Consider the following 115,343-nt stretch of genomic DNA (forward strand, 5'->3'; position numbering starts at 1 on the left):
GCGTGCGCTCCAAATGCTCCAAGGATTACTGAAAGCATCCCATACACCGCTCCAAAAACTAAAGTAATTGTTTTCATTTTATAACTCTTCTAATTCTAGGTTTAAATATTTTTTTGTTTTATAATCCTGCCAGGTTCCGGAAATTTTGCTTCCGTTCATATCTGCTTCTACATGAGCTCTTGGAATCCATTGACGGGTTTCTTCATTATAATAATCATTCTCAACAATAGAAATATGATTTCCTTTCATCTGCCCATCCCATTTGATCAGCTTTTTACTTTTATCATACCAATATTCTGCATTAAAAGATTTCATATCTGAGGAATTATTATCAGAATAAAGACGGCTTACAAGAACTGTAATGGGATACTTCCCATCTATTTTTCCTTTGTACAACTTATTTCTGAAACTTGTTTTTTCTACTTTATCGGAACCACTTAGCAGGCTTCTGGTATAAGGACTCCAGTATTTTTCAAGTTCTTTATAAGAGAATTCAATTACATGGCTATCCAGTTCGTCCAAAGCTCTCATAGCATGATTGGCGCATCTTCCTGCAATAAATCTGATTTTATCTTTAGCAAAATAGTATTGTAAACCATCCAAAGTATAATCCATGAAGCATCCTTCATACATGCCAATCTGTTCCTGAACTTCTTCTGAAGGATTTTTTTCAGCTTTTAACTGAGTAAGAAAATAATTGACCTCTTTTTTGATTCCTTTTTGAATTAAACCCTCAATTGTTTTAACGTAATTCGGGTGAAAAAGATCTTCTGCATTGATGAAATTTCCAGTTCTCAGATCAAAATTCTTCCATTGGGCAAAGCTTTCAGGATAGGCACCTGAAGCTTCTCCATCCATTGCGATAGACAAAATATTTTTAGGAGTTTCTATTTTTTCCCAGCTATAAAAATAAATATAGTTGGAGTAAGAAGTTGTTCCTGTAGACACCCGTTTAAAAGGATTAGCTTCTGAATTGGGAACATACTCCAATTCATTTACCTGTAAAAAAGTATTTATTTTGTTTTCTACTAAAGGATTTTCAGTATAAGTGATCAAAGGAAAATTAGAATCTTCAGTTTTCGGCTTTAAATCCGTAATCTTTACATTTTTCTGCTGTGAAAAACCTAAACCAGATACCAATAGAAAAAACAAAATATTTTTTTTCACTATTTTGATTTTAAATACATTAAAATAAATTTTGCCACCAATGTAGAAATCCCAAGGATGATAAACATATTGGCAAATTTCTTAGAACTTTGAAAACCTGGTGAAGTTGTCTTCTTCAAAAAGAATCCAAAGATGAGAAATACTATAGGCAGGATAATCTGTAACATTATTTTTCTCTCATTCTGTTAAACTCATTGATCACCTCGTGGTGGCTCACTGTCTTATCCTTGAAATAAGTAACAAAATGTTGCTTTTCTTCCTCTGTTGCTCCCAATTGGTTCAGGATGTTCAACAAGTGCATTTTCATGTGTCCTTTCTGAATTCCGGTGGTTACCAATGAGCGTAGCGCTGCAAAGTTTTGAGCCAGTCCGGAAACTGCTAGAATACTCATTAATTCCTGTGCTGACGGTTTTCCAAGTAATGCAAGAGAGAATTTTACCAATGGGTGAAGATTCGTTAAACCTCCTACTACCCCTACAGAAATCGGAAGATCAATCCAGAATCTGAAAACTCCGTTATCTGTTGTACAGTGTGTTAATGATCTGTACTGTCCGTCTCTTGCTGCATAAGCATGGGCACACGCTTCTGTTGCTCTAAAGTCATTTCCGGTAGCAATCACCACGGCATCTACTCCGTTCATTACTCCTTTATTGTGAGTGGTTGCACGGTAAGGTTCAATTTCAGCAATGGTTACGGCTTGTTTAAATTTAGATGCAAATTCTTCAGGAGAAATTCCGCTGTCATCTTTTAAATCTTCAATTTTACATGAAACCTCAGCTCTTACGATACAATCAGGCGTAAAATTGGAAAGAATATTCATTACAATTTGCAAAGAGTTTTTTTCTTCCTGCGTGAAATCTTCGCTGGTTGCTACTTCTTGTCTCATTGTTTTTCCAAACTGCTCAAGACATGAATTGATAAAGTTTGCTCCCATTGAATCTACCGTATCAAAACTTGCCTTCAACTGGTAATAATTTGGCATTTCTGCAGTTTTATCCACAAGACTTATGTTCAGGATTCCACCGCCACGTTTTCTCATGTTAGCAGTGATCTCTTCTGTAGATTCCAGCAATTTTTTCTTTAAACTAAAATTAAAGAAGTGTAATAATTTGTGAGGCTCTACATTAAATATAAAGTGTGTGTGTCCCAGTTTTTCTGTGTTGATAATTGTTGTTTTAAAACCACCTTTATCAATCCAGAATTTTGCAGCCTTGGAAGCTGCTGCTACTACGGAACTTTCTTCTACAGCCATTGGAAGCGCCAATAGTTTTCCGTCAATTAAAAAGTTCGGAGCGATTCCGTAAGGCATATAAAAATTGGAAATCGTATTTTCAGAAAATTCTTCGTGAAGCTTCTGAAGATCTGCGTTTTCGTTCCAATATTGTTTTAATATATTTTGGTATTCCTGATTTCCTTCAAGATATTCGTTTACGAGCCAGTCGATTTTTCCCTGCTTTGGAAGCTTGGAAAAACCTTCGATTGGTTTATGATTCATAATAGATGCTTTATTGTTTTTTAAAGGTTATATGCAATCGCGTCATTTTCATTTGTATTTGTGCCACAAATCATAGCAATTTCATAATATAAACTTTAATGAGCCGTAAATATAATGATTTTGAGACTCTTTTTTGTTGATAACTTCTATGAAAAAAGGTTGACATTTATCAATTTTGGAACTAAATTTGAACAAAATTTAATTTCAATCCAGATACAAATAATATCAAACTATTTAGAGTATGAATTTTGACCGCCTTAAAGAAAAACTTGAAATCCTTGCTGATGCGGCAAAGTATGATGTTTCTTGTTCATCAAGTGGTGGAACCAGAAAGAATAAAAAAGGTGCCTTAGGAGATAGTTCCATAAGTGGGATTTGTCATACTTATACAGAAGATGGGCGATGTGTATCTTTATTAAAGATCTTATTGACCAATCATTGTATTTATGATTGTGCTTATTGTGTATCAAGAAGTTCAAATGATATTAAAAGAGCCGCTTTTACGGTAGAAGAAGTCGTAGATCTTACGATTAATTTTTATCGCAGAAATTATATTGAAGGCTTATTTTTAAGTTCCGGAATCTTCAAAAATGCAGATACCACCATGGAACGATTAGTTCGTGTTGCAAAAAAGCTGCGTCTTGAAGAAAATTTTAATGGTTACATTCATTTAAAATCAATTCCGGGAGCCAATGATGAGCTGATGGAAGAAGCGGCTTTGTATGCAGACAGATTATCTGTAAATCTCGAAATCCCTACGGAAAGTGGCTTAAAATTATTGGCTCCTGAGAAAAACAGACAGGACATGATCAGTCCGATGCGATATATCCAGAAAGGGATTACGCAATATGAAGATGAAAAAAAGATTTTAAAGAAGGTTCCAAAATTTGCTCCAGCAGGGCAGTCTACTCAAATGATTGTAGGAGCCACAAATGAAAACGATTTACAGATCATTAAAGTTGCCGATCATTTTTATAAAAATTTTAATTTAAAAAGGGTTTATTATTCAGGGTATGTTCCGGTTTTGGAGGATAAAAGACTTCCATCTTTAACAACGGAAGTTCCAATGCTTCGTGAAAACAGATTGTATCAGTCCGACTGGCTCATGAGATTTTATGGTTTTAAAGCTGATGAAATTTTAGATCCCAACGTTCCTTTCCTTGATCTTGAGGTAGATCCAAAACTTGGTTGGGCATTACGGCATCTGGATCAGTTTCCTGTAAATATTCAAACAGCAGATTATCAGATGATTTTAAGAATTCCAGGGATTGGTGTAAAATCGGCACAAAAGATTGTAAGTGCAAGACGTTTTCAGGTATTGAATATGGATCATTTAAAACAATTGGGAGCGGCTGTTAACAGAGCAAAATATTTTATTGATTTTAATGCAGGAAATGCTTTTCTAAAATATTTAACGGATAAAAACTTCAGAAAGCTACTGATTGGAGGAAGTTCTTCAAAGTTTCACAATCAATTTTCGCAACAACTGAGCCTGTTTTAAGTAATATGGAAATAAAAAATATCAGTTTTTCAAAAAGTAATTAAAACCACTTTCAAATTAAATAATGACTACCCTACTCTATGACGGAAGTTTTGACGGACTTTTCACCACAATATTTGAAGTTTTTGAATATCGTTATCATGATGCGGAAATTATCAACAAAGAGAGATTTCAACAGGAAAATATTTTTGCAGAAATTCATGAGGTCATTACCCAAACTGATAAATCTGACAGAGTCTTAAAAAAACTAGAACAAAATCTGGGGAAACAAGGGATTCACAAATTATTAAAAGTTTTTTTGTCCGAAGATCCTGAATTGGAAAAACTGGTACTGTCAGCCGTAAAGCAATCTATTAAACATTCTGAGAAGAATATTCTTGAGAATTTTGCAGATCCTGATATTATGAAAATTTCTAAAATCTGTAAATCGGTAGACCGGGAAAGCCATCGAATGACAGCTTTTGTCCGTTTTGAAAAAATGCAGGATGGTATTTTCTTTTCAAAAATAGATCCAGATTTCAATGTGCTTCCTTTGATCAGAAAACATTTCAATGATCGTTATCAGGACCAGAAGTGGATGATTTATGATTTACGAAGAAACTATGGGATTCTTTATGACCTGAGCAATTGTGAATTCTTTTATCCTGATGAAAAATTGGACGTAAAAAACTATCAGGACAAGTTCCATAATGAGGAAAAAAACTACCAAACACTTTGGCAAAGATATTTTACAAAGACAAATATTGTTGAAAGAAAGAATCTGAAATTGCATATTCAGCATGTACCAAAGCGGTATTGGAAGTATCTGACGGAAAAATGGTAGGGATTAGCTCAAAACATAATATTGTGGATAACTTTTTTCACTTCATTGAATTATCAATTAATACAAACCCTTTCTATCAGCCATTTTAAGTAAGTTACTAATTACAGAACAGATACAATGATTATTAATCCATATTTCCATATTGTGGATAACTTTTTTTGCTAAAAAAAACAATTAAGTAAACCGAAACTCTTTTCATCAGACAGTTTACGTAACCTATTAACTAGATGAAAGATATAATCTACAATTTGATATTGTGGATAACTTTTTTTGATCATTTATATTTTCACAGCTTACAACTACTTGAAATAAATAAATGGGTTTACTTTTTCAATGATGCTTTTGTTTTTTTGAAATTTAAAATCAAATTCAGGTTTGCTCTGGAATTTTAGCCCAAAACTCATATTGTGGATAACTTTTTGATCTTAATTTAATCACCAATTAATCAAAACCCTTTCTATTAGACATTTTAATTAAGTCACTAATTACATGACAGATATAATAATTATTAATCCATAATATGATATTGTGGATAACTTTTCGAGATGAAAAAGCAAATTAGATGAGCCGAAATACTTTCTATCAAAGAGTTTTCGTAACACATTAGTTATGTGATAGATATTATCCATAATTCAATATTGTGGATAACTTTTAAGATTATTTTTATTCTCTCGCAGATTGCACAGATTTACGCAGATGTTTATCCTTTATCTTTTTTGAATTTAATTTGGCTTGTAACTTTCCTAAATGATCAATAATTGATATAGGGTTCTATCTAAAATATGACATTGTGGATAACTTTTTTGATTTTATATTTCAGATAATCGTTGAAGATCATTTCTATCAAACGATTTTCACAACTAACTAGTTTCATGGCAGATATAAATTAAAATAATTCATATTTCCATATTGTGGATAACTTTTTTAGATTAAAAAGCAAACCCGAAAGACTGAAATGCTTTATGGCAGAAGGTTTATGTAACTTATTACATTTATGAAAGATACAATCTACAATTGAATATTGTGGATAACTTTTTTAATCACAGATTGACATAGGGATAAACCAGAGAATCTCGTTCAATCTAGAGTATTGTATTTTTATCCTTGTCAAGGTTGTAAACCTTGACAAGGATAAGCTCAAGAATAAATTAATACTTTGTTCAGAAAAATTTTGAGCAGATTCTAATTAATAATTCTAATGTTGATAACTAACATTTACTTATGGATTGTACGCAGTGCCTTTTTAACAATGTATTTTGTTTCTTTGGTATCACTTTCCCGGAGCCATTCGTCACAGATTTCTATAACAAATTCCGGTTGAGATTTGCTGGCATCATTCAACCAGTTTCCTACACTATCCTGTACATATCTTGAAGGATCTGATCGTAAAGACTCTAGAATTTCCAGTCCAAGACCTGGATTTTGTTTTAATTCCGGAATATGTTCACACCAAACGCCTCGTGGTCTGGTAGATTCACTGGCAAAGCGTCTGATATTTTCATTTTCATGTTTTGTCCATTCTATTAGAATTGATAAGCTTTCGGAAAGATTTCCGGCAATATCAGGACGTACTGTCATCCAACAGATTTCTCTTACTCCAAAATGGGTATCAGCGGCAAACTGCTGTATTTTTTCTAATTTTTCTTTAGTCGTATAAATTTTATTTCTCCCAATGGTATAAGCAGCCCAACAACGTACCAGATCCGCCTGATGTATTGATAATTTTAATAGAAATTTCTCATCCTTATTATTATCTACTAGATCAAGAATTCCTAGTCCAATTGCTTCATTGATTGAATTGACGGTCTGCTTTTTCAATTCATCTACTTTTTTCAAAATAGGTTTCAGATATTCCGAACGATCATTTTGTTGTAATAAATTCTCCAGTAAAAGTCTTTGATCAACCGCCAGCCATTCTGTAAGATTAGCAGTTTCAATTTCCCCCTTATTTAATTGTGTTAAAATATCAGGCGGAATATCTTTAATGGAACGTGCGCCTTTTCTTTTTTCTGTCATAATGCATTTATTAAATCTTCCACATCTACTCTGCTCATGTAATTTACATCTAAAAATTTATATGAAACTGTTCTATTTTCATCGATTACAAAAACAGCCGGTACAGGTAATGTATTGTCATTATTCGCATTGAAATCAGCGAGATTTATTCCTAGACTTTGGTAATATGGAAGTACAAAATCCTGAAGTTGAAAAGTAATTCCTAATTTTTCAGCAAAATCATTATTACTATCCGTCAATACTTCAAACTCTAAATTATTTTTTTCAATCATAGTCAGAGAATGATCTGGACTCTGTGGTGAAATAGCTATTAATACAGCGTTTTTTTCTTTTATCCTTGATAAGTTTTCCTGCAAAAATTTTAATTCTAAATTACAGTAAGGACACCAGCTTCCTCTGTAAAAAGCTAAAATCATTTTATTGCTTTTAAGAACTTCTTCGGAGTTGACCATTTTCCCTAATACGTTCGGTAATGAAAACGCAGGTATTCTTTCTCCAATCTGAATACTATTCTTCTCAATATTTTTAGTTTTTAAATCTTCGATAGACTTTCCAAACGCTTCCAATATTTCCTGTGGAAGTTGAGAGACTAAATCCTGATTTAATTGTTCTATATTTTTTGCCAATGTATTCATTTTTTAAATTTTCTTATTTTTACAAAGGTCCAAAAGCCATTATAAATAGGCAATAACGCATATTTTTCACCCATAGGGATAAAAAAGTCAATTTTATGGAAATAAAGGGAAGAGCTGAAGAAAATAAAATCTGTCCGTTGGAAGTTGCAGTGAATACCATCAGTGGAAAATGGAAAATTCCGATTGTTTGGCAGATCAATGAAGGGAAAAAACGTCCCAGTGAATTTTTACGTGGAATAGCTAAGGTAGACCGCAGAGTTCTCAATCAACAGCTTTCTGAAATGGTGGAGGATGGTATTTTGGTGAAAGAGTCTTTTAATGAATTGCCTCCAAGGGTTGAATATACACTTACTGAGCTTGGGGAAAAGCTTGTTCAGGTTCTTTGGCAGCTGAATGATTGGGGAAAATTATTAATTCCTGAAGAAGACTTATTGGAGAACGCAAAGACGCAAGATTATTCTGAATAGAAAGGAGGTATTAAGGCATAAGGATTTAATCTATGATAAAATTGTATGCTGCCCGTAAATGCCACGAATGCACGAATAAAAACGTTGTAAATCTATGTGTCTATGTGGTTATAAATATACACAACACTAATAAAAACCTCCGTGTCTTTTGCCTTTTTCAAAAAAATCCACAGAGAATATATGCCCAAGAAACACAGTTTTCAATATTTCACAAAAAATCCCATATTTGTAACCGAATCAAATGAATATGAAAAAAGTTATTTCAGGAGCTGTAATTACCATGCTTTTATTGGGATGTACACAGGATAAGAAACCTTCAAAACTTCCTTCTCAGAAAACAGAAGATTTGATGCCTGTAAGTTCAGTACAGATCAATAAAGAAAAAAATACAATCAGAGAGAGGTTTTCTCCTCCAAAAGGCTATGAATGGCTGAATGAAAAACCTGATTCTTTTGGATATTTTATTGAAAATTTTAAGCTTAAACCATACGGAAGTGAGATTTTAAGATATGATGGGGTTCCTATTTCCACACAGCATCTTCATGAAGCTATTTTTGATATTGATACTGGAAATAAAGATCTTCAACAATGTGCTGACGCTGCAATCCGATTAAGAGCTGAATATTTATATAAGCAAAAAAGATTTGAAGAAATTAAGTTTCATTTTACCAGCGGAGATTTGCTAAGCTGGAATGATTATAAAAACGGAACACGAGCATTTGTGAACGGAAATTCTGTAAATTTTAGAAAAGCAGCAGGTTTTGATGATTCTTATCAGTCTTTCAGAAATTATCTTGACCTTATCTTTAATTATGCGGGAACTATTTCACTTCATAAAGAAACAAAACAGGTATTAAAAACTTCTGATTTAAAAACCGGAGATATTTTAATTACTCCTGGAAGTCCTGGGCATATCGTATTTATTTCAGGGGTTTCTCAAAATAAAGAGGGTGAAAAATTATTTTTGTTGGGTGAAGGATTCACTCCTGCGCAGTCTATTCATCTGCTTTCCAACCCTTTCAATAAAAATATTTCGCCATGGTACGATCTAGATGTTGATGCTTCGGAAACTAAAACTGCGCGGTATATTTTCAAACCAACAAATTTCAGAAGCTTTTAATTATTTATATTCAAAACTATTGAAAAGTTACTACGATAATCTGAACTTGTTTTTGTAAATTTGTGTTCGAAATTTTTTACTAGATGAAAGAGAGTGCTGTAAAAAAGATTGCAGTTCTTACTTCAGGAGGAGATTCTCCAGGTATGAATGCTGCATTAAGAGCGGTGGTAAGAACCGCCAATTACTATAATATCGAATGTTACGGTGTAAGGGAAGGCTACAATGGTCTTATCAGCAATGATTTCCTTAAAATGGGAGCCCGTTCCGTAAAAAATATAATCAACCAGGGTGGAACAATTCTAAAGTCTGCCAGATCTACTGAATTCAGAACTAAAGAAGGGCGCCAAAAAGCCTATGATAACTGCGTAAAGCTGGGTATCGACGGATTGGTGTGTATTGGAGGTGACGGAACTTTTACGGGAGCAAAGATCTTCAGTGAAGAATTCGGAATCAGAGTGATTGGTATTCCGGGAACGATCGACAATGATATTTTCGGTACAGATAATACCATTGGTTATGATACTGCCTTGAATACGGCAATGGATGCAATTGACAAAATCCGTGATACGGCAACATCTCACAACAGAGTATTCTTTGTGGAAGTGATGGGACGTGATGCTGGATTTATTGCTTTGAACAGTGGATTGGCAACAGGTGCTTTGGATATTTTAATTCCTGAGAAAAAAGATAGCACGGATGATCTTTTTGAGAAATTCAGAAAAGCTGAAAAAACAGGAAAAGCATCCAGTATTGTTGTCGTTGCAGAAGGAGAAAAACTAGCCAATGTTTATGACCTTGCTGAAAAAACAAAACAAATATTCCCTGACTATGACATTCGTGTAGCAGTTTTGGGACATATGCAAAGAGGAGGATCTCCTAGTTGTGCAGACAGAGTACTTGCCAGCAGACTTGGATATGGTGCAGTAGTAGGATTAATGGATGGACAAAACAATGTAATGGCAGGAATGCGTTCCAACGATGTGGTGTATACGCCAATTGAAGAAGCCATTAAAAAACATAATGAAATCAATAAAGACTTAATGTTGATTTCGGAAATTTTAGCAATCTAATTATTTTTATAAATCTAATAAAAACAAACTATTATGTCAACAATTAAAGTAGGTATCAACGGTTTTGGTAGAATTGGACGTCTTGTTTTCAGAGCAATGACTGAAAGAGACAACATTGAAGTTGTAGGAATCAATGACCTAATCAATGCAGAATACATGGCTTACATGTTAAAATATGACTCTGTACACGGTATTTTCCCAGGTGAAGTTTCTGTAGAAGGAAATGATCTTGTTGTAAACGGGAAAAAAATCAGAGTAACTGCTGAAAAAGATCCAAGCAACCTAAAGTGGGATGAAATTGGTGCAGACTACGTAGTAGAATCTACTGGTTTATTCCTAGATAAAGAGAGCGCTGCAAAACACATTACTGCTGGTGCTAAGAAAGTAATCCTTTCTGCTCCTTCTAAAGATGACACTCCAATGTTCGTAATGGGTGTAAACCATAAGGAACTTACTGATGATATCAAAATTTTATCAAACGCTTCTTGTACTACAAACTGCTTAGCTCCATTAGCTAAAGTAATCCACGATAACTTCGGAATCGTAGAAGGTTTAATGACAACTGTACACGCTACAACAGCTACTCAGAAAACTGTTGACGGTCCTTCAATGAAAGACTGGAGAGGTGGTAGAGCTGCTCTAAACAACATCATCCCTTCTTCTACAGGTGCTGCTAAAGCGGTAGGAAAAGTAATCCCTTCATTAAACGGAAAATTAACAGGTATGTCTTTCAGAGTACCAACTGTTGACGTTTCTGTAGTAGATTTAACAGTGAGAATTGAAAAAGCTGCTTCTTATGAAGAAATCTGTGCAGTAATCAAAGCTGCTTCTGAAGGTGAATTGAAAGGTATCCTAGGATATACTGAAGAGGCTGTAGTATCTCAGGACTTCGTAGGAGATAAGAGAACATCTATCTTCGATAAAGACGCTGGTATCATGCTTTCTCCTAACTTCGTAAAACTTGTTTCTTGGTATGACAACGAAATGGGTTACTCAAACAAGTTAGTTGATATGCTTGTACACGCTGCTTCTTTATAATAAATAATAAGCTATAAGTAATATAAAACCTTCCCGATGGGAAGGTTTTTTGTTTTCGGTTATTAATTTATTCACTATAAGCACAATGAACAGTGATAGAGTCCTTAGTATTTTCATTATCCCTTTCTTTAAAACCATTTATAAACCCTCTTAAATATTCACTGTCTTTATCACAAGCCAAACGTGTTTCAATAATTTTACCAGATTTTGATTCGGCTATACATGTTACACAATCTTCTTTAGAACATGAGAAAAACAGAAACAAAATAAGGATAAATCCTGTTATTAATTTTTCTTTCATAATACATAGTTTTCATGATTAATATCTCTCTTCACCATAGTTATTTATTCATTGTAAAATCACAATTATTTTAGTTTTAAAACGTCTTTTTGTTTCGGAGTAAGATTATAAGATATCCCAAAGAACCCACCTATCCTGAAGTTTTTAGTAAGTAAATCTGAATCTGCTAATGAATTATTAAGTGTCATTCCTTCTTTATAGTTTGATTTAAGTTCATCAACCAATCTAAAAGATGGTCCTGCTGTAAGAATAATCTTATTTCTTTTTCCCATAAGAAGACTTACTCCTGGAAAAATTGAATTAAAACTAAGCCCTGTAGTAAACGAGGCTCCTAAAGAAAAACCAAAAGCAACGGACTTTGAGTTTCTAAAACTCGCATGGAAAATACCAGCAATAGTAGGGTTATACTTATTATTATCTAATCTTTGAATTTTACTTTCAGAATCCAGCGTATATTTTTTGTCAATTGTACCAAAATCAAACACTGTTCCCACACTAAAATCAAATCGAATTCCTCCGGTTATATATTTAAAATATTTGAAACTTTTATCATTATTAATATGATAAGTATTGGAGAGATTTCTTTTGCTTTTAATTACAACATCAAACTCTAAATAATCCTCTTCTCCTTGTATTGGCGCGGAAACATATTCAAATGTTTCAGGTTTTCTAAGTAATCTGTCTAAAATTTCAACTTCATTCAACTTTTTAGAAAGATTTATTTTTTGTATTACATCGTCAACATTTTTAATTGATTTTTGAATTCTTTCAAGCTCTCTCGCAACCATAGATTTTAAGGTTCCACCTTCATTAGTAGAGTTTAATGTTCCATAATTAAGATAAGATATAAAATCATTTACCTTTTCTATTAAATCTTGATAAACATTTGGATAATACTTAAACACACCATAAGCATAGTCTAGGTTCTCTTTGTTCAGAAAAAAAGTAGTTTCAATCTCAGGAGGCAAAACACTATTAAGCAACCTAGTACATTCGGAATCGTTATTCCCATCTCTACATTTTTTATAAAGAGCATTATTTTTACCATTTTTAAGAATAGATTCATACATTTCACAAGTAAGTTCAGGGCTTATCACTTTATCTATATAATTATTATAATTCTGATTATATTTTATAATATCTCTTGAAACTTTTATATATTCAATATAAATTTTATTAAGGTCTTCAACTCTTTTATTAATATTTACTTTTAACAAGTTGATATCATTTGATTGGCTTTCTATTTGCTGTTTCTCAGATTTTAATTTTAATAATTTTTGTTGGTTATCATATATGCTATCCTCTGTGTTCTTTTTTTTAATTTGATAATCATTCAATACTACTTTATCACTTGCATCTACCGGTAAATCAATAGCTTTTATCTTTTCTTCTATATCTTTTTTTTCATTAATTAATTTTTGAATCAATAATTCTAAAGAGTCTAATTCATAATTTTTACTTTGGAGACTTTGAACTCTAGCATTATCTTCAGGTTTTTGTGTTAATTGTGATAAATTAACATAGCTTTCATCAAACACAAAATTTTCCTGAATTTTATAATAATTGTTTTGTTGAATCTCATCTAAAGTTTTTTTGGCAGCTTCTATATCTGTATTCTGAAAAGCGATTTCCTTATCTTCTCTTTTTATTACGATCTCATAAAAAAAAGGATTAATATTTTTTATTTTTAGACTAACAGGCTCCCCTCTTCTAACAGTAAGTTTCTTATTTTCAAAATATCCAGACGAAAAATCGTAAACAATTTGACTATATAATAGACATAAAGGAAAGAACAAGAACAGCAATAAAATTTTTGTTTTCATGATTATTTGTTTTTCAGGTTAAAGTTTTTTTGATTGGAAATAAGAATAATGGAAAGCTTCAACCGTAAAACAAAGGAGTTTAAAAGTTGAGCTTCCATGGTTGTTAGTTTCATATAAAACTACAATACTTTGAGACCAAATGAAATACCTCAAAAGGGGGATTTTTTAACATAATTTTATTAATTTTATGAAAACATTAACCATGGGTAAAAAATTTTTAACTCCCAAAAAACAACATCCCCTCATCAAAGTCTGGAACAATTACCCTGAACTTCTCAAAAACGAAAATACAATGTTGTCTGTTCCCTCTATTGAACGTACTATCGGAGAAGTCTTTGCGCCCGGAAGGTTTTATCATTACATTATTAATTTTGCAGACAGTACCATTTACAACCACCATGAAGATATTCTGAAAATACATGGATTAAGTAAGTATCCGGCACATCTCAAGGAAATTATAGACCTTATTCATCCTGACGATATCGAATTTGTAATGGAAGCAGAAAGGATGTGCATGGCAAAAATGATCGAAATAAATGCTTCCGACCGTCTTTCAGAACTAAAATTCAGCTATTGCTTTCGGATGAAAACTTTCAAAGGAAATTATGAACTTTTCCATCATCAATCTTTACATACCTTCAGGGATGAAAGCGGCAGAGTTTTGCAGGCGATTAATATTCACACCAATATTGAACATATTACCCATCAGAATTCTTACACGGTTTTAATCTCCGGAATCAATGGCAGAGAAGATTTTCATCAAATGCAATGGAAAAAAGATGATAAAATAGCCGAGCCTATTCCTGTAAAATTTACCAAAAGAGAAGTTGAAATTATCACTTACATCGCAAAAGGCTATTCTGCCGTAAAAACCTCTGAGCGGTTAAATATTTCTGAAGAAACCGTACGAACTCACCGAAAAAATATTTTAAGAAAAGCTAATTGTAAAAACTGCTCAGAACTTATAAAAATGCCTTTTGAATGGGGATATTTATAAAAGTTCACATTCAATCCTGATAAATCTCACGATACTATTTCGGTGTAAAACTTGTACTTTTATATATCTAAGGAATGAACAATGATACAACCCCGATTTAAGGATTCTCCACATTTCAGACATTTTTGGGAAAGTGGCAACGGAAAACAATTAATTGAATTTTCCGGTGCCGAAGTAAGCTTTAAAAACTTTGAAAAATATGCTCCTTTCTTCTATCATGTGGATGAAATCGGTGATGAAGTGGTGAAAGATGTTTATTTTACTAAAAAATTTCATGAAGCATCCAAAGAAATTGAACATTACATCCGAAATGGATTTTCCGAAAAAGACAACGTTCCTGAAAGTGTAAAAAAACTTTTTGCACAAACACAAAATATTCCCAAATGGCTTGATTATAATCTTCTGAAAAGCGGCGCCGAACTTTGCATGAGAAGCAATCTGGATTCTTTAATTTCCCTAAGAGATTATTGTTTGATCGGAGGATACGACTATGCTTACCTCAATAAACCGCTCATTGTGACTGAAGCTCTGAAAAAAGGAGCTGTAAAACGTCTTTCGGAAACATTGGATTTCTGGGTAAATGCTACCCGTTACAACGCTCTTGAAATTCACGCAAAAGGATACGAATTTGCCATAAAAACAAGATTGATACATTCTTACGCAAGACTCTCTATCAAAAAACATTATAAAGATTGGGATACTGAAAACTGGGGCGAACCCATCAATTCCTGGGATATGATGGCAACCTATATTGGTTTTAGCCTGGTCTTTCTTCACAGTCTTAAAAAACTGGGAAATTCTTTTTCTATCGAAGAAGAACAGGGAATTTTTCATCTTTGGAAATATGTCGGATATTTACTGGGTATTCCAGAGCAGCTTCTTCCGGATGATAAAAAACAGGCAACGGAATATTTTTATCTATGGACATCTATTCAACCGCCTTCGGATAAAGATTCAGTTCTTTTAGCACATTCTCTATTGGATGAATCACTTGAAAATCCAATATTAAAATATAAATTTCAAAGAACCAATTTAAGATATCTACACATTTGCTGTACTTGGTTTTTACTTGACGATGAAGTTTGTAAAAGGCTTCAGATTCCAGAAGTTTCCAACAGAATGTTGTTTCCAAAATCTAAGATTCTTTTCAATAAAATTTATGATAGCCTGGTAAGTCGTAATACCAGAATAAAAAGAGGAAATAAAGATCAGATGAAGGTTTTGAAAGATTATCTGAACATTACTAAAAATTCAAATTTCCATTAGTATATTATTTTTCAAGAAAGCTTTCTGTTCCTGAAATTCCAGATCAAATACAGTAAAAATAAAATAAACCAGACGCCAATGACAGCGCTTATAAAAATTTCTATGATAGAAGGGTGAAGATAATTCGGTTTATAAAACAAACGGTCGAGCGTTGCAAATTTATCTTTTAACTCTTTTCTTTCGTAGGTATTTCGTATTTCATTCAGAGGTTCGTCCCAATGATCCCGATAATAGAAAATATCTTTAGTAAGTTCTTTCGGAACGATCTGTGATTCTATATTATATTTTTTAAAAAGAATATCCAGTTTCTGAAACGAAAAAAGTAATGAGTCCTGACTGTATTTGTAAAGCAAATTGTACCTTTCGACTCCATTTTGATACAATTGGCGTCGTTCAGAAACTTTATTCAATGGTGAGAACAAAATTTTGTTCCCAAGAAAAATACATATTTTTTCATCATATTGAGGATATACCTCTATTCCTTGAAATAAAATTTCAGTACTGTCCCCTATCTCCTTTTCAGAAATAAATCTTCTTCCCAGCTCCTCAGCATTAAGCCCAAGAATGCCAAGTACCACTTTTGATCTATTGCTTAGTTTCTTATGATCAGAACTCAGCATTGTCAGGGTATCAAGACTGTAATACCTGGATTTTGCTGAAAAATAATCCTTATTATTACCTGGCTCGTAGTATACCGTATCTCTCAGTTCAATCACAGGATAAGGTTTAGGATATAAAATATTTTTGGGATTAAACAATTTCTCTGAACTGTAGGAAGTATAGTTGTATAAGAAAGGGTGTAAGACATTTAGCAACGTTTTGTCTTTATTCAGTTCCTTTTCAGGTAATTCAGTTCGTAGTTTTGCATTGAAGCCGAAACTATAACTGATGAAAAAAGTCAGAGAGGAAAAAGATACCAACAGAAGTATAATCCCTATTCCTAATCCTTGAGAAAGTTTATATTTTTTTTTGGAATGATTTCTAAGGAGAAAAATAACGAAGAAAAACAGAAAAAAGCCACTTACGAAAACGTGAGAAATAGAAACATCATCATAAAATTTAAATCTATAGAATTCTGTATAAATATTAATATCCTTAAGACCTTTAAACTTTATATATCCGTAAATAAAATAAGCCAAATGTATAACGGCTAACACTACAAAGGATTTGATCAGAAATCGTTTTAATTTTCCGTCCATACAATGATCTTTAAAAACAATGTTTTAAGGTAAGCATTTTTTATATTGGATGAATAAAACTATGGTTCTATTCATTAAAATAAAATTTCCAATTATAATATTTATTGCGAACACCCTTATTCTGTAAGCATAAAACACTGATTTCTATTTTTTCAATATTTTTCAGCACCATATTTTTCATCTCCTTCGTTTTGAACAACATGACTCCTAAAACTTTATCATTTTTTAACTCTAAAAACCTATTTCAGCGATAAATAATATTAGTTTTTGATCTTTAAATTATGTATTTTTGAGAAATTATTTTAATAAAGATGAGTAACATTGATGATAAGAAAAAAGCACTCGCATTAGTGCTTGACAAGCTAGATAAAACATACGGAAAGGGAACTGTAATGACTTTAGGCGATGAGTCTATTGACAATACGATAGAAGTAATTCCTTCCGGATCTTTAGGATTAGATATTGCGTTAGGTATAGGAGGATATCCAAAAGGAAGAATCATTGAAATCTATGGACCTGAATCTTCTGGTAAAACAACATTAACTCTTCATGCTATTGCTGAAGCTCAAAAAGCTGGAGGTATTGCTGCATTCATTGATGCTGAGCACGCTTTCGACAGAACATATGCTGCAAAATTAGGAATCGATTTGGAAAACCTTATCATTTCTCAGCCGGACAACGGTGAACAGGCACTAGAAATTGCTGACAACCTTATCCGTTCAGGAGCAATTGATATTGTAGTTATTGACTCTGTAGCGGCTCTTACTCCGAAAGCTGAGATTGAAGGAGAAATGGGAGATTCTAAAATGGGTCTTCACGCAAGATTAATGTCTCAGGCATTAAGAAAGCTTACGGCTACTATTTCAAGAACGAAGTGTACGGTGATTTTCATTAACCAGTTGAGAGAAAAAATCGGGGTAATGTTCGGAAATCCTGAAACGACTACCGGAGGTAATGCTCTTAAATTCTATGCTTCTGTAAGAATCGATATCAGAAAAGCAAGTGCACCAATCAAACAAGGTGACGAAGCTATCGGAAGCCGTGTGAAAGTGAAAATTGTGAAGAACAAAGTAGCTCCACCTTTCAAACAAGCAGAATTCGACATCATGTATGGTGAAGGTGTTTCTAAAGTAGGAGAAATTTTAGATGCAGCTGTTGATATGGGAATCGTGAAGAAAAGTGGTTCTTGGTTCAGCTACGAAGAGACTAAGCTTGGTCAGGGACGTGATGCTGTAAAAGATGTTTTAAAAGATAATCCTGATCTTTCTGAGGAATTGGAAAACAAGATCAAGGAAGAGTTGAAAAACAAATAATTTTTCCAATAAAATATAGAAAAGGCAGTCTTAGGATTGCCTTTTTTTATTTGCCACGACAGACTGATTTTTATGAATAATGTTCAAGATTATTAAGTCTCTTTTCACGAAAAGATTATTTTTAATTATGTTTTATTTTAAGCTAGCAAAGAGGAAATCAATTTCATTGATTATGTCTAAACGAAAGTTTTTAAGGAAAAATATAACATCATAATTGTTTTTTATTTACGCCTATTTATACTTCTTTAAAACAAAAAAACGAGACTGCCCAAAAATGAACAATCTCGTTTTAATATTATATTTTTAACCTTATTCTGCGATTTTCCCTTGTAACTGTAGCGCTCCGGTAACTTTCATTCCTTTGGTTAAAGTTTCAAATCTCATATTTTCTTTATTAACAAAAGCATCAATGGTAAAGAAATCCTCCATTTCTTCGTGAGTGATCAATTTCAGTTTCAGAATATATCCTTTAAGACTTCCATCTTCAAGCAATTCTGTCTCTTTAAAATCTACAACAGTAGCAATGAAATCAAAACATGCATAATTTGGAAGATCATTACTTGGGGCATATGTTGTAAAGTCTTCACTCATCTTCGTACCATCAGCCAAATCAAAATTCTGTTGGACATCTAATATGAAAACAATTCCACTTAAATTAATCTTCAAATGTGGCTGCGTTAAATATGTATTTTTGTTTTCTGCATAATCCGTTGCAAAATACCAAACTCCAAAAGTTTCTCGCGCTGGTCCTGCAACAATCGCTTCCAGATCTCCTGCATTCTCCCATTCTCTGATTGATCTGGTTTCAAAATCCAAAGTATAATCTGTTTTTACTTCCGGATATATTGTACTAAGTTCTTCGGTTAAGACAGTTTTAAATTTCACATCTTTGAAATCTGTTTTACTTGTCGGATTTTCAATGGACGGATCATTAACTGTTGACTGCAATAAAAGAGTTTGTAAATAATTAGAATAATCTTTACTCTGGAAGTTTTCGTGTCCGAAAATACCACTCCATGTATTAACAAGGTTATGAACATTCGATTTTCTGATGATAATTCCTGCTTCATTGGTCATTTCAGGAGCTTTAATTCCTTCCGTATTCTGGAAATAATTTTTACCGTCAACCAATTGAGTATTCATGATCTCATTATTTTCATCATGAGAAAATTCTGCAAATCCTTTATAACTGATATTACCATTTTCAAGATTATAAGGAATTCCTGTCTGTGCCTTATCCTCACCTTTAAAGTGATAAGCTAATGAAATCGCTTTAAACTCTTCTTCTCTCGTTGCAGGATTGTGATTCCCGTTATTATCAAACTGAGAGTGATATAAGATCACATAAGACTTTATTTTCCCTTCCTGAAGTTCGTTTTCAAACTTCTCTTCCATTTTTCTGATTCCTTCGTAGATCGGAAGTGCATAAGCGTCTTCTGTTACCATATACACGAATCCTTCTACTTCACCGTTTTCTTTCTCAAAAGCAGAAATAGGGGTATACTCACCTCTTAGCTGAAGTGCAATGGAGTGTACGATATACTCGTTATAAATCTTTAGCTTTTCATACGCCTCACTCACTTTATTTTCCTGGGTAGATTGTACAGGGATTTCAGGTACAGTCTCTACCACTTCCTCCACTACTGTTTCTACTTCTTTCTCCTCTGGCATTTCATATTGCTGCACCGGAGTATTGACATTTCCCTGTCTGTTGTCTTTCTTCTTAAAAAAATCAAAGATTCCCATAGTCTTATTAAAATTGGCGGTAAATATAATAAAAGCTCACAATAGACCCATCATAAAAAAATGCCATTGTGTCAGTTATGTTTTTAAAGAAATATTATAAAGCAAAATCGGCGGAGCCAAAGGCTCCGCCGATTCTTTATTAATTAGGCTTATCGTCTGTTAATTCAAATCCCCAGTCCTTTCCTTTCTGGACCGCCGGAATACCTTTTGTCATCCATAGCGGAGCTTTAGCACCTTTAAGATAATAATCAAAAAACTGCTGCTCGCGAATTTGGATATCTTTTCTGTTCTGGCGTTTTACAAGGTTGTGATCATCACCATTATAGTTTAGAAGCCATGCAGGTTTTCCAAGACGACGTAATGCAGTAAACATTTCGATCCCCTGGTACCATGGCACTGCTCCATCTTTATCATTACTCATAATGACTACCGGAGTTTTCACCTGATTAATTGTAAAGAGCGGTGAGTTTTTAATGTAAAGCTCAGGAGCGTCCCATAAGTTCTTCCCTAATCTACTTTGTGATTTTTCATACTGAAACTGTCTGTTCATTCCTGATGTCCATCGGATTCCTCCGTAAGCAGAGGTCATATTTACCACAGGGGCACCACTCCATGCAGCGGCATACATATTTGTATGAGCAATAAGATATGCTACCTGATAACCGCCCCAGCTTTGTCCCTGAATTCCGATTTTAGCACCATCTACCCATGAGTTTTGCTTTAGTTTTTCAACTCCTGAATTAATATATTCCATTGCTGATTCTCCCGGGAAACCATCTGTATAAGAAATATCAGGTGTAAAAACCAAATATCCGTTACTCACAAAATAAGAAATATTTAATCTTGAAGGCGTTGGAGCAGGTGCTACATAACGGTTCAGATTATCCGAAAGTTTTTCATAGAAATAAACAATCATAGGGTATTTTTTATTCGGGTCGAAATCTTCCGGTTTGTATAAAATTCCTGTGGATGTATTTCCTTTTGGTGTTGTCCAGTTTACTAATTCATCAGTACCCCAATTGTAAAGTTTTTGCTGCGAATTTGTATCACTCAGTTTTTGTTGGTTTGAAAAATCTGATGTAGCAAAGATATTCGGAGAAGCTGTGTAAGATTCTTTTACTAAAATATATTCCTCAGCATTTTTCGCCTTTTGAAGAGTACGATAGCCCCATACATCTTCCATCTGGATTTTTACAGGATCTCCATTCGAGTGGATAGCTGTTTTGAAAATTCCATTTGCTTTGGTTGTATTGTCAAACGCTGATAAATAAATAGAAGATTTTCTGTTTAAGCTTTTAATATCTTTATCAAGCATGTAGGTATCAAACGTTATTTTATTTTTACGCCCGAATCCATTCGTGATGTTTCTTGGTTTTTTTGAACCGTTTAAGAAAAACTCCCAAAGGTCATAACGATCTCTTATAATTACAGACTCATCATTATCCGTCCAGGATGCAATTCCATAAGAACCTGGCAAATCTGGCATATCAAACTCTTCATCTACAAAAGAAACAGGTAACCCACTACTCAATGGTGATGTTTGTTTTGTTTTAACATTATAACTTAGCCATTGTCCTTTTTCTCTGTCAAAGATTACCACAAATTTTCCGAGTGGAGATACAGCAACTGCTCCATCCAGATTTTTAGTAATTTCGGTTCTGTCTCCTGTCTTATTATCGATCAGGAAGTAGGTTTTCTTTGTGGAACCTTCCCATTGTGAGGAGATACGATTATTTATGCTCGTAATACCAATCGCAAATTCAGCATTTCCTTCATTTGCCAAACGTAATGTATCCAAATCTTCACCATCAATATTTCTAAAGAAATCCGGTTTTTCCGTTTGCATTACAGCAGCATAAGATTTTTTCAAATCATTTTTCAACTTTTGTAGCTGTACTGTTTGCAAATAATCATCTCTATAATTCCAGATGTCTACCACAGCATGATCATTCGCAATCATTGCTGTATCTTTTGCAACAGGTTTCGGAGCAACTCCAAAATAAAGCTGTTTCCCGTTTTTACTGAATATAGGGAAACGGTTTTCAGAAATGACCCAGTTCTTTTTCATCTGAGCATTTTCGTTGGTTACAATTTCCTTTTTCTTTGTTTTAAAATTAAAGTAATACAGCTCATACAGCTTTACCAAATCATTCTGTGCAGAAGAAGTTCCTACAAAAGCAAGTTGATCTCCTATTTCATCAAAAGACAACTGTGAAAAATCACCTTCCATTTCAGAAATTTTATTGACAGTTCCCTTTTGAAGATCTACTACTTGTACAGACTGAAGCGCATATTTCTTTGGCTTTGATTTATCAGTATCTTTCTTTTCATCAGACTTTTCATCTGTAGAGTCTTTTCCTTCTTTTTTATCCTTTTTCTCTTCCGGCTTTTTGGTCACAAAAACGAGTTGTTTTCCGTTTTTACTGAACTCATAACGAACGACATTATCATACGTAGTACTTTTCCCATCCAGAAGATTTCTAACGACTAACTGTAATGGTTTTGCATTTTTATCGTCTTCTTTGTTTTCGTCACCGTCTTCTTTATCGGAGGCACTATCAGAAGATTTATCTTTTATATTTTCGAGAAGATATGCAATATAAGAACCTGCTTTTTCAGGGGTCTTAAATGATTTTACATTAGGAATTTTCTCTGTTTTATTATTTGAGAAATCAACTATTGCAAGGCTGTCTTTTGTTAATTTATTTTTTTTAAGCTTCTTATCTTTTACTGCTTTTATATCTTTATACTCGGGACGGATTTGAAAAACAGCAAATCTGGAATCTTCAGTAAAATCTATTTTTGTGGCTCTTGCAAAATTCTTTGAGGTTTTATTTTTAACGGAATATAAAACAAGATTAGGATTTCCTTCCTGAACATCTACAGAATAGGCTATCCATTTTCCGTCATTAGATATTTTTCTTGCGCCAATATTTTGCCAATTGTCATAAACAGAATGGTCTAAAGGCTTTTTCTGTCCATACATCCAACAGGTCATGATGAGCAGAATAAAAACTGTACACTTCAACTTCATTTTTATTATTTTTTTAAAGGATTAAAAGTATGATATTTCTTTGATAAACCTATGCGAATTTGGTTCAATCTTAATCAAAAAAATGTCATTCTGTCACATTCCTTCAAGTGGTATTTTTTTTGAGAAATATTTGAAAATTAAAAAATCTAAAATATTATGACTAAAGGAAATATTAATGTATCAGTGGAAAACATTTTCCCACTTATTAAAAAATTTCTTTACAGTGACCACGAAATATTCTTAAGAGAGCTGATCTCCAACGCAACTGATGCTACTTTAAAATTAAAGCATTTAACGGGCATCGGAGAAGTAAAAGTTGAATACGGAAACCCAAAACTTGAGGTTAAAATTGATAAAGAACAGAAAACTTTACGCATTATCGATCAAGGGATCGGTATGACGGGTGAAGAGGTAGAAAAATATATCAATCAGGTTGCTTTTTCTGGAGCTGAAGAATTCCTTGAAAAATATAAGGATACGGCGAAAGATTCAGGAATCATCGGACATTTTGGTCTTGGTTTCTACTCTGCATTTATGGTAGCTGAAAAGGTAGAAATTCTTACAAAATCTTATAAAGATGAACCAGCTGTAAGATGGATCTGCGATGGAAGCCCGGAATTCACTCTTGAGGAAACTACTGATAAAACAGATAGAGGAACTGAAATTATCCTTCACATTGCAGAAGATTCTGTAGAGTTTTTAGAGGAAGGAAAAATCCGTGAATTGTTATTAAAGTATAATAAATTCATGCCTGTTCCTATTAAATTTGGAACCAAAACTCATACACTTCCTTTACCGGAAGATGCACCAGAAGATGCTGTTGCAGAAACTGAAGAAGTAGACAACATCATCAACAATCCTACTCCAGCATGGACAATCGCACCAAACGACCTTACCAATGAGGATTATATGAAGTTCTATCACGAGCTTTATCCGATGCAGTTTGAAGAACCATTATTCCACATTCACCTGAATGTAGATTATCCATTCAACCTAACCGGAGTTTTATTCTTCCCTAAACTGAGCAACAATTTAAATATTGATAAGGATAAAATTCAGTTGTACCAAAATCAGGTATTCGTAACGGATGAAGTAAAAGGTATCGTCCCAGATTTCTTAATGCTTCTGAGAGGAGTAATTGATTCTCCGGATATTCCGTTAAACGTTTCCCGTTCTTACCTTCAGGCAGATGGTGCCGTAAAGAAAATTTCTTCTTACATCACGAAGAAAGTTGCGGATAAAATGTCTTCATTGATCAATGAAAACCGTGAAGATTATGAACAAAAATGGAACGACATCAAAATAGTAATTGAGTACGGAATCATTACGGAAGAAAAATTTGCTGAAAAAGCAGATAAATTCACACTATATCCTACAACAGATGGAAAATACTTCCTTTGGAATGAGTTGATTGAGAAAATCACACCTTCACAAACCGATAAGGATAATAAACTGGTAGTTCTTTACGCAACTAATGCTGATGAACAGCACAGCTATATTCAGTCTGCTAGAGATAAAGGATATGAAGTACTGTTATTAGATTCTCCAATTATTTCACACGTTATTCAGAAGCTGGAAACTACAAAGGAAAATATTTCATTTGTAAGAGTAGATGCAGATCACATTAATAATCTGATCAAGAAGAATGAGCCTATCATTTCAAAATTAACTGAAACTGAGAAGGAATCTTTAAAGAAAAATGTAGAAGAAGCAATTCAGGATACTAAATTCACTGTACAACTTGAAGATCTTGACAGCAAAGATGCTCCGTTTACAATTACCCAGCCTGAGTTTATGAGAAGAATGAAGGAAATGCAGGCTACCGGTGGTGGCGGAATGTTCGGAATGGGAGGCTTCCCGGAAATGTACAATCTGGTTGTGAATTCCAATAGTGAACTTTCTAATCAGATTTTAAATACTGAGAATACTGAGGAGAAAGAAAGCTTAATCAAATATGCATTGGATCTTGCTAAGTTATCTCAAAACTTATTGAAAGGTAAAGATCTTACAGATTTTATACAGAGAAGCTATAAGCAACTTGAAAAATAATATACTGGAGACTGTTTCATTTGAAGCAGTCTTTTTTTATACAATGAAGTTGGGAAAACGCTAAAACACAAGTTTTTTTTATATAACTAATGATTTAATACGCAAAATTTATCTCCAATAAAATTGTATCCTGATAAATATTGTCACGAATTCACGAATATTTTTCACATGTAACCTATGTTCCTATGTTGTAAAAAATAAACCACATAGGAACATAGAATATAATGGTTCTATATATATTAGTATCAATAAAATATTCCTGAATTCATGGTAAAAAAACAGAGTGTATGCTTAAAATGTTTGATCTTCTTCTATCTTAAAAATGTCCTTACACATTAAAACTCATCACTCCTTTATCTTTCCAAATAATCTAAAAATCATCAACAGCTCATTTAAATAACCTGAATATTATAAATCTATTCCTTCTTTTCTCTTAATCTTCATTGTCCCACTCTACATTTTATTCGTTTTCTATTGTACAGCTTATGCTTTTTTGCCATTTTTGTATAAAATGAAGGTCATGCAAAAAGAAAAATTACGCGTCATCAGAAAGCAAAAAGGCTATACTCAACAACAGGTAGCTGATTTTATTGCAACAGATGTATCCAATTATAGCCGAAAAGAAAGCGGAGATGTAAGGATCGTAAAAGATGAATGGGACAAACTTGCCCGTTTTTTGAATGTCCCGATTGAAGATATTTATGAGGAGGAGGAAGCTACTGTAGTGGTTAATAATGATCATCCTGTATTTAATGATAGATCTTCTTCTGCAGGAGTAATTACTACTCAGAATAACTATGATAATATTCCAGGAGCCATCATTGAACACCTACAAAGCTATATTTCTTTATTAAAAGAGGAAAATGAAAGGTTAAAAGAGGAATTAAAAGGGTCTCAAAATACAACCTCAAGAATTAAGAAATAGTACGGTTTTAAACTGTAAAAATATTTGTGTCACTCATATTAATGGTATGAGTGATATTTTTTTGATACAAAGCTCCTTAAAAACTCTTTTTTTAAACACGAAGAACACTAATCATTTCACAAATTCCACAAATATAATTCTTGCATTGATTGAATCTGTGTAATCTGCGAAATCTGTGGGAGATTATGATAAAGACCTTATATTTTTTTTCCACGAATGCACTAATTTATTTTGATATGAATATTTAATGAAAACTCACTATAGCTCATCCATCGGATCCCAGAACAGTTTTTTAAAACCTTTTATTCTCAGATTTTCTACAGTAATCCCTTCTGCTTCTAATTTCTTTTGGAACTCCGGAACAGATAAGGTTCCTGAACTTGAAATAACGCGGTGTGCTGGAACATCTTCAGGACAGCCCCCCATTGCTTTTCCTACATGACGGGAATGGTTGGGATAACCTACTGCTTTGGCTATAGCACCATACGTAGAAACTCTTCCCTTTGGAATAAGCCTCGCTACTTCGTATACCTGTTGTTTGAAAATTTCATCCATATCTAAAGTCTAGGGAAAGTATTTTAAGTTTTTGCATCATTTTTGAACTCTTACAGCCTCAATGATGTTTCATTAAAAGATAAAGATATGAAAAAATCATTTTTCCGTTTACTGAATGTGATCAATAAAAAGATTCTTCCGAAGCTTAGTAAGAAGGATCCAAACAGGCTGACAAAAATAGAAAAGGGAATTTTGGCTTACCGTTATTTTGTTTTGGTGAATTCTTTAGATTAATTTTTATTTTCCCACGGATAACACAGATTTTCACAGATTGCAATGATGCTTAAATATTGGCTCGCAGATTTTGCAGATAACGCAGATTTATTGGAAATCGCAAAGGAGTTTTACCAATATTATGCATATTTTAAGGCACAAGAAGATCAAAGATCTTCAGCAAGCTGTACACTGATTTTTTGCCACGAATGCACGAATTTCTTTTATTGATGCTAAAATATTGAGTGTTATATTCTATATATCGATGTGATTCAAATTTTTAAAGACACATAGACTGAGAGAAAATAAAATTATTCGTGCATTCGTGGCAATATTCAGCGATATACAATTTTATCGCAGATAAAATCCTTGCGCCTTAAAGCATCATGTATGTAAAAAAAATTACGCCTTTGCGATTTCGAACCTTTCACATCATCGCGCAGGATCCGTGTAATCTGCAAAATCCGCGAGAGATTAAAAAAGTCTGAAAGCAAAAAATAAAAAGCGCTCCCAAAATGAAAGCGCTGTATTGTAATCTCGTAAAGAGTTTATTTGTTAAGCATTCTCAAGAATGTAAGAGAACATTAATGGTGCACAGATCGTCGCATCACTTTCAACGATAAATTTCGGTGTAGTGATATCAAGTTTACCCCAAGTGATTTTTTCATTTGGAACTGCTCCTGAATAAGAACCGTAAGATGTAGTAGAATCAGAAATCTGGCAGAAATAAGACCAGAAAGGAATGTCATGCATTTCCATATCCTGATATAACATTGGTACTACACAGATAGGGAAATCTCCTGCGATACCACCACCAATCTGGAAGAATCCTACTCCTTTTCCAGCTGAGTTTTTAGTATACCAGTCTGCAAGGTAAGTCATATATTCAATACCTGATTTCATTGTAGTAGCCTTAAGCTCTCCTTTGATACAGTAAGAAGCGAAGATGTTACCCATTGTAGAATCTTCCCATCCTGGAACTACGATTGGTAAATTTGCTTCTGCTGCTGCAATCATCCAAGAATTTTCTCTAGGAATTTCATAATACTGCTCCAATACTCCTGAAAGGATCATTTTATACATGAATTCGTGTGGGAAATATCTTTCTCCTTTAGCTTCAGCATCTTTCCAGATCTCCACGATGTGCTTCTGTAATCTTCTGAAAGCTTCTTCTTCAGGGATACAAGTATCTGTAACTCTGTTTAGACCTCTCTCTAAAAGATCCCATTCGTCCTGAGCAGTCAGGTCTCTGTAATGAGGAACTCTTTCATAGTGAGAGTGTGCTACAAGATTCATCAAATCTTCTTCAAGGTTAGCACCTGTACAAGAGATAAAATCTACTTTACCCTGACGGATCATTTCTGCAAGAATCTTTCCTAACTCAGCAGTAGACATTGCTCCTGCCAAAGTAATCATCATTTTTCCGCCATCTTTAAGATGTGCAACATATCCTTTAGAAGCATCCACCAATGCAGCTGCGTTGAAGTGCAGGTAGTACTTTTCTATGAATTCAGTTATCGGTTTGCTCATTTTTATAATTTTTGCAAAGATAAAACTTAAAAACGGAATGCAGCCCAAGCACTTGAAGAAAGTCTCATACCAGGATGCTTTTTTATCATTTGTTAAATGAGCTGGGTAAGTTTATATGCTTTTTTGTTGGATAAATACAAATTTCGACTTCGCTCAATATAAGATCTTTAGCAAAAGACACATTCATTTTTTTTGCCACGAATGCACGAATTTCTTTTATTGACGTGAATATATTATGCATCTAAAAGGACCTGTACCTTTGCAATTTGCAACTTTTACTCCCATTCTTTAGAAAATAGAAAACGCAGTCCAAAATGGACTACGTTTTCTTCGTAAATTCAACCCTATATGACAAAGCTTTATCCTTCCCAGGCTTCCACTTTTACAATTTCAATTTTTCTTTCTCCCTCTCTGAAAGGCCAGTCGATAATATCACCCACTTTATATCCTACTACGGCAAGAGCAATATCAGAAAGTATCGAATGTTTATTCTTTTTAAGTTTCACTTTGGTAGAGGGTACAAAAATATATTCGTGTTCAAAATCTAACGTATGGTCTTTCAACGTTACTTTTCTATTGACTGTGACTGTATCTGTGGGTAGATCTCTTCTCAAGACCTGCTTAGCTTTTCTCAATTCTTCAGTAAGTCTTTTCTCTTCTTCTAAGCTTACCTTTTTTCTTCTAAGCGTATCTTTTATAGCATCATAAATTCCTGTGGTTACCGTAATATGATTGGACATTTTTTTCAATTTTTAAGATTAAAGATGCAGTATTTCCCGAACGATCCAATGTAGAATCAAAGCATAAACCTGCTTTCTTCCATAGAAAACCGCAAAACAAATAATAGTGTATAAAATCCGGAATAATCTCCCTGTCTTGGATCCTGACAGGGCTTAATTGATAAAGTCCTTAGAACTTTTCAGAAAAGAATCTGTGTGTAGATAAAGTAATGACAGCAACAATCCTGCTTGTCTGCGCTCTGCTGATAAAAAGATTGTTGCTGTCATTATATAAATTGTTAATAATTTCTACAAATATAGAACTTAAAAACGGAATGTAGCTGCTGCGCTTAAGGAAACTCTTGTAAGTCCTTCTTTTTGGTCATTTCCAAAATCAACAGTTCTTCCATTGAAAGTCATTTTGTTCAATGTTCCTGCTGTAACGCTAAGTTTTGGTCCTATTAAAAAGTTTTTAGAAACTTCATACTGATATCCTACTCCTGCATCTAACCCAAGATTAGAACCTGTACCTTTTATATCAGCGGTTTTAGTTGTATAAGAAATAACCCCGATTGCTACATCAAAGAATAATTTATGCTTTGTAGGTTCATTATAGTTGGAATACATCAATGACGGACCAACAAAAGTAATATTATCTTTAGTAGTCACAGGAATAGAAACAGGCATTCCATTGTTATTATAGCCGAATAAAAAGCCATTGCTGGATGCATTGAAGTGAGAGAATTTCACCCCTAAACCAATATTTCTTAAGTTATAATAAGCTGAAATATCAAAGTGAAGTCCATTTTTAAGTCCTTTTACATAGTCTTTTTCAGCTTTTGAAAGCCCTGATGCTGTTTCAGCAATTCTCCATGCGTATCCTACAGATGGTACAATTGAAATTTTTTGCTGTTGTGCAAACGAAATGAATGAAATCGAAATAGCTCCTAATAGAAAGAGTTTTTTTATCATTGGTTAATAATTTCGGCAAAAATAAAAATTTCTGTGAAAGTATACCTCTAAAATTTAAACCGTCTGTTTTCTTTTTTATCCGAAAGTTTCTTTTTGGTATCCAGGCGCTTTTGTTTCTGGGCTTTCGAAGGTTTTGTAACTGTCCTTTTTTGGGGAATGACTAAAGATTTGTTGACAATATCTATTATTTTTTCAATCGCTTTATTTTTGTTCATCAGCTGGGTTCTACTTTCTGAAACTGTCAGAAATAAATAACCTTCTGCATTAATTCGGTTTTTTAATTTCTCCTGAATTAACGCTTTTTCATCATCATTAAAAAAATCGGAAGCTCCGACTTTCCAAAGGACGGTCACAGCAGTTTCCACCTTATTAACGTTCTGTCCTCCTGCTCCACTGCTACGGGAAGTTTTGAAACTGAGTTCTCTTGAAAAGTCTTTCATTGTTTTAATTTCTTGATTAGAATACGGAGTTCAGGAATTCGGCTATCTATTTTCATTAATCATTTTATACAGCTCTATTCTACTCACTTTTCCGTTGGGCGTTCTCGGGATTTTATTAATGAAAATAATTTCCTTTGGTCTGTGAAAATTTTTCTCAAAAGATACTTGTCCAATATGTTGAATCACCTCATCAGATTCGTTTCCTTCAACGATCAATATTAATTTTTGTCCTAAACTTTCGTCCGGCAAACCTACAAATATAGCTTCGTTTGGTATTTCTTTTTTCACCAAAATTTCTAAAGCTTCAGGAAAAATTTTTGCTCCTCCGGAATTGATTACATTATCTATTCTTCCTAAAAATTTAAATTGTTTATCATTTTTAATATCAACCAAGTCATTAGTTTTCAATACCTCAACATTAACATTCGGCGCAAATATTGTTAAGCAACCTCTCTCATCGAGGGAAATAGACACATTTTCAAAAGCAGTGAAATAATCTTCTTGTTCAGGCATCAATTGTTTCAAAGCAATATGGGAAAGCGTTTCTGACATTCCATAAGTTTCAAAAATACGGTTTGAGCGGTCAAGATTCATCTGAAGAATTTTATTTTTCAGACTTTCCGAAACAGCTGCTCCACCAATGATGAGATTTTTGATCAGATGTAATTTATCCAATGAATTTTCTACCTGAAGCGGAGTCATTGCACAAAAATCTATTTCTTCTGTTAAATGATCTACAGGATGTAAAGATGGTTCTGCTACGATTAACTTTAACTTTCTCTCCATAGAACGTACGACCATCATTTTTCCTGAAATATATTCTACAGGCAGACACAATAAAGCTTTGTTTCCTTCTTTTAATCCTAAAAAGTTACAGGTCATCACTGCTGAATTGATCATTTTCTTTTTTTCAATCCCAAAAACTTTAGGAACTCCGGTAGAACCTGAAGTTTGTACATTTATTGTTTCTCCTTCGGAAGACCATTCTTCTAAAAAATTTCCGACTTTTTTTTCAAACTCAGAATTGAAGGATAATTGATTAATATTGAGATTATTGAAATCTATCTGCATGTTTTTAGTAAATAAAATCTACAGTAAATTTAAAAAAAAATTCAAAAAGTTCTTGCATCTAAAGAAAAAAGCTGTAAATTTGCACCACTAAAACAAACAGACTCATGGTGTAGCGGTAACACTACTGATTTTGGTTCAGTCATCTGGGGTTCGAATCCCTGTGGGTCTACAATATCACTTGATAATCAGTGATTTAAATTAATTACAGCCAATTTTACAGCCAAAAGCAATGTAAAATTGGCTTTTTTATTTTTTTGATATTTCAAGATATTTTAGGAAACATAATTAAAAACCCCGTGAGTTTTAACTTACAGGGTTTTGATTTATTTCTTCTTCTAAAATGATTTAGCCCTTATTTTGTATTGATTTATGAATCAAGACGCCATAATTATAAAATCAAGACAGTTTATTCAGCTTCCTAATTCCAATTGATTTTTTACAAGATTATAATATTCACCTTTATTTGCTGTCAATTGTTGATGATTTCCCTGTTCTACAATTTGTCCATTTTTTAGAACAATGATTTGGTCGGCTTTTTTTACAGTTGAAAGGCGATGTGCTATAATCAGGACTGTTTTTCCTTTAAAGAACGATTGTAAGTTGTCATGAATTGTCTTTTCGTTTTCCGCATCCAATGCCGAAGTTGCTTCATCAAAAAAGATGTAATGTGGATTTTTATAAACGGCACGTGCAATCAGAATACGTTGTTTTTGTCCTCCTGAAATTCCATTTCCTGATGCTCCGATTTTGGTGTTATATCCTAAAGGAATACTGTCGATGAATCCTTCTATATTGGCTATTTTTGTAGCATTTTGTAATCTTTCCCTATTAATTTCTTCATCTCCTGTTGCAATATTTCTTTCGATAGTATCCGAAAAAATATACCCGTCCTGCATCACTACGCCACAATTCTCTCTCAAACTTTTCGGTGAGATGATCTCTAAATCATCATAGTTGTAAAAGATACTTCCCTTAACAGGTTTGTAAAATTTAAGAAGCAATTTCATTATGGTGGTTTACAACTTCCGGAAGCTCCTACTAAGGCAGTTACTTTCCCTCACTCTCCGCAAAAAAAGCCTATAAACAACGTGTTTATAGGCTTTTTAATTTTCGGGTGCTAATTTAGGTGCTAATTTTTCTATATGAAATTTCATTTTAAAAGTCAATTCTATAACTTTAAATTGTGCAATTATTTAGTGTGTTTGAAAAACAATAATTATCTCTTCATTATTCCTAAAATTATCTTGACACTTATAATGTAAAAAATTAAGACTGATAATAGTTTGAATAATTCATTAAAGCTTAAATTAAACTTCCATTGAAAGATTGAGATAACTATTTTATAAATTGTTATGGGAAAATTTATAATTGAATACCAATTTAAAAATATTTGATAATAGAAAAACAGAGCTATCATTACAATGTTAAAGCCCCCATATAAAGCAATAAGATAATCCTTTTTCGTTAGTATAGACTTTTCATTTTTAAAAGTAGATAATAGAATCAATTTTAAGTTGTTCATGGCATGGAAATTAAGATTAGGCTTGTTCAACAAGTCTGACAATATCCAATATCCATCAGCTCGCAAAAATGGGATTAGATTGTATAATGCTTTTACTGAAATAGCCAATGCCAAAATTTCCAGTATATGATATTTTGTAAAAAAACCAATAATTAATAGTAATAAGCAAAAAATAATTTCAAAATAAATACCTGCACTATTTACTATAATTCTTTTCCACTTACTTAATCTCCATATATCCGTCACGTCTGCAAAAAATGCTGGTATGAAATACAAGTAAAAACCAAAGCCAATTCCTCCATGTCTTGCCTTGAAAAAATGGGATGCACTTGCATGTCCCAGCTCATGAAAAATAGTACTTATAAAAAGTAGCAATATAAAATATGGCACAAAAGTATTAGAGTTGAGAGTCGGATTATTATAATAATTTGTATAAATACTATATCCAAAAATAATGATTGAAAAAAAAATAACCGAATAAAAAACTTTCCTGACAAACAATAGTTTCAAGAAGGGAACTATTGTTGAAATTACTTCTGGTTTAAGAAAAATGAAACCATATTTTATATAGTCCGGAATTTTTGATTGTTCTTTTATTGAATCATCGTGACCAAAAGTTCCATACTGTTTTAGCTGACCAAAAAGCAATATAATTTGTGAATCTGAAATAGGTACTTTATGGCTTTTTTGAAAATCCATATTAATTTGTGATACTGTTCTGCTCCCATCTGCTAAACTTAATAAATCATAGTATTTCTGATTCAGTTTAGTATATTTATTAAGTTTTACATTATGCAGTAAATATTCACTTTCATTGAATTTTGAAAATTCAATATCTGATGATAGTTTATATACAGGGCTTTCCTCCATTATAGTAAAGCCTTTAATGCGTAAGCAGTAGTAAGCGTCTTACTTTTGTAAGGCTCATGGGCTTTAGGTTTAATAAAATTTTCCGCCTTCCAACTACCATTTTCATGCTGATGTTCTATTAAAAATTGTTGTGCGCTATTTTTCATTTTCTCAAGTTCAGGAAACTCTAATAAATTCATGCAAAAAATAGCAAAAGAAGTTGACAAATTTTTATATTGATTCTCATCAAAACTTCCATCAGCATTTTGGAAACCAATCAAAAAGTCTTTTATTTTCTGCTTGACAGCTCCATATTGTGTAGGAAACTCATTAAGCAACCTCAGACAAACATATGTACCATAAAGTTTACCATAGTACCATCTGCTCTCCCAATACCCTTGCTCTTTTTGCTCTGAAATAATATACTTGATTGCTTTTTCTATGGTGGACTTGTATTTTTCTGAATCTAATAAGGTTAAAGCATATACAAAGTTGGCTACAACTTCCACATCTGCCCCTTTTCCCCATTTGGTAGAATTGAATAAATCCTGTTTTTTCTGTTTTTCAGTAAGATTTACTTTAGGAAGAATCCAAGTTTCTATTCCACCACTAGGCTGTGTTCTTTCAGATACGGCAATACTAATTGCTTTTATACAATATTTATCTACCAATTTCCCATTTCCTGTTTTGATAAACTGTTGCATAATTTGCCCTAGATCGTCAATATCTGCTGCTATTTCCTGAACAGTTGGAAAATAAGACCAAGCTCCAATATTGTCCTTATTTTGTCTTCCTTCTATATATTGATTTTCTTTTTCAATAAAAACTTGAAGATTAAGATTAAAAGAATGTGCAATTTCCAACAAACAATCATTCAATAATGCTCTTTGAAAAGTATCTGAAGAATGGATATCAATTTCATTCTCGAATCCTTCCATACCTCCTAAATACATAAAATGCTTTAAATCAACATAATTTTGAAGAAAATCACTCTTAATGAATTGCAAGCCTTTAAAAAAAAAGTCTATTGTGACTTTATTAAAATCAAAAAAGTAATCTTCTTGAATTAATTTTCTTTTTGTATTTGCTTTTTCTTCTATTGTTTTGACATAACCATTAACTGAATCCTTGGTTTGAAGAATTGTTTTTTCAAAGTCGCAGATTGTATCCAGCCACAAACTATCCGGTGGCAATTTTTCAATTACTTTTTTAGCCTTCTCCAAATAATAAATTGATTTTTCAAAAAGAATAACACTTGTTCCATCTATATAAAACAACTTATTTAAAATATTTACATCATATTTATATTTGGAAAAGTCTAATGTTTTGGATAATTCATATACCGCCCAATTAAATTGTTTTTTGTTAAAGTCCTCTGTGAAATCTATAATATCATCATATAATTGAAACCCTATCGAAAAATATTTATGAGATTCGAGCAGTAAATTATAAATTTCGCTATTGTTACTATTTTCTGAAAAAATAAATAAACTATCAATAGCTACTTTTCCAAAGGCAGATTTCATATCTGCAACTTTATTATAATTCTCTTCACTTGGATTATTCCAAAGGTTTTTTTCTAATGATATTGCCTTGCGAAACTCTCTTTTTCTTGTTTCCCAAAGATTCCAAAAATTGTTACCATCTTCATATATTGTGGATAAAATTTTTATTGCATTCTCTTGTAAATCTAAAACATTAAATATTCTATGATTTTCTTGATTATCAATAACAGCATCTAATTGCAAAATAGATTGATAAAAATAAAAGCCTGCTTTTGAAAGCAGGTCTATTGTCACCTTATCTATATCTGGAAAATAATCGTGAAATAGTTTAGGATAATATTCGTAAAATTCTGGAGATTTCTTTTTATGGCTCATCAATAAATTTCTGTTCTTCTTTGGAAAGTAAAGTATTATTTTCTTTAATCTCTTTATTAGCAATATTTTCGGTTAGATTTTTATTTAAATCAATTTTATTTTTCAATCCTTTTTTATCTGATTCTAAAAATTTTTGAAAATTTATTTCTTGAATAAATGAAACGGGATACTTTTTTTCTTTGTATAGCGCATAACCTTTAATTTCGGTATAAACTAAAGCTGGTAGATATTTTCCGTCTTTTTTATAAAAATCATATTTGATATTATTTGAAGTGGCTACACCTTCGTAAGCTTCTCCTCGTTTGTTCTTGTTCTTGAACGACTGAGACATATTTGTTATATAAAGATCAAAACTACTAATGACTTTGTCTGTTTTGCTATATGTAAATTTTCCTTTATATGTATTTATTTCATCTTTTGTTTCAAAATAAATAATTTGAATGTTCTGGTTTTCTGAAAGTATTTTTGAAACAAATACACTATTTTTTGTATCATTTAAAAAACCAATAATTTCACTATTAAAAAATAACTTCTGAATAAAGTTTTTGGGAGTTATTTGAATATCTGTATTAAAGGGATAATCATTAGAAGATACTTTAGTTTTAAAATATTTAATGTTGTTAAAGCCGATTTGGACAAAAGAGTCGACATTATCTTGTGCCTTAAAATTATAGGCATTTGCTAAAGCCCATATGTCAATATTGGCTATTAAAAGGTTAATCATTTTCCCATCAATATAACCTTTTTGCTTTATTGTAGATTGATATAGAGAGGGCTTACTGTAATATATGCTTAGATAATCTTTTAAAGCATTTTGAAACATTTGCCTTATATCTATTTTGGATATTTTCACCTCTTCAATATCTTTATATAATGGCTTTAATTTTATAATAGGAGTTAAAGACTCCAATGTTAACTCTTCATATCCTTGAGCAAAAATATTCAGTGGTTTCTTATCATTTTTTAGTTCTACTTCCCCATCATCGTTACTATACAGCACCACATTATCAGACATAATTCTAACATTTTGAAGAGGTTTGTTTTCTTCAGAATCAATAATTCTTACTTTGATATTTTGAGGAAAATAAAATTGTAATGATAACCCCAAATAGGCTATTAAAAATAATATGGACTTCATTTAGTTGTATTATCTCTTTGATATATTAATGTTCTATCAAATCCATTTTGAAAATAAATCCGATTTGTAAAATTATCTCTGTAAATAACTTCTTTTTCTTTTCCAAGAGAAAAATTAAAACCACTCTTTTTTTGTGGTTTTTTAAAATCTATTACTATTTCTTTTTTGTTGCTTAATCCTAATATTGCAGTATCTTTTTTATATTTAAGAGAATCAGTATACTTTGGAAGTAACTGTGCGTTAATTTGTGAGGATATCAACAAAATTGTTGTAAAAAAAACTACTCTCATAAAAATTGAAATATAAAAACAGCTAATACATAGATTGTATTAGCTGTTACTTTTTAAAATGTCCAAGTGGCACTACCTCCAACGGCAGTAGTATTGGTTTCAATTGTTTCACCAGCATCAAACATTGTAGGTGCAGATACACTTACGTCCCAAGCCTTCATTTCAAATCTTTGTTCCAATTCTTCCATTTGGAAATTTTCTAATAATTCATTTTTTTCAACTTCTTGATCTAGTTGAGTAAAATTTTCTGCATTCATAATATTTTTTTATAAAATTTGACTATAGCAAATTTAAAATAAATTTTTAATTGTGCAATTTTTATATAAATTATTATGTATGATTTAAGACTATTAAGAATAAATTTTCAAATATTTACCGTTTTAATCTACTCTTTTGGTTCTGTTTATTTTTAATATTTTCCAACCCACTTACTATTTTGTTTTCCAAACTTTAAAAAAAATAAAGACAATAGACCTATTTAGCTTCGTAACCATCTTTGAATCTCAGGAATTTCTCCGCATCTTTCGGGTTTTTATTAATCCATTTTTGTACAAGTTCGGTGTTGTTTTCTAATTTTTGAATGTCGTCTTTAGGATATAGCAGTTTTCCATCCTTTTCAAATTCGGAAAGGATTTCCTCTCTAAGCTCGCTTTTGGAACGGATACTTTCGGAATACCATTTGAATGCAAGATTTCCACTTATTAGAATTGTCGAAAATGACAGTAAAATTGCACCAAAAATACCCCAAACAAGATTCGATTTTCGTAAAGCTTCAATACTTTGCTGAGATAATTCCGCAATAATTATTTTCGGGATTTGACTTACGGTTTTCTTAAATATTTCATTTTCTTTTTGATAAGTTCTTGATGTTTCATCGATTATATTTATCAAAGCCGATACAGATTGTTCAAGTTCTGAAGATACATTCATATAATCTTCAACTGAAGCTTTAGTTTCTGTGTTAGATTCAATATTTGCTTTACAGGATTCTATAACTTGATTCAAAATCTCCATTCCGTCTTTTTGTGTATTGTCCATAATTTTTAACGTTTAAATTTTTTATTGTTCTCTATTTTCATTTCATTATTTCTCAAATCCTCATTCCGTTTATTTTGTCTAAGAAATTCCGAATCATTTGATGTTTTCAATTGTTCCGAGCGTTTTGTTTTATCTTCAAAGATTTTCTTTATTTCCGATATTTTCAGCTTGCTAGTAATTTCCGAAAGCTTGTATCCTGCTTTATACTGACGTGAGGTTTCATCGTTGATATCTGTTTTAAGAACGATTCTCATTCCCGAAATCCCGACCTTGACATTGCTCGACAATGAAACCAAATAACCCCGATTCGACATTTCCAAAACCAGCTCTTCAAAATTTTTAGAATTTCCGATACTGGCAACCAGATTCTCATACATCTCATTTCTTTTATCAATGCCTGTTTCGATGTCTGTCTTTATACCCAAATCTCTACAGATTTCCCTTACAGCCTTACCGAAATTCTCCCCGATATTGTGGGATTTGACCGTACATTTTCCAAAAGTGTCAATCCGGTTTACCACGAAATGAATATGCTTTTGTTTCGTAGAATTGTGGACATCCAAGCGATATTGGTTGTTTTCCGAAACTCCGACTTTTGCAAGAGCCTGTATCGTGATTTTCGCCAGTTCTGCATCAGAAAGTTGGTCGCCTGTTTCTTTTGGTGGTGAGATATAACCTGTCAAAGCCCATTTTTTGACATTGGAATTTCTTTTTGCTATTGCTTTCATTTCCAAAAATTGTTCTTCAGGACTGCTTCCGAGAAGATTGTTTGTTCCAAGCATCTTCGCCGTTCCTTTGTCAGTTCCGTTGTATTCCAAAGCGATTTTGGAAATCAGTCTTGTTGTTGCCGAATTATTCATAATTCTTCATTCATCAGATTCTCCCGTTCGTGAATCTTTTGATAGAGGTATTGTTTTATCAATGTCAAAACGGTTTCGATTTCCAGCAGGATATTTTTTTTATTTTCAAAAGCAGACCATTCGGAATTTCGCAAAAGGTTGGTGATTCGGATAAAGTTATTGCCATATTCCAAAAGGATTTTATCAGTTTCAAATTCCTTGACTTTCAACTCCTCTTTTGTTGCTACCATTCGAAGAAGGGTCGAAATTTTCAAACTGTATTTATTAGCTTCGTCCTCCAGAAACTTAAATTCCTTTTCGGTAAATCGCACGGAAACAACTCGTAAAAGATGGTTCGCACTTTTCTTTTTCAGCCCTCCTTTTTTTCCGAGTTCACGGAAGTATTGTTTCCTTTTTTCCGTCTCTTTTTTTTGTTCCTGCTCACGGGAGACTTTCAGGACAAAACTTTTCAAAAAATCATTCTCCATATTTTTGTGTATTTATTATTTATCAACATTCAGTTTGTTTTTCAAGACGTTTTTGACGATAGGAAAAAACCAAAAAGTTCCAATTTTACAATTAGCGTCCACGCTTTTTGTAAACATTGGGTACTTTTTGCACTCACTATCTGCCATATTTTGGACGACGTTCTTCTTTAATTTCATTATTCATCAAAAACGCATTCAAATCTTTGTGATTTTTGTAGAGCAAACGTTCGTCTGTGATATTTTTATGTAGATTGATTAATTGTTCGGTTGCCAAATTTCCAGCTTCATCATTATCAAAATAGAGTTCAACTTTTTGATGGTTTTCAAGTTCAGTTTTAGCTTTGAAAAGTATAGAAACCGAATTTAAAATCAGGTAATCCGAAGGTTCTTTTTCGAGTGATTTTTCCAAAATTTTGAATGATAAATAATCCGTAAATCCTTCAAAAATTCTCAACGTTTCACTTCCGTTTTTAATCGTAGAAATATCCTTTTTTCCGAGACAGATTTTTGAATATTTATTGCGGATTTCGTAACCGCTTGAATTGTTTTTGAAACCAAGTCCGAAATAATTTTTGTCATGAAGCAAATAATAAATTTCCTTTAAATCCGATTTTTGACTTTCCAGATTTCGGGATTTTAAATAACTCAAAAGTGAAGAACGTTCTACATTTTTAATTTCCAAAATCTCATAATTGGTTTTTGATTTTTTATCAGAATTTTGTTTATTTTTCGAATTGTCATTTCTATCAAAACTTGAAAATTCAAATTGTCTCAGATATTCCAATGCTTCAGAAACCGAACACTTTTTAATGGCTTGAACCAAAGAAACATTATCGTATTGTTTGCCAGTTCCAAAATCGAAAGCTGTATTTTTTCCAAAATTGACGATTACACTTGGTGTCCGTTCTTTTCGGTCAAAAGCAAAATAAAATGCTGATTTCAAATTTTCTTTGCTTGGAAAAAGAGAAAAACTATCCAAAATCTCTCTAATATTAATATTTTCGTTTGCGGTTTTACAGTTCATTTTTTTAATATTTTAAAGTTTTGTAAGTTTTTTCAGAATCTTCTTACCTTTCTACCAAAGTCTTTGTTAGAAAGAGTTTTGGTTAATTTTTGTCAGTTACCTTTTTCTACCTATTTACCTTTTCAAAGTTTATAAATTGGTAACTTAGGTAAGAAGAAATTTTAATGTTACCTTATTAGAAAAACCTTTATTAATAATAGTTTTAAAAGATTTTAGGTAAGTTGGTAATTGAGGTAAGTCGATTTGCTACTATTCGTTTTTTGATTCTTCGATTTTTCGTTTGATTACATAACCATAGACTTGTCTTTTGGAATGTTTTATCCGTTCATAATTTAAAACCGTTAATGCTTTTCCGATTTTTATAATGTTTAACCGAACTCCCAAAGCATTATTCATCGCCAACATAATATCAGTTGCAGTGAGGAATTCATTTTTATTTTCAGATTTTTCAAAATGAGTGATAATAATTTCCTGCTCCAAACTGATTTGTTTGTATTTTTCATTCCGTTTCTCGTTTTCCAGAATGTCTTCAGCAGTGAGTTCCGGATTGTAGTTTTTTCTTTCAAAAGCATTGAAATATGCTTGAGCCCAAACTTGATTAATATTGATTTCCTTAGAATAATTGAAATCAATTTCCAACACTTCAAAAATTTGCCAACGCACACTTCCTGTTTCATCGGTTAAAAAATCAGAACGATTAGTGGAACCACAAAAAGAAGCCGTTCTGTGCATTAATGACGATTTTCTGTCGTAAGGTAATCTTGCATTAATAGTATTTTTGGAAATAAAGGATTTCAGCGTATTCACATCAATTTTAGACATCACCGAAAGTTCATCAATGTTGATAATCAAAGATTTACAAAGAGAAATCAATCCATCTTTATCAATTCCAATATCTTCGGTATAATATTTTTCTAATTCGGTTGGAATCAGGAATCTCAAAAAACTTGTCTTTCCAGAATTTTGTTTGGTATTGAACAAAACGAAACATTGTTTGTTGACGTACCCTTTCTTTAGTGAACACAAAACCGCTCTCGTTAACCATTTTTCAAAATGATTTTGAAACGATGCATTATCGGTTGTCGTGATGTAATTTGCTAACTTTTGAATATGATTCTCACCGTTCCATTTTGGTAGATTTTTAAAGTAATTTTCAATCGGATTGTATTTCTCTATCCAATGACTTTTCAGCAAAATCTCCAACTTATTCAAAGTGATATTAATCCCAAATTGAATCAACTCAATAAACAAGGAATTGATATTGAGTTCGTCCCAATCTTCATTTTCGGTACGGATTTCAAATTCTAAAGCAACTTCATTGTACCGGACTTTGTATTTTTGGTTCAGATATTTGATGACCTTATCAAAGACCGTGACTGAACCTGCTTCTGTTTGATACCGTTTTTGAGCTTTTCCCATCTACTTCAGTTTAACAGCCTGATTTTTTTTAATGAATAACCTGAGTTTTATTTTTTCTCACTGTCATTAAATAATTTGAGGGCTTCGTCTGCATTTACGACTATGGTTCTGTTTCGTTGGAAAATTGCCCCATCAATTACACCACTTTTTTTAATTCGATTTGCAGTTGCAATAGAACAATCAAAAAGATTTGCAATTCCACGAATACCATAAACCAATTTTGGATTTGCTTTCGCTGATGATTCAGACTGAATCTTTTCTGTTTTGTTCTGGTTTTCTGTTTTTGTTAGTGTCAAAAATTCCTCCCCCGTCATTTGCCAAATAGGCTTTGATAATAAATTTTGTGTATCCATTGTTTTAAAATTTTCTGATACAAAATTTGGAAGTTTTTGAAATTCAGAAAAATTCAAAATAAAAATCAGCACAATTATTTGTGCTGATTTTCAATAAATTATAATATTTTAAACTATTTTGAGATTCTATAAAATTCTAAGTGTGTCAAAATGTGATTTTTTGAAATGTTTATTGATTTTAATCAATTTTATGAGATTAAAAGGAGTTCATTTTTGCGAGAGAAATAATGTCGTCAATTTCCTTGTCAATTTCGTTTTTATTTTCTTCAGAAGGATTGATTTTCTTTTCAAAATCTTTTATTTCAAAATAATCTACCATATCTTTTTTCCAATTAGTGGCTGATTCAGGTAAAATAAATTCATTTGCAATGCAATTGATTGCATAAGCGATATTTCTGTCTTTTTTTTGCTCTTTTTCCAATGTCATTATTTTACTTTCTAATAGTTGATTAGAAAATTCCACATAGCCGATATGCTTGATTAATTTTAATTCGACAAAAATTTTATGGATAAAATAAACCAATCTTTCTTCTTTCAACAATTTTTCGGAATATTTCTCGAAATGATCAAGTCTTAAAAGTTGATTTTCAATCTCATTAATTTGATTGGTAATTTCAATAGGATTAATGTTTAAAAGATAAGACAAACCACGTTTTTTAGATTCCCATTTTTGATACAAAGAAGAACTAATATTTTGTTCATTGTTGTATTTTTTCTTAACTATTTCGTATTCATCATTTAATTGCTTAATTTCAATTGAATCATTGGCATATTTGTAAGCCCAACTTTCTAATTTGGAATTCAGTTCTCTTTCTTCTGAACTAATTTCACGTAATTGCTTATAGTGAAAATCATATTCGCTTTTTTCTTTCGCAGATTCTTTATCTATTAGATTTGAAATTTTATTAAATCCTAAAACATCCTTTTTATAATGAATAAGAAATTTCAATCTCTGTATGGAATTTTTGTATTCTTTGTAAATTAAACCAGGTCTTTTGTGTTCAAATAATTCACTAAATTCAATTTCGTTCAAAGATTTTGAATATTCAAATAGATTATCAATCAAAGATTTTGATAGATTATCTCTGTTTAAATTATTTAGTGATTTTTCTAATTTTAGTGTTGTATCAAGGTGTTCAGATATTTTCATATGATGTTAAGTTTTTGCATTTGAACTTCTCTTGTGGAATCTACTACATCAATATAAGGTTTCATCGATTGATAGTCCGAATGTCCTGTCCATTTCATAACGACGTGAATTGGAATTCCTTTTGAAATACAAAGGCAAATAAATGTACGTCTGCCAATATGTGAAGAAAAATATTCAAATTTTGGTTTGGTGTCATCTTTTCTACTATTTCCGATAAAGTAAGTGTGATTTATCGGTTCATCTATTTCGGCTAAACGTCCCAACTCTTTCAAATATTCATTAATTTTTTGATTTGAAATTACTGGCAACGCCATTTCTGTTTCGATTTCTGAATATTTTTCTAATATTTCTTTGGAAATATCATTTAACTCAATTGTGATGGAATCAGACGTTTTCTTGGTAACAATATAAAGTTTATCATTTTTGATGTCTGTCTTTTTTAGTTTTTGAACATCGGAATATCTCAATCCTGTAAAACACGTAAAGAGAAGGACGTCACGTACTCTTTCGAGATATTTTTTGGTTTGAGAGATTTCTAAATTTTTAATTTTAAGAATTTCTTCTTCAGACAAGAAAACCACAACTTTGTCCGCCGTTTTTATTTTTGGTGCAAACTGTTGAAAATATTGATTATCACAATAATTATTTTTCACAGCGAATCTCAAAAACCATTTTAGATTTTTCAAATACTTTTTCGTTGTAACATTGTTTAACTTCAACGTATTAGAAAAATAAGAAAGTAATTTTGGAAGACCTTCGGAATTGAGATTGTCAAAAGTAAGATTTGGGTTGAATGAAAGTAAATGATTTTTTAGTGCGTCAAATTTTTTATACGTATCAATCGTCCAATTATTTACTTTTCCAGAATAATCTGTGAATTTATCAAAGGTATCGAAAAAAGTTTCAATTTCCATTTCCTTTTCATCAGTTTTGATAGCTTTTTTCTCTTTTGTATTGCCTTTATTTTTAACCTGTCCAAAACTAATTTTCAATTCATCTAGATCAGGAATTCTATCTTCAACCTGACATTTAATGAAAAAAGCCTGTAAATCATTCTCAAGATTACTCAGTTTAGTGTTAATCTCTTCAATAGTTTCCCCATTAATATTAGAAATACCTTTCTTAATTTGAGATAATTTCTCGTCCCAATTATTTCTATCAACACGAAAACCTGTAAAAAGATTCACTCTATTTGAATTGAAAGTTACACGGAAGAAAATCGGAACATTATGATTAACTATTACACCGTCTTTTTTTCTTTTCTCCAAAACAATGTTGATTTTTCTTTTTATATTTATCATCTCAATATTAAAATAAATTACAGCCAAAATTACAGCCATTTTTTATGATATCCAAATAGATTTATTGAATATCATAAAATTAATAAAAATAGTAATTCATTGAAAATGTACAATTTATATATTTATTGAGGCTTTAAGCAATGGTAGGTGAAAATCCCTGTGAGTCTACAAACCACTCTTTTTTAAGGGTGGTTTTTGTTTTTTGTTCTCTTTTGAAAAATAAAAAAGGGAAATAGAAAAAATGTTCTGTTCTTTACAGATTCGAATTAAGGGTCGCTGAAATGGGTTTTCAACACAAAGTTTTTATTTTGATTCTGCAATATCACTCGTCAATTTTGACAATAACCTCTTTGAAAAATCTGATTCCTTCAGATAATTCCATGAAACCATTCTTCTAACATCATTTTTGCTACTAAAAAATGTTCTTTCATATTTTTTAAAGAAACCTTTAATATAATCTTCATTATAAATCTGGTTCTTTATTTCAAATCACTTCCCAATAAAAACATATCGCCGCGATTACAATATTCACGAGTCCATTTATGGCACTAGTATAAAATAATTGATTATTAATTCACACCGTCTTATTTCGGTAAAAAATACTTGTTACTGCAATTACAGAATAGCGAGGTCAAAAAACTTTTATAAGGACAAAAAAACAATGAAATTTGCACTCTAAAGAATGTAGTTGATTTAAAATAAATTACAAAAAAACATTGCGAAAATATATGTTTTCTAAGTTGTAACCATATTAATGATTCACTAATTGACAGTACGATAAAAGAGGGAGAAAATCAATAATTACTCAAAAGAAATAGCATTCTATTTAACTACAATAAGTCTATCAAGAATAGACTTTCCCTCACATCATCAATTTTATAAAAACTAATTTCCAATAATAATGAAAGTACCATTAAAAACAATATTTAGCTGGTTTGAAAAAGGTGACATGCCCACGGAAAATCAGTTTCAGCAGACCTTTTCTTCATTCCGTCATTTAGATGAAAATATCAAGATGGATGAGGTAACAGGTTTAAATGAAACTTTTCAAAAAACGGTATCCAGCACAGCTTTTACAAATCATCTGCAAGATGAAAGCGCACACAATTTAGTGCTCGCAAGACTTAATGCATCCAATCTTACTGCTAGAAATATAGAAGAATGGAAAGAAAAATTAAAGATCAAACTAGCAGCCACTATAGACGATGGTGAAGAGACCGGAAATGTCTATACAAAGAAACAAATCGAGGAAATTGTAAATATACTTCAGGAGCAGATAGACCTACTTAAAGGTTCAGAAGCAAATTCTTCCTTTGGAGGAATTTTAAGACCTACTGATAATATTATTGTTAAGCCTGGATCAGCAAAATGGTTTTGGGCAGGGAGTGGAGTCTACGAAAATGCTTCAGGAGTTACAATTGAAAATTTCGGAATAATTTCCTTTAACGGTCTGGTTTGGTCTGTTCTGGAGGTGAATATGCCCGGAGGTGGAGCAGATGGTTTTATTGATTTAACACAAGAAGATTAAAATGAGATATACAGGAAGAATTTATTTTACAAATTATGAAAGATCAGATAAAGAAGTTGCAGATAACTTCATTTATCCCGTGATGTTCTTCATTAAAAATGAAGATGGAAAAATCATTAAACAGATTGCATATTCAGCTTTAGGAGAAAAGTCAGAAAGTGAATACGGAACTGGTGGAGGAACCGGAGGAGGCAATGGAATTGTTTTCCGTGCAAAATCTGAAATACCTGCATCGTTCGTAAAATCATTTGGAAGCGAAGTTAAACTAGTCTTTTCATGGTCATCCATCGACAGCGTTGATGGTAGTGAGACTGGCGGAGGAACTGCGAGTATTGTAAAGGGAAATACAATCCTATTTAATAAAAACATTAATCAGGGAGTCAATGAGATAGATATCACATCATATATTTTGGCGGGAGATAATACAATAACGCTTAGTATCACCGATAGTTATGGAAATAATAGGAAATTAAAATATGATATTCAAACAATAGCACTTGCTTTAAGTACTACATACGACAAGACCACTATTAATTCAGGACCCATCATTTTTCGATATATTCCAACCGGGAATGTAGAGAAGACAATTCATTTCAAATTAAATGGATCAGATCTTCCGCCAGTAGTTACTTCAATTAATAACAAAGAGCTTCTTTATGAAATTCCTGCACAGCCGCACGGAGTTCATATTTTAGAGGTTTATATGACCTCTGATTTGTCAGGAGAGATCATTGAAAGCAATCATTTATTTACAGATATCATCAGTGTTGTTGCCGGTAATTTAACGCCTCTGGTTTCTTCGGCAAATAATGTTGTTGCTAATCAATATGCTCCAGCTTCGATTGAATATCTGGTGTATTCACCATCATCAAATTATAGCGATGTTGAGATTTTGGTCGATGGAGTGAAGGTTTCAGAATTGGTAGTAAATAGAAGTTTGCAGAAGTTCACCTATACATTTATGGACTCAGGTGCGCACACTGTAACTTTTAAATGTGGCAATGTCACGAAAAATACTTCAGTAGTTGTAGTAGCATTTGATATTCAGATAGAAGCCGAAACGTTAGGCTTGGAATTATTTTTAAGCAGCCGAAACAGAAACAATTCAGAGATTAACAAAAACGAATGGAAATATAAAAATTTATCATGTACTCTTACTGATTTTGATTTCAGCACCAATGGTTGGATTCAAGATTCAAAGGGTTCTGTGGCGCTTAAAGTGAGCGGAAATGCAAGGGTTGAGATTCCTTTTAAAATTTTTGAAAATGATTTTAAAACAGGTGGTAAAACATTAGAATTTGAATTTTCAACTTCAGATATAAAAAACAGTGACAGTACTATTTTTTCTTGTAAAAATGGAAATGTTGGGTTTATTGCTACCTCAAATTCGTTTTCGTTCAGTTCTGAGCAGGAAGGTACGTCCATATTTTTTAAAGAAGAGGAAAGGATTCGTGTAAGTGTAGTCGTTACAAAGGTTGCAGATCAAAGATTGGTATTTGTGTATATCAATGGAATTATATCTTCATTATATCAGTATAATTCATTAGACAGCTTTTTACAACAAGCACCTCAAAACATTACCATTGGAAGCAGTGATTGTACTATTAATCTATATAATATCAGGGTTTATAATAATAATCTAAACGCCGATCAGATGTTGTCAAATTACATCGCTGACATGGATAACCTGGTTGAAAAAGTCAACATATACGAGAGAAATAAATTGTACGATGCATTCGGAAATTTGTCCTACGATAAATGTTTACAATCAATTCCATGTTTAACCATTGTTGGAGATTTACCAACTTATAAAGGCGATAAAAAAACAATTGTTGGAGAGTATGAAAATGCTCAAGATCCTACAAAATCGTTTTCTTATATAAATGCAAGTATTGATGTTCAGGGTACATCATCACAATATTATCCCCGAAAAAACTTTAAAATAAAATTTAATGGAGGTTTTAAAAATGGTGAAATAAATTCTTCAAAATACAAGCTTCGTGATAATTCATTGGCGGAAAAGACATTTACTTTTAAAGCCGATTTTATGGAGTCTTCAGGTTCTCACAACATTGGTTTGGCGAGGCTTGCACAAGATTCTTTGAATAAGTTAGGCTATTTAGTTCCTCCACAATTGGTAAATCCAAATATTAGAACAACGATGGATGGTTTTCCGATGCTTATTTTCCACCGTGCTACACCAGATTCGGAGCGTATTTTTCTCGGAAAATATAATTTCAACAATGATAAGTCGAATGAAGCAACCACAGGTTTTACAGGTGGTCAGGAATGCTGGGAATTTTTAAACAATACGTCAGATAATACATTATTTATTTCTACAGATTTTCAAAGTGTAGATGGAAATGGTAAGCATTTATGGAAAAATGATTTTGAGGGAAGATATCCGGAAGACAATGAAGATACTTCTAATCTTGAAGCTTTGCATACATGGATTGTGAGTTGCAAAAATAATCCTTCAAAATTCAAAACCGAGGCTCCAGATCATTTTAATATTCAGTTTTTACTGTTTTATTATGTATTCACTGAGTTTTTTGCAATGGTAGATCAGCGCGCTAAAAATCAAATGTTTGCGATGTATCCGGATGCGCAAGGAAATAATCGTTGGTATCTTATATTTTATGATAATGACACGGTTTTAGGTCTTAATAACGAAGGTCACAATGTGTATGATTATTGGGTAGAAGCCCACGACCAAGTAGGAAGTGGTTTTGTCTGGAATGGCGCACTTTCAGAGCTTTGGAAATTGGTTGAAGTTGCTTTTGATACTGAAATTACGGCTTTGTATCAGCAAATGAGAACTTCTGGAATTCTGACTTATGATAAGTGTAATACTTATTTTAATACATTAGAATCTGACAAATGGGCTGAAAGTATTTTCAATGAAGATGCAAAATATAAATATATAGATCCTTTGGTTGTTGCCGGGAACGGAAGTTACTTATACCCCGCACAAGGTTCAAGAAAATCGCACAGGAATTATTGGTTATTAAATAGATTCAGATATATGGACGGAAAGTATGACACGTCTACTTTCTCATCTGATTATATCACAATGCGACTTTATACACCTTCGGGCACGCCTGCCATTCCTCCAAATGCTAATTTCTTATTAACGGCTCAGAAAGACGGGTATACGAAAATTAAGTTTGGTTCTTACATCAATAGGGCACGATTGCGAAAAAACATTTCATCCTTAGTTCAAGCTCCGGCGATTACTTTTAACGACACAGAAACTATTATCTATGGTGCCTCTGCAATTAAAGATCTTGGAGATTTGTCAGGAAAGTATCTAGGTACTTTAGATGTTTCAAAAGCGATGAATTTATCAAAATTAAGAATCGGGAGTCAAAACGTTGGATATTCTAATCAAAATTTGCGAAATATTTTTGTCGGAAATAATACGTTGTTGGAAGAGTTGGATATTTCGAATTGTCCTAATCTCACGCAAGCTGTTGACTTGTCGGGCTGTACAGCAATAAAGAGCGTGTACGCGGAGGGGTCAGGAATAAGTGCCGTACTGTTGCCGAAAGGTGGTTTACTAAATTCATTAGTGCTCCCTACGGCTGCCAATACTCTTATTTTAGACAATCAAAATTTTATTTCCAATCAAAATTTAGTTTTTACACCAACGAATATCACCACACTTTATATTAAAAACTGTTCAAAAATAAATGTAGCTACTATTGTCAATAGTTTAACGAAAATAAGTAGAATTAGTGTCAATAATCTTGTAGGAAGCAGTGATAATAGCGATTCTTTTTATAAGCTTATTAGTGCAAAAGGGATTGATGATAATGGAAATACAATACCTCATTCTATTGTAGAAGGAAGTTGGAAATTTACTTCAATATATAATGATGATAAAATTTTTATGGAAGCCAATTGGCCTGATTTTCACTTTACATATACCAATATTTTGACCTATATAGAATTTTCATACGTTGGTCGGGAAACTGCATTAGCTGCCTTATATGATACTACAGGTGATGGACATATAAGTTTTGATGAAGCTAGGGCTGTGAAAGTTATAGCCAATGATACTTTTAATAAGAATTTATACCCTAGCAAAAATTTTGGCGGGACATTTCCTGAATCGAGGTTTTTTATCAATTTAGAAGAAATAGGAAATCAAGCTTTTTATGGTCAGGAATTTAAGGTTTTCGTTATGCCTGGAAGTGTGAAAAAAGTAGGAGACAATGCTGTATCTATGCTTTCATCGATTTATATTCCAACAGGCGATTTTAGCAATATTGAAGAATTAGGCAATTTCCCATTCAACTCTGCTGCTTTAGATATTAATTTATTTAAAAATGTGAAAATTTTTAAAATAAATTCGTTTATCCATATGTATGGTTCCAATGGGATTTATTCCCTTCCATTCATTACAGAAATTGGTAATATTAGTGGTAGTACTTTGATTAATATAAATAAAGACAAAAGCTATGTTAACTTTCTTCCAGATTATCGAGCAGATATTCTTGATTTTAGTGGATGTGTTGCATTGAAAAAGATTTATAAAAGAGGTATTTATATTGATCCTTATAAAAATGGAGATAGCCTCAAAATAATTTTGCCAGCTAGCTTGGAGTATCTTGGAGATACTGCAATATTTGTTTATCCATACGGAAGTTTTAAATTTCAATCAAGTTCAATAACTATTTTAGCGGAGGTTCCTCCTGTCCTATTAAGTGTATCGCTAGGACACGATACAAACTTAGTTACAATTTACGTTCCCGCAGCAAGTGTAAACGCATACAAGACGGCAACCAACTGGAGCTATCACGCTGCAAGAATTTTCCCAATTACATAAAAAATAAAAATATGATACAAAAAGACAATGTAATTACTTCAGAAGAAGGTAAGGTTTTTAGAAGAAAAATAGATGGGGTTATTTTCGGCTCCGAAATCTATTTAGGAACAACTTACTATCTCGACGGTATACGGCTCGAAAAACCAATTCAGGAAAAACCCGATGATTTTGAAGAAATTGATATCGAGGTTCAAACAGAAGAAATTGATTAAAAGATGATCAATTTATTACTTATTTCCTGAACGGAAATTTATAACTAGTCCTGACAATATGCTCAAAATACGACCGAATATAATGGCGAATCAGTGAGAATAATACTATAATTACGAATGTGTTTTTATGATGTAAGCTTTGATAGAACTATAAGGTCTTCAACTATTTGTTTCGATATTTGTTCGCTTTTGAGTACAAACCATCCTTTTTAAGGATGGTTTTTGTTTTTTAAAGAATTGATATCCTTTAATTCAACTCTTTAAGACCATTTAGTATCTCAATAGCTTTTGCAGCATCCTTTTCATCCACAAAAATATGGTCATGAAAGTAAGCAGCAACAACATTACAACTAATCCCTGCATCACTTAAAGCTTGTGAAAATTTTGCTGTTAAACCAACGGCAGATAAAGAAGAATGAACTTCAAGGGTAATCCATGATGCTACATAGCTAAAGCTTAAGTTCATAGCTTCTGCATCTTCTTTTTTAAGTACAACGGTTATACTTTCTGTTTCTTTAAACAGAAATAAAATTTTAAAAAAAGGAATCTCATTAATGTTGTCAACGGTACAATAGACATACTTTCCTTCGTTCAATAACGGATTTAAATTTTTCAAAATATTCTTTAAGTTCACTTCACCTTCCATAATTCATTGCTTTTTAGTGGAAAACGTATTTACAGCTCTCCTATTTATGATTGAGATAAAAATACAATATACTTCCATAAAAAATCAAGACAAAATAAAAAAAGACCTCCAGTTGAGGTCTTCACTATCATTTGATTATTAAATTACTTTTTAAGATCGTCAATTTCTTCCTGTATTGACTTTATTTTATCTCTCAGTTCCTGACTTACTTTTCCAGGGATCTTTTTAATCTTTCTTAAATCCAGAGCTAACATAATGGAGGCTATTCCCATAAAAATAAAGGAGACTCCCGTCAATGTAACTAATGAAATTCCCGCGAAAATCGGGTTAAATATTAACAATAGAGAAAATATAATTCCACCTGCACTTGCAAGGGCTACATTCCCCCAACTCTTTATTTTCATACTTTTCAGATCAAAAGCGAAACCTAGTAACTGAAAAGAACGGAACAACAAGGTAAACCCAATCACGAAAGGCAGGATAGACATTGAAATTTGTGGATAGGCTATTAAATAAACTCCAATTGCTGTTGTCAGTAAACCACTTACCAGAAACCAGCCCCAACCTTGTAAAGATTTACTATTCTGAAGGGAGAAAAAAACTTCTGTAATGCCGGAAAACAGAAATGAGACACTAAAAAAGATGGAAAGGGTAACATACGTTGCAAGCGGTACACTAAATACATAAAAACCACAGATTAGAAATAGGATTCCAAAGATCAATGGAATATACCAGTGTTTAACGGTATTAGTCAAGGTTTGAAATAAATTAGCCATAGAAGTGTTTTTAATGCGCCTACTTTGTATTGCGGTGTTCGGCTCGTCCGCCGGATTTTCTCAAAAACAGATCATAAATTCACCTGAATTTGAATAATTTCTATTACTAATTTACAAAAAGTAAAAGAAAAAAGCATCATATTAAAACAAAAGTTAATTCTACTTTTCTTAATATGATGCTTTTCTTAAGTCAGGTTTTTACTTACTAGTTTCCTGCAGGCTGTTGCTGTGTTACACAATGTACCATTCCTCCGTTTTCATAGAGGTTTCTTACATCTATTCCTATAACTTTTCTACCAGGATATTGTTCCTGAATAATTTTATTGGCAATCTCATCATTTGCATCTCCATAATTCGGGACCAGAACAACATTATTGGCAACATAATAATTCACATAAGAGCCTTTTTCATCTAACTGCTTTCCATAAGCGGTCTTGACTTTATTTTTAGTTGCCGGAAGGTATACTTTCTTATATTCTTTACCTTTAACATTAGAGGCTGTATATAATGTATTAATGTCTTTATCAGAAAGCCCCAGATCTAAAAGATCATCTTCTTTCATTGTGATCATGGTATTATGATTTACAAATTTCATAAAACCATCTATGTGCATATCGGTAACATCCAATCCGGTGACACCGTCCAGCCAGATCACTTTGGATACCCCATAATAGGTTTCAAACATTTCTTCGGCTTCCTGCTGTGTAATTCCTTTGTTTCTAGTAGCTCCTTTTTTCTGGCTGATCACTGAGCTTTTACATGCCATCAGTACTCCGTTTCCATCCGTTTCTACAGATCCGCCTTCGTTCACCATCTCTTCATTCAAATCAATGACTTTTATTCCAAGATCTTCTCCTATACGCTGAGGAATTTCATCACAATTTTCAAAATCGAATTTTTCACCCCAACCATTGAATCCCCAATCTTCAATCAATACATTTCCTTTATTGTCTTTAACGAAAATAGGTCCGTTATCTCTCACCCAAACATCATCTGTAGGATAAATTTTAAAATCCACATTCTTCAGGGAAACTTTATTTTCCTCTAAAAGTTTGATAATTCTACTTTTTTCCTCTGCATTATATGCAATGATGTGAACTTTCTCACCAGACTGTAAAGCTTTCGTCATATCAATCCAGGTTTGTTCTACCCGTTGACGGTACGTTTTACCATGCTGATAATGATGCGGCCATTGCAGCCATGTTCCTTCATGACGTGAAGATTCTTCCGGAAAATGATAAGTCTGTGCCATAGCTCCTATAAAACTCAATACGAAAGTGAGTGTGAATAATTTGTTCATATAATTAAAATTTTTTCCCAATAAATACTCCGAAATTAATATCGGTTTCAAAACCGCTTCCTGTCTGAGAAATATTACTTCCTATTCCCCATTGCAGTTTCTTTTTATTTTCTAATCCCAGACGAATGACCTGGCTGCTCAACTGATGTTCTTTAAAACCAAAATCAGACTCTACGATTAGCATACTATATAAATTTAGACGATCATTGATTCTTGGTGTATATTCCAATAGAGTATATAACCCCAGTCCAAATTCTTTTGCATCCGTGGAATACGTAAAGGCAGGAAAAACACTAATTCCAAAAACATCATTTTCTTTTCCGTAAGCCAATCCCACAGATGGCATTATGTCTTCTTTTGAGATATGAACTCCTGCAGATACTCCCCAGTTTTTTCCAAGTCCATAATTAATATTCTGATAAACTTCAGGGTTTACTTTTTTTGAATCATAATCGTAGCCAATGGTTCCTGAAGCAAAATAATTCCATCTGGAATTAAAATCTTTACTATAAATTCCCAATATCTCTGCCTCTTTATTTCCTGCATAGGTCTGAACCGCAATCTGAGCTTTTCCAGTTAAAGGAAGCAGCAAGATCAGGAATAATATATTTTTTTTCATTGTTTGTCTTCTTACGTTTTACTGCTGCAAAATTAGAAGCTCAAAAAGTGAATTTTTGTCCTAAAAGGACATTCTAAGAATAAATTGGAAAATAAATATGAGTAAGTTCTGATTCCTCGTATTCTTCAATTACGTCGGAATTGTCAAGCAAAAGCTGCGGTTCGGCAAGCCAAAAGTGATAAAATGAACGGTACGTTTCTAAAATTTGGTCATAAGGTCCCTTGTGTGTAAAACGAACATATTTTTTACCGAAAATTTCACTTTTTAAAAGTCCTTCAACTGTTTCATCAGATGTTACAGCGGCACCATATCTACAGTGTGAATGATTGGTTATCAAAGGTTGATCACGGATAATTCCATAAGCTGCATCAAATATTTCAGCTTCTGGCTCTATTTCTTTCCATAATGCATCTATTTCAGGATTATTGTAGTCTTTTGCTTTAATAAATTTACAGTAAACCGATATTGCATCTTTGTATTTGATCTCAACTTTCAGATCAACTTTATGATTCTCTATAAAATTTTTAAAAATGTCCTGTTTCTGCTTTCTGGCTTCCGCTGGAGAAATAAAATATTGTTGTTTAAATGCTTTTGAAAATGACTGTATATTGAAATATCCTACCTGCCATGCAATCTCAGAAATACTATCTTCTGTATAAATAAGTTTTTTATAAGCATTCTCAAGACGTAGACGTTTTTGAAACCCGGAAATTGTTTCATTAAATATTTTGAAAAAAATACGCTGGAAGTTACGATAAGAATAATGAGATATTGACTCTATTTCATAAGCAGACACTTCCCTATCAAAGTTTGCTTCAATATGGTCAACAATTTTCTGTATCTCATTAAAATGAGTCTGCATAGCTCAAAATTTTATTTTCCTTATATCGTCACAAGATTATTTTCATGAAAATATCAAGCTGGAATATTTTAAATAGATATCCTTGCCTTCATTTTAAATTCAATACTAAATTAAGAAAAATAAGCTGACGAATCATTTTACTTCATCTCTGTTTGATATCCCGAATCTCTTAAATTTTTTTCTGTTTGGGAAGTATTATTGAAATCCAATTTCATTATTTGATCTATTGCTACTTTCTTATCTTTTGCGTTTTCATAGAATCTTTTTGTAATAATATATCCTATAAAATATCCCAAATCTGCCGGTCTGTCTTTGATCGTTGATGTATTGGATAGCCAATTTTGAAAATCAAATCCATCTTTCTCTTTTGTAAAGTTTTGCCATACAATATCCTGATGAGCCATTCCGTAATCAATATAAGGTGCTTCTACTTTTTTCCCAGTCAACAATTCAGCTATAAAATCAGCAGATCCTTCTTTCAGGCAAAGCCCCAATAAATTAGTTTGTTCATTCCCTTTTAAATTTTGTTGAGTGTGAACCAGTTCATGAGCAGTAAGAAAAATAATTCCTGAATTGATCTTCATTCTGTCCTGATAGTTTTTAGGTAATTCGGAATAATCTACCGTAGCATCAGAAGCTGCAAGTTCAGAGCCTATAATTAAATTTCCCTTAATAACAGTTCCTCCACCTTTGAGGTTTCCTATGGTAAAGTAGATCTTCGGAGGAGAAAAATCTTTATATAATTGACTGAAACGCTGATAAAGAGTATTAATATTTTTAAAATCCTTTCCAATATTTTCAGTCTTACCTCTGATGGAATTCCAAAATTTAGGTTTAGATGTCAATGACTCAATCCACTGCTGTGAAGTAAAATTTCTTGAAGAAATAAAATCTTTTAAACCAGCCGTAGACTTATCAATATATAGTTTTTGAAATGTTGATATTTTTTCTTCCGTATTTTCTATCTTCTGAACCTCATCATAGGCTTTCCAAAAATTCCGGATATCGGAAGTTTCAATATAAATATTAAAGTCATGTTTCTGAGCAACCCCAGAAACGGGAAATAAACATATGAACAGAAAGAAAAACAAATGCTTCATCAATGACACTTTTAAAAATAAAATATGGTTTTTGTACTACTAAAAAGTTTCCAAAAACCATATCTTTTATTGTATTTAAAATCTATTAATTGGGTTTGTATAATTTATACATGACAAACAAAAATCCTATCCAGACCGGGATCAGAATCACCTGAATTTCCATTCCTGTAATAGTCATCAATCCTAAAATAAGAACTAAAAAGGCAATACAGATATAATTGGAAATAGGATAAAATATAGAAGGGAACTTTGACTGAACTCCTTCTTTAGTGATCGATTGCTTAAATTTCAAGTGAGTATAGCAGATCATCAGCCAGTTGATAATCAATGTAGATACTACAAGAGCCATCAGATACTGAAATGCTTTTTCCGGTACCAGTTTATTAATGATAATACAGATTCCTGCGAAACATGAAGATATAATGATCGCATTGGTTGGAACTGAGTTTTTATTTAATTTTTTCAGGAATTTCGGTGCATTTCCTTGCTGAGCCAGTCCGAAAAGCATACGGCTGTTACTGTAAACACTACTGTTGTATACAGATAAAGCAGCTGTAAGTACAATAAGATTAAGAACATTTGCAATCAATGTATTGAACTGAATTACTTTACCAAAAAGACTGAATTCTAAACCATTCAGATTTTGGAAAACCATTACAAACGGGCTTGAACCTTCTGTAATTTCTCTCCAAGGGCTTAATGAGAATAAGATTACTAAAGCTCCAACATAGAAAATTAAAATCCTGTAGATCACCTGATTGGTTGCCTGTGGAATAGTTTTTTCAGGGTTTTTCGCTTCAGCAGCTGTAATCCCGATCAGTTCCAGACCTCCAAAAGAGAACATGATCATTGCCATAGCAGCAAACAATCCGGAATATCCTTCTGTCGTTTTATTGAATAATCCTTTCGGAAAAAGTCCACCGTCATTCCATAAATTGGTAATTGTCGCTTTTTCTCCTCCGGTACCGCTTATTAAAAGATAAACTCCAAAAATAATCATTGCAATAATCGCGACAACTTTGATAATGGAAAACCAGAATTCTGTTTCTCCATACACTTTTACAGAAGCTAGATTCAGGGCATTAATGACCACGAAAAAGAATAAACTGGAAACCCATAGTGGTATTTCGGGCCACCAGAAATGTATATAATGACCTATTGCTGTAAGCTCAGCCATACTTACGAGAATATAGAGAATCCAATAGTTCCATCCGGAAGCAAATCCTGGAAAATTCCCCCAATATTTGTATGCAAAGTAGCTAAAACTTCCCGATACGGGTTCCTGAACAACCATTTCACCAAGCTGGCGCATGATAAAAAAGGCAATAATACCTGCTAAAGCATACCCTAAGATCACAGATGGTCCTGCCAGTACGGCTGCTGGTCCAATTCCCAGAAACAATCCTGTTCCTATGGCACCACCAAGGGCAATTAATTGTATATGTCGATTTGTTAATCCTCTAACTAAATTCTCGTTTTGTCCTGTTTTATTTTCGTTGTCCATTGAATCAATTATTCGGTCGCTAAATATATAAAAACTTTTCACAGAAATTCACATTCCATGGGGTAAATTGATAAATCATCACTATTAAAAACAGTAAAAAATACAGATTGTTCCCCTTCCTTCAATAGGGGTAATAAGAAAATAAATACAAAACCAGTCTTCACCCAACGGTCAAGACTGGTTTATTATTTTTATATAAGATATGAATGAATCTATCTTTTCAAATGTTCCTCCGGAATGGGAATATTATTCTTTTTCATATACTCAAGAAGTCCCTGGTATTTATCTTCGTATCCGTCATCTGTACCACATTTATGAGAAATACTACAGATATCGGAAGGTTTGATGTCTAAAATATCTGAAATCTTAGTCAGGATCTCAAGGTTAATTTTCACTTTGGAGTTTTCAATATCGGAATATGCTTTTTGGGAAATCCCCATTTCAAAAGCCATGTATTCCTGAGTAAGGTCTCTACTCCTTCTTATTTTCCTGATATTTTGTCCACATATTTTCATCGTTTTTGTTTTAGTAGTTTTCGGTATATTTTAGAAGATTATCTATTAGCCTCCAACAAAGTTAATAAATACCTTTGGCAAAACATTATACACGTTACATGATATTTACTTTTAACATAGAAAACGGCGAAAAATAAACCATTTTCAGAGCAAATATCACTTCGGTAAACACTATTGGAATTTATGGAGACGCAAAAATTTAACTATGACAATAATATTGTCAGGGCATTCCTCTATGCAACTATCGTATTCGGACTCGTCGGATTTCTGCTGGGGCTTACTGCCGCTTTGATGCTTTTTTATCCTGAATTACCTGAATTTTTATTCGGTACGGATGATACAACGATTAAAAGTTTAGCTTCGGGAAATATTCAGGGACTTATCAATACACAAGGAGCGATGGGATTCGGAAGGATCAGAATGCTTCACACGAGTGCCGTAATTTTTGCTTTTGTTTGTAATTCCTTCTTCTGTGGTGCTTATTACAGTATGCAGAGATTGCTGAAAACAAGAATGTATAGTGATACGCTTTCATGGATTCACTTCTGGTCTTGGCAGTTTATGATTGTTACCGTAGTGATCACATTCCTAATGGGAATCAATACTTCTAAAGAATATGCTGAACATGAATGGCCAATTGATATATTAATTACTTTCTCATGGGTAGTATTCGGGATCAATATGTTCGGAACCATTGCTAAAAGAAGGGTAAGACATTTATATGTAGCTATCTGGTTCTATATGGCAACATGGATTGCCGTAGCAATGCTTCACATTTTCAATAACCTTGAAGTTCCTTTATCTTTCACAAGCTGGAAATCTTATTCTGTATATGCAGGTGTAAAAGATGCATTAGTACAATGGTGGTATGGTCACAATGCGGTTGCATTCGTATTAACCACCCCTGTATTAGGTCTGATGTATTACTTTATGCCTAAAGCAGCCCAACGACCGGTATTCTCATACAAATTATCTATTATTCACTTCTGGTCATTAATCTTCGTTTATCTTTGGGCAGGACCTCACCACCTGCAATATACAGCATTACCAGCTTGGGCACAGGCTGTAGGTACAGGTTTCTCTATCATGCTGATTGCACCGTCTTGGGGTGGTATGCTAAACGGTCTTCTTACCTTAAGAGGAGCATGGGATAAAGTAAGAGAAAACCCTATTCTTAAATTCTTCGTAGTAGCTGTTACTTGTTATGGTATGGCAACTTTTGAAGGACCTTTATTAGCAACAAAATCTTTAAATAAAATCGGGCACTATACAGACTGGGTTATTGGGCACGTACACTTAGGAGCTCTTGGATGGAATGGTTTCATGGCATTCGGGGTAGTATATTATCTGGTTCCGATCATGTGGAGAACAAAACTTTGGTCTGTAAAACTAGCTAACTGGCATTTCTGGTTAGGAACATTAGGAATCATTTTCTATGCAGTACCAATGTATATTTCAGGATTCACACAGGGATTGATGTGGAAACAATTCAACCCGGACGGTACCTTATTATGGAAAAACTGGTTAGATACCGTTACAGCGATCATTCCATACTTTAAAATGAGATTCTTAGGAGGTATTCTTTATCTTTCAGGAGCTATTTTAATGGTAGTCAATGTGATCAAGACTATTAAGATTGGTTCATTCCAGAAAGAAGTACCTGCAGAAGCTCCGGCATTAGCCAATATCGGAGGGACAAGAAAAGAAGGCGAAGGCGTACACCTTTGGTTAGAAAGAACCCCTACTCTGCTTGCTGTATTAGCTTTTATTACGATAGCAATCGGAGGACTTGTGGAAATCATTCCAACACTATCACTGAAGCAAAGTGTTCCTAATATTACCGCAGTGAAGCCCTATACACCATTAGAGCTTGAGGGAAGAGACCTATATGTCAGAGAAGGATGTAACTCTTGCCACTCTCAGATGATCCGTCCTTTCCGTGATGAAGTATTAAGATTTGAAGGGAAGAACGGACAATACTCTAAAGCAGGGGAATTTGTATACGACAGACCATTCTTATGGGGATCTAAGAGAACCGGACCGGATCTTCACAGAGAAGGAGGCAGAAACCCGGATTCATGGCACTTTAAACACATGTACAACCCAAGAATTACTTCTGCTGGTTCTATTATGCCACGTTTCCCATGGTTAATTACCAATAAACTGGATCGTTCACAAATGGTGGACAAAATAAAATTAATGAAAAATTCATTTGCAGTTCCATATACAAAAGCACAGATTGATTCAGCCGATCAATGGGCAGACAACCAGTCAAAAGCTATTGTAAAGAGAATTTACTCCGAAGCTACCGATGTAAGAGATCAGATGGCTAAAGAAAAAATAGCAAAAGGAGCAGCTTATATTCCGCTTGAACAAAGAGAAATTGTTGCAATGATCGCTTACCTGCAAAGACTAGGTACTGATATCAAGACAACACAAATCCAAACAGCAAGTGCAGAGTAATCATTAAAAATTAATGTAATGAAAACGAGAACCCCCATTTCAATATATATCGCAACAACGATAGGTTTAACGATCATGGCGTTTGAAATGTTCGCCAGTGATTCAGGATACTTTTCTTCACCATTTTTCTGGGCGTTGATATTGATAGCTATTATCCTTCTGATGATCATGCATTCTATTGGAGACATGATTGAGAATGAAAGCTTCAGCAGATTATCTGAAGAAGAGAAAAAACAATATCTGGAGGAGAAGAAAGTTCCTTACTATCAGAAATTATGGAACTCTGCCTTCAAAAAGCAGTCTGCAACAGAAGAAAAAGATATTCTTATTGATCATGGTTTCGACGGAATTACAGAGCTTGACAACTCTCTTCCGAAATGGTGGATCGGTCTGTTCTGGTTCGGATGTATCTTCTGCGTAGTGTACTTGACGGCTTATGCCTTTACAGATTACGCTCACCCGGATGCAGAATATACCAAAGAAACAAAGACAATGCTTGCCTCTATAGAAGAGTATGAAAAAACGGCACCCCAGATCAACCTGGAATCTGCAAAATACAGTGCAGACAATATCGCAGAAGGTCAGGAGCTTTTCAAAACCAACTGCGTAACCTGTCACGGAGATGCCGGAAAAGGAGGTATCGGTCCTAATCTTACCGATACACACTGGATCAACATCAAAGAAAAAAGCTTATTCAAAAATGTTTTCTGGATGCTTGAAAACGGTTCTCCAAATAACCCTACCATGAGACCTTTCATCAAAGACGGAACTATTACAGGAAGAGATGCTGAAAAAATCGCAGCTTACATTTACCATATCAACCAGGAAACCGCTCCTATTACACCAGCGCAGGGTGGTGCCGCTCCTCAGGGAGAAGAGGTGAAATGGGAAAACGGAAACAACTAGAAGATTATTATCTGATTAATACAAACCATGCCAAGCCCCCTTTACAACTACATTAACATTTGAATTTTCATTTTTGCTAACTAACCTTTTCAACATTAAAAAATGATTTAAAGGGGGCTTTTTAAAAAACAAAATCCGCACCTTGGCTCGTCTTACTCAACTATTCACTTGACAACTACACAACTAAAAATTCCATAATAAGGCAGCCAAGGCAGGATTTTTGCATTCGAAAATGGTACCACAACAAAGACCGAATAAAATAAGTATTATTATCTTTGTTAGAAACCACATCGCTTTTGAAACTAAAAATCAACACCTCAAAACTCTTAAGGCGTATTGCAATAACCTTTATTTCAATATTGGTTCTTCTTACCCTATTGATACTGAGCTTAAGACTTCCCGCCGTTCAAAATTTCATTAAAGATAAACTTGTCGTTTATCTTGAGAAAAAAATTAACACCAAAGTAAGCCTGGAAAGAGTTTACATCGGGTTTCCCAACAGCCTTGTCATGGAAAACCTTTATCTCAAAGGACAAGACGTTGACACCCTTTTAGCCGTAAAAAAACTGGACGTTGGATTAAACATGCTAAAGCTTATCAATTCTACAGCAGATATTACCTCTGTAGATTTAGAAGGCGCTCGTGCAAATGTGGTAAGAAAACCAGATGGTAAATTTAATTTCGATTATATCATCGATGCTTTTGCTACAAATGATAAAGAAGAAAGCCCTTCCAAGCCATTCATTATTTCTCTGGATAAAATCAATTTAAAAGATATTGGAATCACATTTAATGATCAGCAATCGAAAAATGACATTAATCTTTATTTCAAATCCTTTGATACGAAAGTAAAAAAATTCGATCTCAATAAAAACACTTACGCGGTAAATGATATTAACCTTGATGGATTAAAATTAAAGTTAAAGCAGGGAATTGTAGAAGAAGTTTCCAAAAAGGTTGAGAAAAAAGTAGATTCACTCAATGAAAAAAAACCGATGAATATTGGTTTAAGAGGAATCAAGCTTACTCACTTCGATATTGATTACGGCGATGAAAACACCAAGACTTTTGCGAAAGTTTTATTCAAAGAATTAAGTACAAAAGTGAACAAACTTGATCTTGAAAATAATTCTTTCAATGTTGCCAATGTTTTTCTTTCCGGAGCAGACATCAATGCAAATCTTTACCTTCCGGCACAAAATGCCAATCCAAAAGATAAAAAAGAACAGGAGATTTCAAAAGCATCCGATCAGGATAAAGCCATGAAACTTCTTTTAGGAAAACTTGTCCTGAATGATGTAAAAGCCACTTACAACAATACCGCCATTGCTCCTACCAAACAGGGAATAGACTTCAATCATCTGAATTTTTCTAAACTGAATACGGAAATTAGAAGCTTCAAAATGGAGAATAATACCTTTGCCGGAACTGTTAATTCAGCAGAAATTCAGGAAGCAAAAGGCTTAGATATTCAAAGATTCAATACAGATTTTGTCTATGCGGAAAAAGAAGCATATCTGAAAGATTTGTATCTGCAAACTCCCAAGACATTGCTGCGTGATGAGGTTATTTTAAACTATACGTCCATTGATCAACTGACTAATAATCTTGGAGCAGTAAAGATTTCAGCCAATATCAAAGATTCAAAAATCGGGTTTTCAGATATTTTGAACCTGGTTCCTACTTTAAAAAATACAGTTCCTTTCAATAAATATCCAAATGCCATTCTGAATGTCAATGCAAACGTCAAAGGTACAGTGAATGATCTTTTGATTCAGGATCTTAAAGTTTCAGGTTTGGATCAATTGAGAGTCATTGCATCCGGAAAAATCAAGAATGCCATGAATCCTGATCAATTATACTATGATGTAAGGATTGGTGAGTTTTCTTCCAGTGCTAAAACAATCTTCAATCTGGTTCCGAAAAATACCATTCCTTCCAATATTAGCCTACCTTCAAGCTTCAGTGTAAAAGGAAATGCAAAAGGAACCACTAAAATGGTAAATACGGACCTCAACCTCTACTCTACCCTTGGAAATGCGGCAATTGTTGCTGATGTGGACATGCGCAGAAAAAATCATGAATTATATGATGTAAAAGCCAATCTGCAAGGCGTACAGGTTGGAAAAATCATTCAAAATAAAGATATAGGAGCTATTACCGCACAGATTTCTGCAAAAGGAGAAAGTTTTGACTTTAAAAATGCTAATGCAGACTTAAAAGGTCATGTAGCTTCCGCTGTTTATAAAGGATACCGCTATCAGAATATGAATTTAACAGGTAAGATCAACAAAGGAGCTTATCATGTTGTTTTGAATTCAAAAGATCCGAATGCTGATTTATTATTGACTGCTTCCGGTATTTATGATGAGAAAAATCCTACTGTTAAGGTGAACGGTGAGGTCATCAAGCTTGATGTCAACAAACTTGGATTTTATGAGAAACCTATGATCCTTGCAGGAAAAATAGACGGAGACTTTACAAGCCTAGACCCTAATAATCTGAACGGTTATTTAAACCTTAAAGATTTTGCTTTTTCCGATACCAAAGAAGTATATCCTGTACAGGAAATGAATCTTAAAGCATCTTCCACTACAGATTCTACGCAGATAATTTTCAACTCTCAGGTTGCCGATATTGAACTGAAAGGTAAATATAAGCTTACCCAAATATTTGGTGCTTTAACACAAACTATTAACCAGTATTATCAGTTTCAAAAGCCTGACAAAACCAATAAAATTGATCCGGGACAGCATTTTGCCTTTAATGCAAAGATTAAAAATGATGACTTGATCCGAAAATTTGTACCGGAACTGAAAAGTTTTGAAACGATTAACTTAAACGGAAATTATGATGCCGATTCTCAGAAAATTGAAATAGACGGGCAAATTCCACAACTATTGTATGGTGAAAATACCATCGAAAAAGGAATATTAAAAGTCACCAATGAAAATCAGGCATTACAGTACAGTCTAAACGTTGCTGCTTTAAAAAGTTCAAGTTTCACAATCAACAAAATTGATATTAATGGTGATGTTGCTGATAATACAATCAATTATAATGCAACCACAAAAGATGATAAAGATGTCACCCGTTTCCTTATTGCCGGAAATGCAAAATCTTTGAATGACATTACGGAAATTTCTTTAAATCCGAATGGTTTAAAACTAAACTATGCAGATTGGAATATTGCCGAAAACAATAAAATACAGATCAGCAACAAAGGAATTTTAGCAGATAATTTTATTCTGAGCAATGGCGGAAGTGAAATTTCCATTCAATCGGAAAGCAATAGCCCAAGTAGCCCTCTGAACATCGCCCTGAAAGATTTTAAAATAGAAACCATTACTGAACTTATAAAAAAGGATACAGTACTTGCAAGAGGAACTATCAACGGAACGGCTCAGCTCAGAGATGTGATGAAGGATATGACCTTCACTTCTGATCTGAATGTATCCAACCTTATTGTATACGGAAGTCCTGTTGGAAATCTTGCCGTAAAAGTGAACAATTCTTCACCGAAACTTTTAAATGCTGACATTGCTCTTTCAGGTAACAATAACGATGTAAGAATTCTTGGTGATTACAATACAGCTTCCAGTTCTTTCGACCTGAATATGGCAATCTATCAATTGCAGATGAAGAGCATTCAAGGTTTCTCGATGAATGCAATTACCAATACGGAAGGCTATCTTTCCGGAAACCTTAAAATCACGGGAACTACCGATAAGCCTAATATTCTGGGAAAAGTAAAATTTAATGATGCAGGGCTGGAAATAGCGAAAACCGGAAGTGATTTCAGAAAGCTGAATGATGAGATAGACTTTACAAACCGTGGGATTGAGTTTGATAAATTTAAAATCAAAGACAAAGACGGAAATGCTTTGGTGGTGGATGGGCAAGTTCTTACACAAACCTACAGAGACTTTGCATTTAATCTGAATGTTAATGCTAAAGATTTCAAAGTAGTTAACTCGCAAAAATCCAACGATGCCATGATGTACGGAATTCTTGCTATTGATGCAGGACTTCATATCCGTGGAAACCTTGACTTACCAAAAGTAGACGGTAGATTAAGTGTTGCTGACAACACGGATTTCACTTTTGTCCTGCCACAATCTAATCCTTCATTACAGGAAAGAGATGGAATTGTAGAGTTTGTAGATCAGGATCAGGTCGTTTTAAATAAAACCATCAAAACAGATTCTCTTAATGCGCAAAGTCGTATCCAGGGGATGGATGTCAGCGTTAATATCGAAGTAAGTAAAGAAGCGAAATTATCAATCGTTATTGATAAAGCTAATGGAGATTTCGTACAGCTTCAGGGAGAAGCAGAATTAACCGGTGGAATTGATCCTTCAGGGAAAACAACATTGGTAGGAGTTTATGAAGTGAACAAAGGAAGCTATGATCTTTCGGTAAGCTTCCTGAAAAGAAAATTTGATATTCAGAAAGGAAGTACCATTACCTGGACGGGTGAACCTACTATGGCTGTAATGGACATTACTGCAGTTTATAAAACGGAAGCTGCTCCTATTGATCTTGTAGAACAACAGGTAAGCGGTGACGGAAGTGCATCACTTATTAATCAGTTTAAGCAGAGGATCCCATTTAATGCTTTACTGAAAATGAAAGGAGAACTGTTAAAGCCTCAACTAAGTTTTGATATTACGACGGAAGAGAAAAATAACTCCATATCAACCAATGTAAAAGATGTTATTGATCAGAAACTGGCACAGCTTAGAACTCAGGAATCTGAATTGAATAAACAGGTATTCGCTTTACTTCTTTTGAACCGTTTCATCGGGGAAAATCCATTTGAAAGTGGCGCAGGAATGTCCGCTGAAACTATGGCAAGACAGAGTGTGAGTAAAATTCTTTCTCAGCAATTGAATAACCTTGCTTCGGGATTAATCAAAGGTGTTGACCTTAATTTTGGTCTTGATTCATCAGAAGATTATTCTACAGGACAGAAAAATACAAGAACTGACCTGAATGTGGACATCAGTAAAAAATTATTAAACGACAGGCTGAAAGTAACGGTGGGAAGTAATTTCGGATTGGAAGGACAAGCACGTCAGAATGAAAATATGACCAATATTGCAGGAAATGTTTCTGTAGATTACAGCCTTTCCAAAGACGGAAGGTACATGCTTCGTGCTTATCGTAAAGATGAATATCAGGTAGCTCTTCAGGGGCAGATCATAGAGACTGGTGTTGGATTTATCATCACGTTGGATTATGACAAATTCCGTGAGATTTTTGAAAAATCCAAAGCAAAAGAAAAGAAGCCTAAAAAGAATCAAAACAATCAAGTGGTAGAATTTAAATAATGAATAATACATTTCATACATACTGTAAATATCTGTTGGTTTCCGGATTAACTTCGGCAGTAGTTTCGTGCAGCAATACAAGGTTTTTGAAGGAAAACCAAATGCTTTACACCGGCGCTGAGGTAAAGATTGAAAGTGACACTATTTCAAAGAAAGAAAAGAAAGATCTTCAGGCTGCACTTGAAGCCAACCTTACTCCAAAACCGAATTCTACATTTTTGGGTATGCGTCCTAAGCTTTATTTTTACAATATTGCCAAAGAGCCTAAAAAGGATAAAGGATTTAATTACTGGCTTAAATATAAAATGGGTGAAAAGCCTGTATTATTGGGAGATGTAGATCGTGAATTCAATAAAGATATCATTCAAAATTATTCTGAAAACAAAGGATATTTCAATGCACAGGCTACTTATGATACTGTTTCAAAAAATAAAAAGGCAAAAGTAATTTATACCTTAAAACCTGGAGCAAGATATTTGGTAGATGGAGTTAAATTTCAAAAAGACTCTACCCTTGTTAATCAGGAAATTCAAAATTTAGCTGGAAAAACTCTTCTTAAAAACGGAAAACCATTTGATCTTGACGTTATCAAAGCGGAAAGAGAAAGAATTGATAACAGTTTAAAAGAAAGAGGGTTTTATTATTTCCATCCGGATAATATCATTGTACAGGCAGACAGTACGGTAAATAAAAACCATAAAGTAGAATTGAATGTAAAGCTTAAGGATAATACGCCTGATTTAGCGACTCAACAGTTCAGTATTGATAAGGTTATTGTCTTCCCGAATTATAATATTCAGGATGTAAAAGAGGGAAAATACAGTATTCCGATGAATAAAGATTCCCTGAGTAAATACGCATTTGATGATATTTACGTCATTGATCCACAACATAAGTTCAAACCGAAAATTTTCGACAGGGCTTTATATTTCAAACAGGGAGATCTTTATAATCGTTCCAATCATAATCTTTCCTTAAACAGATTGATCAGTCTGGGAGTATTTAAATTCGTAAAAAATGAATTTGTGACTTCTGATTCTTTAAATCATAAATTTGATGCTTATTATTTATTAACACCAAGACAAATTCAGTCTTTAAGGCTTGAAGCTTTGGGAAGAACAAACTCTGCCAATTATGCAGGTAGTGAGCTTAACCTGAACTGGACACACAGAAATTTCTTCAGAGGTGCGGAACAGTTTAAAGCAGCAATTTTCGGAGCTTTTGATTTCCAGATGGGAGGTGCTCAGGATGCCAATAATATTTTCCGTGCCGGAACAAATGTTCAGCTCTCGATTCCGAGAATTGTAGCACCATTCCGTTTTCATTCTTCCAGTGAGTTTGTTCCGAGGACAAATATTACATTGGGTTATGAATTCCAAAACAGAACGCAATATTATACCCTTAATAATTTCACAGCTTCATTCGGGTATTTATGGAAAGAAAATGCAAGAAAGGAACATGAACTGAAAGTGATTGATATTACCCTTGTTTCTCCACAAAAGGTTACCGCAAAATATGATGCCGACGCCACTAACAATCCAGCTATGCAAAGGATTGTACAGAGACAGCTTATTTTCGGACCTACTTATTCATATACTTATACCAATACCATGCTGCCTAAAAAGAATACTTTTTATTATAAAGGTACTCTGGATCTTGCAGGAAATATTTCAGGCTTAGTGAGTGGAGCTAATGTAAAAGAGGATAAAGAAAAAAATATTTTTGGTATTCCTTTCAGTCAATACGCTAAAATTGAAAATGATTTCAGGTTCTACTATAAGTTTACAGAAAAATCTTCATTGGCTACAAGATTCATTGGAGGAATTGCTTATCCTTATGGAAACTCAGAATTTGTTCCTTTCTCCAAGCAGTTTTTCTCAGGAGGAAGTAATAGCATAAGAGCATTCCGTGCAAGAACACTTGGTCCGGGAAGTTTTGATCCAAGAACAATAAAACCAGGAACTTATTTCGACCAAGCAGGAGATGTTAAGTTAGAATTAAATGCAGAATACCGTGCGAACCTATACAAGTTCATAAATGCAGCCGTTTTTGTAGATGCCGGAAATATCTGGCTGCTCCATAATGATGATGCAAGACCGGGTGCAAAGTTTACAAAAGATTTTCTTAATGAAATTGCAGTAGGAGCCGGAGTTGGTCTGAGACTTGATTTTTCTATATTAGTTTTAAGGCTTGACTTAGCAATGCCATTGAGAGTACCTTATTATGAAAAGGGAGACAGATGGGCCTTCGATAAAATCAATTTCGGAGATCCTAGCTGGAGAAAAGATAATCTTGTTTTAAATATTGCCATCGGATATCCATTTTAATATGATCAATAATTTTAAATTTTTCTGGGAAGTCCTAAAGGACACATTTACAGAATGGAACAACTCTTCTGCGTCCAAAGATTCAGCAAGTCTTGCCTATTACGCGATCTTTTCTATCCCGGGATTATTGATCATTATCATCTGGGTACTTGGTAATTTTTTTGGAGAGGAAGCCATCAGAGGACAGATCAGTACTCAAATCAGTGGAATTATGGGACCTGATGTAGCGAAAAGCATTGAAGGAATGCTCGCCGGAGCTTTAATTGACAAAAAGAATATTTTCATGAAAGCTGTAGGAGTTGGAGCCTTGGTATTTGGTTCTACTACTCTATTCTTTCAGCTTCAACATTCGTTAAATGCTCTTTGGGATGTAGAGTCAGCACCGAAGAAAGCTTTACTTAAGTTTTTACTGGATAGAGCCAATTCTCTCGGAATGATCCTGATTCTTGGATTCCTGCTCATGATTACCATGGTTTTATCCTCATTAATCAGCCTTTTTAATAAAATCATCACTCAATATTTTGGATTTGAAACGTACCTTCTTGTTGAGGTTGTCAATTTTTCAATTGGATTCGGGCTTGTTATGCTTTTATTTGCTCTCATGTTTAAAGTTCTTCCTGATGTACAGATCAGTTGGAAATCCGTTTGGCGTGGTGCTTTTTTAACAACAGCCTTATTTACATTGGGGAAATTTTTACTGAGTCTTTATTTCAATCAGGTAAAACCTACTTCAGCATTTGGAGCTGCCGGAACTGTGATTCTGATTATGATGTGGATCAATTATTCCTGTATGTTGATATTTTTTGGAGCTAAGTTTACGAAGGTATACACCTATAAAAAGGGATATCCGGTTACTCTTTCCAAACATGCCAGATGGAGCGCAGCTAAACTCTATGCGGATAGCCTGAAACAAATGCATGAAGAAGATAGTAATAAAACGTGAATCGGAGGTTGAAATTCCGGTTATTTCTGATACGAGATTTTCACAATTTATATAGAAAAAGCCTCCTGAATTTTTCAGGAGGCTTTCTTATTTTTACATTCTGTTTACTGTTCCTATTCCCAGCAGTTCCAACGATTTTTTGATCGTCTTTGCTGTAAGATCTGATAGATTCAGACGAATTTGTTTAATATTTTCATCATCCTGATTCAGAATCGGATTGTTCTGGTAGAATGAGTTATATGATTTCACTAAGTCATAAACATAGTTCGCCACCAAAGCAGGGCTTAATGTTTCTGCTGATCTGGCTACTATCGTTTTAAAGTTTGCCAATTGCATGATCAGTTCTTTTTCAAACTGATTCAAAGTTACGTCATTCGTTTCTTTATAATTGAATTCAGCCTTTGATAACAATGATTGAATACGAGCGTAAGTATACTGAATAAATGGTCCTGTATTACCATTGAAATCAATACTTTCAGCCGGATTGAAAAGCATTTTCTTCTTTGGATCTACTTTCAACATGAAATACTTTAAAGCACCAAGCCCTACCGTTTCATAAGAAGCTTCTTTTTCTTCATCAGAAAGAGTTTCAAGCTTACCTAGTTCCTGAGCTTTAGATTTTGCCGTTTCATACATTTCCTGCATCAAGTCATCAGCATCTACTACAGTTCCTTCACGGGATTTCATTTTTCCTTCCGGTAACTCAACCATTCCGTAAGAAAGGTGGAATAACTGATCAGCCCATTCGTATCCTAACTTTTTAAGGATCTTGAATAATACCTGGAAGTGATAATCCTGCTCATTTCCTACCGTATAGATCAACTTTTGAATATTGTTTTGCTTAAAACGTTCAACTGCCGTTCCTAAATCCTGAGTCATATATACTGAAGTACCGTCTGAACGTAACAATAATTTTTGATCAAGTCCTTCATCAGTAAGATCACACCAAACGGAACCATCTTCTTTCTGGTATAAAACCCCTTTATCTAATCCAGCCTGAATAAGGTCTTTTCCTAAAATATAAGTATTGCTTTCATATTGAACCTGGTCAAAATCAACACCTAATCTTTTATAAGTTTCGTTGAATCCTTTGTAAACCCATGAATTCATTTCTGCCCAAAGATTTCTTACCGCTTCATCTCCACTTTCCCAGTCTAGTAGCATCTTTTGCGCTTCCTTCATTACCGGAGCATCTTTTTTAGCTTGCTCTTCCGTTACTCCCTCAGCTACAAGTTCTGAAATCTCTTTTTTATAATTTTTGTCAAATTCTACATAGTAGTTTCCAACGAATTTATCTCCTTTTGTATTGGTAGTTTCAGGAGTTTGTCCATTCCCGAATTTCTCCCAAGCCAACATTGATTTACAGATATGAATCCCTCTATCGTTAATAATCTGAGTTTTGATCACATCATATCCAGCCTCTTTTAAGATTTGAGCAACAGAGAATCCTAACAGGTTGTTTCTGATATGCCCTAGGTGCAATGGTTTATTAGTATTCGGTGAAGAATACTCTACCATTACCGTTGAATTTTTCTTATCTATTGTTGAAAAACCATCGTGTACAGATCTGAAGTTATCTACAAACAGTTGATTTTTAACTTTAACATTAAGGAAACCTTTTATTACGTTAAAGCTTTCAAATAATTCCGTTTGTTCAGTTAATGCTTCACCTAATTCAACCCCAATGCTTTCAGGGTTTTTCTTTAATTGTTTTACCAACGGAAAAGTAACAATCGTAAAATCACCTTCAAATTCCGTTTTATTTTCCTGAATTTCCAGCTTAATGTCTTTTAACTGATAAACATTTAAAATGACTTCTGAAAGTTTCTTTTCTATAATATCTTTAATATCCATGTCAAAATTTAAAGTACAAATTTAGTGAAATAAAAAAGACAAGTCTATAATGAGATCATACACATTCAATTATTTGACTGTTTTTTGAATATTTATTCTGAAAATCAAATCCTTGTCTATATTTTTCATATATTTATTCTACTCATTAAACAAAACTTTATTATGAAAAATCTTAAAAAAATCACGAAAACTGAGCTTAAAAAAATTACTGCCGGAAATGCACCTTGCTGCGAACCATGGGGAAGATGTCCTGATGGTTATAAACAATGTCAGGAATGGGGAGCTTGTGTTCCTAAGTCCGTTAATTGCGGTGGATAAAAAAAGAGGTCTTTAAGACCTCTTTTTTATGATTTAATTCCAATAAAAAACCGCCCGAAGGCGGTATAATATGAATGTTGTTAAATGCGTGTCTAGAATTTATCCCAGAACAGTTTTGTCTGTTGTTGGTCTCCACCAATAGCAGTTGCTGCTTGATTGTAGTTGCTGCTATTTAAGTTAGATTCTGTAACAGGGTAAGTAAATCTTTTAGGAACTGGTCTTCCTGTTTCTGCAGGCAATCTTAGTCCTGGTGCATCATACTTTCTGTAAACAGACCAAGCTTCAAACCCTCTGTTGTACATTGCAATCCAGAATTGTTTACCAATTTTCTCTTTCCATGTACCTGGCGCTGAAGCATAATTAACGTCAGGTCTTGCAAGGTATGTAGTGATATCGCCTGGAGCAACTCCCCAATACTCCATACTTGCCTTAACTCCTTGTGTATAGTAAGCAGCAGCTGAGGATCCTACATTGTATCCTCTTTCCTTTGCTTCTGCAAGTAAGAAAGATATTTCAGAGTAATCCATAAGATCACCTTTTAGATCTCTAGTGTAGAAAATCTCTCCTAGATGAGTAAAATCAGCATAATCATTAAGAGATCCATAAACTCCCCCAATATATGGTGTTTTGTTATCATCGAAGTATACACTTCTTCTTGGATCATCTAATCCATTTAGATAATCAACAAAAGTATCTGATGGTACAAAATCCTGTCTTCCACTCAGATAAAGATCTGCATACAATGGATTTGCGTTTGCTGTATTATCTTCATAATGTAATAGAAAGTTATCTTGATTAGAAGCAATTAATCCAGCATTGTAAGCAGCCTCTGCTTCTGTTTTAGATAGTGCAGGATCAAAATCAGCAAGTCTCATCGCCAGTTTAAATCTAACGGATGCAGCCAGTTTTTTCCATCTAGCCATATCTCCATCATAAATAAAATCTTTTTCTAATCCTCCTGAACCTGCATCAATATCATTATAAGCAGCAGTTATTTTTAATAAAAGATCTTTATAGATTGTAAAGGCATCATCATACACAGGTCTTGTATTATCAACACCTTCTAATGCTCTTGAGTAAGGAATATTACCAAATAAATCTACCATCTGCTGCCAAGCATATACTTGTGCAATGGTAATGAAAGCTAATTGATTTTTCTTTTCTCCAGCCTTAAGGTTTGGATCAACTATTACAGATTCTCTTGCTTTCTTTAAATCATATAAAACAGGACCATACATTGCATTCCAATGTGCTTCAGGTAACGCTCTGTTTCTGATATCGTAATTCGTCTCTGTTACATACTGTGTTTCAGTCCAGTGCTGCGCAACTAATCTAAAAATATTGCTATTAACACTAGTACTTCCCATTTGATCAAACATACTTTTCACCCCGCTCGTAAATAGGAAGCTACCAGGTACTTCAGCTGGGTTTTTAGGATCGACGTTCAAATCTTCAAAACTATCTGAACATGAAGCCAGAGATAGGGCTACAAGAGATCCAATTATTATCTTTTTCATAATTTTTCTTTTTTAAAATTCAACTTTTACACTTGCACCTATTTCTCTGTAAGTTGGATGAGCTCCATTCTGGAAACCAATTGCATTACCTGCCCCCATAATTGCTTCAGGATCTGAATATGGTAAGTTCTTATGAATAATCCATAAGTTTCTTCCGATTACAGAAAGAGTTAAACTTTCAATAAATGTATTCCCCAGCATTTCTTTAGGCAGCTTATAGGATAATGTAACATTTCTCAATTTTACAAAAGATCCGTCGTAAACGTGCATTGCTTCTGGTGCTCTGTTATACCCATAAGGGTTATTAACATTGGTAAAACTTGCTCTTATATCGTTTGGAGTTCCATCAGCTTTTACTCCCGGAAGAATAACCCCTCCTCCATTAGCAAGAGTATTTCTGATAGGATTTCCTAAATCGTTCAATCCAGCTGTTTCTTCGTATAATCCACTCAATAATCCGAATGCCATATCCTGAGAATAAACATCTCCTCCTTTTTTAATATCAATTAAGAAGCTAAGACTAAAGTTCTTATAACGAAGAGTATTCATGATACTTCCTCTCCAATCCGGAACAGCATCACCGATAACTTCCTGAGGATCGTCACTTAGCAAATAAATACCATTTGCTCCAACAACTTTCTCTCCATTAAGGTAAACGAAGTTTGTTCCTCTGATTGTTCCGGTAGATTCTCCTAATTTCGCTCCGGATGTAACGTTCCACATCTTAGCAAGCTGTAAGAAATCATTATCTCCTTGGATTTCTGTTACCTTAGATTTGTTTTTTGACCAGTTTCCGGTAAGTTCCCAAGTAAAATTAGAGGTTTTAATAGGTACTACTGTTAATCTTGCTTCAATACCTTTATTCTCAATACTTCCTGCATTCACCCACATTTTTGTAAATCCTGAAGCTCCTGAAATATCAGTTGGTGTAATAAGATCTTCTGTTTTTTGCTTATACACCGAAACATCGAAACTTAAACGATTTCTGAAGAAGCCCATTTCTAAACCAGCTTCCAATTCCTTCATTCTTTCAGGTCTTAATTCAGGATTTTTAGATATAGCAGAAGAACCTGCACTAAATGCCCCATTATTAAAACCAGGATTGAATATATATGTATTTCTTAAATTGAAAGGGTCAGTATCGTTACCTACTTCTGCGTAGTTCAATCGAACTTTACCGAAATTGATTTTATCTTTACTCTTTAAAAGCTCTGAGAACACAAAGCTACCAGATAATGAATAATAACCATACCAGCTGTTATTAGTAGGTAGAGTTGAAGATCGATCACGTCTGTATGATCCATCCACAAATAACATATTCTTATATCCTAAACTCGCTTGTGCAAATAAACCTAAATTACTTTTTGTTTCATCGAAATCATCAAGATTCTTTTCCGTTAATGGTTCACGTGAATTGGTAATAGAATATAATCCTGGTACTTTTAATCCGGCATTAGTTACAACAGACATTCCGTATCTTTTGTTTCTTCTAATGTTAAAACCAACGTTTCCGTTAAGGTTGAAATCACTTCCAAGGTCTTTATTAATGTTTAAGATACCATCATAGTTCATTTCATAAACTTTCTGCATCATCACATAATATTCACCTTTACCTCCATTACTTAAACGTCCTTGATCGGAAGATCCTATTGCTACTCTCTCTTCTCTTAAGTCATCAAAAGTATCAAAAGTATATCTTCCCATGAAGCTCAACCAATCTGTAAACTTATAATTAAGCCCTGCATTTCCAAAATAACGATTTCTCGTATCTGTTTCATAGTTCTCATATCTGTTGAAGAAGTAGTTATCAGTATAGCCTACTGTTTGAGTTTCCCAATCCTGAATATTCCAGGTCATATTTTTTCTTGTCAGTTCATATGCCTGTCTCTGCTTATCCATATCAACTCCCATGTTCCACCAACCTCTGAAGCCCTGCATTGGGTTTCTGGATTCGTATCCTGTATAAGCCCTACCTTTACCTCTAGTATTGATATATGAAATATTAGCAAATACATTCAATTTATCTGTAAAGTTATAATCTGCAGAGAAATCTAATGTATTCTTTTTAATCTCACTATTTACCAAAGCTCCTTGTTGATAGAAATTAGTATAACCTAGTCTATACTTTCCTTTCTCGTTTCCTGCTGAAAAAGCAATTGAATTCTGATACGTTGTAGAAGTATTCCAGATCATGTTGGGATCTTTCCCAGCAATCCAAGGTGTAGGTTTTAAATAGTTCGGTAAACCTGGATATTGTGAATCCCAGTTATAAACTAATAAATTCGGATCGAATCTGGTTCCAAATGAACTGTCATTATAAGTATTTACAATATTACCATCTAAAATACCATCCCCGTTAATATCTGGATATCCATTTGCCGGATCGACATTATAGAAAGATCTACCGGAAGTACCACCTCCGTATTCATGCTGATATTTAGGAAGGGTTGATTTATCTACAGTTCCAAGGGTAATGGAACTGTTAAATTCTACCCCTACTTTTCTGGATTTTTTACCTTTTTTAGTGGTAATCATCACCACCCCGTTCATACCTCTCGATCCATAAAGAGCAGATGCTGCAGCTCCTTTAAGAACGTTTACACTTTCAATGTCATTAGGGTTGATATCTGCCATACCATTAGCATAATCATATCCCCCTCCTCCAGAGGCCATATTCCCTTTGTTGAAAGTATCATTGTTGATGGGCGTACCATCCACTACAATAAGTGCCTGATTACTGGATGTAAGTGATTTTATCCCTCTGATAACTACATTGGCAGAACCGCCCATAGTTCCTGACTGTGTAATGTTCAAACCTGCTACCTGCCCAGCTAATGCATCTGAAACATTGGCAACCGGTACATTAGAGATCTGATCTCCCTTTACCTCTGTTGTGGAATAACCAAGAGATCTCTTCTCTCTTTTAATACCGAGTGCAGTAACTACTACCCCCTCAATTTCTTTTGTTTTGATTGTATCTTTCTTTTGCTGGGCATTCGCAACAGCCAAAGAAGAGGTCAATACTAAAACAAGAAGACCTGTTGTTAGTTTCTTCATATCAAATTAATTTTGTATCCGTACAAATTTGTAAAACTTTATTAGAAACACAAAGAAAAATGTAAAAAAAATATCAATTGTTTAAAAATTCAAAAAAACAAACAGACAATAAATTATTAAAATAAGTTAAAATATAGTTTTTTAACAAATATTAAAAAAAAATTAATCGATATTTTTCCAGATATACCAATTAAGTCTTTTATTCATAATCTCTGTATAAAAAACAAGCATAAATACATATAAAACACTGTATTACAATAAAGTAAATCACATATTATTGAAAAAAAACAACAGATTAAAAACCCATACCATGTCAAGCATAATTTTTTTTCATTGCTCAAAAAGTTAAAATTTGTCTGAAAACAGAGAGGAATAAACAAAATGTAAGAGAAAAATACGATATATATAAATACACCAAAATAACAAAAGCAGGTCTAAAAGAACAACAATAAAACCTCTTTATATTTAATGTTTATATATTTTTTAAATCAATATTCTTTTCTATTTTTTCTCACAAAAATGATAGATTATATTAAAAGGGTGTTCAATAAGAAATAACGGTTCAATTTCTTTTTTATAATTTTACATCTTCATTTTATCATTATGGAATTATTACAAAAGTGGACGGATACATACATCGAAGCTGGATGCGATGAAGTTGGAAGAGGTTGTTTAAGCGGACCGGTTGTTGCTGCAGCCGTTATTTTAGATGATAATTTTAAACAGAGCCTTGTTAATGATTCAAAGAAGTTGACATTTAAAACGAGAATGGATCTGGACAGTTATATTAAAGATAATGTAAAAACGTATGCCATTGCGGAGCTGCCTCCTTCATTCATTGATGAACATAATATTCTTAATGCCAGCATTCATGCTATGCACCGTGCGTTAGATCAACTTACCATTACCCCGGAACTGATTCTTGTGGATGGTAATAAATTCCACCCTTATAATTATATTCCTCATCAATGTATCATTAAAGGAGATTCAAAAGTATTATCCATTGCAGCAGCATCTATTCTTGCTAAAAACTACAGAGATAAGCTAATGATTGAACTTCATGAGGAACATCCTGAATATGGCTGGAATACTAATTTTGGATATGCCACTAAAAAACACCAGGAAGCATTAATCAAGTTTGGACCAACAAAACATCATAGGCAGTCTTTCCGATTAAAATATGACTAACTAAAGCCGTGAAGCGATAGATATAAATAAAAAAGAGAAGCAAATTGCTTCTCTTTTTTGTATGATAAATATAAGATTATTATTTCTTCTTATTTCTTTGCTCTTGCGACTGTTGTTGCTGTTGAGCCTGTTCCATCATTTCTCTCATTCTCTTCTGGAATTTACCTTCTGTTTTAGGTTTTTCTTTATTCGCCTGAATTTGAGCATGAATTTTCTTTTCATCCAAAATAACATACTTAATAACAAGAATAATTAAGATGTTGATCGCATTGGATACAAAATAATACCATGAAAGACCAGATGCTGAAGTATTTAAGAAGAATAAGAATGTAATCGGGAAAATATACATTAATACTTTCATATTTGGCATTCCTTCCTGTTGTGGTTGTTGCATATTCCCTGAAGTCATTACTGTATAAATTAAGATAACAATAGTACAAGCAATTGCAAAAACACTCAAGTGATCTCCAAGGAACGGAACTTTAAATGGTAATTTAATCAAATCATCATAAGCCGTTAAGTCTTTTGCAAACCAGAAACCTTGTCCTCTCAAGTCGATAAAGTTCGGGAAGAAACGGAACAATGCATAGAAGATCGGAATCTGAACCAATGCAGGTAAACATCCCGCCATTTGATTTACTCCAGCTTTTCTGTAAACCTCCATTGTTGCCTGCTGCTTCTTCATCGGATCTGCATCCTTAAATTTAGCATTTACCTCATCAATTTCCGGACGGATTACTTTCATCATCGCACTCAATTTGTGCTGCTTATACATAATTGGTGATAAGATAAGCTTTACAATGATAGTCATTACAAAAATCACCCAACCTGCAGATAATCCCCATGCAGCGATTATTCCATATAACCACATGAAGAAATAACGGTTCATTGCTCCGATGAATGACCAACCTAATGGAAGAATTTCATCAAAGTTTTTATCATAAGATTTCAATAAAGGAAGATCCAATGGCATGAAGTACCATGTGAAATCCTGATTCAATTCACTTCCGGTCATCTGAACGAAACCTTCATAGTTGAATTTCTTAAGATATTCGCCTTCTTCTACATTATCCTGATTTCCTTTGCTTTGAGTAAATCCGTTCTTAGCTTCAATTACAGAAGAGAAAAACTGTTGCTTTACTCCAATCCAGTTAAGTGTCTCTTTTTCCTCTTCCATTGTTGTTCTTCCATCATAATCATAATCTTTATAATTATTGAACGCATAAGAGAATTCTGAGTGAGACTGCTCCTGAGCTCTACCCTTTTCAAGGTTTCTTACATTATAATCCCAGATAAAATCAGCTTTATTATCAGAAGTAATACTTGCTAATCCCTGAGTTCTTACTTTAAAATCAAGAGTGTATTTCGGAAGTAATGTATAGATAAACTGAATAACAGCACCATTGTAGTTAGCCGTCATTGTCACAGCGTTTCCATTAACTGTAGGTGAGAAAACTAGGTTTTTAGTATTAATTACTTTTCCTGTTTTATCTTTAAACTGGAAACCGTAGTTTGAGTTATTTTTGTTGATCAGATAAAGCGGAAGATCTGCTTCGTCTGTTTTATGGTTGTATGCTTTGTATTCTGAAAGCTGAACTTTAGAAACCTGTCCTCCTAAGCTTGAGAATTCAACATTCAATTCTTTGTTTGACAGGTTAGCTGTCTGAATTGCGTTTGGAGTTACATCTGGATTGATATTACTTGCCTGAGTTTGTTTTACGGCATTTTTCACCTGTTCCGTTTTCTGCTGCTGAGCTTTTAACTCCTCCTCCTTCATCTGTTTGTTCTGGAAATAGAACATAACACCAAAGAGAATCAGGCATAAAACCGCGAAACTAATCATTTGCTTCTTATCGATTCCGTTGTTTTGTTGCATTTTATTTTATATTAAAATTTTAAACTTTAAGAGGTAATAATTGTATTACTTTTTTGAGCTGACAAAAATACTGTTTTTTTATCAAAACTCTATGCTTTACCATGTTACTATATAACAAACTCAAGCTGAGAATAATCAGCCTGAGTTTATTGATAGACGTTTATGGTAAAAAATTACCTTATTTATTTTTCATTGGGCAGAAATTGACGTCTTTGTCATCTTCTTTCCCATACTGAAATATCTTACTTCGATGTTTCGCAAGCTTTAATGAAAGCTCTGAATAAAGGATGCGGTGTTGCTACCGTACTCTTATATTCCGGGTGATACTGAACTCCTACATAGAATGGATGTCCTGGTAATTCAAGGGCTTCCACCAATCCTGTTTCAGGGTTTGTACCTGTAGCAAGGAAACCGTTCTTTTCAAATTCCTGAAGATAATCACTGTTGAATTCATAACGGTGACGGTGTCTTTCAGAAATATTTTTGTTTCCATAAATTTCAGATAACTTAGAACCGTTTTTCAAAGAGCACTTCCATGCTCCAAGACGCATTGTTCCTCCTTTATCAATTACATTTTTCTGTTCTTCCATTAATGAAATTACAGGATCCGGAGTTGCTGTATCAAATTCTACTGAGTTTGCTTTTGTATGTCCTAAAACATTTCTTGCAAATTCAATCGTCATGATCTGCATTCCTAAACAGATTCCCAACATCGGAATTTTGTTCTCTCTTGCATATTTTGCAGTAAGAACTTTTCCTTCAATACCTCTGTCTCCAAAACCTGGAGCTACAAGGATACCATTTACTCCTTTCAGGGTATCTTTAATATTTTCTTCTGTAATATCTCCACTGTATACCCATCTTACTTTTACTTCAGTTTCAAGGTCAGCACCTGCATGTTTGAAAGCTTCAGCAATTGAAATGTAAGAATCCTGAAGAGAAACATATTTTCCAACTAGTGCAATCTCAACTGTTTTCTTAGGATTCTGGAATTTTTTAAGGAAATTCTTCCAGTCTTTAAGATCAGCTGTTTTATCACTTTTCAGATCAAGTTCTTTCAATACTACATCATCAAAGTTCTGCTTCTGAAGGTACATTGGAACTTCATAAATTGTTTCAAGATCTTTACATTCAATAACGTTATCTAGAGGAACGTTACAGAACTGAGCTAATTTTGCTCTCTGATCTTTCGGAATTTTGTGTTCTGTTCTACAAACCAATACATCAGCCATAATTCCGCTTTCCATTAACTGGCGTACAGAGTGCTGTGATGGTTTTGTTTTTAATTCTCCACTTGAAGCCAGGTAAGGCAATAATGTCAAATGGATCACCATAGAATTGCTTTCTCCCAGTTCCCACTTCAACTGACGTACAGTTTCAATGTATGGTAAAGATTCAATATCCCCTACAGTACCACCGATCTCAGTAATGATGATATCGTAGTTTTGCTTTGAAAGGATTTTAATTCTACGCTTAATTTCGTTAGTAATATGAGGAATTACCTGAACTGTTTTTCCAAGGAAGTCTCCTTTCCTTTCTTTTTCAATTACAGTCTGGTAGATTTTTCCTGTAGTAACGTTGTTGTTTTGGGATGTAGGAGCATCAAGGTAACGCTCGTAGTGACCTAAATCCAGATCCGTCTCCGCACCATCTTCAGTCACATAACACTCTCCGTGTTCATAAGGATTCAAAGTTCCCGGGTCGATATTGATATAAGGATCAAGTTTTTGGATCGTTACGTTAAAACCGCGTGATTTTAGCAATAGTCCCAGAGAAGCAGAAACGATTCCTTTTCCCAAAGATGAAGTAACACCTCCTGTCACAAAGATGTATTTTGTATTCTTTTTACTCATTAGATTAGGTTTGTGCAAAGTTATGGGAAAAAGAAACACAAAGCAATTTTTTAAATTTTGAAAATGCAAAAACATGCTTCAAACAATTATAAAACCTGATTAAATTTTTTATCTATATTTGGTATAAACAAATGACAAAAAGCTATAACTACCATGATTTCGGTATATAAACTAAAACCAAAATTCCAGCAGCTGCTCACTCCTGTTTTATTATTTTTAAATAAGAATAAAATTACGGCAAACCAGATTACGATCAGCTCCATCCTTTTATCTGTCTTTATCGGAATATTATTTTGGTATGCAGACACGTCAAAATGGTTATTCTTAAGCCTTCCGATCGGTTTACTTGTGAGAATGGCATTGAATGCCTTAGACGGAATGATGGCAAGAAAATTCAACCAAACGAGCAAGTTGGGGGAAGTATTGAATGAAGTGGGTGATATTGTTTCTGATGTTATTATATTTTTCCCTTTACTGAAATTTCAGCCCGAAAGTTTATACCTGATTGTCATTTTCATTGTTTTGAGTGTCATTAATGAATTTGCAGGACTGATGGGGAAAATCGTTGGCAAAGAACGTCATTATGATGGTCCTATGGGAAAAAGCGATCGTGCTCTTATTTTAGGATTGTATGGTTTACTTCTTGTTTTCGGAGTTACTATTACAGAAATCTCGAACTATATTTTTGGAATCATTATTCTTCTTCTCCTTATCAGTACTTATACCCGACTTAAGAAATCTTTGAATGAAGCCTGAAGAAAATAAATTTGCAGACGTTCCTTTGAGAGTAAAAACATGGATCTATATCATTATTGTTTTTGCCCTTGGAATTTCACATCCTCTTGCTATGGCGGTCTTTGTTTCATGGCTGGGATTACAATCTTTCTTTGAGTTTTCAAAAATATTTAAGGTCAATACAAATCCTCTCATTTCATCAATATTCATAGGGATTGTACAATTTTATTTACTTTACTTTTTAAATATTGAAAATTACTTTTTATACAGCATTATTTTAGGCATTGCTATTTTACTTTACCATTTAATAATAAAGTCATCTTCCAAGCAATTGTATGGAGTTTTTATAGCTTTAATGGTATGTCTTTTTTCTTTCCCACATTTATTCTGGATAAGAAACAGTGTCAATGGACTGAATTCAATCATCTTCATTGTTGTGGTAACAGAATTGAATGATGTCTTTCAATATTTAATGGGCAAATTCTTCGGAAAACATAAAATAGTTCCTCAGATCAGCCCAAATAAGACATTGGAAGGATTTATCGGTGGCGTTTTCCTTACGATTATCTTAAGTAATATTCTTGGATTCTTTTTACTTAAAACTGATATGGCAACCAACTCCATTATAGGAATTGTTTTGGGAATCTCAGGATTCTGTGGAGATATTTTCATGTCTTATCTCAAAAGAAAAACAGACGTAAAAGACACCGGAAATCTTCTTCCCGGTCATGGAGGTCTTCTCGATAGAATGGATAGTCTTATTTTCAATGCACCGATATTTTTCTGGTTAATACCATTCCTGCTAAAGCACTAAAAATCATGAGTGAAAAATTTAAAAAAGCAGTTATTTTTTCAGGCGGTGGAACAAGATTGATGATCTACCTCGGAATTTTTGCAGCTCTTGATGAACTTAATATGAAACCGGATCTCCTCATTGCTTCCTGTGGAGGATCTTTTGCAGCAACTGTTATCAATGCTTTTCCAGATCATATTTCAAGAAAAGAATATCTGAAATCTGAAGAATATTTTCAGTTTGTATCAAAAACAATACTGACAAAACACAAAAAACTCTCCAAAATAGGTCTTTTTTCATTAAAAAAATCTTTCGATAAAAGAAAAGCTCCATTCATTGAAGATGTCTTCAACCGGTATCTTGTTGAGATGCCTCAAAATCTTGAAGAATCTTTTCCATCCATAAAAAATGCCGAATTTTCAAAAGAAATACCAACGATCATTATTGGCTCTGAACTTCTCTTCACACCAAAGGAATCTCAACAAAAAAGAAATGAAAAAAAGCTATTCAGAAAAATAATTTTTACAGATTCTGAAACAGCACAAAAAATAAATTCAACTCATATTCTGGTAGATTTCGATAGTTTTAAAGACAGTGCTGTTGAAAAAAATTCAAAGATCATCACTGATTTCTCTCTTCTTGAGAGCACAAGATCGTCTGTTTCTGATATGTTTTATGTAAAGCCGGTAGCACTTCACAACAGTCATTTCATGGGCGGAGTCATTGATCTTGTCCCGATTGAATTGGCAAAATATCTTTCCCATGAAATAATTACAGAAAAAAAGCAACCTTATACTACGATTGAAGAAGCACTTATCCGTTCTGTTTTTGGTTTCAGTGCCAATGAAAGACTTTTGGAGACGGATAAAATTATTGCCGATTTTCAGATTGATACAACTTCTATAAAAGAAGACCTTAAAGGACATTATCCTGAGAAAAACATCAATTGGAAAAAACTTGAGATAGACATTTCACTTCCAAAAACATATCAACAATTTGCAAAGGATATGGAAATGCAGTGGAAATATGGCTTTGATCAGACGATAAAATGTATCAAAGGTTGATGTTAAAGCCACAAACTTCCAACACTAAAATCTTAGAAGTTCATTAAAATTTTAAAAAATCATTCAACGTCTATATTAGCCTTGCCACTATTCTATATAATTTATGTGGTTAATATTTTTTACCACAATAGGAATATAGGTTTATGATGTGAATATAAAATAGTTTATTCGTTCATCTGTAGCAAAATACTCTTATTTTTACCTCTAATTGAAAATCACAAAGTATCCATGAATATTTTTATTGCGGGCGGAACCACAGGCATCGGCTATTCTTTGGCTAAACATTATCTTTCAAAAGGATATTGGGTGGGAATCTGTGGAAGAAACCCTGCAAAAGTTTCTGAAAACAACTTTGAAAAGCTACAAATATTTCAAACTGATGTCTGTGATTTGAGCTCTATTTCATTAGCATTACAACAATTTCTTGCAGATAAAAATAGTTTAAATATTTTCATCAATTGTGCAGGAAGCTATGCGGAAGATGTTGCCGGAAATATTTCTTATGAAGAAGCAGAAGAAATGTTGCAAACAAATATTCTGGGAACTGTCAATTGTTTTGAAGCAGCAAGAAAGATCATGAAAAATCAGAAAAATGGAAGAATTGCTGTTATTGCTTCTGTTTCCGGGATATTGGAATATGAAAATTCAAGCCTGTACACCAAAACCAAAAGATCTGTTATACAAATTGCTGACGCTTATCACAGAGCCCTTCAACCATTTGGAATTTCTGTTACAACTATTGCTCCCGGTTATATAGATACTCAAAAATTAAGAGCTCTCAATCAGAACGATTTAAGTAAAAAACCTTTTCTTATCAATGAGGAAACCGCAACAATCGTTATTTCCGAAGCCATCGAAAACAAAAGAAAATTAGTTATTTTTCCAACGAAAATGAAGTGGATGATGAAATCTTTATCTCTCCTTCCTTCTTCATTATTAAATATTATTATGTTCAGAAAAGCAAAATGGATGAAAAACGACTGAAAATACAGCAAAAATTCTATGCTTTATTGATTTGTGCCGTTGTTTTCATGATGGTTTACAACTATTCGGCGTGGTATATTTCAAAATTGGAAACTGTCCCTTCATTTATTTTTGATTTCGAAAAACACATACCATTTATCCCATGGACAATCATTCCTTACATGACAAGCGGAATATTTTTCTGTCTGGTGTTTTTTCTTTGTAAAAGTAAGGAACAGCTTAAAGTATTAACACAAAGAATGCTTTTTGTGACCATTATTGCAGGAATTTGTTTTCTTTTATTTCCTTTACAATTCTCTCTATCAAAACCGGAAACTGAAAGTATTGTCTTTGGATATTCATTTCAGTTTTTAAAAACATTTGATTCCCCGTTTAATCAGGCTCCTTCATTACATATTGCTTATGCATTTATTTTTTGGACCGTAATCCGAACATTAAAAAGAGGAAGAATATTCTTGATGATCTGGCTGATCCTTTTAGGTGTTTCAACATTAACCACGTATCAACATCACTTTATTGATATTGTCACAGGAGCTTTGCTTGCCCATATTTCCTTCATCCTATTTCCGTATCAAAAAAAAGATTTCCGATACAGAAATTTTCATGTTGCGAATTTTTATTTTTTATCAGCATGGATTCTTATTCTGGTAGCATTATTATTAAAATCAGAATTTGCTGGATTTATTCTAGTATGGATTTCTTTGATGAGTTTTGTCATTGGATACCATTATCAAAAGAACAATATTTATTTCTTAAAAAATAAAACCGGAAATATTCACTGGATCAAAAAGATCTTTTATTTCCCATACCTGTTGATGTACCAGATATTCTGGCGGTTTTTAAGAAAAAACAAAATACCTATTGTACCTGTTTCCCGCATTTATATTTCATCAAAACCCAATCAGGAAACTTTAAAACATTTTAAGGTTGATAAAGATACTTTCGTCTATGATCTTTCACCTGAAATTGAGGAAACATCAATATTAAAAGAACAATCTGCCTATTATTTCCGTCCTATTCTAGACATAGGGAAATTTGATGTTGAAAAAACAAAATCTCTCATTACGGAAATTAGCAGAACATACCGCCACCTTCCTAAAAATGGAAAAATCCTCATCCATTGTACTATGGGTTTTACCAGAAGTTCTGTAATCGGGATTTTGGTAATCAAAAATATTTTATCTTTACCTTTAGACGAAGCAATAACCATCATGAAAACCAGCAACAAGAACATGATCATTCATTCTTATCTGCTGAATTTTCTGAAAAAATTTTAACCTATGAACAGCGGACATTTTACGAGTTTTGACAATAATGAGATTTTTTACCGTGAATGGAATTACCAGCCACAACAGAAAACGATCATCATGATTCATCGTGGACATGAGCATTCTGAAAGACTCAATGATATTGCTCAGTCTCCACAGTTTTCAAAGTACAACATCTTTGCATTTGATCTTCGTGGACATGGGCTTACTAAAACGCAGACTTCATCTGTTTTCATGGATTATGTAAGAGATTTGGATTCTTTTTCCAAATTTCTAGTTTCAAAATATAATATAAAAATCTCGGATGTTTTTGTAGTGGCAAATAGTATTGGCGGAGTAATCGCTTCTGCCTGGGCCCACGATTTTGCACCAAATATTGCTGGTATGGCACTTCTTGCTCCTGCTTTCAGAATTAATCTCATCGTTCCTTTGGCTAATGAAATGATTACGCTGGGAACCAAGCTGAAAAAAGGATTAATCATAAAAAGCTATGTAAAATCTACAATGCTCACCCACGACCCTGAACAACAGAAAGCTTACGATACAGATCCGTTAATTTCACGATCTATTGATGCTGAGCTGCTGATTGATCTTGCCAATGCCGGGAAACGGTTGGTAGAAGATGCCGAAGCAATAGATACTCCTACTTTGATATTAGCGGCAGAAAAAGATCATGTGGTATTCAACAAAGATCAGAAAATGTTTCATGATAGACTGGATACGGAGCTGAAATACTATGAGATTCTCCCTAATTTCTTCCATGGGATTTTATTTGATTCCGGAAGAGAGCAGGTGTATGATAAAATTGTTGATTTTTCTGAACAATGTTTTCAAAAAGTTCCAAAACAAACCAATCTTTCTCCGGATCAGTTTTCTGTAAAGGAATATCAGGACCTTCAAAACAATGTGGGAAATAATCTGAATTTCAAATTTCAAAAATTTTCCCTCGGAAAAATCGGAAAGATAAGCAACGGAATGGCTATCGGATTAAAATATGGTTTTGATTCTGGTGCTTCCCTGGATTATGTTTATAAAAACCAACCAAAAGGAAAGTTTGGTTTCGGAAAAATGATGGATAAAAATTACCTCAACGCTATTGGCTGGAGAGGAATCCGTATCAGAAAACAGCATCTACTTCAACTTTTGGAAGAAAATATTCAAACCCTGAAGCAGCAAGGAAGAGTTGTTAAGATTTTAGATGTTGCAGGTGGAACGGGAAATTATTTATTTGACATTAAAGAAAAATATCCGGAAGCAGAAATCGTTATCAATGAGTTTGTAAAATCCAATATTGAAATCGGGGAAAAGGTGATCAGGGAAAAAAGTTATCAACACATCCGCTTCACTAATTTCGATTGCTTTGATTCTGAAACTTATAAAAAACTGAATTTTGAACCTAATATTACTATTGTTTCCGGTATTCTGGAACTTTTTGGTGATAATGAATTTGCCAGCAAAGCAATTCAGGGGATAACTTCTATCTCGGAAAAAGATTCTTATCTTGTTTATACAGGACAACCTTGGCATCCGCAATTGAAAATGATTGCTTACGTTCTGAACAATCATCAGAATAAAGATTGGATCATGAGAAGACGTTCACAGAAGGAACTGGACAGAATTATGGCTTTCAATACCGTTCAAAAGGAAAAAATGCTGATTGATGATTTTGGAATCTTTACTGTTTCTTCAGGAAAATTAAATCTATAAAAAGTATATTATTACCCATAAAAAAAGGTTTCTCAAGCATATTGAGAAACCTTTTTTCACTTATCCAAAGGATTATTTTTTGATTAATTCAAGATATACATCAATAGAAACATCTTTTGCAATTGCTGTTCCTGTAGGATCATATTTCAAATCATAATCGAAACGGTTAACAGAAAATTTAGTCTGTAATCCCATCATTTCTTTTCCTTCCTTATTTTTTGTCAAGCCTCCTAAAGTAACCGGTACGCTAACATCTTTTGTAACACCTTTGATAGTCAGTTTTCCTTTAAACACATACACTCCGTTTTTATCTTTTGTAACGGATGCTCCTTCAAATTTCATATCAGGATATTTATCTGCAGAGAAGAAATCATCGCTTTTAAGGTGTTTATCTCTCATTTCAACCCCTGTATTGATGCTTTCAGTAGCAACTGTTACATTGAATGTTGAATGATCTAGATTAGACTCTTTAGTCGTAAGTGTTCCTGCAAATTTATCAAATCTCCCTTGAACAAAACTGATTCCCATATGCTTGATATTGAAGTTCACAGAAGAGTGCATCGGGTCAATTTCCCAATTATTTTGAGCAAAAGTGAAAATGCTTAATAGCATAAATGCGAAGGATAAGAATAATTTTTTCATTGTATTATTTATTTAAATATTTTCAGCAAAGCTATAGCATTACGCTTACTCAATCCATTATCCTATGTTAACTTTTTATCACTAAAAAATTATCTCTGAGGTTCGGAAGAAAAATGCTTTTTTTATACCTTCGCAGTATGGCAAAACTGAAAACAGCATATTTCTGTCAAAACTGCGGAACTCAATATTCTCAATGGATGGGGCAATGTAAAAATTGCGGACAATGGAACACATTAGTGGAAGAAGTGGTGGAAAAACCCAACAGTAAAGCAGTACCTTTCTCAAAGACTAAGCAACATGTCATCAATATTATTGAGGTTGAAACAAGTGAAGAACCAAGAATAAAGACTCCTTCCGAAGAACTGAACCGTGTTTTGGGTGGCGGAATTGTTTTAGGGTCTGTTACACTGATTGGTGGTGAACCGGGAATTGGGAAGTCTACCCTTCTGTTACAGCTTGCCCTAAAAATGAAGAAAAAAATCTTCTATGTTTCCGGGGAAGAAAGTGCTTCTCAAATCAAAATGAGAGCTGACAGACTTACGGATATTCAAAATCCCAACTGTTTTCTTTTTACTGAAACCTCACTAGAGAAAATTCTTCATGAGGCAAAAAAACTGGAGCCTGATTTCATGATCATTGACTCTATTCAGACATTGCAGTCACAGTTGATTGAAAGCTCACCAGGAACCGTTTCCCAAATCAGAGAATGTTCCAACGAAATTATTAAATATGCTAAAGAAAACAGTATTCCTGTATTTCTTGTAGGTCATATTACCAAAGATGGTCAAATTGCCGGACCAAAAGTACTGGAACACATGGTGGATGTCGTTTTAAATTTTGACGGAGACAGAAATCACCTGTTCAGATTATTAAGAGCAAATAAAAACCGTTTCGGATCTACATCAGAAATTGGAATCTACGAAATGGTCTCTCAGGGATTAAAAGAAATTAAAAACCCTTCAGAAATCCTTATCACAAAGAAATTTGAAGAACTTTCCGGTAACTCTGTTGCGGTAACTCTGGAAGGAAACAGACCGATGCTTCTAGAGATTCAGGCTTTGGTAAGCACTGCTGTTTATGGTACTCCACAAAGAAGTTCTACCGGATTTGATTCCAAACGACTGAATATGCTTCTTGCTGTACTGGAAAAAAGAGCAGGATTTCAATTGGGAGCTAAAGACGTTTTCCTTAACATTACGGGAGGAATAAAAACGGACGACCCTGCATTGGACCTTGCCGTAATTGCGTCTGTTCTTTCATCGAACGAAGATATTGCTATTTCTGAACATTATTGCTTTGCAGGAGAAATTGGTTTAAGTGGAGAAATTCGTCCGATTGCACAGGCAGAACAAAGAATTACCGAAGCTGAAAAATTGGGTTACGAGAAAATTTTCATTTCCAATCTCAATAAACTTCCGAAGAAAAAATTTGGTATCAAGATTGAGGAAGTGAGTAAGATTGAAGATTTTCATGAAAGACTTTTTTAGAATTTTATAATGAACAGTGAATTTGCTTCATAAGTCAATCGTTAATGAGAAAAGCCGATTAAAAAATTCACTGCAAAGCACATTCACTATTCATTATTTATACCTGTTCTACTATTCACTTTTAATTCATACCTTTAAATTATGAATTATCTGGCTCATTCCTATCTCACCTTCACTGACGGACAAATTGTGGGTCAGTTTTTAGAAGATTTTATTAAAAACAGAGACCGCTTTTCTTTTCCGAAAGGCATACAGGATGGAATTACCCTGCATAGAGCAATTGATACATTTACAGATTCTCACCCTGCTATTCATGAGGCTAAAAAAGTATTTGCACCATTGGTAAGGCTTTATGCTGGTGCTTTTGTGGATGTTTCTATGGATTACTTCGTAGCAAATGACCTTTCTTTACATTCTCTAGCCGAATGGAAAGCACATTCTCTGCGCGTCTACAGAGTTTTAAATTCTCATGAAGAATGGCTGCCTGAAAATTTCAAAAAAATGCTGGTCAAAATGGAACATGATGACTGGCTTTACAATTACCGTGAAGACTGGGGAATTAAATTTAGTATTCAGAATGTTCTGAACAAAGCGAAATATCTGGAGAAAGATATTCCTGTTTTTGAGGCTTTTTTAAATAATAAAAAAATTCTGCAGGAATGCTATGATGATTTTTTTCCTGATCTGATTGCTCATACTAAAGAGATAAACGCTCTTTTACAATTGGAAAATTAATTTAAAATCAAAAAAACACTTACCTAGCATAAGATAAGTGTTTCTTAAATTTGTGTTATTAGAATTTTTTACGTCCGAATACTCTTTGGAAAAATTTGGGGAACTTCTTTCTATTAAAGTATTTTCTAAAGTAATATTAATCACCAATTCTGAAAACTAAAAGCTGTGTTGAAGCTGCAGCTAAAGTCATTCCTGGACCTGTACAGTTTCCTGATTGTCCTCTTCCCAAACGGATAGGCCATGTTCTTCCAGCCGGAACTGTGGTAGAATAGGTAATAGTACCTCCGTGATTGGATAAAATTCCGGAGTTATGATATGCTGTACTGTGAATTCTCTGAGTGCCTGAAATACTGGTAGGGAAATCAACAATATATGAGCTGTTTCTGCATTTATCCGCTTCCACTGATGTTCCGTTATCATTGTTATGAAGTGCTTCATATACAAAAGTTATCTGATAAGTTCCTGCTGGAAACGTAATCGTACTGGTGGCTGCGTTATAACTCATCCCTGAGATTGAATTCTTTATTACAGACATTGGAACAGTGGACAAACTCCCAGCCGAAAAACCATTAAGAAAATCTGTCTGAGCTGTCTCCAATCTGAAAAGAGCAGGGTTTGGAATTGATAATGCTCCAAGTGTACCAATGGTTTTCACAACACCATTACCATCCAATACCATAAGCGGGTCTGTAGTTGTATTTCCGGTCGTAGTTCCTTGCAAACGTAAAGGATCTGTGCCATTAATATGAAGTTTATTGGTAGGAGCAGCAGTTCCTACTCCTACTCTATCATTTGCAGCATCTACAGATAAAGTAGTACCATCTACAGAAAAAGCATTTACTGCTGTTCCACTAAAAGCAAGGGTATTGCTTCCTTGTGTTACAGCGCGGTTGCCTGTTAAAGTTCCATCGGTATTATAAATATTAACAGAACTAGTTGCAGGAATTGCTTTCCAGGTTCCTATCCCTGTAGCATCAGAGGTAAGAACATATCCGTTATTTTGGTTTCCATCCACAATCTTTATGGCAGCTATAGGAGCTACAGATGTTCCTCCTGACTGTACATCTAGTTTTGTAGCGGGGGCTACGGTTCCTATACCTATATTTCCTGAAGACTTCACGGTTATTCTTGGTGCATAGTCAGTAGCATTTCTTGTGTAAATCTGAATCCCTGCATAGTTATTAACAGCATCCCGGTCTATTCCTATAATAGATGCTCCGGAAACTGAGGAAGGATTGTTAGAAGGAATAAATTCAATACTTCCAAATAAAGGATTGGTAATATTATTATTATACAGTGTAATATTTCTCGGTGTTCCTTGCGCACATGGTACACCGCAGTTATCTATTCCGGCACTTAAAATATCTGTTATGGTTCCTGCTACAGGATTTAATACTGATAAGAAGCTGCCAGGAGCAGATGTACCGATTCCCACTCTTTTATTGAGAGCATCAACTGAAAAGTTATTTCCATTGACGGAGAATGCATTAATTGCATTAGCGGTAAATGTTAATGTATTTGTACCCTGACTTACTATTCTATTGCCACTTAGAGTACCATTTGTATTATAAATATTGGCGGCTACGGCATTTGTTGGATTATGAAGCTTCACCCATACTGTACCATTGTAATAATAATATCCTACAGCATCAATATTAATAGCTGTTCCTGTTTGGCTTCCATTAGTAACTCCATTTACGTAAATCATTGTAGAAACAGGTGTTCCTGTCATACTTTGAGCTCTTAACCGATCTACGCGGGCTACTAAAAGACCATCTACTTCAGTAGACGTTCCCGTAGTATTCTTTGCAGTTATATCCATAGTGGCAGATGGACTAGGAGTATTAATACCTACCTGAGCGTAAATAATACTGCTAAAAGCAAGCAAAGCCAATGTTAAATTCGTTTTTCTCATGTTCATATTAAGTTATTTAATGATTAGATTTTTGTGATAGAAGATTTTATTACTGCAATCAACTGAAAATATAATTTCAGTTTTATAACATTTATAATGTTGGTGTGGGGGATATTTTAATTCTATATATAAAACATTGTCTCGGTATAATTCAAAATTAATAATAAAAATCAAATAAAAAAACAAAATAAATTATAAATTAAAATCAATTTAATAGAATTAAAAACAATAAATAAACTCAATAACACTTAATTTTAAATAAATATAACCAACAATTAACATAAATAATTAACAATAATTCAAAAATAATTTTTTATAAAAAAACCAATTAATTAAATTTTATCAACATTGCGTGATTTAAAATTGTTTTACATTAAAAAAAGCAACAATTATAACTGCTGCTTCAAGTAATATTTTATTTAATAATTAGATTAAAAGTTCTTAAAAAGATAACGATTTGGGTAAGTCATTTTCTCACTTTTCCTGTCCCCATTGACGATGATGTGAACAATATTGATCTGATCATCAAAAAGGTTGTATAAAAAACTTACGGCAGCTTCCACTTTTTTAGGATTAGCGACAGGTTCAGATTCAAGGTAAACGTTTACAGATTCCTGATCTTCCTCATATCCTACATAATTTACCTTAAGAAACTTATTATCTGCTTTTAATTTAAAGTACTCCTGACAATACTTCTGTAATGCTTCATTGAGCTTAGCTTTATATTTATCATCATTAAAATGATAAATTCCGCCATATTTCTTCCCAAGAGCATTTTCCAGATCATCCAGAAAAAACCTGCCTGTTACTTCAAATGTTTTAGACTTTGAACTGTAATTAATTTCCACAGATCCTACGTGATAAGGATGTAACGCATCGCTGCTTACAAAACTTTGAAATATCATCATAAAGGACAAAAGGAATCCAAAAAAAAGTCTACCGGACATTCGTTCTATTTTACAGCAAATATAAAAAAAGCAGCAGTTATAAAACTGCTGCTTTTCATTACCTAATTTTTTAATATTTTATTGTTTAATTATTTTCTTAGTAATCTTTTGGTTATCATCTACATCAATAGTAAACATGTAGGTTCCTTTTACCAATTCCGAAACCTCTATTCTACCAGAATTTGAATTGATATTTACTGTTTTAACCAATTTTCCAGAAGCATCATAAATCGTTACAGAAGCTTTGGAATATCTGCCTAATGAAACATTTACAAAGTCTTTCGCCGGATTTGGAGTAATATTAATATCAGAACTTAGTTTAATATCTTTTGTTCCCAATGTTCCGTTTGTTTTAACAAAATAACCACCAAAACCTGCTGCCTGGAAACTTACTTCCCAATATTTATATGTATCATTCCATACAATATCATTTACATCCGGAGTAATGAAAGTTGCAGCGCTTCCAAAAGAGCTTACTGTACCAATATTTCCGGCACTTGTTCCACTATACTTTTCAATAACAAGGTTTGCTTTGTTTGCTATGTCTGCTGGCGAAGTAGGCAATTTAACACTGCTGATCGCATTATAAGCATCAAAATCAGCTTGTTTAAAATATAAAGTCACTTTTCCTGTTGCTGTCGCAGCATTAGTATCCGGATTGATTTCATATCTTCTTGATACATAGTTTGGCTGTACATTATCAACCCAAACTTTAGAAGTTATATTTCCTGTAACAGTGCTGGCTGTTTCTTTTTCCACTCTTGCGATAAGCTGACATGAGTTGGTAAAGTAATTATACCCTGTAGCTACAGCATTTGCTTTCGTTTGATTGGCAGTTGCCAGGTTTTTCACTTCAGCCACGTTTTCATAAACAGTAGCTCTCATTTTAAGGTCAAAATTTCTGGTAATCCAGCTCGTACCGTCTGTTGAAGTTTTACTTCTTCCGCTTACAGCGATATTTTCATATTTTACAGCAATTCTTCCAGCCAGACCATTGATTACAATATAAAAATCTTTTCCGGTAGTTGTCTGAATATTTAAGCTGGACAAGTCTATATAATTCCATGTAAATCTCTGGACATCATTGATCCATGATGAAACTGTTTTAGTAGCTATAATATCACCAGGATCTCCGTTTGCATTTACTTTTCTTATCTGAATATCCACTGCAAGATCGGTAGGAATAGTTCCTGACCCTGCCGTGAAAGAAAACCCACCTAGTTTTCCAGTTAATGTCGGTGTATATCGAACAGCTAAAGCGGTGTTATCGAAATTACTGCTTGCGCTATTACTTTCTGTATTCACAATAATATAAGGTTCATCATAGGTTAATGCTTCAAAATTAGATTTCACACAACCTAATTCATCTGTAACAGCCTTATAAATGTCAAGTTTTCCAGCTCCCCATCTCATATTAGGAACAGTACCGGTGGCACCATCCATTCTAGCATTTGCCATCAGACGGGATTTCACCTGTGCAGCCGTTAAGGTAGGATTTGCCTGAAGCAATAGCCCTACAGCTCCCGCTACCCCTGGAGAAGACATACTTGTTCCTTGATTTTTCACATAGTAATTGGTCCCTGTAATAATATCAGTAGTAGCTGGTAAAGAATTACTAGATCTTGAAGAAATCACATTTTGACCGGAAGCTGTAATATCAGGTTTTGCAAAACCATCTACCCTTGGTCCCTGTGAACTAAATGATGATATGGATTCCTGAGGAGTTGTTGTTAAATAACCCCCAATGCTGCTATACCAGCTTCCTCTTCCCATATATGATGCAACCGTGATAGCATTGGATGCATTTCCAGGGCTTCCAACGATATACTCGTTATCACCATTTTGCATTGTAGTAGACACTCCCTGACTATAAAGCCAGCTGTGAGCCGTTATTGGCTGTGTCCCATTATTGGTAACTTCTAATGAATAATTTCCTTGACAATTTGCCGTTGATCCTGAAACTCTGTTGATAACAAGCTGAACATAACGTTTATTATTATCTGTTCCCCAATAATTGTACATGGTAGCCGTAAACCCTCCACCTAAAATACTATGAGAAGTAGTTGTACTTATATTTTGAATATACTGCTGACCATCAGGGGTTGTAAGTTTAGCTGTAACAGGGCTGTTATCATTTGCATACATGATAAATGAAAATACTGACGCTGCTGTGGTATTACTTGCTACAGTAAAATTATACGTTTGGGAAGTATTCGGTTCCATGTCCACCTTTCTATGGATATTGGGACCATAATCATTACCTGCTGAAATTACAACTACTCTTCCAGGTCCTGAAGTGGTAAAATTATTCACCGCTACTTCATGAGATGAAGTTCCGTCATGAGCAGTAGACTGCCCTCCAATACTCATATTGACAACGATTGGTTTATTCAGTGCAGTAGCTACATTTTGAAAATATGTTAAAGCATTAATCGTATTTGTTGTTGGGAAAGATCCATTACCTCCTTTTACAAAGACAATGTCTGCATGAGAAGAAAATCCTTTATGTCTTTTATCTGCAAACGCAGCTCCATTTCCTGCTGCGGTTCCTGATACGTGAGTTCCGTGACCATTGGTATCATTTTCACGTACAAAGCCTGTTGGAGTTCCGTCCAGTTCATCTTCAATCTGAGCTCTTGTATATTCTACTCCTGTTGAGAATCCTGTAGGTGTTGTTTCTCCTGCCTGTGCAGTTAATGTCTGATCCCAAATAGAAACAATTCTACTTTTTGTCTGATCATCTGCTTTTCTGAAATCCGGATGCTTCCAATCGATCCCTGTATCATAGATTCCTACCAAGACACCCGTTCCGTTATAGGCTGTATTATTAAAAGCTCCATCCTGTAAAAGACTAGCTCCGGACTGTGCTCTGCTTACATCATTATGAAGCTCATCAAATGTAGGAGCCATAACAGAGGTCACATAAGGAAGTTTCGTCAATTTCTCAATATCTTCAATAGTAACTAAAGCTGTGGAAAAAGTAGGCAATTGAGTTTGAACTAAAAATCCGTCTAACTTTAGTTTTTCCGGGTCTTTCGTGTAAATGATACAAGAATACATCGTTTGAGCTCCTTTAGATGTCACCACCAGATGCTGATCAAGTTTCATATCAACATGTTCCATTTCTTTGATAGTCTGACCTCTTGTAATACTCTCTTTATTCTTCAGAAGAACATCGAAGCGAGAATCCAGTTTCTGTACCTGAGCATTAAAACCGTAAGAATACAGTCCTAAAAAGGCAGCCGCAACATTTCTAAGAAGCTTCGCTTCTCTAGGTGAAATGTTTACTTTTGTAAAAAATAATTTTTTAATATCCATTTTCATTTTTTTAGCAATACAATTATACAATATTTATCTTATTGAAGAATAAACAAATTCATTTATATTTTTTATGTTAAAAAATTAAATTAAAACAAATCAATTAACTCATTTTAACACAATACATAAAACCAATAATCTATTATTAAAAATGCAGGATTTTCTATTCTATTTAAACCTTGGATGGGAACATATTATTTCCCTTGATGCTTTGGATCATCAGCTGTTTGTACTGGCATTAATAGCCGTTTATTCTTACAGTGACTGGAAAAAAATTCTCATTCTGGTTACCGCATTCACCATTGGACATTCCATTACACTCGCGTTAAGCATTCTTGATATTTTCAGAGTTCCCTCAGATTGGGTTGAATTTCTCATTCCATTGACGATCGTTCTGACTTCTCTGGACAATATTATCATGAAAAATCAAAAACAAACCTTGATGCGTGCAAATTATTACCTTGCTTTAATCTTCGGTCTTGTTCACGGAATGGGATTTGCCAATACAGCAAGAGTTATGATAGCCAAAAGCCAAAGTATTGCCCTTCCTCTTCTTGGTTTTAACATCGGGTTGGAACTAGGGCAGATCGTTATTGTCTTTGGTATCCTCATCGCATTGTTTATTCTTCTTACTATTTTTAAAGTCAACAAAAAAGACTGGATCCTCTTTGTTTCATCCGGAGTCTTTGCTTTATCCTTAAAAATGACATTGGAAAGAATTCCGTTCTAAACGTGAAATATTTTTATTATTTCAACAGCTTATTATTATCTTTGACAATTATTAAATCATTTCGGTTATGAAACTAAAAGTTGTTATACTTTCACTTTCTGTATTTGCATATACAGGTTTCACCGCACAAAATATACAGAATAACCCGGGCAGCAACCATGGAAACAAGTTTGAGCAGCTGGGAACAATTCTTCCAACACCCAATATTTACAGAACAGCTTCCGGAGCTCCAGGACATGCATATTGGCAAAACAGAGCGGATTACAATATCACGGCTTACCTTGATGAGAATAAAAGAAATTTGAAAGGTTCGGAAACAGTTACTTATTACAACAATTCTCCTGACGAACTGGAGTACATCTGGCTGCAGCTTGATGAAAATGAACATTCAAGTATAAAAAATGCAGGATATGATACATCTTCCATCATTCGTCCTTCAACAACGGAACAGCTTAAAGTAACGGAACTTCCGATAAAGGATAACGGGTATGGAGTAAGTCTTGAAAAAGTTACCGATGCTTCAGGAAATCCTTTAAAATATACGGTCAATAAGACAATGATGCGTATTGACCTTCCAAAAGCGTTGAAAAAAGGTGAAAAGTTTGTTTTCAAAGTAGATTGGAATTACAATATCGGAAACAGGATGAAGATGGGCGGTCGTGGCGGCTATGAAAACTTCCCTGAAGATGGTAATGATCTTTACACAATGGCACAATGGTATCCTAGAATGTGTGTATACAGTGACTTTCAGGGCTGGCAAAACCATCAGTTTACCGGAAGAGGTGAATTTGCACTGGTTTTCGGAAATTTTAAAGTTTCTATGAATGTTCCTGCTGATCATATTGTAGGCGGAACCGGTGAATGTAAAAATTATGATCAGGTATTAACTTCTGATCAGCTTTCTAGATACAAAAAAGCTGAAAATGCTTCTGAACCTATAGAAATTGTAACATTAGATGAAGCAAAAAAAGCAGAGAAAAATCATTCAAAACAAAGAAAAACATGGGTTTTCGAAGCGAATGATGTAAGGGATTTCGCATGGACTTCTTCCAGAAAATTCATCTGGGACGGAATGCGCGTTACTATTCCTGAAAATAATAACAAAGTAATGGCAATGAGCTTTTACCCTAAGGAATCTTACGGATTGTATAGAAAGTTTTCTACAAAGGCAGTTGCTCATACAATTAAAACCTATTCGGAATTCACAATTCCTTATCCATATCCTGTAGCTCAATCTGTAGAAGCTGCCAATGGTATGGAATATCCTATGATCTGTTTCAACTTCGGAAGAACTGAAAAAGACGGAACTTATTCGGAAGGAACCAAAAACGGAATGATCGGAGTAATCATCCATGAAGTAGGACACAACTTCTTCCCTATGATCATCAATTCTGATGAAAGACAGTGGGCTTGGATGGATGAAGGTCTGAACACTTTCACAGAATACCTTACAGAAGAAAAATGGGATAATAAATTTCCTTCCAAAAGAGGACCGGCTTGGACGATCGTAGATTATATGAAACTTCCGAAAGACCAGCTGGAGCCGATCATGAGTAATTCTGAAAATATTATCCAATACGGACCAAACGCTTATTCAAAACCGGCAACAGGGCTGAATATTCTTCGTGAAACCATCATGGGAAGAGAACTTTTTGATAAAGCATTCAAAACTTATTCAAAAAGATGGGCATTCAAACATCCAGAACCAGCGGATCTTTTCCGCACGATGGAAGATGCCAGCGGTGAAGACCTTGACTGGTTCTGGAGAGGTTGGTTCTACGGAACTGATCCGGTAGATATTGCTATCGATAAAGTAACAGTTGCAACTCCTAATTTAGATACTGATCCAAAAGCTGCTCAGGAAATCAAATATCAGGTTGAAAAACCATTGGTAAACAGTTTTGAAGATCTTTCAAAAATCAGAAACAGACAAGATAAGAATATTACGTTCTATGTTGATCAGGATAAAGATGCTCAGGATTTCTACTATAGATATGACAGAGGACAGGAAAAAGTAAACACAAAGGAATATACATCCAAAGTAGAGGCTGGACTTCCTTTAGATACCAAGGATAAAGAAAAATTCAAAAATATTACAGCATACCAGATCGATTTTGCAAATAAAGGTGGATTGGTAATGCCAATCATTCTTGAGTTTACATTTGAAGACGGATCGAAATTATATGATAAGTCATCTGCTCAGATCTGGAGACTGAATGAACAGAAGGTTTCCAAGACCTATTATTTTGATAAAAAATTAAAATCTATTCAGCTGGATCCAATGAGAGAAACGGCTGATATTGATACAAACAATAATTTATGGACCAGTAATGGTTCCGGAACTGAAACTTCAAAGTTCCAACTTTTCAAACAAAAACAGGAAGGTAATTCCGCAAGAGGAAGCTCAAACGGAAAGGTAAACCCAATGCAGGCGGCAGGAAAAAGCTAATACATTTTTTTAACTATAACCATGAAAAAACTCAATGCATTATTGCTGTTCATTGCAACAGCTTCTACTCTATGCGCCCAATCTCTGCAATTTTATACGGGCAAAAGAGATTTCCTTCCCATTGAAATCCTTATGGAAGACGGAAGTACAAAAAAAGGATTTGCTCAGGACTTTATGCTTCCTGACGTAGCTACATTTCAGATGATTGGAAAAAGTAGCGAGAAAAGCGCTCATTTAGATAGAAAAGAAGTTAAGTTTAAGTCATCAAAAGACGACAAAAACATTCAGCTTATTCAGGTTTCTGACATTAAAAGTCTTATTTATACCAATGAAGATACACAGGAAACATTTCAGCTGGATAAGCGAATTGTAAAGGAAATCAATAATAATCTTGAATTGGAATCCGAAGGAAGAGTACTTATGCTTCCGTTAATGGAAAAAGGACCGATCAATCTTTACGGATACAGAAGTATGACGTGCAGAGCCAATTTCGGGAATAGTTTTTCTTCAGGATTTGACGGAAACGAAGACACCTGTCAATTAATGTATGTCATGACTTATCTTAGCAAGCCTAATGAAACAGTTGCTATTGCTCCGGTAGATTACAGTTCACTAAGCCCACTGGCATTATTCAATATGAAAACGCTTTACAAAAAGTTCTATAAAGCTTATGAAATTGTAGGTGCCGATTGCCCGGAGTTTCTGAAAAAGGTAGATGAAGCGAGAAAAAATGAATATTTCTCCAATAAAACCTTTAAGGAAAATAAAAAAGAATCCGACACGGAAAGAAAAGCAATGATCAAAGGAAAAAAAGGAGCAGAAGCAGCAAAGATCAATATGCATTACAAAACCGAGTTATACACTAAAATGTTCAGAAAGCTCATTGACGATTACAAACAAACCTGTCAATAAAATTAAAATAAAAGTTCACCCATTCGGTGAACTTTTTTCTTTACAAAGAGCATCAATCTACATAGAAAAGCATTAAAAATCAAAAAGATGTAACTTTTAACAAGGATAACACTACTTATCATAAAAAAAGACCATGAGAACATTTATTTTACTTTTACTATTATGTACTGCTAATCTTTTTTCACAGAACCTTCTTACTCCGAAAAATATCAAAATTGATCCGAACCTGATAAAAAACGAAGTATCAGAATCTATATGGTATCTGGAGCGTGATGGGAAAAAATTGGAGTTTGGCAGAGTGATTACTGAACTCAGAAAGCTCAATTCTACGGATCTTCTTATCAAAATTAATGTAAAAATGACACCTGAACGTGATACCAAATATGTAGATTCCAGTGTGGTAAAAATAGCCAACTTCCAACCGGTCTATCATTCATCTTTTAACCCGCACAGATCTATAGAACTTAAATTTGGAAAAACTCATGTCACCGGATACTATGCCGACACACACGGCGGTAAAAAAGAAAAAATTAATATCGCAGCATCCAATTATTTCGACAGCAGCATCTACCCTGTCCTCATCAGATTTATTGAATTTAAAAAAGGATATACTCCGGAGCTTGTTATTTTTAATTATACCTCAGATATTGTGAAAGGAATACAGAGAGCTTATATAAAAGACGTTCAGGAAACACTACTGGAAGGAAGAAAAGTCTGGGTAGTAAAAACCACCGATGATATTACAGATCTTGAATCATGGGTGACTCATTTTATTGATGCTGAAACAAGAAAAGTCATCAGGCAGGATATAAAGCTGGGAGAAACAAAAATGAGTATGGAAGTCATCAAATAAAAAAATCAATAAAGTTTATCAATATGGTAAACTTTATTCTTTTTACAGAAATCCTCTATTTAAGGACATTACCTAAACAAAAAGACCGCTTAAAAACTGATAACCAAACCATTGAATAAAAAATCATATTTAAATATATCACAACGAAAGGAAAAAATAATTAACTTTGAGTAATACTTAAACACCAAATGTCAAAATCCTGATTGACGTAAAACGTTCAGGAAGTAAAACCAACTCAATATTATTAACTATGAAAAATGCCAAATTACTAAGCAGAGATGCTCAGAAAACAATCAACGGTGGAGCGGCAGGACGTTTTTGCTGCGAGTACAATTACAAAGGACAATGTATTTTATGGATCGGTCCGGGACAATATTGCCCGTAGAAAATGCATCTATAAAACTAAACACTTACAATTACAGCCGGAATCTTCCGGCTTTTTGTTTTTTATTTTTCTGCCAAATTTTCACATTCGGGAATAAAAGTCTGCCATTTCAGCCATCTAGGTTTCATGGCATACATTTAGAGAATTACAACACAGAAATAATTAAAAAATAAATATATTATGTCAGTAAACTTTAAACCATTGGCAGACAGAGTTCTGGTAGAGCCAATCGCAGCAGAAACTAAAACAGCTTCAGGAATCATTATCCCGGATACTGCAAAGGAAAAGCCGCAAGAAGGTACTGTAGTAGCAGTAGGTCCTGGTAAAAAAGATGAGCCTACAACTGTTCAGGTAGGTGACAAAGTACTTTATGGAAAATATTCAGGTGCTGAATTGAAGCTGGAAGGAAAAGATTACTTAATCGTAAGAGAGGCTGACTTATTAGGAATCATCGGATAAGATTTCAGATCACAGACATCAGATTTCAGATTAAAAAATCAAATTTAAAAACTATCGTTAGTTGTCTTATATCTGACATCTAACATCTAATATCTAATCAAAAATGGCAAAAGAAATAAAATTCGATATTGAATCAAGAGACGCTCTAAAGAGAGGAGTTGATGCATTAGCAAATGCAGTGAAAGTAACTTTAGGTCCTAAAGGTAGAAATGTAGTAATCGAAAAATCTTTCGGTGCTCCACACGTAACTAAGGATGGTGTTTCTGTAGCAAAAGAAATCGAACTTGAAGACAGAGTAGAAAATATGGGAGCGCAAATGGTAAAAGAAGTTGCTTCCAAAACTAATGATATCGCAGGAGACGGTACTACTACCGCTACTGTATTGGCACAGGCTATCGTAAGAGAAGGTCTTAAGAACGTAGCTGCTGGTGCTAACCCAATGGATCTTAAAAGAGGGATCGACAAAGCTGTAACTGCAGTTGTTGAAAACCTTAAAGCACAGTCTCAGGCTGTTGGAGATTCTACAGATAAAGTAAAGCAAGTTGCTTCTGTATCTGCTAACAATGACGAAACTATCGGTGCTTTGATCGCTGAAGCTTTCGGAAAAGTTGGAAAAGAAGGTGTAATTACTGTAGAAGAAGCTAAAGGTATCGATACAACAGTAGATGTTGTAGAAGGTATGCAGTTCGACAGAGGATACCAGTCACCATACTTCGTGACTAACCCTGAGAAAATGTTAGCTGAACTAGAAAACCCATATATCCTTTTAGTAGAGAAGAAAATTTCTTCAATGAAAGAATTACTTCCGGTTCTTGAGCCAATTGCACAAGGTGGTAAATCTCTATTAATCATCTCTGAAGAAGTTGAAGGTGAAGCTTTAGCTACTTTAGTTGTAAACAAACTAAGAGGTTCTCTTAAAATTGCTGCTGTAAAAGCTCCAGGATTCGGAGACAGAAGAAAAGCAATGTTAGAAGATATCGCTATCCTTACAGGTGGTCAGGTGATCTCTGAAGAGCAAGGTTTCACTATGGAAAACATCTCTTTAGATATGCTTGGAACTGCTGAGAAAGTAACAATCGACAAAGACAACACAACTGTTGTAAACGGTGGTGGTGACGAAGCTAAAATCAAAGGAAGAGTAGCTCAGATCAAAGCTCAGATGGAAACTACAACTTCTGACTACGACAGAGAAAAACTTCAGGAAAGATTAGCTAAGTTAGCTGGTGGTGTTGCTGTACTTTATGTAGGTGCTGCTTCTGAAGTGGAAATGAAAGAGAAAAAAGACAGAGTAGATGATGCATTACACGCAACTAGAGCTGCTGTAGAAGAAGGTATCGTTGCAGGTGGTGGTGTTGCTTTAGTAAGAGCTATCAAATCACTAGACAGCCTTTCAGGGATCAATGCTGACGAAAACACAGGTATCAAAATCGTTAAGAGAGCTATCGAGGAGCCATTAAGACAAATCGTTGCTAACGCAGGTGGTGAAGGTTCTGTAATCGTTGCTAAAGTAGCAGAAGGAACAGGTGACTTCGGATACAACGCTAAAACTGACGAGTATGTTCAAATGCTTGAAGCAGGAATCATTGACCCAACTAAAGTAACAAGAGTTGCTCTTGAAAACGCAGCTTCTGTATCTGGAATGCTTCTTACTACTGAGTGTGTTATCACTGAAGTAAAGAGCACTGAACCAGCTATGCCAATGGGTGGTGGAATGCCAGGAATGATGTAACAACGTGTCGTTGAGACAAATTTAATATATAAACCGCTCTGCTTTTTGTGGAGCGGTTTTATTTTCAAAAACTAAAAACTTATAAAAAACATGGGTGAACCAAAACTTGAGCCTCTATTTAAAAGAGAAAAACAAACATCAACATTAGAAAAATTTGAAAAAACATTAACGGAAGAATTAATTTTTGGAATTTGTTCTCCAATTGGCTCATTAAAAGAGAAAGTTATTGAAAAGCTTAAACAGAAAATTGAGACTGATTATCTTTATGAAGTAAGAATAATTAAATTAAGTGATTTTATTGATTCACATAATTTTTCTGAAGAAGAAAAGTCTGAGATTCCATCAACTCCAACTGGAACCAAAGTATTTATGCAATACTTTGAAAAAATTAATAAAGGTAATATAATTAGGAAATTTCATAGAAATGAAAGATTAGCAGAGTATGCTGTAAAAAAAATACACATTGATAGAGTAACACATACAAAGGCTGAAAAACAATTACATGAAAATCCTAAATCAACAGATTATGAGTCTAAAAGAATTTGTTATATTCTAGATTCAATAAAAACAAAAGAAGAATTAATTCTGTTAAAAAAAATTTATTCAGAAAATTTTTTTTCAATCAGTATATTTTCTCCTATGGAAGATAGAAAATCAAATCTTAAAGCTAAAAGATTTGAAAATGCTGAAATTGAAACAATTATAGAGATTGATGATAAACAAAAGGATAAGTTTGGACAGAACGTTAGAGATGCTTTCGTGGAAGGAGATCTATTTGTAAGAACCTCTAAAGATAACATTACCAAGATTGAATCAAAAATAACAAGATTTTTACATTTGATTTTTGAAACATCTATTATTACTCCAACAATTGAGGAAATTGCAATGTATAATGCAAAAGCTGCTGCAGGAAATTCCGCCTGCTTATCTAGACAAGTAGGAGCTGCAATTATTGATGATAAACATACAGTTGTATCTATTGGATGGAATGATGTGCCAAAATTTGGGGGTAATCTTTATACATCAAACTCAGAATATGATCATCGATGCTTCAATCATGAAGAATGTAGTAATGATTCCCAAAAAAATGTAGTTGTAGAAAATATTGTTGAATCAATCCTTAATGATACTACCTTTTCATCTTTAAATAATATACCCAATATTGAGACTTTATTAATTGAGAAAATACGTAATAATACCAAAGTAAAAGATTTAATTGAATTCTCCAGATCTGTACATGCAGAAATGCACGCCATTTTACAGGGAGCATTAACTGCTGGTAACAAGATTATCGATGGTAGATTATTTTGCACAACTTATCCATGTCATAATTGTGCAAGACATATAGTTGCTGCAGGCATTAAAGAAGTATATTATATAGAACCCTACGTAAAAAGCTTGTGTTTAACTCTACATGCAGATTCAATGACCGAGGATGAAGATTCAGAAGGTAAAGTTAAAATTTTAATTTTTGATGGTATTTCTCCTAAAAAATATTTATCTTTTTTCACTAATATTGCAGAAAGAAAAATTAATGGAAAGTTAGCTAAAAAAGATATGAAAAAAGCTAAACCCAAAACTAGTAAATCTTTACAAGCTTTGTCCACATTAGAAGAACAGGCGGTAATTTCTTTAGAAGAATAGTTAGTTATGAAAAAAATGAAAGAAAGTTCTAAAAGCATTTATATTCAATTAGAATTAAATTTTAATTCTGTTGATAAGACTATGATAATATCAAAAAATGTAAAAGAAAATATTTCATTTCAATGCTCATCTTTTAGGGGAGAAATTATTAATTTAACTGATAAAATTAAAGAAATTGAAAAATTAAGAGAAAAAGAAATTATCGATTATATTTTAACAAATTCTAAAAGATTTTAAATATTATATATTTCCGCTACAAAGTTTCCTGACTTTGCGCCAAATAAAATAAATCTATTAAAAAATAAACTCCGGAGTCTGAAGACTTCGGAGTTTGGTTTTATTCTATTTTAAAATCAAACAATTCCTGAGGATGAACTTCTAAGCCTTTAGCGAGTTCCTGTATCGTTGATATCCTTAAATCAACTTCTCCTTTTTCAATTTTGCTGATATTACTATGGTCTACGTCGCATTTTTGAGCTAACTCCCGATAGCTTAATCCCATCTTCTTTCTAAATTTTTCAACTCTTCTTCCAAAAGCTATTCTAAACTCAATTCTATCCATTGCAAATACCATTATCAAAGCAATTTGGAAAATTTATAATAAGAAAATCCTATCTACTCTGAGATTTTTTCTTTATTTCTATCTCTTTTACAAACTCGTATTTCTCTTCCAAAATTGGGTGCTCCGGCCAGAATTCTTTTGGAGAGCATCCCAAAACCTTTGATATTAAATTTAAGCTTTTAATATTATATTTCGCTGTTTTGGAATGTGCTTCAATATCTGAAATATAACTGGTACTCTTACCAATCGCTAAAGAAAGAGAAGTTTGACTAATACCTCTCTTTTCTCTTATCTCTTTCACTTTTGAAATTATATATCGCTCTATTTCGTCTAAAGAATCATGCATAATGACAAAGTGAGCCAAAAACAAAATAAAAAACTAAGGACTATAGTCCTGTATATTGAAAATATTATTATATTTGGAAAAGATTACTCATTAGAGTAATTTTGCGATACTTCAACGAAATATAGAAGCTATTGCTTAGAACCTTGCTTTTGAAAACTGGTAATTTTTATGCACGCAAGATGATAAGCAGGAAGCTCACGACCTAGGCGTGGGCTCTCTTATCTGTGTGCAGGGTATACCAGTACCTCAAAAGCGGATATTGTAGAGTCTCATGCCGTTTTTATTTTCATGCTGTTCTGCTTTTCTACAATCATATTTTTCTAAGCTTGCTTTACAACATAAAGTATCATGATACGGTACAATGGGGTGTACAATCCATTGTGGCTTTCGGGCTTTTAGAGAAACACAAATTCTATCCTATTCATTCGGCTTGTATAGACAGGAAGTTCAGACATTTCAGAACTTACCTCTTTATTGCTGAGTAAAATCATACAACAAAAAATACACACTCATGAAAAAAATCAGAACAGACTTTCAATCCACCTTGGGGAAAAGTCCCAAGAAGCATTCCGGCGTACAGCTAATGGAAACATTTTTTCAGCTCAATGATCTCGCTGCAACCAAAGAGCTGTTAAACACCATTATGAACTATGCTGTAAAAAGAAATAGCTGGATAAAAGAAGATCCGTCCGTCATTTATCATTTTCATCAGGCGATGCGTTCATTCATCCGTGCAGGCTACTTTATCATGTTGAAGGAAAAGAAATTGGTGGTCAATACTCAGTGGGAAGATGTCTCTCCATTGGTTCTTGGCTTGCTTTCTGAGAAAGAATATCAAAATCCTATGTTGGTGTTTAAAAAAGCATTCAGGGAATACAGCATCAAAGAATTTGATTATTTCATTTCCGGAATGGTTTATTTCTCACTCGGCATCTATGACAATCTACCGGAAAGGAATATGATAAGCCCATACATACATCTCACCAAAATGCTGGATGCCGCATACCTTATTATCGAAAGGAAAAATATAAAGCCCGCTCCGCAAAGTCGGGAAATTTTACCCGCAAAAAAATAAAATCCACAGCCATAAATTTCAAACATCAGAGTAAAAAACCGCTCTTATCCTCTTCTATACCGCATCCAGTTACTTTAATACCCGTCTTTAGCCCCTTCGCAAAGGGGCTAAAGACACTTTCATAACCACCTAGAACCCCTTACCTAAGGGGATACACACCCTTAAAAACTCCCTTCAGACCGTTGAATAACTGGGTATACCCCCTTATACAACCCTCTCTACACCCTTCTATAATTCCCTAGAGCTATTTACCTAAGGGGATGTCCCCCCTTCGGAACTACCTATACCCCATTAACCAACCGGGTACCCCCCCTTATGCAACCCCCTCTCCCCCCTTAGGTAAGGGGGTAATCCTACCTGAAAAAGCAGATCAAGGTGAGATAAATACTGATAGACTGATCAAAAGATCATCATCCGAAGAAAAGGAAATACTACTCCACCAAAGCTTCCTACTTTACGCAAATGCTCCTTATTTCTTATAGCTGAGAACATCTTTATAATTCGTAGATTTGAGGATTAATAACCATATTATGACCGCTCAGGAACTTGAAACTTTACTCACCGAAAGAGTTCAAAAGTTTGATCTAAAAAAGATTGCATTTGACTCTCTTCATCAAATACTCTCAGAGACTCCTGAAGAACTTATCGGAGGATTTGAACCTCATGAAATTACCTACCAATTTGATGGTTATAAATATCTGATAGATAATAGAGACCATGATCCCATTATCCGAACAAGTATAGGATTCTACGTGAAAAATGATATTTATCATGATAATTTAGAACCTATTGGCTACTATGAACTTGATACAAATTGGAATGGTGAAGTGGTAGATGACTGGTTTGTCATAGAAAAGGAAAAATATTTGAAAGACATTGGCATCATTTCCTATTTTCAATGGATGAATAAAAAACTTCCACCTCAATACCTGGAAACAGATCATGTTCAATACGAATTTGTATCCTATATTTCTATGGTTGGAACATTATTTATCAGCAAAGCATTTCAAAGTACAGGAGTTTTTGTTCATAAAGCAAAAACCTATTTAGAAACAACTGATAATTCTTTACCTGATAAAGATTATTTAAAGGCGTCCAAGAAATTTTTGAAAATAATAGGTACTTATTTGATAGGAAACAACTTGATCACTGAAGATCTGAAGCAAAAATTAATATAGAATAATGAATCGTAATTCATCAATTCAAATACTATAATATAAATTCAAATTTGAAAATCACCTGTCTACATTTGAAAACCATGAAAAACTTTACTCTGCTATTATGTTGTCTTGCACTTCTACTTTCCTGTGGTAAGAAAAATAATGACCATAAATCTGAAAAACCTAAACCTGTTCTGATAAAAATCGGATACTATCCTACATTTCATCTTCCTGCTGAAATCATCTTAAATTTTAATGAAAAGTATTTGATTTTTTATAATCCCGTTTCCTATAGTCCACCTCCTCCTCCTCCACCATTAAAAGAAAATGGTGAAAAACGGAGTATCGAAGAAAAAAAGGAATACCTGAAATATATCGATGAAAGACCAGAACTTCAGCCCTTCAAAATTAACCTGTCACAAAATGATATTGAAAGAATTCAGCGAATTTCAGATTCTTTCCAGTCAGAAGATTTTAATGATAAAGATTTAAAACCAGGAATAGATGGCATGTCAACAAACATTATTATTTTATATTCCGACGGAAAATTAGTTCAAATCAATCCTATGAATTCTCCCAATGAAAAGCAACAAGCATTATATGGAGAGATTTTAGATCTTCTCATTGAAAAGAATACAAATAAGAATAATGCTATTATTTTGCAAAAAATAAAAGGATACCACTAGATAGTCCTTACTTTAGTAAGTTAAAATATATTGGATAGCCAAGAGCAACAGGAATTTTATACCTTTATAAACTGAGATCAAAGCAATAGATAAACCGTATTTAGTATGATACATCTCCGGATCGATAAAATCAAAGAGACATGGACAAGTGAAAATATAAAACTGAGCCCACCTGCCACCCCCGAACTCATTAAAACAACAGAAGAAATTATTGAGTTTCAGTTTCCGAATGATTTTAAAGAATTTTATTTGCAACTTGATGGCTTCGTAGATTGGGGCTGGACCAAAAATATGTTTTCTATCTGGCCATTAGCAAGAATACTGGAAGAATACCATCATGAAAATGACAAAAGTTTCATTGTATTTGCAGATTATCTGATCAATGCAATTCAGTTCGGTTTTGTGAAGGGAAAACATGGAGTATTTAAAAATAGTGGTGATACACATGAGTGGATTGCAGATACATTTTCTGAAGCGATCTTTCTTATCAGTTCAGATGCAGATATTCTCTATTGATGTAAATTTCTATTATCCTACTTTACCACAACCTCAGAAACAATTTTTCGCAAAAAATATCTCGTCAGCTTTTTCCTATCTTTAAACCACTATTTCCTCATCACAATTTAAACTAAAATCCACACCATTGAAAACAAAATTATTATTCCTTTCATTTTTGGGTTCATTATTCACCCATGCACAAACCCTTAAGTTTCAAAATCTCGCTAATATGTCTGCAGGCAGAGGAGGCACAATCAGTGTAATAGTGAACGATAATATCTATGTGAGCAACGGGTATCAGGAAAACAGCAGTAATGCAAAATATATTGAAAAATATAATATTGCTGATAATAGCTGGAGTATTCTCAATTCTACCCTCCTTCCCAAAAGATTTGCTAATTCGGAAGCTTACGATAATAAAATTTATATTTTTAATGGATGGGGAAATAGCCATCTTGAAATTCTGGACCTTGCAACCAATCAAATAACGAAGGGCGCTACTAATCGTTCCTATACAGGAAATGCAGGCTCTGCAATCTATAATGGCAAAATATACGTGTTTGGTGGCAGCGGGCTAAACGGTGCGGCAACCACAGTATTTTCTGATAAATTTCAGTATTACGACATCGCATCCAATACATGGAATCCCTTACCGGATATGCCTACAGCCAGAGAAACAAAGGGTAAAATCGTAAATGATAAGCTATATGTAATTGGTGGTTTTAATGGTACTTCATCCCGTCTGATCAATGTTTTTGACCTCAAGACTAATCTTTGGACCGATAAGTATATCATGCCTTCCGGGATATCCGGACACTCATTAGCTGTATCCGGTAATAAGATTTTTATTATAGGGGGTTATAATAATCAAACTTTTCTAGCCTATTTTGATACAACAACCAATAAAGTACATCAGCTATCATCCAATATGATTCCCAGAAGGCACGCTGCAGCAGAAGTATATGACGATAAACTATACATCATCGGCGGAAGTACAACATCTCTACTTAAATCATCCATTAAAAGCATTCAAGTAGCCGATATTAATGAAAGTGTACTTTCTTCAACAGCAACCAATGACGATCATGAAAGTAAAACAAGAGTCTACACCAGTGCCAATAGAGACGGTTTTGTTATCAGTAATAAAAACAACAGCAATCAATTTGAATATACGATTTACCCAACAGACAGGAAACATATCATCAATGGTGTTGCCTATTATAATAAAACCATAGATTTATCAAGTGTGCCAAAGGGAACCTACATTTTCAGTTATAAAAATGAAAAAGGAGTGTTACAGCAGGTAAGGATTATAAGATAGAAACGCCTAAACATTCATACCAATTCCACCATACAAGATAGAGAGACTTTTGAGCAAATAAATCCCCCTAATATGATAGACGAAGCTTTAGTACAAAAAATAATAGAAGAGGAAATAAATCCAAATTATACCATCTTTAAATATTATGATACAGAACCTTATACCTTTATTTTTTGGAAGCATAAAAAGTATGATAAAGATGATGAACGAGGAATGTTGATAGGAGTAGGACCCGTTGTGTATGATAAAAACCTGAAAAATTATACGGTTTTAGGCTCCGGATCAAACAATGAGCATTATTACAAACATTTACCCGATAATCTGTTTGCTGAATATACAATCATCAATACTTATGAAAGCATTAAAGCCGGAATTTTAAGAAGAAAGTATGTGAATACTGATGATGTTGACAGATTATGCCAAATTATAACGAACGGCTGGGGGTATGTTGATTTTGATATGTATTACTCTCAGGATTACGATATAAAAGACCATATCATAGTTGTTTTGAAAGATAAAAACCAACAAGAGGAACTACTTAATTTCTGGAATGAAATAAATTACAACTATAAAAGATTAAGCGCCACGGAAATTTTACTTTGGAAAGAAAAAGACGTATAAAAAAATAAATTTTAATAAAGCTATTAGACGCAAAAACAAAAGTATAAAATGTTCAATAAGATCTTAACCACTTTTCCAATATTGACAACTGAACGATTGACGCTTCGTCAGCCGTCACAAAGTGATGTTCAAGAAATATTCTCCCTCAGATCTGATGTAAATGTGAATAAATATCTTGGTCGCTCACTCACCGAAACTACAGATGAAGCATTAACCTTTATTCAAAAAGTGAATGAGGGTTTCAAAAATAATAAAGGACTTTATTGGGGCATTACAATCTCTGATAATAAAAAACTTGTTGGAACCATTTGTCTTTTTAATTTTTCAGACGACCTTAAAACATGTGAAATTGGATACGAGCTTTTACCCGATTATCAGCAACAGGGAATCATGAATGAAGCATTAAAAAAAATTCTTGATTTTACTTTTCAGACTCTTGAAATTCAAACAATTGAGGCTTTTACCCATAAAGATAATCTAAGTTCAACCCAGCTTCTTGAAAAATTTCATTTTGAGAAAACGACATTTATTGATGAAACTGATCCCAATTTAATAGCATTTTACTTATCAAATAAAAAATAATCTGACCTCGGACAACAACCTGATCACACAGAAAAGCGTCAAAAATCCTTACCCACATGAAAAAAGCATTTGAATTTCTCAACCAATTAAAAGAAAATAACAATCGGGAATGGTTTTCCAAACACAAATCAGAGTATGATTCAGTTGTAAAAGAAAACAAAACTCTTTTCAATCAGATCTATAATGAACTTCAGGAATATGATCAACTCAAAGGAATTCATATTTTCAGAATTTACAGAGATGTTCGTTTCTCAAAAGATCAAACACCTTATAAAACCAATTTCGGTGTCGGATATTCCCGTTCAAAACCCATGTTGAGAGGTGGATATTATATTCAGCTGGAACCCGGCAACAGCTTTGTAGGTGGTGGCTTTTGGGGACCTGAGGCAAAAGATTTACTTCGTATCCGTAAAGAATTTGAAATCAGTACTACAGAAATTGAAAAAATTATTTCTGATAAAACTTTTGTAAAATATTTCGGAGAGCTACAGGGCGATTCGGTAAAAACAGCTCCGCGAGGCTTTGAGAAAAACCATCCTGCAATAGATTTAATCAGAAAAAAACAATTCGTCGTGATGCGAAAATTTACTGATAAAGAGGTTTTCTCAGACAGCTTTCAAAAGGAAGCTTTACAAACTCTTTTGGCTATGCGTCCGTTTTTCGATTATATGAGTGAAGTACTGACAACTGATCTCAATGGAGAACCTTTATATTAAAATTCATTATAGAACGACATCAAATATTATCGCTAAAAATGCACAACAAAACAATCATTGACAAACTCGCCTGGATCGAGCTAAAAGATAAATCTATTCTCTCCACAAAAAGCTACGGAAAAGAGAAATATTATATTCCCGGAGGTAAAAGAGAGACTGGAGAAACCGATGAACAGGCTCTAGTTCGTGAAATATGGGAAGAATTAAATGTAATTATCGACGGCAAAACATTGCATTATATCGGAACTTTTGAAGCTCAAGCTCACGGACATGAAGAGGGCATTATTGTAAAAATGACTTGCTATTCTGGAGAATATTCCGGAGAATTAAAAGCCAGCTCTGAAATTGAAGAAATGAAATGGCTTAACTATTCAGACAAAGACAAGGTATCTGAAGTTGATAAAATAATCTTTGACAGTTTACATCAGAATAATTTATTGGATTAATTTTCTTATTCCACATCTCCATCAATCACAACCTTATCAATTATAAAAACAAAAGCCGTTCTGGAAAACAGAGCGGCTTTCATTTATTAAAGATAGTAGTATAAATTCCCTACAGATAAGGGTTCCCGTAAGGTATCATCTATCATTCGTTTTACTTTTGGTTTTCAATTTTTGATTATTAAAAATAAAACAATGAAACAAGTACTATTAATTTTTACGCTTTTAATTTTTGGAATTTCTTATTCTCAAACAGCTCCAATATTTGAAAAT

97 protein-coding genes, 1 tRNA gene and 1 pseudogene (2 of these 99 only partly in view) are annotated in these 115,343 nt (G+C 33.6%); 50 read left to right on the forward strand and 49 right to left on the reverse strand.

Features of this window, described 5'->3' with window-relative positions:
* The 3 genes from BW983_RS07785 to BW983_RS07795 all read right to left on the reverse strand — a co-directional run.
* On the reverse strand, positions 1-77 hold the 5' end (the start) of the coding sequence (locus BW983_RS07785; protein ID WP_076551358.1) for a DUF423 domain-containing protein. The gene continues 310 nt to the left of window position 1, outside the view; 77 of the gene's 387 nt are visible here — the first part of the coding sequence; its start codon is at positions 75-77; its stop codon lies off the left edge, out of view.
* A gap of 1 nt (position 78) precedes the next feature.
* Positions 79-1,167 carry an NUDIX hydrolase gene (locus tag BW983_RS07790; protein WP_076551359.1) on the reverse strand — a complete coding sequence of 363 codons (1,089 nt, stop codon included), beginning with the start codon at positions 1,165-1,167 and terminating at the stop codon, positions 79-81.
* A 166-nt stretch (positions 1,168-1,333) separates the two neighbouring features.
* A complete protein-coding gene (locus BW983_RS07795; RefSeq protein WP_262484590.1) occupies positions 1,334-2,665 on the reverse strand; it encodes a hydroxymethylglutaryl-CoA reductase, degradative in 1,332 nt (443 codons plus the stop codon).
* Positions 2,666-2,903: 238 nt separating this feature from the next.
* Between BW983_RS07795 and BW983_RS07800 the strand changes: the two genes are divergently transcribed.
* Both BW983_RS07800 and BW983_RS07805 read left to right on the forward strand, forming a co-directional pair.
* On the forward strand, positions 2,904-4,163 hold the full coding sequence (locus BW983_RS07800; RefSeq protein WP_076551363.1) for a putative DNA modification/repair radical SAM protein: 1,260 nt from the start codon (positions 2,904-2,906) through the stop codon (positions 4,161-4,163).
* Positions 4,164-4,227: 64 nt separating this feature from the next.
* On the forward strand, positions 4,228-4,986 hold the full coding sequence (locus BW983_RS07805; protein WP_076551365.1) for a TIGR03915 family putative DNA repair protein: 759 nt from the start codon (positions 4,228-4,230) through the stop codon (positions 4,984-4,986).
* A gap of 1,215 nt (positions 4,987-6,201) precedes the next feature.
* Here the strand turns inward: BW983_RS07805 and BW983_RS07810 are convergent.
* Complete coding sequence (locus BW983_RS07810) at positions 6,202-7,002, reverse strand: DNA alkylation repair protein (protein WP_076551367.1); 801 nt, start codon at positions 7,000-7,002, stop codon at positions 6,202-6,204.
* Complete coding sequence (locus BW983_RS07815; RefSeq protein ID WP_076551368.1) at positions 6,999-7,637, reverse strand: peroxiredoxin-like family protein; 639 nt, start codon at positions 7,635-7,637, stop codon at positions 6,999-7,001. The genes BW983_RS07810 and BW983_RS07815 overlap by 4 nt, the downstream gene beginning before the upstream one ends.
* A 95-nt stretch (positions 7,638-7,732) precedes the next feature.
* Here BW983_RS07815 and BW983_RS07820 point away from each other — a divergent pair, with 95 nt between their 5' ends.
* The 4 genes from BW983_RS07820 to gap all read left to right on the forward strand — a co-directional run bounded on the left by BW983_RS07820 (position 7,733) and on the right by gap (position 11,332).
* On the forward strand, positions 7,733-8,104 hold the full coding sequence (locus BW983_RS07820; RefSeq protein ID WP_076551370.1) for a winged helix-turn-helix transcriptional regulator: 372 nt from the start codon (positions 7,733-7,735) through the stop codon (positions 8,102-8,104).
* Between the two features lie 247 nt (positions 8,105-8,351).
* The gene (locus tag BW983_RS07825; RefSeq protein WP_076551372.1) at positions 8,352-9,224 is read left to right on the forward strand and encodes a DUF4846 domain-containing protein; all 873 of its coding nucleotides are present in this window, start codon (positions 8,352-8,354) and stop codon (positions 9,222-9,224) included.
* A gap of 83 nt (positions 9,225-9,307) precedes the next feature.
* Positions 9,308-10,294, forward strand: coding sequence for a 6-phosphofructokinase (gene pfkA / locus BW983_RS07830; protein ID WP_076551374.1), 987 nt, complete (start codon positions 9,308-9,310; stop codon positions 10,292-10,294).
* A 33-nt stretch (positions 10,295-10,327) separates the two neighbouring features.
* Positions 10,328-11,332, forward strand: coding sequence for a type I glyceraldehyde-3-phosphate dehydrogenase (gene gap, locus BW983_RS07835; RefSeq protein ID WP_066697221.1), 1,005 nt, complete (start codon positions 10,328-10,330; stop codon positions 11,330-11,332).
* A 67-nt stretch (positions 11,333-11,399) separates the two neighbouring features.
* Here the strand turns inward: gap and BW983_RS07840 are convergent, their stop codons facing one another.
* Together BW983_RS07840 and BW983_RS07845 are read right to left on the reverse strand one after the other, a co-directional pair.
* Entirely contained in the window at positions 11,400-11,633 is a 234-nt protein-coding gene (locus BW983_RS07840; RefSeq protein ID WP_076551377.1) for a hypothetical protein, read from the reverse strand.
* Positions 11,634-11,698: 65 nt separating this feature from the next.
* Positions 11,699-13,456, reverse strand: coding sequence for a hypothetical protein (locus tag BW983_RS07845; protein ID WP_076551380.1), 1,758 nt, complete (start codon positions 13,454-13,456; stop codon positions 11,699-11,701).
* 187 nt (positions 13,457-13,643) lie between these two features.
* On the opposite strand from BW983_RS07845, the gene BW983_RS07850 reads away from it, so the two are divergent.
* Both BW983_RS07850 and BW983_RS07855 read left to right on the forward strand, forming a co-directional pair.
* Positions 13,644-14,453 (forward strand): helix-turn-helix transcriptional regulator, encoded by an 810-nt coding sequence (locus BW983_RS07850; protein WP_228408983.1) that lies wholly within the window; start codon positions 13,644-13,646, stop codon positions 14,451-14,453.
* An 81-nt stretch (positions 14,454-14,534) separates the two neighbouring features.
* Positions 14,535-15,719, forward strand: coding sequence for an oxygenase MpaB family protein (locus BW983_RS07855; RefSeq protein WP_076551383.1), 1,185 nt, complete (start codon positions 14,535-14,537; stop codon positions 15,717-15,719).
* Positions 15,720-15,730: 11 nt separating this feature from the next.
* Here BW983_RS07855 and BW983_RS07860 read toward each other — a convergent pair whose 3' ends face one another.
* Positions 15,731-16,918, reverse strand: a complete 1,188-nt coding sequence (locus tag BW983_RS07860; protein ID WP_076551386.1) for a hypothetical protein — start codon at positions 16,916-16,918, stop codon at positions 15,731-15,733.
* A gap of 311 nt (positions 16,919-17,229) precedes the next feature.
* Between BW983_RS07860 and recA the strand changes: the two genes are divergently transcribed.
* Complete coding sequence (gene recA / locus BW983_RS07865; protein ID WP_076551389.1) at positions 17,230-18,231, forward strand: recombinase RecA; 1,002 nt, start codon at positions 17,230-17,232, stop codon at positions 18,229-18,231.
* Positions 18,232-18,540: 309 nt separating this feature from the next.
* On the opposite strand, the gene BW983_RS07870 is transcribed toward recA, so the two are convergent.
* Positions 18,541-19,977 (reverse strand): hypothetical protein, encoded by a 1,437-nt coding sequence (locus BW983_RS07870; RefSeq protein ID WP_076551392.1) that lies wholly within the window; start codon positions 19,975-19,977, stop codon positions 18,541-18,543.
* Between the two features lie 139 nt (positions 19,978-20,116).
* A complete protein-coding gene (locus BW983_RS07875) occupies positions 20,117-23,011 on the reverse strand; it encodes an alpha/beta hydrolase family protein (protein WP_076551395.1) in 2,895 nt (964 codons plus the stop codon).
* 156 nt (positions 23,012-23,167) lie between these two features.
* On the opposite strand from BW983_RS07875, the gene htpG reads away from it, so the two are divergent.
* Both htpG and BW983_RS07885 read left to right on the forward strand, forming a co-directional pair.
* Positions 23,168-25,060: a molecular chaperone HtpG gene (htpG, locus tag BW983_RS07880; protein ID WP_076551397.1), complete on the forward strand. Its 1,893-nt coding sequence runs from the start codon at positions 23,168-23,170 to the stop codon at positions 25,058-25,060.
* Positions 25,061-25,580: 520 nt separating this feature from the next.
* Positions 25,581-25,985, forward strand: a complete 405-nt coding sequence (locus tag BW983_RS07885; protein WP_076551400.1) for a helix-turn-helix transcriptional regulator — start codon at positions 25,581-25,583, stop codon at positions 25,983-25,985.
* Positions 25,986-26,243: 258 nt separating this feature from the next.
* Here the strand turns inward: BW983_RS07885 and BW983_RS07890 are convergent, their stop codons facing one another.
* Complete coding sequence (locus BW983_RS07890; RefSeq protein ID WP_045500884.1) at positions 26,244-26,540, reverse strand: MGMT family protein; 297 nt, start codon at positions 26,538-26,540, stop codon at positions 26,244-26,246.
* 87 nt (positions 26,541-26,627) lie between these two features.
* On the opposite strand from BW983_RS07890, the gene BW983_RS23995 reads away from it, so the two are divergent.
* Positions 26,628-26,774: a hypothetical protein gene (locus BW983_RS23995; RefSeq protein ID WP_167369971.1), complete on the forward strand. Its 147-nt coding sequence runs from the start codon at positions 26,628-26,630 to the stop codon at positions 26,772-26,774.
* A 534-nt stretch (positions 26,775-27,308) separates the two neighbouring features.
* Here the strand turns inward: BW983_RS23995 and BW983_RS07900 are convergent.
* From BW983_RS07900 to BW983_RS07920, 5 genes are all read right to left on the reverse strand, one after another.
* Positions 27,309-28,283 (reverse strand): deoxyhypusine synthase family protein, encoded by a 975-nt coding sequence (locus tag BW983_RS07900; protein WP_045500886.1) that lies wholly within the window; start codon positions 28,281-28,283, stop codon positions 27,309-27,311.
* A gap of 359 nt (positions 28,284-28,642) precedes the next feature.
* Positions 28,643-29,023, reverse strand: coding sequence for a GreA/GreB family elongation factor (locus tag BW983_RS07905; RefSeq protein ID WP_076551405.1), 381 nt, complete (start codon positions 29,021-29,023; stop codon positions 28,643-28,645).
* Positions 29,024-29,326: 303 nt separating this feature from the next.
* Positions 29,327-29,974 (reverse strand): hypothetical protein, encoded by a 648-nt coding sequence (locus BW983_RS07910; protein WP_076551408.1) that lies wholly within the window; start codon positions 29,972-29,974, stop codon positions 29,327-29,329.
* A gap of 47 nt (positions 29,975-30,021) precedes the next feature.
* Positions 30,022-30,414 (reverse strand): alternative ribosome rescue aminoacyl-tRNA hydrolase ArfB, encoded by a 393-nt coding sequence (gene arfB / locus BW983_RS07915; protein WP_076551410.1) that lies wholly within the window; start codon positions 30,412-30,414, stop codon positions 30,022-30,024.
* Positions 30,415-30,456: 42 nt separating this feature from the next.
* Entirely contained in the window at positions 30,457-31,485 is a 1,029-nt protein-coding gene (locus BW983_RS07920; RefSeq protein WP_076551413.1) for an AMP-binding protein, read from the reverse strand.
* A gap of 98 nt (positions 31,486-31,583) precedes the next feature.
* Between BW983_RS07920 and BW983_RS07925 the strand changes: the two genes are divergently transcribed.
* Positions 31,584-31,654: transfer RNA gene (locus tag BW983_RS07925), tRNA-Gln, on the forward strand.
* 241 nt (positions 31,655-31,895) lie between these two features.
* Here the strand turns inward: BW983_RS07925 and BW983_RS07930 are convergent.
* From BW983_RS07930 to BW983_RS07995, 14 genes and pseudogenes are all read right to left on the reverse strand, one after another.
* Positions 31,896-32,542: pseudogene (locus BW983_RS07930) on the reverse strand (ATP-binding cassette domain-containing protein); the annotation flags it as partial.
* A 159-nt stretch (positions 32,543-32,701) separates the two neighbouring features.
* Positions 32,702-33,877 carry a zinc metalloprotease gene (locus tag BW983_RS07935; RefSeq protein WP_076551416.1) on the reverse strand — a complete coding sequence of 392 codons (1,176 nt, stop codon included), beginning with the start codon at positions 33,875-33,877 and terminating at the stop codon, positions 32,702-32,704.
* Complete coding sequence (locus BW983_RS07940) at positions 33,877-35,736, reverse strand: prenyltransferase/squalene oxidase repeat-containing protein (protein WP_034975277.1); 1,860 nt, start codon at positions 35,734-35,736, stop codon at positions 33,877-33,879. The genes BW983_RS07935 and BW983_RS07940 overlap by 1 nt, the downstream gene beginning before the upstream one ends.
* On the reverse strand, positions 35,726-36,874 hold the full coding sequence (locus BW983_RS07945; RefSeq protein WP_028123564.1) for a hypothetical protein: 1,149 nt from the start codon (positions 36,872-36,874) through the stop codon (positions 35,726-35,728). The genes BW983_RS07940 and BW983_RS07945 overlap by 11 nt, the downstream gene beginning before the upstream one ends.
* Entirely contained in the window at positions 36,871-37,164 is a 294-nt protein-coding gene (locus BW983_RS07950; RefSeq protein ID WP_028123565.1) for a hypothetical protein, read from the reverse strand. The genes BW983_RS07945 and BW983_RS07950 overlap by 4 nt, the downstream gene beginning before the upstream one ends.
* Before the next feature lie 53 nt (positions 37,165-37,217).
* Complete coding sequence (locus BW983_RS07955; RefSeq protein WP_028123566.1) at positions 37,218-37,421, reverse strand: hypothetical protein; 204 nt, start codon at positions 37,419-37,421, stop codon at positions 37,218-37,220.
* A 217-nt stretch (positions 37,422-37,638) separates the two neighbouring features.
* Positions 37,639-38,202 (reverse strand): hypothetical protein, encoded by a 564-nt coding sequence (locus BW983_RS07960; RefSeq protein WP_028123567.1) that lies wholly within the window; start codon positions 38,200-38,202, stop codon positions 37,639-37,641.
* Between the two features lie 5 nt (positions 38,203-38,207).
* Complete coding sequence (locus BW983_RS07965; RefSeq protein ID WP_051259716.1) at positions 38,208-39,062, reverse strand: relaxase/mobilization nuclease domain-containing protein; 855 nt, start codon at positions 39,060-39,062, stop codon at positions 38,208-38,210.
* Positions 39,059-39,529: a plasmid mobilization protein gene (locus tag BW983_RS07970; protein WP_076551422.1), complete on the reverse strand. Its 471-nt coding sequence runs from the start codon at positions 39,527-39,529 to the stop codon at positions 39,059-39,061. Before BW983_RS07970 ends, BW983_RS07965 begins: the two co-directional genes overlap by 4 nt.
* A 136-nt stretch (positions 39,530-39,665) precedes the next feature.
* Positions 39,666-40,553 (reverse strand): toprim domain-containing protein, encoded by an 888-nt coding sequence (locus tag BW983_RS07975; protein WP_028123569.1) that lies wholly within the window; start codon positions 40,551-40,553, stop codon positions 39,666-39,668.
* 249 nt (positions 40,554-40,802) lie between these two features.
* The gene (locus BW983_RS07980) at positions 40,803-41,972 is read right to left on the reverse strand and encodes a VapE domain-containing protein (RefSeq protein ID WP_028123570.1); all 1,170 of its coding nucleotides are present in this window, start codon (positions 41,970-41,972) and stop codon (positions 40,803-40,805) included.
* A gap of 47 nt (positions 41,973-42,019) precedes the next feature.
* Positions 42,020-42,325 carry a DUF3853 family protein gene (locus BW983_RS07985; protein WP_028123571.1) on the reverse strand — a complete coding sequence of 102 codons (306 nt, stop codon included), beginning with the start codon at positions 42,323-42,325 and terminating at the stop codon, positions 42,020-42,022.
* Between the two features lie 196 nt (positions 42,326-42,521).
* Positions 42,522-43,475, reverse strand: a complete 954-nt coding sequence (locus BW983_RS07990; RefSeq protein ID WP_028123572.1) for a hypothetical protein — start codon at positions 43,473-43,475, stop codon at positions 42,522-42,524.
* Entirely contained in the window at positions 43,472-44,815 is a 1,344-nt protein-coding gene (locus tag BW983_RS07995) for a site-specific integrase (protein ID WP_123956722.1), read from the reverse strand. Before BW983_RS07995 ends, BW983_RS07990 begins: the two co-directional genes overlap by 4 nt.
* 862 nt (positions 44,816-45,677) lie before the next feature.
* On the opposite strand from BW983_RS07995, the gene BW983_RS08000 reads away from it, so the two are divergent.
* Genes BW983_RS08000 through BW983_RS08010 form a run of 3 tightly spaced genes read left to right on the forward strand, consistent with a single transcriptional unit; the run spans position 45,678 to position 51,347 of the window.
* A complete protein-coding gene (locus BW983_RS08000; protein WP_076551424.1) occupies positions 45,678-46,304 on the forward strand; it encodes a hypothetical protein in 627 nt (208 codons plus the stop codon).
* 1 nt (position 46,305) lies between these two features.
* Positions 46,306-51,135: a CotH kinase family protein gene (locus tag BW983_RS08005; protein WP_076551427.1), complete on the forward strand. Its 4,830-nt coding sequence runs from the start codon at positions 46,306-46,308 to the stop codon at positions 51,133-51,135.
* Positions 51,136-51,146: 11 nt separating this feature from the next.
* Positions 51,147-51,347, forward strand: coding sequence for a hypothetical protein (locus BW983_RS08010; protein WP_076551430.1), 201 nt, complete (start codon positions 51,147-51,149; stop codon positions 51,345-51,347).
* 247 nt (positions 51,348-51,594) lie between these two features.
* Here BW983_RS08010 and BW983_RS08015 read toward each other — a convergent pair whose 3' ends face one another.
* From BW983_RS08015 to BW983_RS08050, 8 genes are all read right to left on the reverse strand, one after another.
* On the reverse strand, positions 51,595-51,993 hold the full coding sequence (locus BW983_RS08015; RefSeq protein ID WP_076551433.1) for an ACT domain-containing protein: 399 nt from the start codon (positions 51,991-51,993) through the stop codon (positions 51,595-51,597).
* Between the two features lie 143 nt (positions 51,994-52,136).
* On the reverse strand, positions 52,137-52,769 hold the full coding sequence (locus tag BW983_RS08020; RefSeq protein WP_076551435.1) for an HdeD family acid-resistance protein: 633 nt from the start codon (positions 52,767-52,769) through the stop codon (positions 52,137-52,139).
* Between the two features lie 205 nt (positions 52,770-52,974).
* Complete coding sequence (locus BW983_RS08025) at positions 52,975-54,069, reverse strand: agmatine deiminase family protein (RefSeq protein WP_076551768.1); 1,095 nt, start codon at positions 54,067-54,069, stop codon at positions 52,975-52,977.
* Between the two features lie 4 nt (positions 54,070-54,073).
* Positions 54,074-54,688: a hypothetical protein gene (locus BW983_RS08030; protein WP_076551437.1), complete on the reverse strand. Its 615-nt coding sequence runs from the start codon at positions 54,686-54,688 to the stop codon at positions 54,074-54,076.
* Positions 54,689-54,761: 73 nt separating this feature from the next.
* Positions 54,762-55,550, reverse strand: a complete 789-nt coding sequence (locus tag BW983_RS08035) for an AraC family transcriptional regulator (protein ID WP_076551439.1) — start codon at positions 55,548-55,550, stop codon at positions 54,762-54,764.
* A gap of 137 nt (positions 55,551-55,687) precedes the next feature.
* Entirely contained in the window at positions 55,688-56,650 is a 963-nt protein-coding gene (locus tag BW983_RS08040) for a gliding motility protein GldB-related protein (protein ID WP_076551441.1), read from the reverse strand.
* Positions 56,651-56,735: 85 nt separating this feature from the next.
* Positions 56,736-58,154: an amino acid permease gene (locus BW983_RS08045; protein ID WP_076551443.1), complete on the reverse strand. Its 1,419-nt coding sequence runs from the start codon at positions 58,152-58,154 to the stop codon at positions 56,736-56,738.
* A 212-nt stretch (positions 58,155-58,366) separates the two neighbouring features.
* Positions 58,367-58,669 (reverse strand): helix-turn-helix domain-containing protein, encoded by a 303-nt coding sequence (locus BW983_RS08050; RefSeq protein WP_076551446.1) that lies wholly within the window; start codon positions 58,667-58,669, stop codon positions 58,367-58,369.
* Between the two features lie 183 nt (positions 58,670-58,852).
* On the opposite strand from BW983_RS08050, the gene ccoN reads away from it, so the two are divergent.
* The 5 genes from ccoN to BW983_RS08075 all read left to right on the forward strand — a co-directional run bounded on the left by ccoN (position 58,853) and on the right by BW983_RS08075 (position 70,641).
* Positions 58,853-61,132 (forward strand): cytochrome-c oxidase, cbb3-type subunit I, encoded by a 2,280-nt coding sequence (gene ccoN / locus BW983_RS08055; RefSeq protein ID WP_076551769.1) that lies wholly within the window; start codon positions 58,853-58,855, stop codon positions 61,130-61,132.
* A gap of 18 nt (positions 61,133-61,150) precedes the next feature.
* Positions 61,151-62,038, forward strand: a complete 888-nt coding sequence (locus tag BW983_RS08060) for a cytochrome c (protein WP_076551447.1) — start codon at positions 61,151-61,153, stop codon at positions 62,036-62,038.
* 296 nt (positions 62,039-62,334) lie between these two features.
* Positions 62,335-67,371 (forward strand): translocation/assembly module TamB domain-containing protein, encoded by a 5,037-nt coding sequence (locus BW983_RS08065; RefSeq protein ID WP_076551449.1) that lies wholly within the window; start codon positions 62,335-62,337, stop codon positions 67,369-67,371.
* Positions 67,371-69,698 carry a translocation and assembly module lipoprotein TamL gene (tamL, locus tag BW983_RS08070; protein ID WP_076551451.1) on the forward strand — a complete coding sequence of 776 codons (2,328 nt, stop codon included), beginning with the start codon at positions 67,371-67,373 and terminating at the stop codon, positions 69,696-69,698. Before BW983_RS08065 ends, tamL begins: the two co-directional genes overlap by 1 nt.
* Before the next feature lies 1 nt (position 69,699).
* A complete protein-coding gene (locus tag BW983_RS08075; protein ID WP_076551453.1) occupies positions 69,700-70,641 on the forward strand; it encodes a YihY/virulence factor BrkB family protein in 942 nt (313 codons plus the stop codon).
* A gap of 93 nt (positions 70,642-70,734) precedes the next feature.
* Here BW983_RS08075 and argS read toward each other — a convergent pair whose 3' ends face one another.
* A complete protein-coding gene (argS, locus tag BW983_RS08080; protein ID WP_076551455.1) occupies positions 70,735-72,495 on the reverse strand; it encodes an arginine--tRNA ligase in 1,761 nt (586 codons plus the stop codon).
* A gap of 162 nt (positions 72,496-72,657) precedes the next feature.
* On the opposite strand from argS, the gene BW983_RS24000 reads away from it, so the two are divergent.
* Positions 72,658-72,813: a bacteriocin-like protein gene (locus BW983_RS24000; RefSeq protein ID WP_167369972.1), complete on the forward strand. Its 156-nt coding sequence runs from the start codon at positions 72,658-72,660 to the stop codon at positions 72,811-72,813.
* A gap of 92 nt (positions 72,814-72,905) precedes the next feature.
* Here the strand turns inward: BW983_RS24000 and BW983_RS08085 are convergent, their stop codons facing one another.
* Together BW983_RS08085 and BW983_RS08090 are read right to left on the reverse strand one after the other, a co-directional pair.
* Positions 72,906-74,330: a SusD/RagB family nutrient-binding outer membrane lipoprotein gene (locus tag BW983_RS08085; RefSeq protein ID WP_076551457.1), complete on the reverse strand. Its 1,425-nt coding sequence runs from the start codon at positions 74,328-74,330 to the stop codon at positions 72,906-72,908.
* A 12-nt stretch (positions 74,331-74,342) separates the two neighbouring features.
* The gene (locus tag BW983_RS08090; RefSeq protein WP_076551459.1) at positions 74,343-77,387 is read right to left on the reverse strand and encodes a SusC/RagA family TonB-linked outer membrane protein; all 3,045 of its coding nucleotides are present in this window, start codon (positions 77,385-77,387) and stop codon (positions 74,343-74,345) included.
* A 603-nt stretch (positions 77,388-77,990) separates the two neighbouring features.
* Between BW983_RS08090 and BW983_RS08095 the strand changes: the two genes are divergently transcribed.
* The gene (locus BW983_RS08095; protein WP_076551461.1) at positions 77,991-78,575 is read left to right on the forward strand and encodes a ribonuclease HII; all 585 of its coding nucleotides are present in this window, start codon (positions 77,991-77,993) and stop codon (positions 78,573-78,575) included.
* 79 nt (positions 78,576-78,654) lie between these two features.
* On the opposite strand, the gene yidC is transcribed toward BW983_RS08095, so the two are convergent.
* Both yidC and BW983_RS08105 read right to left on the reverse strand, forming a co-directional pair.
* Complete coding sequence (yidC, locus tag BW983_RS08100) at positions 78,655-80,451, reverse strand: membrane protein insertase YidC (RefSeq protein WP_076551463.1); 1,797 nt, start codon at positions 80,449-80,451, stop codon at positions 78,655-78,657.
* Positions 80,452-80,693: 242 nt separating this feature from the next.
* Positions 80,694-82,304 (reverse strand): CTP synthase, encoded by a 1,611-nt coding sequence (locus tag BW983_RS08105; protein WP_076551465.1) that lies wholly within the window; start codon positions 82,302-82,304, stop codon positions 80,694-80,696.
* A gap of 153 nt (positions 82,305-82,457) precedes the next feature.
* Here BW983_RS08105 and BW983_RS08110 point away from each other — a divergent pair, with 153 nt between their 5' ends.
* From BW983_RS08110 to BW983_RS08135, 6 genes are all read left to right on the forward strand, one after another.
* Entirely contained in the window at positions 82,458-83,060 is a 603-nt protein-coding gene (locus BW983_RS08110; RefSeq protein ID WP_076551467.1) for a CDP-alcohol phosphatidyltransferase family protein, read from the forward strand.
* Positions 83,050-83,853, forward strand: a complete 804-nt coding sequence (locus tag BW983_RS08115; RefSeq protein ID WP_076551469.1) for a phosphatidate cytidylyltransferase — start codon at positions 83,050-83,052, stop codon at positions 83,851-83,853. Before BW983_RS08110 ends, BW983_RS08115 begins: the two co-directional genes overlap by 11 nt.
* 5 nt (positions 83,854-83,858) lie before the next feature.
* The gene (locus tag BW983_RS08120; RefSeq protein WP_076551471.1) at positions 83,859-84,896 is read left to right on the forward strand and encodes a patatin-like phospholipase family protein; all 1,038 of its coding nucleotides are present in this window, start codon (positions 83,859-83,861) and stop codon (positions 84,894-84,896) included.
* Between the two features lie 228 nt (positions 84,897-85,124).
* Positions 85,125-85,880: an SDR family NAD(P)-dependent oxidoreductase gene (locus tag BW983_RS08125; RefSeq protein WP_076551473.1), complete on the forward strand. Its 756-nt coding sequence runs from the start codon at positions 85,125-85,127 to the stop codon at positions 85,878-85,880.
* A complete protein-coding gene (locus BW983_RS08130) occupies positions 85,862-87,157 on the forward strand; it encodes a phosphatase PAP2/dual specificity phosphatase family protein (protein WP_076551475.1) in 1,296 nt (431 codons plus the stop codon). The genes BW983_RS08125 and BW983_RS08130 overlap by 19 nt, the downstream gene beginning before the upstream one ends.
* Positions 87,158-87,160: 3 nt before the next feature.
* Positions 87,161-88,855 (forward strand): bifunctional alpha/beta hydrolase/class I SAM-dependent methyltransferase, encoded by a 1,695-nt coding sequence (locus BW983_RS08135; protein ID WP_076551477.1) that lies wholly within the window; start codon positions 87,161-87,163, stop codon positions 88,853-88,855.
* Between the two features lie 72 nt (positions 88,856-88,927).
* Here the strand turns inward: BW983_RS08135 and BW983_RS08140 are convergent, their stop codons facing one another.
* A complete protein-coding gene (locus BW983_RS08140; RefSeq protein WP_076551479.1) occupies positions 88,928-89,497 on the reverse strand; it encodes a YceI family protein in 570 nt (189 codons plus the stop codon).
* Between the two features lie 137 nt (positions 89,498-89,634).
* Here BW983_RS08140 and radA point away from each other — a divergent pair, with 137 nt between their 5' ends.
* Entirely contained in the window at positions 89,635-90,984 is a 1,350-nt protein-coding gene (radA, locus tag BW983_RS08145; RefSeq protein ID WP_076551481.1) for a DNA repair protein RadA, read from the forward strand.
* Between the two features lie 141 nt (positions 90,985-91,125).
* On the forward strand, positions 91,126-91,719 hold the full coding sequence (locus BW983_RS08150; protein ID WP_076551483.1) for an acyl carrier protein phosphodiesterase: 594 nt from the start codon (positions 91,126-91,128) through the stop codon (positions 91,717-91,719).
* Between the two features lie 136 nt (positions 91,720-91,855).
* Here BW983_RS08150 and BW983_RS08155 read toward each other — a convergent pair whose 3' ends face one another.
* The 3 genes from BW983_RS08155 to BW983_RS08165 form a co-directional block, all read right to left on the reverse strand.
* A complete protein-coding gene (locus BW983_RS08155) occupies positions 91,856-93,634 on the reverse strand; it encodes an autotransporter outer membrane beta-barrel domain-containing protein (RefSeq protein WP_167369973.1) in 1,779 nt (592 codons plus the stop codon).
* 431 nt (positions 93,635-94,065) lie between these two features.
* Entirely contained in the window at positions 94,066-94,581 is a 516-nt protein-coding gene (locus BW983_RS08160; protein ID WP_076551487.1) for a DUF6702 family protein, read from the reverse strand.
* A gap of 78 nt (positions 94,582-94,659) precedes the next feature.
* Positions 94,660-97,899 (reverse strand): S8/S53 family peptidase, encoded by a 3,240-nt coding sequence (locus BW983_RS08165; protein ID WP_167369974.1) that lies wholly within the window; start codon positions 97,897-97,899, stop codon positions 94,660-94,662.
* Positions 97,900-98,050: 151 nt separating this feature from the next.
* Here BW983_RS08165 and BW983_RS08170 point away from each other — a divergent pair, with 151 nt between their 5' ends.
* From BW983_RS08170 to BW983_RS08205, 9 genes are all read left to right on the forward strand, one after another.
* Entirely contained in the window at positions 98,051-98,629 is a 579-nt protein-coding gene (locus BW983_RS08170; protein WP_065395182.1) for a HupE/UreJ family protein, read from the forward strand.
* Between the two features lie 67 nt (positions 98,630-98,696).
* Positions 98,697-101,078 carry a M1 family metallopeptidase gene (locus BW983_RS08175; protein WP_076551491.1) on the forward strand — a complete coding sequence of 794 codons (2,382 nt, stop codon included), beginning with the start codon at positions 98,697-98,699 and terminating at the stop codon, positions 101,076-101,078.
* A 21-nt stretch (positions 101,079-101,099) separates the two neighbouring features.
* Complete coding sequence (locus BW983_RS08180) at positions 101,100-101,990, forward strand: hypothetical protein (protein ID WP_076551493.1); 891 nt, start codon at positions 101,100-101,102, stop codon at positions 101,988-101,990.
* Between the two features lie 133 nt (positions 101,991-102,123).
* Entirely contained in the window at positions 102,124-102,843 is a 720-nt protein-coding gene (locus BW983_RS08185; RefSeq protein ID WP_076551495.1) for a DUF3108 domain-containing protein, read from the forward strand.
* A gap of 250 nt (positions 102,844-103,093) precedes the next feature.
* Entirely contained in the window at positions 103,094-103,228 is a 135-nt protein-coding gene (locus tag BW983_RS24490; RefSeq protein WP_262484587.1) for a hypothetical protein, read from the forward strand.
* A 180-nt stretch (positions 103,229-103,408) separates the two neighbouring features.
* Positions 103,409-103,687 (forward strand): co-chaperone GroES, encoded by a 279-nt coding sequence (locus BW983_RS08190; protein ID WP_034696138.1) that lies wholly within the window; start codon positions 103,409-103,411, stop codon positions 103,685-103,687.
* Between the two features lie 103 nt (positions 103,688-103,790).
* Positions 103,791-105,416 (forward strand): chaperonin GroEL, encoded by a 1,626-nt coding sequence (groL, locus tag BW983_RS08195; RefSeq protein WP_076551497.1) that lies wholly within the window; start codon positions 103,791-103,793, stop codon positions 105,414-105,416.
* Between the two features lie 90 nt (positions 105,417-105,506).
* A complete protein-coding gene (locus tag BW983_RS08200; RefSeq protein ID WP_076551499.1) occupies positions 105,507-107,060 on the forward strand; it encodes an anti-phage dCTP deaminase in 1,554 nt (517 codons plus the stop codon).
* A gap of 6 nt (positions 107,061-107,066) precedes the next feature.
* Complete coding sequence (locus BW983_RS08205) at positions 107,067-107,297, forward strand: hypothetical protein (protein WP_076551501.1); 231 nt, start codon at positions 107,067-107,069, stop codon at positions 107,295-107,297.
* Between the two features lie 100 nt (positions 107,298-107,397).
* Here BW983_RS08205 and BW983_RS08210 read toward each other — a convergent pair whose 3' ends face one another.
* Both BW983_RS08210 and BW983_RS08215 read right to left on the reverse strand, forming a co-directional pair.
* Positions 107,398-107,634, reverse strand: coding sequence for a helix-turn-helix domain-containing protein (locus BW983_RS08210; RefSeq protein WP_076551503.1), 237 nt, complete (start codon positions 107,632-107,634; stop codon positions 107,398-107,400).
* A 37-nt stretch (positions 107,635-107,671) separates the two neighbouring features.
* Positions 107,672-107,968: a helix-turn-helix domain-containing protein gene (locus BW983_RS08215; RefSeq protein ID WP_076551505.1), complete on the reverse strand. Its 297-nt coding sequence runs from the start codon at positions 107,966-107,968 to the stop codon at positions 107,672-107,674.
* Positions 107,969-108,479: 511 nt separating this feature from the next.
* Here BW983_RS08215 and BW983_RS08220 point away from each other — a divergent pair.
* From BW983_RS08220 to BW983_RS08265, 10 genes are all read left to right on the forward strand, one after another.
* Positions 108,480-109,043 carry a hypothetical protein gene (locus BW983_RS08220; RefSeq protein ID WP_076551506.1) on the forward strand — a complete coding sequence of 188 codons (564 nt, stop codon included), beginning with the start codon at positions 108,480-108,482 and terminating at the stop codon, positions 109,041-109,043.
* A 530-nt stretch (positions 109,044-109,573) separates the two neighbouring features.
* Complete coding sequence (locus BW983_RS08225; protein WP_076551507.1) at positions 109,574-110,221, forward strand: hypothetical protein; 648 nt, start codon at positions 109,574-109,576, stop codon at positions 110,219-110,221.
* Positions 110,222-110,301: 80 nt separating this feature from the next.
* Entirely contained in the window at positions 110,302-110,889 is a 588-nt protein-coding gene (locus BW983_RS08230) for a hypothetical protein (RefSeq protein WP_076551509.1), read from the forward strand.
* Between the two features lie 105 nt (positions 110,890-110,994).
* Entirely contained in the window at positions 110,995-111,405 is a 411-nt protein-coding gene (locus BW983_RS08235; RefSeq protein ID WP_076551511.1) for an SMI1/KNR4 family protein, read from the forward strand.
* 127 nt (positions 111,406-111,532) lie between these two features.
* Positions 111,533-112,708, forward strand: coding sequence for a Kelch repeat-containing protein (locus BW983_RS08240; RefSeq protein WP_139329244.1), 1,176 nt, complete (start codon positions 111,533-111,535; stop codon positions 112,706-112,708).
* A 72-nt stretch (positions 112,709-112,780) separates the two neighbouring features.
* The gene (locus tag BW983_RS08245) at positions 112,781-113,329 is read left to right on the forward strand and encodes a hypothetical protein (RefSeq protein WP_076551515.1); all 549 of its coding nucleotides are present in this window, start codon (positions 112,781-112,783) and stop codon (positions 113,327-113,329) included.
* A gap of 48 nt (positions 113,330-113,377) precedes the next feature.
* Positions 113,378-113,911, forward strand: coding sequence for a GNAT family N-acetyltransferase (locus BW983_RS08250; protein ID WP_076551516.1), 534 nt, complete (start codon positions 113,378-113,380; stop codon positions 113,909-113,911).
* 56 nt (positions 113,912-113,967) lie between these two features.
* Positions 113,968-114,627 (forward strand): DUF2461 domain-containing protein, encoded by a 660-nt coding sequence (locus BW983_RS08255; RefSeq protein ID WP_065395197.1) that lies wholly within the window; start codon positions 113,968-113,970, stop codon positions 114,625-114,627.
* Between the two features lie 38 nt (positions 114,628-114,665).
* On the forward strand, positions 114,666-115,073 hold the full coding sequence (locus BW983_RS08260; protein ID WP_076551517.1) for an NUDIX hydrolase: 408 nt from the start codon (positions 114,666-114,668) through the stop codon (positions 115,071-115,073).
* A gap of 192 nt (positions 115,074-115,265) precedes the next feature.
* Positions 115,266-115,343 carry the 5' portion of an SHOCT domain-containing protein gene (locus BW983_RS08265; protein ID WP_076551518.1) on the forward strand. Its footprint extends 483 nt past the window's final position, so only the first 78 of its 561 coding nucleotides appear in the window; its start codon is at positions 115,266-115,268; the stop codon falls past the right edge of the window.

It is taken from the genome of Chryseobacterium ureilyticum (assembly GCF_900156735.1).
GTDB classification, from domain to species: Bacteria; Bacteroidota; Bacteroidia; order Flavobacteriales; family Weeksellaceae; genus Chryseobacterium; species Chryseobacterium ureilyticum.

What these genes read in the sequence shown, in the direction of transcription:
- BW983_RS08230 (WP_076551509.1), top strand. Translation starts at nt 110,302, where the DNA reads ATGAAAAACTTTACTCTGCTATTATGTTGTCTTGCACTTCTACTTTCC.
- groL (WP_076551497.1), top strand. Translation starts at nt 103,791, where the DNA reads ATGGCAAAAGAAATAAAATTCGATATTGAATCAAGAGACGCTCTAAAG.
- BW983_RS07905 (WP_076551405.1), bottom strand. Translation starts at nt 29,023, where the DNA reads ATGTCCAATCATATTACGGTAACCACAGGAATTTATGATGCTATAAAA.
- BW983_RS07850 (WP_228408983.1), top strand. Translation starts at nt 13,644, where the DNA reads ATGAAAACATTAACCATGGGTAAAAAATTTTTAACTCCCAAAAAACAA.
- BW983_RS07980 (WP_028123570.1), bottom strand. Translation starts at nt 41,972, where the DNA reads ATGGGAAAAGCTCAAAAACGGTATCAAACAGAAGCAGGTTCAGTCACG.
- BW983_RS08015 (WP_076551433.1), bottom strand. Translation starts at nt 51,993, where the DNA reads ATGGAAGGTGAAGTGAACTTAAAGAATATTTTGAAAAATTTAAATCCG.
- BW983_RS08025 (WP_076551768.1), bottom strand. Translation starts at nt 54,069, where the DNA reads ATGAACAAATTATTCACACTCACTTTCGTATTGAGTTTTATAGGAGCT.
- BW983_RS07800 (WP_076551363.1), top strand. Translation starts at nt 2,904, where the DNA reads ATGAATTTTGACCGCCTTAAAGAAAAACTTGAAATCCTTGCTGATGCG.
- BW983_RS07810 (WP_076551367.1), bottom strand. Translation starts at nt 7,002, where the DNA reads ATGACAGAAAAAAGAAAAGGCGCACGTTCCATTAAAGATATTCCGCCT.
- BW983_RS24000 (WP_167369972.1), top strand. Translation starts at nt 72,658, where the DNA reads ATGAAAAATCTTAAAAAAATCACGAAAACTGAGCTTAAAAAAATTACT.
- BW983_RS08030 (WP_076551437.1), bottom strand. Translation starts at nt 54,688, where the DNA reads ATGAAAAAAAATATATTATTCCTGATCTTGCTGCTTCCTTTAACTGGA.
- BW983_RS08190 (WP_034696138.1), top strand. Translation starts at nt 103,409, where the DNA reads ATGTCAGTAAACTTTAAACCATTGGCAGACAGAGTTCTGGTAGAGCCA.
- BW983_RS08130 (WP_076551475.1), top strand. Translation starts at nt 85,862, where the DNA reads ATGGATGAAAAACGACTGAAAATACAGCAAAAATTCTATGCTTTATTG.
- BW983_RS08120 (WP_076551471.1), top strand. Translation starts at nt 83,859, where the DNA reads ATGAGTGAAAAATTTAAAAAAGCAGTTATTTTTTCAGGCGGTGGAACA.
- BW983_RS07875 (WP_076551395.1), bottom strand. Translation starts at nt 23,011, where the DNA reads ATGAAGTTGAAGTGTACAGTTTTTATTCTGCTCATCATGACCTGTTGG.
- BW983_RS08185 (WP_076551495.1), top strand. Translation starts at nt 102,124, where the DNA reads ATGAGAACATTTATTTTACTTTTACTATTATGTACTGCTAATCTTTTT.
- BW983_RS08220 (WP_076551506.1), top strand. Translation starts at nt 108,480, where the DNA reads ATGAAAAAAATCAGAACAGACTTTCAATCCACCTTGGGGAAAAGTCCC.
- BW983_RS08010 (WP_076551430.1), top strand. Translation starts at nt 51,147, where the DNA reads ATGATACAAAAAGACAATGTAATTACTTCAGAAGAAGGTAAGGTTTTT.
- BW983_RS07960 (WP_028123567.1), bottom strand. Translation starts at nt 38,202, where the DNA reads ATGGACAATACACAAAAAGACGGAATGGAGATTTTGAATCAAGTTATA.
- BW983_RS07870 (WP_076551392.1), bottom strand. Translation starts at nt 19,977, where the DNA reads ATGGGAATCTTTGATTTTTTTAAGAAGAAAGACAACAGACAGGGAAAT.
- recA (WP_076551389.1), top strand. Translation starts at nt 17,230, where the DNA reads ATGAGTAACATTGATGATAAGAAAAAAGCACTCGCATTAGTGCTTGAC.
- BW983_RS08235 (WP_076551511.1), top strand. Translation starts at nt 110,995, where the DNA reads ATGATACATCTCCGGATCGATAAAATCAAAGAGACATGGACAAGTGAA.
- BW983_RS07990 (WP_028123572.1), bottom strand. Translation starts at nt 43,475, where the DNA reads ATGAAAATATCTGAACACCTTGATACAACACTAAAATTAGAAAAATCA.
- BW983_RS07955 (WP_028123566.1), bottom strand. Translation starts at nt 37,421, where the DNA reads ATGAATGCAGAAAATTTTACTCAACTAGATCAAGAAGTTGAAAAAAAT.
- BW983_RS08075 (WP_076551453.1), top strand. Translation starts at nt 69,700, where the DNA reads ATGATCAATAATTTTAAATTTTTCTGGGAAGTCCTAAAGGACACATTT.
- BW983_RS07855 (WP_076551383.1), top strand. Translation starts at nt 14,535, where the DNA reads ATGATACAACCCCGATTTAAGGATTCTCCACATTTCAGACATTTTTGG.
- BW983_RS08165 (WP_167369974.1), bottom strand. Translation starts at nt 97,899, where the DNA reads ATGGATATTAAAAAATTATTTTTTACAAAAGTAAACATTTCACCTAGA.
- gap (WP_066697221.1), top strand. Translation starts at nt 10,328, where the DNA reads ATGTCAACAATTAAAGTAGGTATCAACGGTTTTGGTAGAATTGGACGT.
- BW983_RS08045 (WP_076551443.1), bottom strand. Translation starts at nt 58,154, where the DNA reads ATGGACAACGAAAATAAAACAGGACAAAACGAGAATTTAGTTAGAGGA.
- BW983_RS08175 (WP_076551491.1), top strand. Translation starts at nt 98,697, where the DNA reads ATGAAACTAAAAGTTGTTATACTTTCACTTTCTGTATTTGCATATACA.
- arfB (WP_076551410.1), bottom strand. Translation starts at nt 30,414, where the DNA reads ATGAAAGACTTTTCAAGAGAACTCAGTTTCAAAACTTCCCGTAGCAGT.
- BW983_RS08095 (WP_076551461.1), top strand. Translation starts at nt 77,991, where the DNA reads ATGGAATTATTACAAAAGTGGACGGATACATACATCGAAGCTGGATGC.
- BW983_RS07935 (WP_076551416.1), bottom strand. Translation starts at nt 33,877, where the DNA reads ATGGAGGAAAGCCCTGTATATAAACTATCATCAGATATTGAATTTTCA.
- BW983_RS08085 (WP_076551457.1), bottom strand. Translation starts at nt 74,330, where the DNA reads ATGAAAAAGATAATAATTGGATCTCTTGTAGCCCTATCTCTGGCTTCA.
- BW983_RS08225 (WP_076551507.1), top strand. Translation starts at nt 109,574, where the DNA reads ATGACCGCTCAGGAACTTGAAACTTTACTCACCGAAAGAGTTCAAAAG.
- BW983_RS07900 (WP_045500886.1), bottom strand. Translation starts at nt 28,283, where the DNA reads ATGAGCAAACCGATAACTGAATTCATAGAAAAGTACTACCTGCACTTC.
- BW983_RS07945 (WP_028123564.1), bottom strand. Translation starts at nt 36,874, where the DNA reads ATGAAGTCCATATTATTTTTAATAGCCTATTTGGGGTTATCATTACAA.
- BW983_RS08110 (WP_076551467.1), top strand. Translation starts at nt 82,458, where the DNA reads ATGATTTCGGTATATAAACTAAAACCAAAATTCCAGCAGCTGCTCACT.
- BW983_RS07965 (WP_051259716.1), bottom strand. Translation starts at nt 39,062, where the DNA reads ATGAATAATTCGGCAACAACAAGACTGATTTCCAAAATCGCTTTGGAA.
- yidC (WP_076551463.1), bottom strand. Translation starts at nt 80,451, where the DNA reads ATGCAACAAAACAACGGAATCGATAAGAAGCAAATGATTAGTTTCGCG.
- BW983_RS23995 (WP_167369971.1), top strand. Translation starts at nt 26,628, where the DNA reads ATGAAAAAATCATTTTTCCGTTTACTGAATGTGATCAATAAAAAGATT.
- BW983_RS08105 (WP_076551465.1), bottom strand. Translation starts at nt 82,304, where the DNA reads ATGAGTAAAAAGAATACAAAATACATCTTTGTGACAGGAGGTGTTACT.
- tamL (WP_076551451.1), top strand. Translation starts at nt 67,371, where the DNA reads ATGAATAATACATTTCATACATACTGTAAATATCTGTTGGTTTCCGGA.
- BW983_RS07940 (WP_034975277.1), bottom strand. Translation starts at nt 35,736, where the DNA reads ATGAGCCATAAAAAGAAATCTCCAGAATTTTACGAATATTATCCTAAA.
- BW983_RS07890 (WP_045500884.1), bottom strand. Translation starts at nt 26,540, where the DNA reads ATGGATGAAATTTTCAAACAACAGGTATACGAAGTAGCGAGGCTTATT.
- BW983_RS07845 (WP_076551380.1), bottom strand. Translation starts at nt 13,456, where the DNA reads ATGAAAACAAAAATTTTATTGCTGTTCTTGTTCTTTCCTTTATGTCTA.
- BW983_RS07920 (WP_076551413.1), bottom strand. Translation starts at nt 31,485, where the DNA reads ATGCAGATAGATTTCAATAATCTCAATATTAATCAATTATCCTTCAAT.
- BW983_RS07910 (WP_076551408.1), bottom strand. Translation starts at nt 29,974, where the DNA reads ATGATAAAAAAACTCTTTCTATTAGGAGCTATTTCGATTTCATTCATT.
- BW983_RS08035 (WP_076551439.1), bottom strand. Translation starts at nt 55,550, where the DNA reads ATGCAGACTCATTTTAATGAGATACAGAAAATTGTTGACCATATTGAA.
- BW983_RS07820 (WP_076551370.1), top strand. Translation starts at nt 7,733, where the DNA reads ATGGAAATAAAGGGAAGAGCTGAAGAAAATAAAATCTGTCCGTTGGAA.
- BW983_RS08210 (WP_076551503.1), bottom strand. Translation starts at nt 107,634, where the DNA reads ATGGTATTTGCAATGGATAGAATTGAGTTTAGAATAGCTTTTGGAAGA.
- ccoN (WP_076551769.1), top strand. Translation starts at nt 58,853, where the DNA reads ATGGAGACGCAAAAATTTAACTATGACAATAATATTGTCAGGGCATTC.
- BW983_RS07950 (WP_028123565.1), bottom strand. Translation starts at nt 37,164, where the DNA reads ATGAGAGTAGTTTTTTTTACAACAATTTTGTTGATATCCTCACAAATT.
- BW983_RS08255 (WP_065395197.1), top strand. Translation starts at nt 113,968, where the DNA reads ATGAAAAAAGCATTTGAATTTCTCAACCAATTAAAAGAAAATAACAAT.
- BW983_RS07825 (WP_076551372.1), top strand. Translation starts at nt 8,352, where the DNA reads ATGAAAAAAGTTATTTCAGGAGCTGTAATTACCATGCTTTTATTGGGA.
- BW983_RS08040 (WP_076551441.1), bottom strand. Translation starts at nt 56,650, where the DNA reads ATGAAGCATTTGTTTTTCTTTCTGTTCATATGTTTATTTCCCGTTTCT.
- BW983_RS08260 (WP_076551517.1), top strand. Translation starts at nt 114,666, where the DNA reads ATGCACAACAAAACAATCATTGACAAACTCGCCTGGATCGAGCTAAAA.
- BW983_RS08155 (WP_167369973.1), bottom strand. Translation starts at nt 93,634, where the DNA reads ATGAGAAAAACGAATTTAACATTGGCTTTGCTTGCTTTTAGCAGTATT.
- BW983_RS07815 (WP_076551368.1), bottom strand. Translation starts at nt 7,637, where the DNA reads ATGAATACATTGGCAAAAAATATAGAACAATTAAATCAGGATTTAGTC.
- BW983_RS08160 (WP_076551487.1), bottom strand. Translation starts at nt 94,581, where the DNA reads ATGTCCGGTAGACTTTTTTTTGGATTCCTTTTGTCCTTTATGATGATA.
- BW983_RS07860 (WP_076551386.1), bottom strand. Translation starts at nt 16,918, where the DNA reads ATGGACGGAAAATTAAAACGATTTCTGATCAAATCCTTTGTAGTGTTA.
- BW983_RS08125 (WP_076551473.1), top strand. Translation starts at nt 85,125, where the DNA reads ATGAATATTTTTATTGCGGGCGGAACCACAGGCATCGGCTATTCTTTG.
- BW983_RS08135 (WP_076551477.1), top strand. Translation starts at nt 87,161, where the DNA reads ATGAACAGCGGACATTTTACGAGTTTTGACAATAATGAGATTTTTTAC.
- BW983_RS08000 (WP_076551424.1), top strand. Translation starts at nt 45,678, where the DNA reads ATGAAAGTACCATTAAAAACAATATTTAGCTGGTTTGAAAAAGGTGAC.
- BW983_RS07975 (WP_028123569.1), bottom strand. Translation starts at nt 40,553, where the DNA reads ATGAACTGTAAAACCGCAAACGAAAATATTAATATTAGAGAGATTTTG.
- BW983_RS08005 (WP_076551427.1), top strand. Translation starts at nt 46,306, where the DNA reads ATGAGATATACAGGAAGAATTTATTTTACAAATTATGAAAGATCAGAT.
- BW983_RS08050 (WP_076551446.1), bottom strand. Translation starts at nt 58,669, where the DNA reads ATGAAAATATGTGGACAAAATATCAGGAAAATAAGAAGGAGTAGAGAC.
- BW983_RS24490 (WP_262484587.1), top strand. Translation starts at nt 103,094, where the DNA reads ATGAAAAATGCCAAATTACTAAGCAGAGATGCTCAGAAAACAATCAAC.
- BW983_RS08170 (WP_065395182.1), top strand. Translation starts at nt 98,051, where the DNA reads ATGCAGGATTTTCTATTCTATTTAAACCTTGGATGGGAACATATTATT.
- BW983_RS08115 (WP_076551469.1), top strand. Translation starts at nt 83,050, where the DNA reads ATGAAGCCTGAAGAAAATAAATTTGCAGACGTTCCTTTGAGAGTAAAA.
- BW983_RS08215 (WP_076551505.1), bottom strand. Translation starts at nt 107,968, where the DNA reads ATGCATGATTCTTTAGACGAAATAGAGCGATATATAATTTCAAAAGTG.
- BW983_RS07840 (WP_076551377.1), bottom strand. Translation starts at nt 11,633, where the DNA reads ATGAAAGAAAAATTAATAACAGGATTTATCCTTATTTTGTTTCTGTTT.
- BW983_RS08180 (WP_076551493.1), top strand. Translation starts at nt 101,100, where the DNA reads ATGAAAAAACTCAATGCATTATTGCTGTTCATTGCAACAGCTTCTACT.
- BW983_RS08200 (WP_076551499.1), top strand. Translation starts at nt 105,507, where the DNA reads ATGGGTGAACCAAAACTTGAGCCTCTATTTAAAAGAGAAAAACAAACA.
- pfkA (WP_076551374.1), top strand. Translation starts at nt 9,308, where the DNA reads ATGAAAGAGAGTGCTGTAAAAAAGATTGCAGTTCTTACTTCAGGAGGA.
- BW983_RS08060 (WP_076551447.1), top strand. Translation starts at nt 61,151, where the DNA reads ATGAAAACGAGAACCCCCATTTCAATATATATCGCAACAACGATAGGT.
- BW983_RS07885 (WP_076551400.1), top strand. Translation starts at nt 25,581, where the DNA reads ATGCAAAAAGAAAAATTACGCGTCATCAGAAAGCAAAAAGGCTATACT.
- BW983_RS08020 (WP_076551435.1), bottom strand. Translation starts at nt 52,769, where the DNA reads ATGGCTAATTTATTTCAAACCTTGACTAATACCGTTAAACACTGGTAT.
- BW983_RS08245 (WP_076551515.1), top strand. Translation starts at nt 112,781, where the DNA reads ATGATAGACGAAGCTTTAGTACAAAAAATAATAGAAGAGGAAATAAAT.
- radA (WP_076551481.1), top strand. Translation starts at nt 89,635, where the DNA reads ATGGCAAAACTGAAAACAGCATATTTCTGTCAAAACTGCGGAACTCAA.
- argS (WP_076551455.1), bottom strand. Translation starts at nt 72,495, where the DNA reads ATGGATATTAAAGATATTATAGAAAAGAAACTTTCAGAAGTCATTTTA.
- BW983_RS07805 (WP_076551365.1), top strand. Translation starts at nt 4,228, where the DNA reads ATGACTACCCTACTCTATGACGGAAGTTTTGACGGACTTTTCACCACA.
- BW983_RS07995 (WP_123956722.1), bottom strand. Translation starts at nt 44,815, where the DNA reads ATGGCTGTAATTTTGGCTGTAATTTATTTTAATATTGAGATGATAAAT.
- BW983_RS07970 (WP_076551422.1), bottom strand. Translation starts at nt 39,529, where the DNA reads ATGGAGAATGATTTTTTGAAAAGTTTTGTCCTGAAAGTCTCCCGTGAG.
- BW983_RS08150 (WP_076551483.1), top strand. Translation starts at nt 91,126, where the DNA reads ATGAATTATCTGGCTCATTCCTATCTCACCTTCACTGACGGACAAATT.
- BW983_RS08205 (WP_076551501.1), top strand. Translation starts at nt 107,067, where the DNA reads ATGAAAAAAATGAAAGAAAGTTCTAAAAGCATTTATATTCAATTAGAA.
- htpG (WP_076551397.1), top strand. Translation starts at nt 23,168, where the DNA reads ATGACTAAAGGAAATATTAATGTATCAGTGGAAAACATTTTCCCACTT.
- BW983_RS08250 (WP_076551516.1), top strand. Translation starts at nt 113,378, where the DNA reads ATGTTCAATAAGATCTTAACCACTTTTCCAATATTGACAACTGAACGA.
- BW983_RS08090 (WP_076551459.1), bottom strand. Translation starts at nt 77,387, where the DNA reads ATGAAGAAACTAACAACAGGTCTTCTTGTTTTAGTATTGACCTCTTCT.
- BW983_RS08140 (WP_076551479.1), bottom strand. Translation starts at nt 89,497, where the DNA reads ATGAAAAAATTATTCTTATCCTTCGCATTTATGCTATTAAGCATTTTC.
- BW983_RS07985 (WP_028123571.1), bottom strand. Translation starts at nt 42,325, where the DNA reads ATGGATACACAAAATTTATTATCAAAGCCTATTTGGCAAATGACGGGG.